The organism is Streptomyces sp. NPDC102451 (assembly GCF_044765485.1).
Lineage (GTDB): Bacteria > Actinomycetota > Actinomycetes > Streptomycetales > Streptomycetaceae > Streptomyces.
This window is the reverse complement of the sequence record NZ_JBIWKD010000002.1, coordinates 513,350-628,692: the sequence shown is the minus strand read 5'-3', so window position 1 is coordinate 628,692 and position 115,343 is coordinate 513,350. Positions and strand designations below refer to the sequence as shown.

General features: G+C 71.6%; 92 protein-coding genes and 1 riboswitch (2 of these 93 running past the window's edge). Of the genes, 37 read left to right on the top strand and 55 right to left on the bottom strand.

The genetic code is table 11. The annotated features are described in order from the left end of the window. Both ACIRD8_RS06275 and ACIRD8_RS06270 read right to left on the bottom strand, forming a co-directional pair. A protein-coding gene (locus ACIRD8_RS06275) for a tyrosine-protein phosphatase (RefSeq protein WP_403986876.1) crosses the window boundary here: on the bottom strand, positions 1 to 63 show its beginning. Its footprint begins 735 nt before the window's first position; only the first 63 of its 798 coding nucleotides appear in the window; it begins with the start codon at positions 61 to 63; its stop codon lies off the left edge, out of view. A 108-nt stretch (positions 64 to 171) separates the two neighbouring features. Then, a complete protein-coding gene (locus ACIRD8_RS06270) occupies positions 172 to 666 on the bottom strand; it encodes a DUF6325 family protein (RefSeq protein ID WP_403986873.1) in 495 nt (164 codons plus the stop codon). Positions 667 to 892: 226 nt separating this feature from the next. Here ACIRD8_RS06270 and ACIRD8_RS06265 point away from each other — a divergent pair, with 226 nt between their 5' ends. From ACIRD8_RS06265 to rho, 6 genes are all read left to right on the top strand, one after another. After that, the gene (locus tag ACIRD8_RS06265; protein ID WP_403986870.1) at positions 893 to 3,283 is read left to right on the top strand and encodes an ATP-binding cassette domain-containing protein; all 2,391 of its coding nucleotides are present in this window, start codon (positions 893 to 895) and stop codon (positions 3,281 to 3,283) included. Between the two features lie 163 nt (positions 3,284 to 3,446). Beyond that, on the top strand, positions 3,447 to 5,303 hold the full coding sequence (gene mutA, locus ACIRD8_RS06260; RefSeq protein ID WP_403986867.1) for a methylmalonyl-CoA mutase small subunit: 1,857 nt from the start codon (positions 3,447 to 3,449) through the stop codon (positions 5,301 to 5,303). Then, positions 5,303 to 7,537, top strand: coding sequence for a methylmalonyl-CoA mutase (gene scpA, locus ACIRD8_RS06255; RefSeq protein WP_403986864.1), 2,235 nt, complete (start codon positions 5,303 to 5,305; stop codon positions 7,535 to 7,537). Before mutA ends, scpA begins: the two co-directional genes overlap by 1 nt. Before the next feature lie 11 nt (positions 7,538 to 7,548). Continuing rightward, positions 7,549 to 8,544 carry a methylmalonyl Co-A mutase-associated GTPase MeaB gene (gene meaB, locus ACIRD8_RS06250; RefSeq protein WP_403986861.1) on the top strand — a complete coding sequence of 332 codons (996 nt, stop codon included), beginning with the start codon at positions 7,549 to 7,551 and terminating at the stop codon, positions 8,542 to 8,544. 30 nt (positions 8,545 to 8,574) lie between these two features. After that, positions 8,575 to 8,706 carry a hypothetical protein gene (locus tag ACIRD8_RS06245; RefSeq protein ID WP_403986858.1) on the top strand — a complete coding sequence of 44 codons (132 nt, stop codon included), beginning with the start codon at positions 8,575 to 8,577 and terminating at the stop codon, positions 8,704 to 8,706. Positions 8,707 to 8,953: 247 nt separating this feature from the next. Next, on the top strand, positions 8,954 to 10,096 hold the full coding sequence (gene rho / locus ACIRD8_RS06240; protein WP_403986855.1) for a transcription termination factor Rho: 1,143 nt from the start codon (positions 8,954 to 8,956) through the stop codon (positions 10,094 to 10,096). 60 nt (positions 10,097 to 10,156) lie between these two features. On the opposite strand, the gene pgm is transcribed toward rho, so the two are convergent. Next, complete coding sequence (gene pgm, locus ACIRD8_RS06235) at positions 10,157 to 11,803, bottom strand: phosphoglucomutase (alpha-D-glucose-1,6-bisphosphate-dependent) (protein ID WP_403986852.1); 1,647 nt, start codon at positions 11,801 to 11,803, stop codon at positions 10,157 to 10,159. Between the two features lie 612 nt (positions 11,804 to 12,415). Here pgm and ACIRD8_RS06230 point away from each other — a divergent pair. From ACIRD8_RS06230 to ACIRD8_RS06190, 9 genes are all read left to right on the top strand, one after another. Further along, positions 12,416 to 13,591, top strand: coding sequence for a glycosyltransferase family 4 protein (locus tag ACIRD8_RS06230; protein WP_403986849.1), 1,176 nt, complete (start codon positions 12,416 to 12,418; stop codon positions 13,589 to 13,591). Continuing rightward, positions 13,588 to 15,078 (top strand): sugar transferase, encoded by a 1,491-nt coding sequence (locus ACIRD8_RS06225; RefSeq protein WP_403986846.1) that lies wholly within the window; start codon positions 13,588 to 13,590, stop codon positions 15,076 to 15,078. The genes ACIRD8_RS06230 and ACIRD8_RS06225 overlap by 4 nt, the downstream gene beginning before the upstream one ends. Positions 15,079 to 15,081: 3 nt before the next feature. Beyond that, positions 15,082 to 16,443, top strand: coding sequence for an O-antigen ligase family protein (locus tag ACIRD8_RS06220; RefSeq protein ID WP_403986843.1), 1,362 nt, complete (start codon positions 15,082 to 15,084; stop codon positions 16,441 to 16,443). Continuing rightward, positions 16,440 to 18,050, top strand: a complete 1,611-nt coding sequence (locus ACIRD8_RS06215; protein ID WP_403986840.1) for a lipid II flippase MurJ — start codon at positions 16,440 to 16,442, stop codon at positions 18,048 to 18,050. The genes ACIRD8_RS06220 and ACIRD8_RS06215 overlap by 4 nt, the downstream gene beginning before the upstream one ends. Beyond that, positions 18,040 to 18,810: a polysaccharide deacetylase family protein gene (locus ACIRD8_RS06210; protein ID WP_403986837.1), complete on the top strand. Its 771-nt coding sequence runs from the start codon at positions 18,040 to 18,042 to the stop codon at positions 18,808 to 18,810. The genes ACIRD8_RS06215 and ACIRD8_RS06210 overlap by 11 nt, the downstream gene beginning before the upstream one ends. Then, complete coding sequence (locus ACIRD8_RS06205; protein ID WP_403986834.1) at positions 18,807 to 19,961, top strand: glycosyltransferase; 1,155 nt, start codon at positions 18,807 to 18,809, stop codon at positions 19,959 to 19,961. Before ACIRD8_RS06210 ends, ACIRD8_RS06205 begins: the two co-directional genes overlap by 4 nt. After that, the gene (locus ACIRD8_RS06200) at positions 19,958 to 20,626 is read left to right on the top strand and encodes a YveK family protein (RefSeq protein ID WP_403986831.1); all 669 of its coding nucleotides are present in this window, start codon (positions 19,958 to 19,960) and stop codon (positions 20,624 to 20,626) included. The genes ACIRD8_RS06205 and ACIRD8_RS06200 overlap by 4 nt, the downstream gene beginning before the upstream one ends. Next, positions 20,623 to 21,789 (top strand): GNAT family N-acetyltransferase, encoded by a 1,167-nt coding sequence (locus ACIRD8_RS06195; RefSeq protein WP_403986828.1) that lies wholly within the window; start codon positions 20,623 to 20,625, stop codon positions 21,787 to 21,789. The genes ACIRD8_RS06200 and ACIRD8_RS06195 overlap by 4 nt, the downstream gene beginning before the upstream one ends. Positions 21,790 to 21,899: 110 nt before the next feature. Next, positions 21,900 to 22,175, top strand: a complete 276-nt coding sequence (locus tag ACIRD8_RS06190) for a chaplin (protein WP_403986825.1) — start codon at positions 21,900 to 21,902, stop codon at positions 22,173 to 22,175. An 83-nt stretch (positions 22,176 to 22,258) separates the two neighbouring features. Here ACIRD8_RS06190 and ACIRD8_RS06185 read toward each other — a convergent pair whose 3' ends face one another. Continuing rightward, positions 22,259 to 23,119, bottom strand: a complete 861-nt coding sequence (locus tag ACIRD8_RS06185) for a tyrosinase family protein (protein WP_403986822.1) — start codon at positions 23,117 to 23,119, stop codon at positions 22,259 to 22,261. A 19-nt stretch (positions 23,120 to 23,138) separates the two neighbouring features. Then, positions 23,139 to 23,615, bottom strand: coding sequence for a tyrosinase family oxidase copper chaperone (locus ACIRD8_RS06180; protein ID WP_403986819.1), 477 nt, complete (start codon positions 23,613 to 23,615; stop codon positions 23,139 to 23,141). 192 nt (positions 23,616 to 23,807) lie between these two features. Between ACIRD8_RS06180 and ACIRD8_RS06175 the strand changes: the two genes are divergently transcribed. From ACIRD8_RS06175 to ACIRD8_RS06155, 5 genes are all read left to right on the top strand, one after another. Continuing rightward, on the top strand, positions 23,808 to 25,097 hold the full coding sequence (locus tag ACIRD8_RS06175) for a cytochrome P450 (protein WP_403986816.1): 1,290 nt from the start codon (positions 23,808 to 23,810) through the stop codon (positions 25,095 to 25,097). A gap of 110 nt (positions 25,098 to 25,207) precedes the next feature. Beyond that, positions 25,208 to 26,404 carry a glycoside hydrolase family 26 protein gene (locus tag ACIRD8_RS06170; RefSeq protein ID WP_403986813.1) on the top strand — a complete coding sequence of 399 codons (1,197 nt, stop codon included), beginning with the start codon at positions 25,208 to 25,210 and terminating at the stop codon, positions 26,402 to 26,404. A 322-nt stretch (positions 26,405 to 26,726) separates the two neighbouring features. Then, a complete protein-coding gene (dhaK, locus tag ACIRD8_RS06165; protein WP_403986810.1) occupies positions 26,727 to 27,719 on the top strand; it encodes a dihydroxyacetone kinase subunit DhaK in 993 nt (330 codons plus the stop codon). 58 nt (positions 27,720 to 27,777) lie between these two features. After that, positions 27,778 to 28,395: a dihydroxyacetone kinase subunit DhaL gene (dhaL, locus tag ACIRD8_RS06160; protein ID WP_403986807.1), complete on the top strand. Its 618-nt coding sequence runs from the start codon at positions 27,778 to 27,780 to the stop codon at positions 28,393 to 28,395. Then, on the top strand, positions 28,392 to 28,802 hold the full coding sequence (locus ACIRD8_RS06155; RefSeq protein WP_403986803.1) for a PTS-dependent dihydroxyacetone kinase phosphotransferase subunit DhaM: 411 nt from the start codon (positions 28,392 to 28,394) through the stop codon (positions 28,800 to 28,802). The genes dhaL and ACIRD8_RS06155 overlap by 4 nt, the downstream gene beginning before the upstream one ends. A 121-nt stretch (positions 28,803 to 28,923) precedes the next feature. On the opposite strand, the gene ACIRD8_RS06150 is transcribed toward ACIRD8_RS06155, so the two are convergent. The 3 genes from ACIRD8_RS06150 to ACIRD8_RS06140 all read right to left on the bottom strand — a co-directional run bounded on the left by ACIRD8_RS06150 (position 28,924) and on the right by ACIRD8_RS06140 (position 34,713). Then, positions 28,924 to 29,988, bottom strand: a complete 1,065-nt coding sequence (locus ACIRD8_RS06150) for a Gfo/Idh/MocA family protein (RefSeq protein WP_403986800.1) — start codon at positions 29,986 to 29,988, stop codon at positions 28,924 to 28,926. A gap of 1 nt (position 29,989) precedes the next feature. Next, positions 29,990 to 30,967 carry a Gfo/Idh/MocA family protein gene (locus ACIRD8_RS06145; protein WP_403986797.1) on the bottom strand — a complete coding sequence of 326 codons (978 nt, stop codon included), beginning with the start codon at positions 30,965 to 30,967 and terminating at the stop codon, positions 29,990 to 29,992. 254 nt (positions 30,968 to 31,221) lie between these two features. Beyond that, positions 31,222 to 34,713: a phosphodiester glycosidase family protein gene (locus tag ACIRD8_RS06140; RefSeq protein WP_403986794.1), complete on the bottom strand. Its 3,492-nt coding sequence runs from the start codon at positions 34,711 to 34,713 to the stop codon at positions 31,222 to 31,224. Positions 34,714 to 34,987: 274 nt separating this feature from the next. On the opposite strand from ACIRD8_RS06140, the gene ACIRD8_RS06135 reads away from it, so the two are divergent. Beyond that, the gene (locus tag ACIRD8_RS06135) at positions 34,988 to 36,331 is read left to right on the top strand and encodes an exo-alpha-sialidase (protein ID WP_403986791.1); all 1,344 of its coding nucleotides are present in this window, start codon (positions 34,988 to 34,990) and stop codon (positions 36,329 to 36,331) included. Between the two features lie 51 nt (positions 36,332 to 36,382). On the opposite strand, the gene ACIRD8_RS06130 is transcribed toward ACIRD8_RS06135, so the two are convergent. After that, entirely contained in the window at positions 36,383 to 37,414 is a 1,032-nt protein-coding gene (locus tag ACIRD8_RS06130) for an alcohol dehydrogenase catalytic domain-containing protein (protein WP_403986788.1), read from the bottom strand. Positions 37,415 to 37,844: 430 nt separating this feature from the next. Here ACIRD8_RS06130 and ACIRD8_RS06125 point away from each other — a divergent pair, with 430 nt between their 5' ends. Continuing rightward, a complete protein-coding gene (locus ACIRD8_RS06125) occupies positions 37,845 to 38,429 on the top strand; it encodes a hypothetical protein (RefSeq protein ID WP_403986785.1) in 585 nt (194 codons plus the stop codon). 72 nt (positions 38,430 to 38,501) lie between these two features. Then, positions 38,502 to 39,152, top strand: coding sequence for a CBS domain-containing protein (locus tag ACIRD8_RS06120; protein WP_403986782.1), 651 nt, complete (start codon positions 38,502 to 38,504; stop codon positions 39,150 to 39,152). Between the two features lie 53 nt (positions 39,153 to 39,205). On the opposite strand, the gene ACIRD8_RS06115 is transcribed toward ACIRD8_RS06120, so the two are convergent. Together ACIRD8_RS06115 and ACIRD8_RS06110 are read right to left on the bottom strand one after the other, a co-directional pair. Next, positions 39,206 to 40,063, bottom strand: coding sequence for a universal stress protein (locus tag ACIRD8_RS06115; RefSeq protein WP_403986779.1), 858 nt, complete (start codon positions 40,061 to 40,063; stop codon positions 39,206 to 39,208). Beyond that, entirely contained in the window at positions 40,060 to 40,938 is an 879-nt protein-coding gene (locus tag ACIRD8_RS06110; RefSeq protein WP_403986776.1) for a universal stress protein, read from the bottom strand. The genes ACIRD8_RS06115 and ACIRD8_RS06110 overlap by 4 nt, the downstream gene beginning before the upstream one ends. Before the next feature lie 240 nt (positions 40,939 to 41,178). Here ACIRD8_RS06110 and ACIRD8_RS06105 point away from each other — a divergent pair, with 240 nt between their 5' ends. Together ACIRD8_RS06105 and ACIRD8_RS06100 are read left to right on the top strand one after the other, a co-directional pair. After that, on the top strand, positions 41,179 to 42,549 hold the full coding sequence (locus tag ACIRD8_RS06105) for a nicotinate phosphoribosyltransferase (RefSeq protein ID WP_403986774.1): 1,371 nt from the start codon (positions 41,179 to 41,181) through the stop codon (positions 42,547 to 42,549). A 24-nt stretch (positions 42,550 to 42,573) separates the two neighbouring features. After that, the gene (locus ACIRD8_RS06100; RefSeq protein ID WP_403986771.1) at positions 42,574 to 43,569 is read left to right on the top strand and encodes an Acg family FMN-binding oxidoreductase; all 996 of its coding nucleotides are present in this window, start codon (positions 42,574 to 42,576) and stop codon (positions 43,567 to 43,569) included. Positions 43,570 to 43,662: 93 nt separating this feature from the next. On the opposite strand, the gene ACIRD8_RS06095 is transcribed toward ACIRD8_RS06100, so the two are convergent. Further along, the gene (locus ACIRD8_RS06095; protein WP_403986768.1) at positions 43,663 to 44,352 is read right to left on the bottom strand and encodes a helix-turn-helix domain-containing protein; all 690 of its coding nucleotides are present in this window, start codon (positions 44,350 to 44,352) and stop codon (positions 43,663 to 43,665) included. 194 nt (positions 44,353 to 44,546) lie between these two features. On the opposite strand from ACIRD8_RS06095, the gene ACIRD8_RS06090 reads away from it, so the two are divergent. Continuing rightward, the gene (locus ACIRD8_RS06090) at positions 44,547 to 45,002 is read left to right on the top strand and encodes a universal stress protein (protein WP_403986765.1); all 456 of its coding nucleotides are present in this window, start codon (positions 44,547 to 44,549) and stop codon (positions 45,000 to 45,002) included. Between the two features lie 35 nt (positions 45,003 to 45,037). Here the strand turns inward: ACIRD8_RS06090 and ACIRD8_RS06085 are convergent, their stop codons facing one another. The 3 genes from ACIRD8_RS06085 to ACIRD8_RS06075 form a co-directional block, all read right to left on the bottom strand. Continuing rightward, positions 45,038 to 45,694, bottom strand: coding sequence for a CBS domain-containing protein (locus tag ACIRD8_RS06085; RefSeq protein WP_403986762.1), 657 nt, complete (start codon positions 45,692 to 45,694; stop codon positions 45,038 to 45,040). Further along, positions 45,691 to 46,596 (bottom strand): universal stress protein, encoded by a 906-nt coding sequence (locus ACIRD8_RS06080; RefSeq protein ID WP_403986759.1) that lies wholly within the window; start codon positions 46,594 to 46,596, stop codon positions 45,691 to 45,693. The genes ACIRD8_RS06085 and ACIRD8_RS06080 overlap by 4 nt, the downstream gene beginning before the upstream one ends. 112 nt (positions 46,597 to 46,708) lie before the next feature. After that, on the bottom strand, positions 46,709 to 48,439 hold the full coding sequence (locus ACIRD8_RS06075; RefSeq protein ID WP_403986756.1) for a GAF domain-containing protein: 1,731 nt from the start codon (positions 48,437 to 48,439) through the stop codon (positions 46,709 to 46,711). Positions 48,440 to 48,655: 216 nt separating this feature from the next. On the opposite strand from ACIRD8_RS06075, the gene ACIRD8_RS06070 reads away from it, so the two are divergent. Beyond that, positions 48,656 to 49,351 (top strand): response regulator, encoded by a 696-nt coding sequence (locus ACIRD8_RS06070; RefSeq protein WP_403986753.1) that lies wholly within the window; start codon positions 48,656 to 48,658, stop codon positions 49,349 to 49,351. Positions 49,352 to 49,376: 25 nt separating this feature from the next. On the opposite strand, the gene ACIRD8_RS06065 is transcribed toward ACIRD8_RS06070, so the two are convergent. The 4 genes from ACIRD8_RS06065 to ACIRD8_RS06050 form a co-directional block, all read right to left on the bottom strand. After that, the gene (locus ACIRD8_RS06065) at positions 49,377 to 50,468 is read right to left on the bottom strand and encodes a zinc-dependent alcohol dehydrogenase family protein (RefSeq protein WP_403986750.1); all 1,092 of its coding nucleotides are present in this window, start codon (positions 50,466 to 50,468) and stop codon (positions 49,377 to 49,379) included. 213 nt (positions 50,469 to 50,681) lie between these two features. Beyond that, a complete protein-coding gene (gene abc-f, locus ACIRD8_RS06060) occupies positions 50,682 to 52,376 on the bottom strand; it encodes a ribosomal protection-like ABC-F family protein (RefSeq protein WP_403986747.1) in 1,695 nt (564 codons plus the stop codon). A 326-nt stretch (positions 52,377 to 52,702) separates the two neighbouring features. Further along, positions 52,703 to 52,969, bottom strand: coding sequence for a hypothetical protein (locus ACIRD8_RS06055; protein ID WP_403986745.1), 267 nt, complete (start codon positions 52,967 to 52,969; stop codon positions 52,703 to 52,705). Between the two features lie 115 nt (positions 52,970 to 53,084). Then, positions 53,085 to 54,662 (bottom strand): purple acid phosphatase family protein, encoded by a 1,578-nt coding sequence (locus ACIRD8_RS06050; RefSeq protein ID WP_403986742.1) that lies wholly within the window; start codon positions 54,660 to 54,662, stop codon positions 53,085 to 53,087. Between the two features lie 335 nt (positions 54,663 to 54,997). Between ACIRD8_RS06050 and ACIRD8_RS06045 the strand changes: the two genes are divergently transcribed. Further along, the gene (locus ACIRD8_RS06045; protein WP_403986739.1) at positions 54,998 to 55,423 is read left to right on the top strand and encodes a DUF6355 family natural product biosynthesis protein; all 426 of its coding nucleotides are present in this window, start codon (positions 54,998 to 55,000) and stop codon (positions 55,421 to 55,423) included. Between the two features lie 79 nt (positions 55,424 to 55,502). Here the strand turns inward: ACIRD8_RS06045 and ACIRD8_RS06040 are convergent, their stop codons facing one another. The 3 genes from ACIRD8_RS06040 to ACIRD8_RS06030 form a co-directional block, all read right to left on the bottom strand. Beyond that, positions 55,503 to 56,720, bottom strand: coding sequence for a cytochrome P450 (locus tag ACIRD8_RS06040; RefSeq protein ID WP_403986736.1), 1,218 nt, complete (start codon positions 56,718 to 56,720; stop codon positions 55,503 to 55,505). A gap of 260 nt (positions 56,721 to 56,980) precedes the next feature. Next, positions 56,981 to 58,180 carry a PP2C family protein-serine/threonine phosphatase gene (locus ACIRD8_RS06035; RefSeq protein ID WP_403986733.1) on the bottom strand — a complete coding sequence of 400 codons (1,200 nt, stop codon included), beginning with the start codon at positions 58,178 to 58,180 and terminating at the stop codon, positions 56,981 to 56,983. Between the two features lie 23 nt (positions 58,181 to 58,203). Next, complete coding sequence (locus ACIRD8_RS06030; RefSeq protein ID WP_403986730.1) at positions 58,204 to 59,046, bottom strand: GNAT family N-acetyltransferase; 843 nt, start codon at positions 59,044 to 59,046, stop codon at positions 58,204 to 58,206. Between the two features lie 480 nt (positions 59,047 to 59,526). Between ACIRD8_RS06030 and ACIRD8_RS06025 the strand changes: the two genes are divergently transcribed. The 4 genes from ACIRD8_RS06025 to ACIRD8_RS06010 all read left to right on the top strand — a co-directional run bounded on the left by ACIRD8_RS06025 (position 59,527) and on the right by ACIRD8_RS06010 (position 64,506). Then, the gene (locus tag ACIRD8_RS06025) at positions 59,527 to 60,399 is read left to right on the top strand and encodes an RNA polymerase sigma factor SigF (RefSeq protein WP_403986727.1); all 873 of its coding nucleotides are present in this window, start codon (positions 59,527 to 59,529) and stop codon (positions 60,397 to 60,399) included. Between the two features lie 214 nt (positions 60,400 to 60,613). Then, the gene (locus ACIRD8_RS06020) at positions 60,614 to 61,975 is read left to right on the top strand and encodes a bifunctional o-acetylhomoserine/o-acetylserine sulfhydrylase (protein ID WP_403986724.1); all 1,362 of its coding nucleotides are present in this window, start codon (positions 60,614 to 60,616) and stop codon (positions 61,973 to 61,975) included. Beyond that, on the top strand, positions 61,972 to 63,165 hold the full coding sequence (locus ACIRD8_RS06015) for a homoserine O-acetyltransferase (RefSeq protein WP_403987286.1): 1,194 nt from the start codon (positions 61,972 to 61,974) through the stop codon (positions 63,163 to 63,165). Before ACIRD8_RS06020 ends, ACIRD8_RS06015 begins: the two co-directional genes overlap by 4 nt. Before the next feature lie 84 nt (positions 63,166 to 63,249). Then, a complete protein-coding gene (locus ACIRD8_RS06010; protein ID WP_403986721.1) occupies positions 63,250 to 64,506 on the top strand; it encodes a sulfite oxidase in 1,257 nt (418 codons plus the stop codon). A gap of 8 nt (positions 64,507 to 64,514) precedes the next feature. On the opposite strand, the gene ACIRD8_RS06005 is transcribed toward ACIRD8_RS06010, so the two are convergent. Together ACIRD8_RS06005 and ACIRD8_RS06000 are read right to left on the bottom strand one after the other, a co-directional pair. Continuing rightward, positions 64,515 to 65,408: an NAD(P)-dependent oxidoreductase gene (locus ACIRD8_RS06005; protein WP_403986718.1), complete on the bottom strand. Its 894-nt coding sequence runs from the start codon at positions 65,406 to 65,408 to the stop codon at positions 64,515 to 64,517. 46 nt (positions 65,409 to 65,454) lie between these two features. Further along, positions 65,455 to 66,039 carry an adenosylcobinamide amidohydrolase gene (locus tag ACIRD8_RS06000; RefSeq protein ID WP_403987284.1) on the bottom strand — a complete coding sequence of 195 codons (585 nt, stop codon included), beginning with the start codon at positions 66,037 to 66,039 and terminating at the stop codon, positions 65,455 to 65,457. Positions 66,040 to 66,419: 380 nt separating this feature from the next. Here ACIRD8_RS06000 and ACIRD8_RS05995 point away from each other — a divergent pair, with 380 nt between their 5' ends. Beyond that, positions 66,420 to 67,409 carry a PRC and DUF2382 domain-containing protein gene (locus tag ACIRD8_RS05995; RefSeq protein ID WP_403986715.1) on the top strand — a complete coding sequence of 330 codons (990 nt, stop codon included), beginning with the start codon at positions 66,420 to 66,422 and terminating at the stop codon, positions 67,407 to 67,409. 58 nt (positions 67,410 to 67,467) lie between these two features. On the opposite strand, the gene ACIRD8_RS05990 is transcribed toward ACIRD8_RS05995, so the two are convergent. From ACIRD8_RS05990 to ACIRD8_RS05900, 19 genes are all read right to left on the bottom strand, one after another. Continuing rightward, a complete protein-coding gene (locus tag ACIRD8_RS05990; protein WP_403986712.1) occupies positions 67,468 to 68,301 on the bottom strand; it encodes an ABC transporter ATP-binding protein in 834 nt (277 codons plus the stop codon). Further along, a complete protein-coding gene (locus tag ACIRD8_RS05985) occupies positions 68,298 to 69,371 on the bottom strand; it encodes a FecCD family ABC transporter permease (RefSeq protein WP_403986709.1) in 1,074 nt (357 codons plus the stop codon). The genes ACIRD8_RS05990 and ACIRD8_RS05985 overlap by 4 nt, the downstream gene beginning before the upstream one ends. 74 nt (positions 69,372 to 69,445) lie before the next feature. Further along, positions 69,446 to 70,495: an ABC transporter substrate-binding protein gene (locus tag ACIRD8_RS05980; RefSeq protein WP_403986706.1), complete on the bottom strand. Its 1,050-nt coding sequence runs from the start codon at positions 70,493 to 70,495 to the stop codon at positions 69,446 to 69,448. 58 nt (positions 70,496 to 70,553) lie between these two features. Next, positions 70,554 to 70,741, bottom strand: a riboswitch (cobalamin riboswitch). 79 nt (positions 70,742 to 70,820) lie between these two features. After that, a complete protein-coding gene (locus ACIRD8_RS05975; RefSeq protein WP_403986703.1) occupies positions 70,821 to 70,964 on the bottom strand; it encodes a hypothetical protein in 144 nt (47 codons plus the stop codon). A gap of 23 nt (positions 70,965 to 70,987) precedes the next feature. Then, entirely contained in the window at positions 70,988 to 72,838 is a 1,851-nt protein-coding gene (locus tag ACIRD8_RS05970) for an acyl-CoA dehydrogenase (RefSeq protein WP_403986700.1), read from the bottom strand. 47 nt (positions 72,839 to 72,885) lie between these two features. Further along, a complete protein-coding gene (locus ACIRD8_RS05965) occupies positions 72,886 to 73,836 on the bottom strand; it encodes a carbohydrate kinase (RefSeq protein ID WP_403986697.1) in 951 nt (316 codons plus the stop codon). Between the two features lie 114 nt (positions 73,837 to 73,950). Then, positions 73,951 to 74,214 carry a type B 50S ribosomal protein L31 gene (locus ACIRD8_RS05960; RefSeq protein ID WP_403986694.1) on the bottom strand — a complete coding sequence of 88 codons (264 nt, stop codon included), beginning with the start codon at positions 74,212 to 74,214 and terminating at the stop codon, positions 73,951 to 73,953. Between the two features lie 102 nt (positions 74,215 to 74,316). Then, the gene (locus ACIRD8_RS05955) at positions 74,317 to 75,624 is read right to left on the bottom strand and encodes an MFS transporter (protein ID WP_403986691.1); all 1,308 of its coding nucleotides are present in this window, start codon (positions 75,622 to 75,624) and stop codon (positions 74,317 to 74,319) included. Positions 75,625 to 75,659: 35 nt separating this feature from the next. Then, positions 75,660 to 76,295, bottom strand: coding sequence for a helix-turn-helix domain-containing protein (locus ACIRD8_RS05950; protein WP_403986688.1), 636 nt, complete (start codon positions 76,293 to 76,295; stop codon positions 75,660 to 75,662). Between the two features lie 66 nt (positions 76,296 to 76,361). After that, positions 76,362 to 77,240: an ABC transporter substrate-binding protein gene (locus tag ACIRD8_RS05945; protein ID WP_403986685.1), complete on the bottom strand. Its 879-nt coding sequence runs from the start codon at positions 77,238 to 77,240 to the stop codon at positions 76,362 to 76,364. 5 nt (positions 77,241 to 77,245) lie between these two features. After that, positions 77,246 to 77,938 (bottom strand): GNAT family N-acetyltransferase, encoded by a 693-nt coding sequence (locus ACIRD8_RS05940; RefSeq protein WP_403986682.1) that lies wholly within the window; start codon positions 77,936 to 77,938, stop codon positions 77,246 to 77,248. Between the two features lie 49 nt (positions 77,939 to 77,987). Then, complete coding sequence (locus tag ACIRD8_RS05935) at positions 77,988 to 78,893, bottom strand: YihY/virulence factor BrkB family protein (RefSeq protein ID WP_403986679.1); 906 nt, start codon at positions 78,891 to 78,893, stop codon at positions 77,988 to 77,990. A 108-nt stretch (positions 78,894 to 79,001) separates the two neighbouring features. Further along, complete coding sequence (locus ACIRD8_RS05930; protein WP_403986676.1) at positions 79,002 to 79,319, bottom strand: cupin; 318 nt, start codon at positions 79,317 to 79,319, stop codon at positions 79,002 to 79,004. A gap of 32 nt (positions 79,320 to 79,351) precedes the next feature. Next, positions 79,352 to 80,986, bottom strand: a complete 1,635-nt coding sequence (locus ACIRD8_RS05925; RefSeq protein WP_403986673.1) for a glycoside hydrolase family 13 protein — start codon at positions 80,984 to 80,986, stop codon at positions 79,352 to 79,354. A 108-nt stretch (positions 80,987 to 81,094) separates the two neighbouring features. Continuing rightward, the gene (locus ACIRD8_RS05920; protein ID WP_403986670.1) at positions 81,095 to 82,051 is read right to left on the bottom strand and encodes a carbohydrate ABC transporter permease; all 957 of its coding nucleotides are present in this window, start codon (positions 82,049 to 82,051) and stop codon (positions 81,095 to 81,097) included. 15 nt (positions 82,052 to 82,066) lie between these two features. After that, entirely contained in the window at positions 82,067 to 83,029 is a 963-nt protein-coding gene (locus ACIRD8_RS05915) for a carbohydrate ABC transporter permease (RefSeq protein WP_383189976.1), read from the bottom strand. Between the two features lie 84 nt (positions 83,030 to 83,113). Beyond that, on the bottom strand, positions 83,114 to 84,526 hold the full coding sequence (locus ACIRD8_RS05910) for an extracellular solute-binding protein (protein WP_403986666.1): 1,413 nt from the start codon (positions 84,524 to 84,526) through the stop codon (positions 83,114 to 83,116). Between the two features lie 339 nt (positions 84,527 to 84,865). Further along, the gene (locus ACIRD8_RS05905; RefSeq protein WP_403986663.1) at positions 84,866 to 89,155 is read right to left on the bottom strand and encodes a discoidin domain-containing protein; all 4,290 of its coding nucleotides are present in this window, start codon (positions 89,153 to 89,155) and stop codon (positions 84,866 to 84,868) included. A 377-nt stretch (positions 89,156 to 89,532) separates the two neighbouring features. After that, positions 89,533 to 90,720 (bottom strand): S8 family serine peptidase, encoded by a 1,188-nt coding sequence (locus ACIRD8_RS05900; protein ID WP_403986661.1) that lies wholly within the window; start codon positions 90,718 to 90,720, stop codon positions 89,533 to 89,535. A gap of 358 nt (positions 90,721 to 91,078) precedes the next feature. Here ACIRD8_RS05900 and ACIRD8_RS05895 point away from each other — a divergent pair, with 358 nt between their 5' ends. Next, positions 91,079 to 94,276, top strand: coding sequence for an alpha-L-rhamnosidase (locus ACIRD8_RS05895; RefSeq protein WP_403986658.1), 3,198 nt, complete (start codon positions 91,079 to 91,081; stop codon positions 94,274 to 94,276). A 47-nt stretch (positions 94,277 to 94,323) separates the two neighbouring features. Here ACIRD8_RS05895 and ACIRD8_RS05890 read toward each other — a convergent pair whose 3' ends face one another. The 4 genes from ACIRD8_RS05890 to ACIRD8_RS05875 all read right to left on the bottom strand — a co-directional run bounded on the left by ACIRD8_RS05890 (position 94,324) and on the right by ACIRD8_RS05875 (position 99,879). After that, positions 94,324 to 96,399 (bottom strand): beta-galactosidase, encoded by a 2,076-nt coding sequence (locus ACIRD8_RS05890; RefSeq protein ID WP_403986655.1) that lies wholly within the window; start codon positions 96,397 to 96,399, stop codon positions 94,324 to 94,326. Positions 96,400 to 96,488: 89 nt separating this feature from the next. Continuing rightward, on the bottom strand, positions 96,489 to 97,835 hold the full coding sequence (locus tag ACIRD8_RS05885) for an ABC transporter substrate-binding protein (protein WP_403986652.1): 1,347 nt from the start codon (positions 97,833 to 97,835) through the stop codon (positions 96,489 to 96,491). Between the two features lie 160 nt (positions 97,836 to 97,995). After that, positions 97,996 to 98,937 carry a carbohydrate ABC transporter permease gene (locus tag ACIRD8_RS05880; protein WP_403986649.1) on the bottom strand — a complete coding sequence of 314 codons (942 nt, stop codon included), beginning with the start codon at positions 98,935 to 98,937 and terminating at the stop codon, positions 97,996 to 97,998. Between the two features lie 3 nt (positions 98,938 to 98,940). Beyond that, the gene (locus ACIRD8_RS05875; RefSeq protein WP_403986647.1) at positions 98,941 to 99,879 is read right to left on the bottom strand and encodes a carbohydrate ABC transporter permease; all 939 of its coding nucleotides are present in this window, start codon (positions 99,877 to 99,879) and stop codon (positions 98,941 to 98,943) included. Between the two features lie 482 nt (positions 99,880 to 100,361). Here ACIRD8_RS05875 and ACIRD8_RS05870 point away from each other — a divergent pair, with 482 nt between their 5' ends. Further along, entirely contained in the window at positions 100,362 to 101,378 is a 1,017-nt protein-coding gene (locus ACIRD8_RS05870) for a LacI family DNA-binding transcriptional regulator (protein WP_403986644.1), read from the top strand. A 37-nt stretch (positions 101,379 to 101,415) separates the two neighbouring features. On the opposite strand, the gene ACIRD8_RS05865 is transcribed toward ACIRD8_RS05870, so the two are convergent. After that, a complete protein-coding gene (locus tag ACIRD8_RS05865; RefSeq protein ID WP_403986641.1) occupies positions 101,416 to 101,841 on the bottom strand; it encodes an acyl-CoA thioesterase in 426 nt (141 codons plus the stop codon). Between the two features lie 267 nt (positions 101,842 to 102,108). On the opposite strand from ACIRD8_RS05865, the gene ACIRD8_RS05860 reads away from it, so the two are divergent. Then, on the top strand, positions 102,109 to 105,120 hold the full coding sequence (locus tag ACIRD8_RS05860) for a carbohydrate binding domain-containing protein (protein WP_403986638.1): 3,012 nt from the start codon (positions 102,109 to 102,111) through the stop codon (positions 105,118 to 105,120). Between the two features lie 53 nt (positions 105,121 to 105,173). Here ACIRD8_RS05860 and ACIRD8_RS05855 read toward each other — a convergent pair whose 3' ends face one another. From ACIRD8_RS05855 to ACIRD8_RS05825, 7 genes are all read right to left on the bottom strand, one after another. After that, complete coding sequence (locus tag ACIRD8_RS05855) at positions 105,174 to 107,186, bottom strand: GTP-binding protein (protein ID WP_403986635.1); 2,013 nt, start codon at positions 107,184 to 107,186, stop codon at positions 105,174 to 105,176. 131 nt (positions 107,187 to 107,317) lie between these two features. Next, positions 107,318 to 108,382 (bottom strand): aldose epimerase family protein, encoded by a 1,065-nt coding sequence (locus ACIRD8_RS05850; protein WP_403986632.1) that lies wholly within the window; start codon positions 108,380 to 108,382, stop codon positions 107,318 to 107,320. Beyond that, positions 108,382 to 109,419, bottom strand: coding sequence for a LacI family DNA-binding transcriptional regulator (locus ACIRD8_RS05845; RefSeq protein ID WP_403986629.1), 1,038 nt, complete (start codon positions 109,417 to 109,419; stop codon positions 108,382 to 108,384). The genes ACIRD8_RS05850 and ACIRD8_RS05845 overlap by 1 nt, the downstream gene beginning before the upstream one ends. A gap of 65 nt (positions 109,420 to 109,484) precedes the next feature. Further along, a complete protein-coding gene (locus ACIRD8_RS05840; RefSeq protein WP_403986626.1) occupies positions 109,485 to 110,528 on the bottom strand; it encodes an ABC transporter permease in 1,044 nt (347 codons plus the stop codon). Continuing rightward, positions 110,525 to 111,523, bottom strand: coding sequence for an ABC transporter permease (locus ACIRD8_RS05835; RefSeq protein ID WP_403986623.1), 999 nt, complete (start codon positions 111,521 to 111,523; stop codon positions 110,525 to 110,527). Before ACIRD8_RS05835 ends, ACIRD8_RS05840 begins: the two co-directional genes overlap by 4 nt. After that, entirely contained in the window at positions 111,520 to 113,127 is a 1,608-nt protein-coding gene (locus ACIRD8_RS05830; RefSeq protein WP_403986620.1) for a sugar ABC transporter ATP-binding protein, read from the bottom strand. Before ACIRD8_RS05830 ends, ACIRD8_RS05835 begins: the two co-directional genes overlap by 4 nt. A 102-nt stretch (positions 113,128 to 113,229) precedes the next feature. Then, positions 113,230 to 114,315 carry an ABC transporter substrate-binding protein gene (locus ACIRD8_RS05825; protein ID WP_403986618.1) on the bottom strand — a complete coding sequence of 362 codons (1,086 nt, stop codon included), beginning with the start codon at positions 114,313 to 114,315 and terminating at the stop codon, positions 113,230 to 113,232. Positions 114,316 to 114,825: 510 nt separating this feature from the next. Between ACIRD8_RS05825 and ACIRD8_RS05820 the strand changes: the two genes are divergently transcribed. Then, positions 114,826 to 115,343 carry the beginning of an RICIN domain-containing protein gene (locus ACIRD8_RS05820; RefSeq protein ID WP_403986615.1) on the top strand. Its footprint extends 1,915 nt past the window's final position, so the window shows 518 of its 2,433 coding nt (coding positions 1-518); it begins with the start codon at positions 114,826 to 114,828; its stop codon lies beyond the right edge, outside the window.

Sequence of the window (115,343 nt, the reverse complement as noted above, 5' to 3'; positions counted from 1 at the left end):
GATACCGCCCAGATCGCGCAGGTTGACGACGGTCGATGCGGGGACGGCCCGGGCGGTCTGCACGATGAACTGCCTCTTTCCCGACAGACTGCAGGTCGGAATCAACGTCGCACGGCGTGCGAATATCGACAAAGGGAACGTGAGGTACCGGGCAGCGGCCGGCCAAGGGGATCAGTCGGCGAGAATCCTTGCCTTCTGCGCGGCGAATTCCGCGTCGGTGAGAACACCCCGCTGCTTCAGTTCGGCGAGCCGCTCGAGCAGGGTGATGACATCGTCCCCGCCGTCCGCCGGGACCCGCTCGTGCGCCAGGAGCCTGCCACCCGCCTCCTGGACCGCCCGGGTGAGAGGCACCGACCAGAGGTCCTCCCACACGATCAGCGCGGCAGAGCTCTCCTCCGGCAGCTGTTCGAGCACATCGAGGCCGGCGATCTGTGGCAGCCCGGAGGGCAGGTCGTCAGGTGGATCGAACGACACCAGCCCCTGGGGGTCCATCGCCCGCAGCTCGACGTATTCGACGGCGCCTCCCGCGGCTCTGCGGGCGAAGGCCAGATCGAGGATGCGTACCGCCTCGGATGCGACGGCGTCGGCCAGCACGGGCGCGATGGCGTCGGCGAAACGGCCGCCGGGAAAGGTGACGACGAGGTACTCCACGGGTCCCACGGCCACGGCGCGCCCCTTCCCTTGCGGTTCTGGATCAACAGCAGCTTAACTTCGGACAATCCGTTACGCACTGTGAAAAGAGATGGCAGAAGGGATACGGGCGGAGCGCGCCCCCCGCGCACCATCGGTCAGGAATGGAGAAGCAGAAGCCGTCCGCCGCCCGTAGCGTGACTCGCATGGAGCACGGAGAGGCCGCGCTCCAGCCGGCACCGCGGATGGAGAAACCACCAGCATGACCACGAGGACGGACAGGCGGTCGCCCACGCCGCATGCGTCGGACAGCCATGACCTGATCCGCGTGCACGGCGCGCGCGTGAACAACCTCAAGGACGTCAGCGTCGAGATCCCGAAGCGCCGGCTGACGGTGTTCACCGGGGTCTCCGGCTCGGGCAAGAGCTCGCTGGTGTTCAGCACGATCGCCGCGGAGTCGCAGCGGATGATCAACGAGACCTACAGCACCTTCGTCCAGGGCTTCATGCCGACCCTGGCGCGGCCCGACGTCGACGTCCTCGAAGGGCTGACGACCGCGATCACCGTCGACCAGCAGAGGATGGGTTCGGACCCCCGTTCCACGGTCGGCACCGCCACGGACGCCAACGCGATGCTGCGCATCCTCTTCAGCCGGCTCGGCGAGCCGCACATCGGGCCGCCCAGCGCGTACTCCTTCAACACCGCCTCGGTGCGGGCGAGCGGCGGGATCACCGTCGAGCGCGGCGCGGCGAAGACCAGGACGGTCAAGGCGACCTTCAACCGCACCGGTGGCATGTGTACGCGCTGCGAGGGCCGGGGCTCGGTCTCGGACATCGACCTCACCCAGCTCTACGACGACTCCAAGTCGCTCGCCGAGGGCGCGTTCACCATCCCCGGCTGGAAGTCGGACAGCCAGTGGACCGTGCAGGTCTACGCGCAGTCGGGCTTCGTCGACCCGGACAAGCCGATCCGCGAGTACACCAAGAAGGAACTGCAGGCCTTTCTTTACGGTGAGCCGGTCAAGGTCAAGGTCAACGGCGTCAACCTCACCTACGAGGGGCTGATCCCCAAGATCCAGAAGTCGTTCCTGTCCAAGGACAAGGAGGCGATGCAGCCGCACATCCGGGCGTTCGTGGAGCGCGCGGTCACCTTCACCACCTGTCCCGAGTGCGACGGCACCCGGCTCAGCGAGGGCGCCCGGTCCTCGAAGATCCAGCGGATCAGCATCGCCGACGCCTGCGCGATGGAGATCCGCAACCTTGCCGAGTGGGTGCGCGGCCTCGACGAACCGTCGGTGGCGCCGCTGCTCACCGCGCTGCAGCAGACCCTCGACTCGTTCGAGGAGATCGGCCTCGGCTATCTCTCGCTCGACCGGCCTGCGGGGACGCTTTCGGGCGGCGAGGCACAGCGCGTCAAGATGATCCGTCACCTCGGTTCCTCGCTCACCGACATCACCTATGTCTTCGACGAGCCCACCATCGGTCTCCACCCGCACGACATCCAGCGGATGAACGACCTGCTGCTGCGGCTCCGGGACAAGGGCAACACCGTGCTCGTCGTGGAGCACAAGCCGGAGACGATCGCGATCGCGGACCACATCGTCGATCTCGGCCCCGGGGCGGGCACCGAGGGCGGCACCGTCTGCTTCGAGGGCACCGTCGAGGGGCTGCGGGCGGGAGACACCGTCACCGGCCGCCACTTCGACGACCGGGCCGCCGTCAAGGAGTCGGTGCGCAAGCCCACCGGCGCGCTGGAGATCCGCGGCGCGTCGGCCCACAACCTGCGGGACGTCGACGTCGACATCCCGCTCGGGGTCCTGACCGTCGTCACCGGCGTCGCCGGTTCCGGCAAGAGTTCGCTGGTGCACGGGTCGGTCCCGGCCGGCGAGAACGTGGTGTCGGTCGACCAGAGCCCGATCAAGGGCTCGCGGCGCAGCAACCCGGCCACGTACACCGGACTGCTCGATCCGATCCGCAAGGCGTTCGCCAAGGTCAACGGCGTGAAGCCGGCGCTGTTCAGCGCCAATTCGGAGGGCGCCTGCCCCACGTGCAACGGTGCGGGCGTCATCTTCACCGACCTGGGGATGATGGCCGGGACCTCGACGACCTGCGAGGACTGCGAGGGGAAGCGGTTCGACTCGTCGGTCCTCGAATACCACCTGGGCGGCCGTGACATCAGCGAGGTGCTCGCGATGTCGGTGGCCGAGGCCGAGGAGTTCTTCGGCGAAGGCGATGCCCGTACGCCGGCCGCGCACCGCGTCCTGGTCCGGCTCGCCGACGTGGGGCTCGGATACCTCCGCCTCGGCCAGCCGCTCACGACCCTGTCCGGCGGCGAGCGGCAGCGGCTCAAGCTCGCCACCCATATGGGCGAGAAGGGCGGTGTCTACGTCCTCGACGAGCCGACCGCCGGACTCCACCTCGCCGATGTCCGTCAGTTGCTGGGCCTGCTCGACCGGCTCGTCGACTCCGGCAAGTCGGTCATCGTCGTCGAGCACCACCAGGCCGTCATGGCGCACGCGGACTGGATCATCGACCTGGGGCCCGGTGCGGGCCACGACGGGGGCCGGATCGTCTTCGAGGGCACCCCGGCCGAACTCGTGGCCGACCGCTCCACGCTCACCGGCGAGCACCTCGCGGCCTACGTCGGCGCCTGACCGGAGGGGCCCGAAGCCGACGAGTGTCCGGCGTCGGGCCCCTCCTCCGGTCATGATCCACGGACAAGGCCGCTCTACCCTGCGCATCCGGCGCATTTCGGAGAGTGCAAGGTCACAGCCTGTGGCCCTGCTGCTCTTCAGAGCGCTGACCTAGCATCTGAGCATGACGGTCCAGCCTGCTGACGGGTTTTCCCTGGCCGCCGAGTTCCCCGACCCTTCCCACGACCAGTGGCAGAGCCTTGTCGAAGGCGTACTGCGCAGGTCAGGCAAGGAAGTCACGGGCCCGGCCGCCGAGGAAGCGCTGTCCACCGCACTCGGGGACGGACTCACAGTCCGCCCCCTGTACACCTCCGCCGACACGTCCGCGGACCCCGGTCTGCCCGGCTTCGCGCCCTTCACCCGGGGCAGCAGGGCCACGGGGAACACCACGGGCGGCTGGGACGTACGCCAGCGCCATGCGCTGGTGGATCCCGTGCGCCTCAACGAGGCCCTGCTCGGCGATCTGGAGAACGGCGTCACCTCGCTCTGGCTGGCCGTCGGCGGGCCCGGCGGGGTTCCGGTCTCCGGCCTCGCCCGGGCGCTTGAGGGCGTCTACCTCGACCTGGCGCCCGTGGCGCTCGACGCGGGCGCCGACCCCGCGCCCGCCGTCCGTGAACTGCTCGGGCTCTACGAGGCCCGGGGCATCGCGAAGGAGGCCGCACGCGGCACCCTCGGGATCGATCCACTCGGGCAGTCCGCGCGCACGGGCACGGAGCCGGAGCTGGACACCGCCGTCCACTGGGCGCGGCTGTGCTCCCGCGAGTACCCCGGCCTGCGCGCCCTGGCCGTGGACGCGCTGCCGTACCACGAGGCGGGCGGCTCCGCCGCGGAGGAGCTGGGGCTCTCGCTGGCCACCGGCGTCGCCTACCTCCGCGCGCTGACGTCGGCGGGGCTCTCCGTCGAAGAGGCGTGCGCGCAGCTGGAGTTCCGCTACGCCGCGACGGCCGACCAGTTCCTGACGATCGCGAAGCTGCGGGCCGCCCGGCGGCTGTGGGCCCGGGTCGCCGAGGTCTGCGGGGCCCCGGACGCCGGGGCGCAGCGGCAGCACGCCGTGACCTCGTCGGTGATGATGACGCGCCGCGATCCCTGGGTGAACATGCTGCGGACGACGCTGGCGTGTCTGGGTGCGGGTGTCGGCGGAGCCGAGTCCGTCACCGTACTGCCGTTCGATCACGCACTGGGTCTGCCGGACGCGTTCGCGCGGCGGATCGCCCGTAACACCTCGACGATCCTGATGGAGGAGTCGCATCTGGCCCGGGTCACGGACCCGGCGGGCGGCTCCTGGTACGTCGAGCGGCTGACCGATGAACTCGCCGCTGCCGCCTGGGCGTTCTTCCAGGAGGTCGAGCGGGCGGGCGGTCAGGCCGCCGCTCTCCGTTCGGGCATGGTCGAGGAGCGGCTCGCGGCCACCTGGTCGGCCCGGAGCAGGGATCTGGCGCGGCGCAAGGAGCCGGTGACCGGGGTCAGCGAGTTCCCGGCCCTGGACGAGCGGTCCGTGGAGCGCGAACCGGTACCGGCCGCGCCGTCGGACGGCGGGCTGCCCAGGGTCAGGCGCGACGAGGCGTTCGAGGCGCTGCGGGCCAGGTCGGACGCGCACCTCGCGGCCACGGGCGGCCGGCCGAAGGTGTTCGTCGCCGCGCTCGGGCCGGCCGCGGTGCACACCGCCCGGGCCTCCTTCGCGGCGAACCTCTTCCTGTCGGGCGGCATCGAGCCCGTCCACGACCCGGTGTCCGTGGACGCGTCGACCGCCGCCGCGGCCTTCACGGCGAGCGGGGCGCGGATCGCCTGTCTCTGCTCGACGGACACGCTCTACGCCGAGCAGGCGGACGCCGTCGCGACTGCGCTCAGGGCGGCGGGCGCCGAGCAGATCTTCCTCGCGGGACGGCCGGGCGAGTACACCGGGGCCGACGTCCATGTGTTCGCCGGCTGCGACGTGGTCGCCGTCCTCTCCTCCGAACTCGACCGCATGGGAGTGTCGTGATGCAGACCCCCGAGACGACGGTGTCCACCGAGACCCGAGTGCCGGACTTCTCCGACGTCGCGCTGACCGGTGAGCCCCCCGCCGAGGTCTCCGAGGACCGGTGGCGCGCCGCGGTGAAGGAGTCGGCCGGCCGGTCCGAGGACGAGCTGCTCTGGGAGACCCCGGAGGGCATCGAGGTCAAGCCGCTGTACACCGGGCGTGACCTGGAGGGGCTCGACTTCCTCGGGACCTACCCCGGCATCGCGCCGTACGCGCGCGGCCCGTACCCGACGATGTACGTCAATCAGCCCTGGACGATCCGTCAGTACGCCGGGTTCTCCACGGCCGAGGAGTCCAACGCCTTCTACCGGCGCAACCTCGCGGCCGGGCAGAAGGGCCTGTCCATCGCGTTCGACCTGCCCACCCACCGCGGCTACGACAGCGACCACCCCCGGGTGACGGGTGACGTCGGCATGGCGGGCGTGGCGATCGACTCGATCTACGACATGCGCCAGCTCTTCGACGGCATCCCGCTGGACCGCATGTCGGTGTCGATGACGATGAACGGCGCGGTGCTGCCCGTACTCGCCCTGTACATCGTGGCCGCGGAGGAGCAGGGGGTCGCCCCCGAGAAGCTGGCCGGGACCATCCAGAACGACATCCTCAAGGAGTTCATGGTCCGCAACACCTACATCTATCCGCCCGCCCCCTCGATGCGGATCATCTCCGACATCTTCGCGTTCACCTCGCAGAAGATGCCCCGCTACAACTCGATCTCGATCTCCGGATACCACATCCAGGAGGCGGGAGCCACGGCCGACCTGGAGCTCGCGTACACCCTGGCCGACGGAGTGGAGTACCTGCGGGCCGGGCAGGCGGCGGGCCTGGACGTGGACGCGTTCGCCCCGCGGCTGTCGTTCTTCTGGGCGATCGGCATGAACTTCTTCATGGAGATCGCGAAGCTGCGGGCGGCGCGGCTGCTGTGGGCGAAGCTGGTCAAGGAGTTCGGGCCGAAGAACTCCAAGTCGCTCTCGCTGCGCACCCATTCGCAGACGTCCGGCTGGTCCCTGACCGCGCAGGACGTGTTCAACAACGTGACGCGCACCTGCGTCGAGGCGATGGCGGCGACCCAGGGGCACACCCAGTCGCTGCACACCAACGCCCTCGACGAGGCCCTCGCGCTGCCGACGGACTTCTCGGCGCGGATCGCCCGTAACACCCAGCTGCTGCTCCAGCAGGAGTCGGGAACCTGCCGGGTCATCGACCCGTGGGGCGGCAGTGCGTACGTGGAGAAGCTGACGCACGACCTGGCGCGGCGGGCCTGGCAGCACATCGAGGAGGTCGAGGCGGCGGGCGGCATGGCCAAGGCCATCGACGCGGGCATCCCGAAGCTCCGCATCGAGGAGGCCGCGGCCCGTACGCAGGCGAGGATCGACGCCGGCCGCCAGCCCGTCATCGGCGTGAACAAGTACCGGGTGGAGACCGACGAGAAGATCGACGTCCTCAAGGTCGACAACTCGTCGGTGCGCACCCAGCAGATCGAGAAGCTGCGCCGGCTGCGCGAGGAGCGCGACGAGGCGGCCTGCCAGGACGCGCTGCGCGCCCTGACGTCCGCGGCGGAGCGCGACCCCGGGCCGGGGCTGGAGGGCAATCTGCTGGCGCTGGCCGTCGACGCCGCCCGGGCCATGGCCACGGTCGGCGAGATCTCGGACGCGCTGGAGAAGGTGTACGGCCGGCACTCGGGCCAGATCCGTACGATCTCCGGGGTGTACCGCAAAGAGGCAGGCGAGTCCCCGTCCGTGGACCGCACCCGCACGCTCGTCGACGACTTCGAGGAGGCGGAGGGACGGCGTCCGCGCATCCTCGTCGCCAAGATGGGCCAGGACGGACACGACCGCGGCCAGAAAGTGATCGCCACCGCCTTCGCCGACCTGGGCTTCGACGTCGACGTCGGCCCGCTGTTCCAGACGCCGGGCGAGGTCGCCCGGCAGGCGGTCGAGGCGGACGTGCACATCGTGGGTGTCTCGTCGCTCGCCGCCGGTCACCTCACGCTCGTACCGGCGCTGCGTGAGGAGCTGGCCGCCGAGGGCCGGGAGGACATCATGATCGTGGTGGGCGGGGTGATTCCGCCGCAGGACATCGAGGCGCTGCACGAGGCGGGTGCCGCGGCGGTGTTCCCGCCCGGCACCGTGATCCCGGACGCCGCCCACGACCTGGTCACGCGGCTCGGTGCCGCGCTCGGCCACGAGCTGTGAGCCGCTGACGGATGGTGCGACACATCGGGATCGACATCGACGCGTACGTCAAGGGCGTGCTCGACGGGAAGCGTGCGTTCGTGGCACGTGCGATCACTCTCGTGGAGTCGGCACGCCCCGACCACCGGGTGCTGGCGCAGCGGTTGCTGAGCGAGCTGCTGCCCCATTCCGGGCGGGCCAGGCGCATCGGGATCAGCGGGGTGCCGGGCGTCGGCAAGTCCACGTTCATCGACGCGCTCGGCACCCTGCTGACGGGGCTCGGGCACCGGGTCGCCGTGCTGGCCGTGGACCCGTCGTCCAGCCGTACGGGCGGTTCCATCCTGGGTGACAAGACCCGGATGGAGCGGCTGGCGGTGGACGCGCGGGCGTTCGTACGGCCCTCCCCCACCGCGGGGACCCTCGGCGGGGTCGCCAAGGCGACCCGCGAGTCCATCGTGGTGATGGAGGCCGCGGGCTACGACGTGGTGCTGGTGGAGACCGTCGGCGTCGGGCAGTCGGAGACGGCGGTCGCCAACATGGTCGACACCTTCCTGCTGCTCACCCTGGCCCGTACCGGCGATCAGCTGCAGGGCATCAAGAAGGGTGTCCTGGAGCTGGCCGACGCCATCGCGGTCAACAAGGCCGACGGCCCCCATGAACGGGACGCACGTTCCGCGGCCCGTGAGCTGGCGGGCGCGCTGCGGCTGATGCACCCCGTGGACGCGGCCTGGACTCCCCCGGTGCTGACCTGCAGCGCGAGGGAGTCGACCGGCCTGGACACCTTGTGGGAGCGGCTGGAGCAGCACCGTACGCTCCTGGAGTCCACCGGGAGGCTGGCGGCCAAGCGCCGTGAGCAGCAGGTGGACTGGACCTGGGCGATGGTCCGTGACGAGCTGCTGGACAGCCTGCGCAGCCACCCCGCGGTGCGTACGCTCACCCCGGAGCTCGAACAGCGCGTCCGTGAGGGCGAGCTGACGGCCACGCTGGCCGCCGGGGAGATCCTGCGGGCGTTCCGCGGGGACGGCTGAGGCTGCCCGGCCCCGGGGTCACACGGGGGCGTGCCGGGTCGCGTCGGGGGCGTCGGCGGTGATGCCGTGCTGCTCGTCGTCGGCGCGCCCCTGCCGGGGCAGCAGGAAGGTGAGGGCGAGGAACGCGGTCAGCAGGCGGCGCCGCGTCCCTCCGGCGACTAGAGGGACCGGGTCTTCCCCCGCCCCGGCCCCGCGTGGTATGTTGCGGTCAGCACACGTGGACGCCCGATCAGGGCGCCGGTGCTTCTCCCCCGCTGTTGCGCCCGTCCTTCGACGACCGGCGATCCAGCGTCTCGCACCACTTCTTCCGTCCGGTCCGGGCTTCTCATGCCCGTCGTACGAGGCGTGATTCCCACCGCCTCGCCTTCGCCGGACCTCTCATTCGCCATGTCCGCGAAAGGACCCATCCATGACCAGCACACTCGAACGCCCCGTGATCCCGCAGAGCCGGCCCGTCACCCGCACCCTGGGTGTCCTCGACACCACGAACAACGGGCACGGCGTCCTGCGCACCGCCGGTGGCCACCCCTCTCCCCGCGACGTCCAGGTGTCGCCCGCACTGATCCGGCAGTACGCCCTGCGCAAGGGCGATGTCGTCGAAGGAACGTGTGAGCGCCCCCGCGCCCTGTCCGGCGTCGATTCCGTCAACGGCCGCCCGGCGCATGAGCTTCGGGGCCGTCCGCACTTCCGTGACCTCACCCCGCTGCACCCCCGGGAGCGGCTGCGCCTGGAGAGGCCGGACGGGGGGCCCGCTCCTCGGATCATCGACCTCGTCTCGCCCGTCGGCAAGGGCCAGCGCGGCCTGATCGTCGCGCCGCCGAAGACCGGAAAGACCGTACTGCTGCAGCAGATCGCCGCGTCGGTCGCCGTCAACCACCCCGAGTGCCACCTGATGGTGGTGCTCCTGGACGAACGCCCGGAAGAAGTCACGGACATGCGCCGTTCCGTGCGCGGCGAGGTGTACGCCTCCACCTTCGACCGGCCAGCCAAGGAGCACATCGCGCTCGCGGATCTCGCCGTGGAACGCGCCAAGCGGCTGGTCGAGCAGGGCCAGGACGTCGTGATCCTCCTCGACTCCCTCACCCGGCTGTGCCGCGCGCACAACAACAACGCCGGGGCGGGCGGCCGCACCCTGAGCGGTGGGGTGGACGCGGCCGCGCTCATCGGACCGAAGAAGCTGTTCGGAGCGGCCCGGCTCGCCGAGGAGGGCGGTTCGCTCACCATCCTGGCGACCGTACTGGTGGACACCGGCTCCCGCGCCGACGACTACTTCTTCGAGGAGCTGAAGAGCACCGGCAACATGGAGCTCCGCCTCGACCGGGCGTCGGCGGACCGGCGGGTCTTCCCCGCCGTCGACATCACGCCTTCGGGCACCCGCCGTGAGGAACTCCTCCTGCCCGCGGGGGAACTGGCCGCCGTACGGGGGCTGAGGCGCGCCCTGCGGTCGAGGGACGCCCAGGCCATGCTCGAGGCGCTGCTGGACAAGATCCGCAGGACCCCCGACAACGCCGCGTTCCTCCGGCAGGTCCAGCAGACCGTCCCCGACGCGTGACGGCACCCTTGCCGGCACCGGCGGACGGGGCGGGCGCGCCCGGCACGCCCGCCCGGCCGGTCAGCCCGTGGCACCCAGTGCGTCGGAGACCAGGGCGCGGGCCTCGTCCTGGACCCTGGCCAGGTGTTCGGCGCCCTGGAAGCTCTCCGCGTACACCTTGTAGACGTCCTCCGTGCCTGACGGGCGGGCCGCGAACCACGCGCTGTCGGTGCAGACCTTGAGCCCGCCGATGGCCGCGCCGTTGCCGGGGGCCTCGGTGAGCACGGCGGTGATCGGCTCACCGGCCAGCGTGTCGGCCGTCACCTGCTCCGGGGAGAGCTTGGCCAGCACCGCCTTCTGCTCACGGGTCGCGGGGGCGTCGATCCGGGCGTAGGCCGGATCACCGAACCTGGCGGTGAGTTCGCCGTGGTGCTGGGAGGGGGTGGAGCCGGTGACGGCCGTGATCTCCGAGGCGAGCAGGGCGAGCAGGATGCCGTCCTTGTCGGTGGTCCACACCCGGCCGTCGCGGCGCAGGAAGGACGCTCCGGCGGACTCCTCACCGCCGAATCCCAGGGTGCCGCCGAACAGCCCGTCGACGAACCACTTGAAGCCCACGGGGACCTCGACCAGCTGCCGCCCCAGGTCCGCGGCGACCCGGTCGATCATGGAGGAGGAGACGAGGGTCTTGCCGATGCCGGTGCCGGCCGGCCAGTTCTCGCGGTGGGAGTAGAGGTAGCGGATAGCCACGGCCAGGTAGTGGTTCGGGTTCATCAGCCCGCCGTCCGGCGTGACGATGCCGTGCCGGTCCGCGTCCGCGTCGTTGCCGGTGGCGATGGTGTACGCGTCGCGCTGCGCGATCAGCGACGCCATGGCGTGCGGCGAGGAACAGTCCATCCGGATCTTCCCGTCCCAGTCCAGCGTCATGAAACGCCAGGTGGGATCGGCGAGGGGATTGACCACCGTGAGATCCAGCCGGTGGCGCTCGGCGATCCGGCCCCAGTACGCGACCGAGGCGCCGCCGAGGGGATCGGCGCCGATCCGGATCCCCGCGTCGCGGACGGCGTCCAGGTCGAGGACGGCCGGGAGGTCGTCGACGTAAGCGGTCAGGAAGTCATGGCGTCCGGTGGTGTCGGCGGCGAGTGCCCGGGCGTAGGGGATCCGGCGGACCTCCTTCAGCCCGCCCTCGATCAGGGCGTTGGCCCGGTCCTGGATCCAGGAGGTGGCGTCCGATCCGGCCGGCCCGCCGTGCGGGGGGTTGTACTTGAATCCCCCGTCGGCGGGCGGGTTGTGCGAGGGCGTGACGACGATGCCGTCCGCGAGGCCACCCGTACGGTCCCGGTTGTACGTCAGGATCGCGTGCGAGACCGCCGGGGTGGGGGTGTAGCCGTCGTCGCTGTCGATCAGGACGGTGGCACCGTTGGCGGCCAGCACCTCCACGGCCGTGATCCGGGCGGGTTCGGACAGCGCATGGGTGTCGGCCCCGAGGAACACCGGCCCGTCGGTGCCCTGCCGGTCCCGGTAGTCGCAGATGGCCTGGGTGGTGGCGGCGATGTGGTCCTCGTTGAACGCCGCCGCGAGCGCCGATCCGCGGTGCCCCGAGGTTCCGAAGGCCACACGCTGGCCGGGTTCGGCCGGGTCCGGATGGACGGTGTAATACGCCGTCACCAGCCGCGCCACGTCCACCAGGTCTCCGGGCTGCGCCGGCTGACCGGCCCGTTCGTGAACCATCGTCGTTTCTCCTCTGTCCTCATCGGCCGCTCGCGGACCGCCGTCGGGCGGGCGATCATCACGCGTCGTACCCGATACTGCCTCTTCGGGCGGCCTCCCGGGTACACGGCCGGACCGGCCGCGGATCGGGCGCACGACGGATCCCGGGTCCGGCTCGGCGTGGCCGGACGGTTCGCACGGAAAGCGCGCGGGGAGGCGGCGGGGCCCGCACCGTGCCTGCCCCGGACGGACGGAACACGGAAAGACGGAATTGCCGCGCTCAACTCGACGGAAATCACGGCACATTGGCACCGGGCGTATCCGGGGCCTCGGAGAACTCCTCGGGAAACCCCTCGGAATACATGCGGAGACCCGCATCGCAGCCATCATGCGGCAGGGCTCCGGGCCGAGGAATCCATGGTCCTCCGCCCGGCGCCGGAATGTGAGGAACTTGTGGTCGACGGCGTGGCGGAAGGCAATCCATGTGGACACGCGAGCGAGTCATACGTGTTTTCCCACGCGTGTTCTGCCACAGTGCAGTTCGGTTTATCCGCTTGATCTCCTCCGCCCGATTCCTTGCCGCCGGTGTTTACCCGAACCGGCTCTTCGGAGGCATGTGAAAGAGAGCCGTGCGTGCTGCAGAAGAGTTGCACCGACGAAAGCCGACTGACGGTCCTCCACCTGGTCCAGCCCGTGGAGGGCGGAGTCGCGCGGGTCGTGACCGACCTCGTCGCGGCGCAGGTCCGGGCAGGGCTGCGGCCCGTCGTGGCCTGCCCGCCGGACGGGCCGCTGGCGGCCGGGGCGTCCACCGCGGGAGCGCGGGTGTGGGCCTGGCCCGCGGAGCGCGCCCCCGGCCCCCGGACCGGCCGGGAGGTCCTCTCGGCGAGCCGCCTGATCCGTACGTGCGCTCCCGACGTGATCCACGCCCACAGCGCCAAGGCGGGGCTCGCCGGACGGCTGGCCGTGCGCGGCCGGGTTCCGACGGTGTTCCAGCCGCACGCCTGGTCGTTCGAGGCCCTGGAGGGCAGGGCCGCCGGACTGGCCACGGCGTGGGAGCGGTTCGGGGCCCGGTGGAGCCACCGCATCCTCTGCGTCAGCGAGTCCGAGCGGCTGGCCGGGCAGCGCGCGGGCATCACGGCACGCTGGTCGGTCATCCACAACGGCATCGACCTCGGCCGCTTCCGGCCTGCCGGCCGGGACTCCGCCGCCTCGGCCCGTGCCTCGCTCCCGCTGCTCGACGGGGTCCCGGCCGATGTGCCGCTCGTCGTGTGCATCGGACGCCTGAGCCGGCAGAAGGGCCAGGACGTCCTGCTGCGGGCCTGGCGGGCCGCGGCGCCGGGGCGTGCGCGGCTGGTCCTGGTCGGCGACGGACCGTACGCGGACGAGCTGCGCCGCAACGCGCCGCCCGGTGTGCTGTTCACGGGGGCGAGTGCGGATGTGCGGCCCTGGATCCACGCGGCGGACCTACTGGTTCTCCCTTCGCGCTGGGAGGGGATGGCGCTGGCCCCCCTCGAGGCGATGGCCTGCGGCACGCCCGTCCTGCTGACCGATGTCGACGGAGCCAGGGAGAGCCTGCCGCCCGGCCACCTGCCCCACTGCCTCGTGCCGCCCGAGGACCCCGCGGCCCTCGCTGCGGCGCTCACCACACTGCTGGACGATCCGGCGCTGCGTACGGAGCTGGGCCGCACGGCGCAGAGCCGTACCCGGGAGGTCTTCGACGTGACGAAGACCGCCGGTGCGGTCCTGCACCTCTACGAGGAACTTGTCGGCCAGTCCCGCCCCACGACGAGGAAGCGCACCGAGCGATGACGACGGAGAGTGCACCTGCCCCCCGAGCCGCCCAGGCAACCGCCGTACGGCGTGCGGCTCCCGCGATCCGCCCGCCGCGCAGCGGCAGGGAGGGCGCGCCGGCCCCGCGGACCGCCGGAGGCCTCGGGCGCCACCGGGCCCCGGTCGCGCTCATGGCCTCCGACACGCTCGCGCTCGGTCTGGCGGTGGCCCTGGTCGCCCCCGGCCCGTGGCCCCCGGCCGTGGCCCTGCTGCAGGCCGCCGTCCAACTGCTCCTGCACGCCTACCGGGGCCTCTACCGGGCCGGGTTCTCCCCCTCCGCGCTGGCGGAACTGCCCGCACTCGCCGGGCTGGCCGTGGTGCAGTGGTACGTCGTCGCCGAGGTGGTGTCCACGTACGACCCGCGCCACACCGCCGGGTGGGTGGCACTCGGCTGCGCGGCTGGCCTCCAGACCCTGGTGAGCTGCGGGGCGCGCACCGTCGTCCACCGGTCACGGCTGTGGTCGGCCGCGCGTCATCCGCGGTCCACGCTGGTGGTCGGCGACGGGCCGGTCGCCGACCGGGTCATCGCCGTTCTGCAGGAGCACACGCGGTACGGGATGCGGCCGGTCGGCCGGGTGGTGGGCTCCGGCCCGGACGCGGACGGGACGGCGGAGGCGCCCGCGGGCGAGGCGCCGCTTCCCGTCCTGGCGTCGGTGCAGGACGCCGCCCGGGCCGTCGTGCAGAACTCGGTGCGGCACGCCGTCTTCACGGTGCCGCCCGAGGCGGCGTCCGACGGGGCGGAACTCTTCGCGCTGTTCGCGCGGCACAACTGCCGGGTGTGGCTGATCACCGATCAGGGAACGGTCGCGCGGTACCGGACCGCGCCCCGGCCCGACCATGTGTGGGGCTTCGCCGCCCACGCGCTGCATGCCGGCACCCACCGCCCCGTGGCGCACCGGGTGAAGCGGGCCATGGACGCCGTCCTCGCCACGGTCGCCCTGGTCGCGGCCTCCCCTGTGATGGCCGTCTGCGCTCTCGCCGTGCGTGTGTGCGACGGCCCGGGCGTCATCTTCCACCAGGAGCGGATCGGCCGGCACGGACGTCCGTTCGTCCTGCTGAAGTTCCGGACCCTGCGCCCGGCCGACGCGCACGAGTCGGCCACCCGGTGGAACGTATCGGAGGACGACCGCATGAGCCGAGTCGGCAGGACGCTGCGCAGGACGTCGCTCGATGAGCTGCCGCAGCTCTGGAACGTCGTACGCGGCGACATGAGCCTGGTCGGGCCGCGCCCCGAACGCCCCTACTTCGTGCAGCAGTTCAGCCACGTGCATCCCGGATACCGGTCCCGGCACCGGATGCCCGTCGGCATCACCGGGCTGGCCCAGGTGCACGGTCTGCGCGGCGACACCTCCATCGAGGACCGGGCCCGCTTCGATAACCGGTACATCGAGACGTGGTCGCTGTGGCAGGACCTGTGCGTGCTGGCGCGCACGGCCGGCTCGGTGTTCCGGCTCGGGGGCAGCTGAACCGTGACGCTCACCGTGACCACGGCACCGGTCGTGCCGGCCACCGAGGAGAAGGCGCCCCCGCGCCGCTGGGGCAGCCGTTGGCCGTTGCTGCCGTTGATCGCGACGGTCCTGCTCGTGGCCGTCCCGGCCGAAGGCGGGGAGCCCTGGGTCCTGGCCGGCGTACCGGCGGCCGATCTCGTCTCGGGTGTGACCGTCCTCGTCTGCGCGGGCCTCCTGCTGTTCCTGCGGCGGCGCCCGCTCACCCCGGCCGCGGCGGTCGTGCTGGGGCTTCCGGCCGTGGGCCTCGCCCTGGCCACGGTCACCGCCGCCGACCCGGTGGCGGCCCTGCCGGGCTTCGTGCGGTACCTGCAGATCTTCGTCCTCGTGCCGGCCGCGGTCCTTCTCCTGGTGCGGGACGCCGCAGGGTTCCGGGCGGTCGCGGGCGCACTCGTGCTGCTGGCGGTCGTCCAGGGTACGACGGGGGTCCACCAGTACGTCACCGGCACCGGCGCCTCCTACATGGGCGAGAACATCCGCGCCGTAGGGACGTTCGGCCCCGGCGACGTGATGGGCATGGCCACGGTCGTCGGCTACGGCCTGGTGGCGGCCGCCGCGTACGCCCTCCGCATCCCGGCCGGCACGCCTCGCCGGCTGAAGCCGTGGGCCGCCGTGACCGCCGCGCTGCTGGTCGTCCCGCTCACGCTGTCCTTCAGCCGGGGAGCGTGGATCGCTACGGCGGCGGGGACCCTCGCCGTGATCGCGCTCACCGGGCTCCGGCAGGCCGTCCGGGCCCTGGCGGTGCTGGGCGCGGCCGGAGTGGTCCTGGTCGGTGGTCTCGGCGTCGGGTCCGAGATGATCTCGCAGCGGCTCACCAGCATCACCGAGGTGACCAGCGCACCCGACAGGTCGGTCAACGACCGCTACACCATGTGGGCCGCCGCGGCGGGGATGTGGCGCGAGCACCCCGCGGCCGGCGTCGGCCTCAAGGGCTTCCCCGCGCACCGTGACGGGCACGCCTCGATCGGGCTCTCCTCCGGCAGCGACACGGCGGGCGCCGGTCAGGAGTTCCGTAAGCAGCCGCTGCTCTCCCCCCACAACATGTATCTGCTGGTGCTCAGCGAGCAGGGGCTCATCGGCTTCACCGCGCTGGTGGGCTCCTGGGCGGCGCTGCTGGTCGGCGGGGTGCGCAGGCTGATGCTCGCGCGGGCCCGGGGAGAGGCCGCCGTCGACTGCGGTCTCGCCGCCGTCGGGCTGATGACCTGGCAGACGGTCGACTTCCTGTACGCGGACATCGGGGGGCCCTCCACCGTACTGACCGGGATCGTGCTCGGCCTCGCCGCGTGGTGGGCGCTGGCCGCGCCGGAGAGGACGACCGCCGCGTGAGCGGGACAGTCACGGACACCGCGGTCATCGGAACATCCACGCCTGATGTTCCGGTACGGCCCGGGCGCTTCCTGGCCCGGGCGGCGGGCGGCGCCGCGGGACTCACCGTGGTCGCCGCCCTGCTCGGACTCGTACGGGACCAGGCCGTCGCCCGGCTCTTCGGGGCCAGCCATGCCAGCGACGCCTTCCTGATCGCCTGGACGGTGCCGGAGATGGCGGCCACGCTGCTGATCGAGGACGGCATGGCACTGCTGCTCGTGCCCGCGTTCAGCCTGGCGCTGACCCGGCGGGCCGCCGGCGGCCATGCGCAGGACCCGGTCCGGGTCCTGGTGGCCGACACCCTTCCCCGGCTGTTCGCCGCGCTGGCCTGCGCGGGAGGGCTGCTGGTCTGGGGAGCCCCCTGGGCCGTCGGCATCCTGGCCCCCGGGCTGGACGATCCCCGGCTCGCGGTGGACTGCACGCGTCTGACGGCCGTCACGGTGCTCACCTTCGGCATCACGGGGTACTTCAGCGCGGCGCTGCGGGCGCACGGCCGGTTCCTGGCGCCGGCCGGGGTCTACATCGCGTACAACGTCGGCATCATCGGGATGACGCTCGCGCTGCACTCCGTCTGGGGGGTGCGTGCCGCCGCCGCGGGGGTCGCCGTCGGCAGCGTGCTGATGATCCTGACGCTGCTGCCCACGTTCGTCCGGCTGGTGCCGGGGCGGCGCGGGAAACCGGCGGCCCGGGAGCGGGGTTCCGGTTCCGCACTTCTCGGGGCGACGGTCCTGGCGCCGGTCGTCCTGTTCGTGGTGAGCCGTCAGTCGCAGGTCTTCGTCGAGCGGTTCCTCGCGTCGTCGCTGCCGGACGGGGCCATCTCCCATCTGAACTACGCGCAGAAGGTCGCGCAGCTGCCGATGGTGCTGTCCATGATGATCTGCACGGTGACCTTCCCCGTCGTCGCGCGGGCCATGGCCTCCGGGGACCGTGAGGGTGCCCGGAAGCGGGTCGAACGTGATCTCGCCCTGGCCGGGACCGTGGTCCTGCTGGGCACGGCGACGGTGCTCGGCTGTGCCCACCACATCGTCGAAGTCCTTTTCCAGCGCGGTGCGTTCGACTCCGCGGACACCGCCGCCACCGCCGGGGTCATGCGGGTCTACGCGCTCGGCCTGCTCGGCCACACGCTGGTCGGCGCCCTGTGCCGGCCGTTCTTCTCGGCCGGCCGGCCGACCTGGTACCCGCTCGGCGCGATGGGCGCCGGGCTCCTGGTCACCACCGCCGCCGGGGCGCTCCTGACCGGTCCCTTCGGCGTGAACGGCATCGCGGCCGCCAATGCCGTCGGCATCAGCACGGCCGCCCTGCTGATGCTCCTGGGGCTGGGCAGGCGGGCGGTCGCCGTACGGGCGGGGGCCGTCGCCCTCTCCCTCGCGCGGCCGGCCGCGGCGGCGGCCGTCGCCGCGGCGGCCGGCCGGCTGGCCACGGACCTGGTGCCCGGTCCGGTGCCCGGCCTGGCGGCCGGCTGCCTCGCCGTACCCGTGGCGTTCCTTCTCGCCGGGCTCGTGCTCCGGATGCCCGAAGCCGTCCAACTCCCGGCACTCATCCGACGGAGGTTCCCTCATGGCCGCTGACACCTCGGCACCCCGCGCCCGGACGCCCCGCCTCCGGACCCGGCCGTGGATCCTGACCTACCACTCGGTGACCGATCCCACGGAGGATCCGTACGGCATCACCGTCTCCGCCGACCGCCTGGACGAGCAGCTGACCTGGCTGCGGCGACGGGGGCTGACCGGTGTGGGGGTAGCGGCGCTGCTGCGGGCGCGGGCCGCCGGGAAGCGGGGGCTGGTCGGGCTCACGTTCGACGACGGGTACGCCGACTTCCTCGACGAGGCGCTCCCGGTGCTGCTCGCGCACGGCTGCACCGCGACGGTGTTCGTCCTTCCCGGCCGGCCCGGCGGCTCCAACACCTGGGATCCGCTCGGCCCGCGCAGACCGCTGCTGACCGAGGAGGGCATCCGTACGGTCGCGGCGGCGGGGATGGAGGTCGGCTCGCACGGGATGCTCCACCGGGATCTGACGGCACTGTCCGACGACGAGCTCCGGCAGGAGACGCACGGCAGCCGGGACGCGCTGCACCGCCTGGTCCGGCAGGCGCCGTCCGGCTTCTGCTACCCGTACGGCACGGCCGACCGGCGGGTGGTCGAGTCCGTGCGGGACGCGGGGTACGCCTATGGGTGCGCCCTCGCCCCCGGCTCCCTGTCGGGACCGCTCGCCCTTCCCCGCACGCATGTCAGCCATGCGGACCGGGGGGCCCGTCTGCGCGCCAAGGAGATCAGGCACCGGCTGCGGAACCGCTCCGCCGGCGCCACGGGGCCGGGTGACGCCGGGTGAGGGCGCTGCACGTCATCACCGGCCTCGGCGTCGGCGGGGCCGAGCAGCAGTTGCGTCTGCTGCTGCGTCATCTGCCGGTGCGCTGCGACGTCGTGACGCTCACCAACCCGGGGGCGGTCGCGGACGGGCTGCGCGCCGACGGTGTCCGTGTCCGGGATCTGGGGATGAGGAGCAACCGGGACCTCGGCGCCGTACCCCGGCTGGCCCGTCTCATCCGCCGCGGCTCCTACGACCTGGTGCACACCCACCTCTACCGGGCCTGTGTCTACGGCCGGATCGCGGCGCGCCTCGCCGGGACCACCGTGGTGTCGACGGAGCACTCGCTGGGGCGCGCGGAGATCGAGGGGAGGCCGCTCACCCGTGGCACCCGGGAGCTCTATCTGCGCACCGAGCGGCTCGGGGCGGCGACGGTCGCCGTCTCCGACACCGTCGCGGGCAGGCTGCGCGACTGGGGTGTGCCGGCCGCCCGGATCCACACCGTGCCCAACGGCATCGATGTGGCCGCCTTCCGCTTCGACGGCGCCCGACGGCAGGCCACCCGGGCCGCGCTGGGACTTCCCGGTACGGCCTTCGTCGTGGGGGGCGTGGGCAGGCTCGTTCCCGGCAAACGCTTCGACCTGCTGATCCGTGCCGTCGCCGCCCTCCCCGGCGCCTGGCTGGTCCTTGCCGGGGAGGGACCGGAGGCCGTTGCGCTGCGCGCTCTCGCCGTCCGGCTCGGTGTGGCCGGCCGCGTCAGGTTCCTCGGCGAGTGCGGCGCCCCGGGAGGTGCCGGTCCCGGCATCCCCGCGGTGCTCGGCGCCGTCGACACGTTCGTCTCGGCGTCCCGCGAGGAGTCCTTCGGTCTCGCCGTCGTCGAGGCCCTGGCCGCCGGACTGCCCGTGGTGCACGCGGCGTGCCCCGCCGTCGAGGACCTCCCGGCGGGCCAGGCGCCGGGCGCCGTCCGCATCGGCGCCGCATCAGGTGCCGCAGATCCCATGGAGGAGCTGACGGCCGCACTGCGGCACCTCATGGAGAGCGGCGTCCGGAGGCTGCCGCCGCCTCCCGCAGTGGACCACTACGACATCAGGCTCAGCAGCCGGCGCCTCATGGACGTCTACGCACAGGCCATCGACACCACCACCGTCACCACGACCGAGAGAGCACTCCCATGACCGAGTCGCCCGAGCAGCAGCCGGCCGTCCCCGGACGGCTGCGCAGGCTCCGCCCCACATCCGTACGGACCGGCTGGTGGCCCCTGCCCGCCTGCGTCCTGCTCGGAGCCGCCTGCGGATTCTCGTACGGCATGCTCGCCGAGCCCGAGTACGCGGCCACCAGCTACGCCATGGTCACCGCAGGCAAGGACATCGATCCGGCCGCGGCCCTGGGCTACGCGCAGTCGTACGGCCGCCTGGCCACCAGCGACGCCACCCTCTCTTACGCCAAGGGAGCCGCCGGGGAACCCGTGCGCGAACTGCGCACGCACGTACGGTCCGAGACCTCCCCCGACTCGCCCATGATCGCGGTCACCGGTACCTCGGCCGACCGGGGCCGTGCCGCGGACATCGCCAACGCGGTGACCGAGGCCGTGGTCGTGAGCAGCGGGCACGTCGCGAAGGACACCGGTGTGAAGCTGATCAAGTTCTCGCACGCCGTACCGCCCGTCGATCCCGTGTCCCCCTCCGTGCCGCTCGGCACGGCCGTGGGCGCCGCCGCGGGCGGACTGGTCGGTGGGCTGGTCCTGCTCGTCCGCCCCCGGCACGGGCGCCGGGGCGTGACGGCCCAGGTGCCGGGCCCCTCCCTGGGTGGCACCACCGGCGAACGGGAGCTCGTGCGATGAACATCGACCGTCGTGAGCGGCTCACCGTGACCCTCTGCAGGGACCTGCCGGACTTCGCGGACCTCGCCCCGGAGTGGGACGCGCTGCACCGCAGGTGTCCCACCGCCACTCCGTTCCAGAGCCACGCGTGGCTCCACTCGTGGTGGCTCTCCTACGGGGCTCCCGGCCGGCTCCGCGTCGTACTGGTGCGCCGGGGCGGACGGCTGATCGGCGCGGCGCCGCTGATGCTCGTGCACCGCCCGATGCCTCTGCTGGTGCCGATGGGCGGGGCGATCTCCGACTACTTCGACATCCTGGTGGACGGCGAGGACACCCCGGCGGCAGTCACCGCGCTGGAGCGCGGGCTCCACCGGGCGGCCGCGCACACCGTCGTGGACCTGCGGGAGGTCCGGCCGGACGCCTCGGCGCACCTGCTGTTCGAGGCGTGGTCCGGCGCTCGCAGCAGCCGGGCGGACTCGACGTGCATGGAGCTGCCCGCCGAGCCGATCGAGGCGCTCATCGGGCGGATGACCGGTTCGCGCGCCCAGCGGACGCGGGCCAAGCTACGCAGGATCGACACCCTGGGCATCGAGTGCCGTACCGCACCCGTGCACAGGGTGGCGGGTGCGATCGGCACCCTGCTGCGGCTGCACGAGCTCCAGTGGCTCGGCAGAGGGGTCAACCCCGAGCACCTGCGACCCCGGTTCTGCGCGCATCTGGTGCGCTCCGCCCGCCGGATGGTGCGCGACGGCGAGGCCTCGGTCAGGGAGTTCCTGCTCGACGGGGAGGTGGTGGCCGCCGACGTGTCGTTCCGGTCGGCGCGGCTGACCGGGGGGTACCTCTACGGGGCCGATCCCCGGCTCAGGGAGACGAAGGTGGACGTCTCCTCGATGCTGCTGCGCGAGATCGCGCGGGAGGCCGACGGCCTGGACCGCGGCGTGCTGAGTCTGCTGCGCGGCTCGGAGCAGTACAAGAACCACTGGGGCCCGGTACCGGTCGTCAATCAGCGGCTGATGCTGGCCCGTTCCGCGCTGGAACCACTGCTGCGGCTTCGCGAGACACAGGTGACGGTCCGGGACCGGGCGGCCGGGACGATGAAGTCCCGGCTTCCCGCCGCACGGGAGTGGCGTGCGCGGATCGGCGAGCTGCCCGCGGCAGGGGCCGCGCTCATCGGCCGGAGTTGAGCCGTGATGATGAGTTTTGAGTCGATCCGTTACCGTCTGTCGACTTTCGCGTTGTCAGGGCATACCGGTCGCGCGCTTGCGACCGGGTTCACCCCTCTCAAGGAGAACTGATGTCGCGTATCTCGAAGGTGGCCGCCGTCATGGCAGGTACCGGTGCCCTGATCGCCGGCGGTGCCGGCATGGCTACCGCCGACTCCGGGGCGGAGGCCGTCGCGGCCCACTCCCCCGGCGTCGTTTCGGGCAACGCCGTCCAGGTGCCCGTACACATCCCGGTCAACGTCTGCGGCAACACGGTGAACGTGATCGCCCTGCTGAACCCGGCGTTCGGCAACACCTGCGTGAACGTTTCGGACAGCCACGAGGGCGACCACGGCTACGGCCACTGATCTCCCCGAGGCACCGTCCGGGCCTCCTCCCTCCGCGTTCCGCGCGGCGGGAGGAGGCCCGTCCCCGTTCGGCGGGGCGCCGCTCAGACGTACCGGTAGTGCCTGCTGTGGTCCATCAACTCCGACGGCGCGACGTCCCACGGCGGCATGGGCTGGTCGAGCGCGAAGATCCGGTCCCGCTGCGGATCGTCGGCGGGGAGCTCTCGGGCGGGCAGGTAGCGGGAGCCCGGATGCGCCTGCTGCCAGCGGGCCCACAGCAGGTCGATGAAGGCGTGGTGCAGCCAGAAGACCGGGTCGTCGGGCGACGCGGCGCCCGCCATCGACCCGCCGATCCAGCGGTGCACCTGGTTGTGGTTGGCCACCCCGGGGCCCCCGCTGATGCCCCAGCCCTCGAGCCCGTTCCGGAAGCCGGTGGTGCTGAGGCTGTTCCAGGGCGCGGCGTCGTACACCGGGTCGCTCAGGGCACGGTCCACGTCCGCCGCCGTGGGCAGCGTGACGGGCGCGGAGGGCCGGCCGAAGTTGCGCCGCAGGAAGGGGTCGTCGGTCACTGCGGCGCTGATCCGCCAGTTCCCCTGACGGTAGGCGAACGGCCCGGTCATCACCTGCCGGTCCCCCGGCCTGCCGTTGCCGCCGAGGAGGTCCTCCGCCCAGAGCGACGAGCTCGTCGTGTTGTCCCTCGTCCAGTCCCAGTAGGGGATCGACACTCGGGGATCGACGGCCTGCAGCGCCTCCTCGAACTCCAGGAGATATCTGCGGTGCCAGGGGAGGAAGGACGGGGTCATGTGGGCGGGCCGTGGCCTGCTCTCGGCGTCGGTGACGTAGTACTGCCGGTGCAGGCTGACGAAGTCGTCGTAGCGGCCCGTTCGTTTCAGCTCCAGGATCGCGTCGACCAGACGCTTCTTCTCGGTGCGCGTGAGGTCACGCTGGTTCTTGCGGCTGTACACGCGTGCTCGTCCTTAAGGCTCAGATGGTGTGCGGGGAGGCGGCCGGCAGCTGTGCGGTGCCGAGTTCGTCGACCGCAGCGCGGGCCGTCGCGAGGAGGGTGGGGAACGACTCGTAGTGGTTGACGGTGCTGAGATAGCTCCCGTCGGCGCGCCTCATCACGTGCAGCGCCCTCCCGTCGACGCTGACCTCGGTGCCGGGTGCCGCGGCGGCTCCTGACCCGTCGGCGTGCGGGTGTGCGCCGGCCGGCACCATGACCGTGACCGTGCCCCGGATCTCGCGGCCCTTGTACAGCTCGGAGAATCGCTCGGGCCCCACTGCGTCGCGCTCCTGGGAGGCGCCTGCGGGCCCCTGGGCCCCGAGGAGGACCGGGGCGAGCGCGCCGCCGGTCCCGGCGATCACGGCTGCGGTGAAGGCGGTGCGCAGCACCGCGCGGCGGGCCGGCCGCGGGGCGCGGGACCGCTCCGGTTCCGTGCTCGTGCCGTCGGTCGGATTCATGGTGGGTGTACCTCCCTCTCGTCCGCTGCTGCGAGGTGTCTCGCTCGAGTGGGCAACGAGACGGTGCGCGAACGGTTCTCATCCGCAGGACATCACGCGACCGTGGGAATTCCGCGGCGCTCTCCGGACGTGTCGGCCGTACGGCGGCGTCCGCCGGGTGAGCATGGCCCTCCGAACTCCCGGAGGTTGTGCATGAACGTGCCGACACAGGTGCCCGCGGTCCGTGTGCGAGCGACGGCCGGAGCCGATCTGGCCGACCCGGCGTTCTGGCGGCTGCCACGGTCCCGGCGGCTGTCCGAGTTCGCCCGGCTGAGGGAGCTGGACGCACCGGTCCGCTTCACTCCTCGTACGGGGTCGCGCACACCGTTCTACGCGGTGGTGAGGCACGCGGACGTGAAGGCGGCCAGCCGGCAGCCGCAGGTCTTCGCCAGCGCACCGGGGGTCACGACTCCGGAACCGGCTCCCTGGGCCAAGGCGGTGTTCGGCAACTCCATGGTCAACATGGACGGTGCCGAGCACGCGGGGCTGCGCAGGACCATCTCCCGCGCCTTCACGCCGAGGCTGCTCGCCGCCGCCGAGGAGAACATCGGCGCCGTCGCCCGGCGGCTCGTGGACGAGATGGTCGCCGGGGGGCCGGGTGACTTCATGCGCTCGGCGCCCTCCCGCATGCCGTTCGAGGTCATCTGCGACCTCATGGGCATCCCCGGGCGCCATCGGGCCCGGATCGCGGCGCGCATCGACCACGCGTCGGAGTACGTCGGGGTACAGCGGCGTGGCCGCGCCAGGCTGCGGATCCCCGGGCGCGGACTGCGCTCCCTGGCCCGCATGCAGCTGGAGATGGCGGGCATCGCCCGGGAGCGCCGCCGCGTCCCGGCGGACGACGTGATCTCGGCACTCGTCCGCGCCGACGTCGGCGGACTGGCGCTGTCCTCGCGTCAGCTCGGCGCGTTCTTCTCCCTGCTGCTCGTGGCCGGGGTGGAGACCACGCGGAACGCGATCGCCCACGGGCTGGTCCTGCTGACGGAGCATCCGGAGCAGCGGGCCCTCCTGGAGTCCGACTTCGACCGTTACGCCGACGGCGCGGTCGAGGAGATCGTCCGGCACTCGACGCCGATCATCCAGTTCCGCCGGACGGTGGCGGCCGAATGCACGCTCGGCGGTCACGTCTTCCTGCCCGGGGAGAAGGTCGTGCTCCTCTACGCGTCCGCGAACCGCGACGCGTCCGTATTCGAGGACCCCGATTCCTTCGACATCACCCGTTCGCCCAATCCGCACCTGGGATACGGCGGCGGGGGCCCTCACCACTGTCTGGGGGCTCATCTCGCGAAGCTGGAGCTGAAGACCCTCTTCCGCGAAATGCTCACGCGGCAGGGAGGCGTCAGGGCTGCGGGGGAACCGGATCTGGTCGATTCGAATTTCGACAACCGCGTCCGTTCCCTTCCTTTCACCTTCGGAATGTGTCACCCGAATGGATCGCTCTGAACCGACGCGTGTCGCGAATGGTCTATTCACGGACGGCCCACAGCCCATTGTTGAATGTTTTTCCTTAGGGTCGGCAGGGTCGGAGTCAGGCCGTAATCCAAGGAGGAGCCGTGCCCGTACAGCGCCGTTTCATGAAGGTCGGCGTCGGGGCGACCGCGCTCTGCCTCCTCGTCGGCGGTGCGGTCATCGCCGATCGTGACGCAGCGGACACCCAGGCCGGCAAGGGCGTGGCTCAGCAGGCGCCGGATCCGGCCACGACGACCGCCATCGGGGCCTATCTGGACTACGGGCCGAAGGGCGTGCAGCGGATGGGAGAGCTGTCCCGCTGGCTCGGCGGTACGGAGATGCGCGTCGGGCACAGCTATCTTCCGGGCGACGTGTGGGAGAACATCGAGGGCAGCCCCGGCTTCCTCGCCTCGTGGGCGGCCTGGCGGAGAGCGGCCGAGGACCGGATGTTCGTACTCAACACGCCGATGCTGGAGCGGAACGAGGGGCATGTCCCCGACGGCGAGGTGCGCGGCCTGCTGCGGGCGGGCGCCGAGGGGCGGTTCGACGAGCACTTCCGCCGCCTGGCCGAGCGTCTGGTCATGCTGGGCATCCCGGACACGGTGATCGTCCTCGGCTGGGAGATGAACGGGACGACGTACACCCACCGGTGCGGTCCCGATCCCGCCGCGTGGAGGGCGTACTGGAAGCGCATCGTCACCACGATGAGGTCCGTGTCCGGCCAGGAGTTCCGCTTCGACTTCGCACCGAGCAGGGGGCGGGACGCCGTGCCCTGGACCGAGTGCTACCCGGGCGACGACGTCGTGGACATCATCGGCATGGACTCCTACGACCAGCCTCCGGCGCGGACCTTCGACGAGCAGGTGAACGAACCGTACGGCCTGCAGAAGCAGGTCGACTTCGCGGCCGAGCGCGGCAAGCCGATCTCGTTCCCGGAGTGGGGGCTGTTCCGCAACGGCGACAACCCCGAGTACATGCGCCGGATGCTGGAGTGGATCGAACGGCACAAGCCGGTGTACCAGACGATCACGGACTACTGTCCGCACGGGGTGTGGCAGTGCTCCGACAACCCCGAGTCGTCCCGGGTGTACCGCGAGATGCTGAGCGGCCTGCCGAATGCGACGGAGCCCTCGGCGCCCGCTCCGGAGCCGAGCGGGACACCGACGGCACCGAAGCCCGACAAGCCCGCGCCGACGGTTCCCGCACCGGACACGAACGAGTCCGGATGGTGCTTCACCATCCCGCTGGGCGACTGGTTCGGCCAGTGGCTCAGCGGCCGCGAGTTCTGCGTGGGCGGCTGAGGGCGGCTCTCCCGCGGTGCCCCGGACGAGCTCCCGCGGGTCCATGTGATGCCGCGCCACCTGCCGTGCATCGTCCGGCTGACCGGGGGCAGCCGGACCTTCGGCGTGTGGCTCGCCTGCGCCGCGGCTCGGGGAGACCGGCGGGGCAGTGGTCCCTGCGCGTGACCGGGCGGCGGGTTGCACGGTCGTCCGACGCGTCGCTTCCCGATCACCCCGGTCTCTCCGATACTGGGTTCCGAACGACCTGAGACCGGAGAACCGGATCCACGCCGACGGCCGGGCAGCATCAGCGGCCCGCCGTTGCTCTCCCCAGGAGGAAACGTTGCGCATGCTCATCAACGTGCCGGAGACCGTCGTCGCGGACGGACTCCGCGGAATGGCCGCCGCCCACCCGGAGCTCGTCGTGGACGCCGAGAACCGTCTCGTCGTCCGGCGCGACGCCCCGGTGGCCGGGAAGGTGGGACTCGTATCGGGCGGCGGCTCCGGGCACGAGCCGCTGCACGCGGGGTTCGTCGGGCCCGGGATGCTGTCCGCCGCGTGCCCCGGGGAGGTCTTCACCTCGCCGGTGCCCGATCAGATGGTCCGGGCGGCCGCCGCGGTCGACAGCGGCGCGGGCGTGCTGTTCGTCGTGAAGAACTACACGGGTGACGTGCTGAACTTCGACATGGCCGCCGAACTGGCCGAGGACGAGGGCGTCCAGGTCGCCCGGGTCCTGGTCGACGACGACGTGGCGGTGGCCGACAGCACCTTCACCGCCGGACGGCGCGGCACCGGGGCGACGCTGTTCGTCGAGAAGCTGGCCGGCGCCCTCGCCGAACAGGGGGCGCCGCTGGAGCGGGTGGAGGCCATGGCCCGGCGCGTGAACGAGTCCTCGCGGAGCTTCGGGGTGGCGCTCAGCTCCGTCACCACTCCGGCGAAGGGCACACCGACGTTCGATCTGCCCCCGGGTGAACTGGAATTGGGGATCGGCATCCACGGCGAGCCCGGCCGGGAGCGCCGGCCGATGATGACGTCCGGGGAGATCGCCGACGTCGTGGTCCACGCGGTGCTGGAGGATCTCCGGCCCAGCGGCCCCGTGCTCGTGCTGGTCAACGGGATGGGCGCGACGCCGTTGCTGGAGCTGTACGGGTTCAATGCCGAGGTGCAGCGGGTGCTGTCGGAGCGGGGTGTGGCGGTGGCTCGTACGCTGGTGGGCAGTTATGTGACGTCCCTCGACATGGCAGGCTGTTCGGTGACGCTCTGTCAGGTGGACGAGGAGATGGTGCGGCTGTGGGACGCACCGGTACAGACGCCCGCGCTCCGCTGGGGACGGTGACCGGGCCTTCCACCGTGTGTACGGACTTTCCACCCGTGTGTGAGGAACAGGAGATCTTGTGCTCGACACCGATTTCTTCCGTCGCTGGATGGCCGCCACCGCGGCTGCCGTCGACCGTGAGGCGGACCGGCTGACCGAGCTCGACGCCGCCATCGGGGACGCCGACCACGGGAGCAACATGCGGCGCGGTTTCGCGGCGGTGGACGAGGTCCTCGACAAGGCGGCGCCCGCGACACCGGGAGCGGTGCTGACGCTCGTCGGCCGCCATCTGATCTCGACCGTCGGCGGGGCGTCCGGGCCGCTGTACGGGACGCTGCTGCGCCGCACCGGAAAGGCTCTGGACGACGCGACGGAGGTGACGCGGGGTCAGCTGGCTGAGGCCCTCGGCTCGGGTGTCGCGGCGGTGGCACAGCTCGGCGGGGCGCAGGCCGGGGACAAGACGATGCTCGACGCGCTGCTGCCCGCCGTCGAGGTGCTGGGCTCCTCGTTCGAAGAGGCCCGTGACGCGGCGCTGGCCGGCGCTCTGGCGACCGTTCCGCTGCAGGCGCGCAAGGGCAGGGCCAGCTACATGGGCGAGCGCAGCATCGGGCACCAGGACCCGGGGGCCGCCTCGTCGGCGCTGCTGGTCGGGGCGCTCGCCGAGGCTGCGGAAGCGAGCGGCGGAGGCGACGCATGAGCGAGGAGAAGCAGGTCGGCATAGTGCTGGTCTCGCACAGCGGCCCGGTGGCGGAGGCCGTGGTCGAGCTGGCCAGAGGGCTGGCGGCCGGTGGCGCGACGGCACCGGTGGCGGCGGCGGGGGGCACCTCGGCCGGTGGCCTGGGGACGAGCGAGGAGCTGATCGCCGAGGCGGCGAGGACGGTGGACAGGGGGGTGGGGGTCGCGCTGCTCGTGGACCTCGGGAGCGCGGTGCTCACCGTGAAGTCCATGCTGGCCGAGGGCAATGAACTGCCCGAGGGTGCGCGGCTGGTGGATGCCCCCTTCGTGGAGGGTGCGGTGGCCGCGCTGGTGACGGCGTCGGCGGGGGGTGACCTGGACACCGTGGAGGCGGCGGCCACGGACGCGTACGGCTACCGGAAGGCATGAGGGAGCGCGCCGGCCGCCCCGTGGGGAGCCGGCGCGCGGGTGGTCGCCCGCGGACCGGACCGCACCGGACTGGGCCGTGCCGCCGGGGCCGGCCCGGGTCTCCACGGTCGGCGCGGCGGTGTCAGGCCGTCGGTGTGCCCGTGCGGACAGCGGGGCTGACCGGAGCTCCGTCCAGGTGGGCGGAGGACAGTCCGGCCTCGACCACCGCGACGGCCGCGTGGATGTCGGCCGCCGTCACCAGCGGTGTACGTCCGTGCTGGATGTCCTCGCAGAACCCGGTGAACAGCCGTCGTAGCGCGGTCAGGCCGGCGGGCCCGCCGGCCTGGCGGGAAACGAATCCGCCGCCCGCCTCGCGCACGGTGACCGAGGGGGCGTCCTCTTCGGCGAGCAGATGGCCGTGCGAGCCGAGCACGCGCAGGCTGGACGAGACGGGGGCCGGGCCCACGCCCGCGGGCGTGCGGGCGACGGTGACGGTCGCCACCACCCCGTTGCGCAGGCGGAGCGAGAGGACGGCCGCGTCCTCGACGCCGTAGGCACCGTGCGGGCCGTCGAAGAGCGGGCCGTGGGACCCGCCGCTGCTGAAGGCGACGACTTCCTCCACCTCCAGGCCGGTCAGATGACGGATCGCCAGGGCGGGGTACCACCCGAAGTTCATCAGTTCGCCACCGCCGGACAGGGCCGGGTCGCAGACGAGTTCGGGGCGCTCGACGGTGCTTCCGTCCAGTCCGCCCGCCGCGAGCCATTCCGCGTCGACAGCCAGGGGCAGACCGATCGCACCGGAGTCCACGATGCGCCGGGCGCGGGCGATCTGCGGGGAATGGAGCCGGTGCACGGCGGTGAGCAGTCCTCGGGAGCGGTCTGCCGCGTCCCACAGACGCTCCGCGTCGCGGGTGCCGGTGGCGGCGGGCTTGTCGACCACCACGTGGCGTCCCGCCTCCAGCGCCCGGACCGCGAGGTCCACGTGGCGGGTGGGTTCGCTGCACACCAGGGCGATGTCGCAGGAGGCGAGGCCCTGATCGAGGTCGAGCAGCGGGACGCCCGTCGTGCTCGCGAGCGCGGCGCTGTCCTCGGCGAAGGGGCTGTCGGCGGTGTCGGCGCAGCCGATGACCTCGATGCCGGGCAGGGAGCGCAGCAGCGGCACGTAGTCGCGGGCGTGCCGGACCCCGGACGCGATGAGGATCCTCATCTCAGCAGACCTCCTCGACGTCCACGGGGCGCCCTTCGTCGGCGCTGAGCTGGGCCGCCAGGGCGGCGGCGAGGGCGGCACGTACCTGGTGGGGTGCGGTCAGCGGGTCCGCGACACCGTCGAGCACATCGCGCAGGTGCCTGGTCTGCTCGGTCATCGCCCCCTCGATCGAGGCGGGGGCGAGGGGTGACGCGGTGTGGGCCCGGGGCTCGTCCTCGCTGCTGTGGTGCAGGGTTCCGGAGGTTCCGGAGAGCATGAGCCGGCGGACGAAGGTGCCGCGGGCGGCGAGTGCGTAGCACAGTTCGACGGTGGCGAGGGCGCCGCCGGCGAAGCGTACGAGGATCTGGAAGCTGTCGGGGGTCGGCAGGCCGGGCGCCCAGGTACGGCAGGGGCGGGCGAAGACCCGGGCCGGTTCGTCGTCCATGAGCCAGGTCAGCAGGTCGAGGGCGTGCACGCCGTTGTGGGCCACATGGCCTCCGGAGCGGGAGGCGTCCAGCTGCCAGCCCCGCCAGCCTCCGGGCCATACGTGCCCGGTGTACCAGGTGAGGTGTGCCAGGCGGGGTGTGCCTATCGCGCCCTCGGCGACCGCTTGGGCGATCTCCAGGTGGACGGGCTGGAAGCGGGCCGTCTGCGCGACGAGGAGGGGCCGCCCGGCGCTCCGCGCGGCCGCGAGGATGCGGTCGGCGTCGGCCACGCCCAGCGCGGCGGGCTTCTCCAGCAGGACCGCTCTGCCGGCGGCGAGCGCGGCCACGGAGAGGTCGGCGTGCGACTCGGGGGAAGTGCAGACGGCGGTGACGTCGATGTCGTCGGACCAGGCGGTCGCCGGGTCGGTGGACCAGGTGGCGCCTTCGGCGAGGGCGGCCAGCGCGGAGGCGCGTTCGGGGTGCCGGTCCACGACATGGGCCAGTCGCATGCCGGGGACGCCCGCGAGCGCGGTGACGTGGTCGCGGGCGATGGCACCGGCGCCGATGACGGCCACGCGGTGGTCGCCACCTCGCCGTCCGGGTCCGGGCGACCTCTTCTGTCCAGGCACAGGGCCGGAGTTCACACGCTGCTCCTCACACTCGACTTCCTTCTGAACCTAAGACATCAGACATCTGATGTCCACCTTTCGCGTCATCCCGTGGTCCGGGCCCGGAAGGGGCGGGGCCCCGCATGACCGGCGAAGGAAACACCGAGCGGCTCCCGGACCGGGTCCGGGAGCCGCTCGGTGTCGCGGTGGGCGACGGAGCGTCAGGCGGCGGGCGCCACCGCCCCGGCCGCGATCCGGATCCGTACCTGTCGGGTCACGCCGTTGACGGTGACCGCGAGCGTGACGGCACCCGACCGGAGCGCGGTGAGCGTGCCCGTGGCGGGGTCCAGAGCCGCGGTGTGACGGGGGCGCGTGCCGTCCGCCTTCCCGATGCGGACATTCGGTGAGCCGGTCCAGTCCACGCTGAGGGGGAAGGCCGCCGGCACGGTCCGGGCGCCCTGGACGACCTGCGCGCCCACCTTCGTCCGCTCGCCCGCGACGAGCGTGGAGGGGGCGTCCAGGGCCAGCTCGTCGACGTGCGCGCGGGTCTGCGCGGAGACCCAGTCGGGACCGCCCCGCCAGGGCTGCCGGCGCGCCGTGGCCTGTTCGCCGGGCGTGACGCGGTCGGCGCCGATCAGGGACCAGCCGGTGAAGCCCCCCTGGTCCGCGGGGCCGGCGGGCGCCTTGCCGGAGTTGCCGTTGACCAGGTAGGGGACCCCGTCCACGTGCGAGGCGTGGAAGACCCCGACGTGGCTGCCGACGAAAGCCGCGCCCTTGCCCGTCGTACGGCGGAAGTCGGCGAGCCACTGTTCGACGAGGGCGGCCTCCTTGCGGTCGCTCAGCTGACTTCCCTTCTGCACGGTCGGATCGCGCGGGGGCACGTGCTCGATCAGCATCACGGAGCCGACGGAGCGGTCCTTCGCCGCCGCGTCCAGCTGGGCCCGCAACTCCTCGATCTGGGCGAGGCCGCCGCCGCGCAGGCTGAGGCTCGACGTGTCGAGTGTGACAAACCGGGTGCCCTCGTGGTCGAACGTCCGCCGGGCCGGACCGAACTGTGTGATGAAGTTGTCGATCTTCCCGCCCATCACCTCGTGGTTGCCCGGCACGTAGTACCAGGGCAGGGAGTCGCCGAGTTCCTCGTCGAGGATCCGGCGGGCGAAGGCGAGGTCGGCGGGGGACCCCTCGTCGACGAGGTCGCCGTTGACCACCAGGAAGTCGGGCCGGGCCGCCTTGATCTCGCGCAGGGTGCGGCGGGCCTGCCGGACGATGGCGCTGTCCGGTTCGCGTGCCACGAACTGGGCGTCCGACATCACCGCGAACTGCCAGTCGCGGCCCTCGGTGACGGCGGCGGAGTCGATCAACGGGTCGGTGGGCTCTGCCTGTTCGGGAAGTTCCACGGTGGGCGGGACCTGGGCGGTCAGGTCGTCGATGACGATCTCGCCGGTGTACTGCCGGGCCGCGGCCGTCTCGGCGAGGTAGAAGCGGGACACCGTCAGCGGCATCGCCGCACCGGGCGGCACCGCGAAGGTGACCTGCCGCCAGCCGGTCCAGGTGATGTACGGCCCCCGCAGCAGCTGGTCGGAGCCGGCGGCGTCCTTGAGGTGCAGGGTGGGCCAGGCGCCGTTGCCGTCCCCCTTGATCCAGAGGGTGTACGCCTGTGGCTGGCCCGGTACGGCGACGGCTTGCGGCGGGGCCGCGTAGGCGGCGCGCGTGGCCGTCGAACGGGTGAAGTCGTAGGTGAGCCGGAGGCCGGTGCCGGTGTGCCCGTCCGGGGTCGCGGCGAGTGAGCCGTCGGCGCGGGCCTGGCTGAACTTCCAGGAGCCGGCGTCCTCGAAGTCCGCCACGGGCTGTTCCTCGAGGCCGACGCTCACCGCGAGGACGGTGCTCACGCCTGCCACGGTGGCCTTGATCTGTCCTGCTCCGGAGCCGGTGAGGGACCTGACGGTGAAGGACCCGCGGCCGTCGTCGCCGACGGCGAACAGCGCGTGGTCGTAGGCGAGGGTGATGTCACCCGGCTCGACGGGGGCGCTCGCGCCGTGGGCGTCGAGCCCTACGATGCCGAAGGTGCCGGTGGCCTCCCCGTCCGCCAGGCCGACGCGCGTGGTGGTGGACCTGATCCGGGCCAGCCGGTCGAGGACGGTGAGCCGGGTTCCGCCGTGGGCACCGGCCCGTTCCGCCCGGACGTCGGTCGTGCCGCTGCGGCGTGCGGTGAACGTGCCCCGCGAGTCGACGCTGCCGACCGACGTGTCGACGGCACGCCAGCGCGGTGTGCCGGCGGCGGGACCGTACGTCTCGTCGTATCCGGCCGCGGTGAGCTGCCGGGTCAGGCCGGGGAAGACCCGCTCGGGACGGCCCCCGGCCACCGGGTCGTCGCCGGGGGCGGCACCGGCCGGCGTACGGGTCCCGACCCAGAACCCTTCGAGCCGCCCGCTGCCGTCGGGGGCAGTCAGTGCGAGGCCGTTGGGGACCGTGCGCTCACTGCCGTCGGACGGGCTGTTCTCGACCTGGAGCGCGTCGCTGCCGGGCGCCCGGGCCACGAGAGTCGACGAACCTCCGCCGTCGAGGTTCAGCGCACTGTACGAGCCGGCTCCGCGCATCATCTCGCCCAGCTCGGTGAGGGTGACGCCGCCGCTGTCGGCCTGGCGTCCGTCGACGGTGATGACCTGCATCGTCCGGCCGTCCTCGGAGAACCCGACGGCGGTGCGGGGCGCCGCGGTGTTGTTGCCCTCGCCGTCGTGGTTCTGTGCCACTCCGTCGACGACGAGCAGCTCACGGCCGCCCACGGCGGTGCGGGGCACGGTTCCGCTGTCGGTGCGTGCCCGGTAGGTGATGCCGACCGGGTCCCCTGGCTCCAGAGCGGTCAGCAGGTCCGCCCCGGCCTCACGGCCGACGAGGACCAGGGCGTCCTCGGGAACGGGCCCCGATCCGGGGGTGCCTGACACGGAGACCACCTTGCCGTCGCGCACGACGACCTCGGCGACGGGCCTCGCGTCGTCCACGGTCAGGGCGCGGTCGGCGCTCCCCCAGGCGGAGGTGTAGGCGCCCACGCCCTGCGCCGGTACGTTCGCCGCGTTGTACGCGGCGAGCGCGTGCGTACCCGACGGGAGGGTCAGCGTGCCGTCGAAGTACAACTCCAGGACCCGGCCGGCGTTCCCCGGCCCGATGCCCACCGCGCGGTTGACGCCCGGGGCCGGGGAGTGGACCGTCCGGCCGTCCCGGACGCCGGGGCCCTGGGGCGCCCCGGTCTCGTTGATGTCGAAGAAGTCCGCGTTGATCGCGGCGACGGTACGGCGGCCCTTCCCCGGATCGTGCCCGGCCGCGAGCTCGGAGACCGTGCTCCGGTCCGCGACCTTGCCCGAGGAGAGGTAGTCGGCGCGTACTCCGCTGCCGTCCAGATCGACCGAGAGGGTGTCGACCCGCAGCCACTTGTCGGACTCGAGGCGGTCGTAGGAGCTCAGACGTACGCCAGGGGCTACGGGGCGGGAGGCGCGGGCGGTCTCGATGCCGTCGCCGTCCACGACGGATCCCGCCTGGCCGGACGGTCCGCTCGCGGCCGGCGGGGCGACGGGTCTGAGGATCTCGGCGGTGGTGTGCGGGCGGGGGTCCGGGGTCGAGTCGGCCGCTGCGGGGGCGACGGCCCCGACCGCCGTCGCCACCACGGTCGCCAGCAGCACGAGCGGCCGCAGGGTGGAGCGGAATGTGCCAGGGCCCACAAGTCCTCCTGGTGCGGAGCTGATTGTGCGCGGAACGCGCTGTCGGCGGCCAGCATGACCGGGCTTGGTGGGAGGCGCCAGAGCGCAACAGGGACATCAGGAGGAACAGCGCGCGGCGAGGGAGTGGACCGGGGCGGACAGGCGGGAGCGCTGCGCGCGTCCGGCCCCGTACCCGTTCCGCGCCGGTCCGACGGCTGACGTCACGTCTATTTACATCGATGTACATGCAGTTCTAGCCTGACGCGCAATCGACCGAACCGGAGGGAACACGACCGTGATCCTGCCTCTTTCGCATGCCTTCGGCCGGCGCCGCGGCACCGGCCCCGTCCAGAACCTCACCGCTCGCCGCAGGCCCGGGCGGCGATACGTCAGCCGCCGGCTACAGGTCTTCGTGCTCGCCCTGACCGGCGTGCTGAGCCTGCTGACCACCTCCGCCACGGCCACCGGCACGTCCGACGCGCCCTCCGCCATGGCCACCGGCACGTCCGACGCACCGTCCGCCATGGCCACCGGCACGTCCGGCGTCTCCTCCCCCATGGCAACCGGAACCCCGTTACGGGACGGTACGGGCCTGTACCCCCGGGCCATCCGCCTCGCGCACAACGGCGCGGCGAACGGGCGTGTCCTGACGAGCGTCGTCACCTTCGACGGCAACAACGGCATCGGCGCCATTCACGGGAGCACCGACTCGGGGAGGACCTTCCACGAGGTCGGCAGAGTCGCCGATCCGGAGTCCGCGGCCGGCCAGGGCCTCTGCTGCACCACCCTGTTCGAGCTGCCACGACAGGTGGGCGCGCTGCGGGCCGGCACACTGCTGTGGGCCTCCGCCGCCGGCCAGGACGAGGACGACCGCCGCATGGCGCTGCGGATCTGGCGGAGTGACGACGTCGGGGCCAGCTGGTCCTACCTGTCGTCGTGTGCCGTCGCGGGCGGGACGGGCGGCTTGTGGGAACCGGAGTTCTCGGTGGCCGCCGACGGCGCGCTGGTCTGCCACTACGCCGACGAGACCGACCCCGCGCACAGTCAGAAACTCGTCGCCGCACGCAGTTACGACGGTGTGCACTGGGAAGGGCACCACAGCACCGTGGCGAGCGGCTGGGAGCCCGACCGGCCGGGCATGCCAGTGGTCCGGCAGCTGCCGAACGGCACGTACTTCATGAGTTACGAGATCTGCAATCCCGGCGGGCAGTACCAGTGCGTGGTGCACTACCGGACCTCCGCCGACGGCTGGGACTGGGGAGACCCCGCCTGGCTCGGCATCCGGCCCGAGACCGCCGACGGCCGTTACTTCCGCGCCGCTCCCACCATCGCCTGGGCACCGACGCCGGGCGGCGGCTCCGACGGACGCATCCTGCTCGTCGGGCAGCGCCTGCTGAACCGGGACGGCACGCCCGCCGCCGGCAGCGGTCGTACCCTCCTGACCAACTCACGTAACGGCGAAGGGGCTTGGTCCGCCATCGCCGCACCAGTGACCGTGCCGGACCCGGAGGTGAACTACTGCCAGAACTACAGCTCACCGCTGCTGCCCTCGACGGACGGCAGGCAGGTGCTGCAGGTCGCCACCGACTTCGACGGGACGGTGTGCAGGGCGTACTTCGCGACCGGGGACCTGCCGTAGCGGGGACCGGCTCCGCACGGTGCGGGGGCGCCGCCGGGGACTGGGCGGCGCCTACATCGGCTGGAGGACCGTCCTCAACGCGCCCGTGTCGACGGCGGTGGTGAGGGCCTCGTAGGCGTCACTCGTCCGCGCGAAGCCCAGTGTCCCGGTGATGAGCCGCGAGAGGCGCTCCATGTGCGTGGGCGTGAGCGTCTCGAGGAGCCAGTGCGTGGACGCCGTGTCGACCTGGCCGGTACTGATGGTGACGTTCTTGCGCCACAGGTTCTCGAGATGCAGGGTGACCGAGGAATCGTGCATACCGATGTTGGCGATGTGACCACCGGAACGCACGGCTCTGGTGCACAGGGTGAAACTGTCGGGGCTCCCCGCCGCTTCGATGACCACATCCGCCCCGGGGCCCTCCGACAGCTCCGCTATGAGCCGGCCGGGAAGCTCCGCGGCATCGGCTCCCAGACCGGTGGCGATCTCCAGGCGGCGGGGTGACAGGTCGACCGCGACGACTCGGGCAGGGGTGAAGATGCCGGCAACGACCAGAGCGGCCAGGCCGACGGGCCCTGCCCCCACCACGACGACCACGGCGCCGGGACGGACTTTCCCGTTGCGCACGCCGAGCTCGAAGGCGGCGGGCAGTACTTCGGAGAACAGGACGGCGGTACTCCTGTCCAGGGTGTAGGGCAGCTTGTGGGTCGAATGGTCCGCGAAAGGGACACGGACGAATTCCGCCTGGGTGCCGTTCACTTCGTGCCCCAGAAGCCACCCGCCACCCTGCGTGCACTGGCCGTACGCGCCTTCCCTGCACTGCAGGCACTGACCGCAGGCGGAGATGGACGAGAGGATCACTTCGTCCCCCGGAACCACGGCGTGCACCTCGGGCCCGACTTCCATGATCTCGCCGACGGCTTCGTGCCCCAGGACCGTACCCGGCTTCACACCACCGATGTCTCCTCGCAACACGTGCAGGTCACCGACACAGACCGTGGCCGCCTCGATCCTCACCAGCGCGTCGGCAGGGTGCTCGATCTTCGGGTCCTCCACGGATTCCCAGTGTCCCTCGCCGGGGCCGTGATAAACGAATGCGTGCACCGTGCTCACTCCCTCTCCCACGCCGGCCGGCCGTACGCCGCTGGCGGCACCTCGGGGCACCGAGGGCCCTCCGTATACCGCCGTATCCCGCTGTATCCCGCCGCTGAAGATCTCCTTCTCGGTCTGCGCCCCCGCGACTTCAGTCTCCGTCCGCGAGGCAGCCCTTTCGAGAGACGGAAGGGGTAGTCCACCGGGACATTCGGTCCCCTGTCCGACAGCGACGACGCGATGCCGCCACCGGCCGGGGCATTCACGAGGGACCGGTCGGCCCTCCCATGTGCGTCGGACGGCCCTTCTACGTCCTCGTGGGCGTGCGGAGACTCGATACCGGGCGACCGCCGTTCGGATCCCAAGGGCCGATGACCGCTACAGCGGAACGGTCAGCGGGGTGGCCGCCGAGACCGTGCATGGCCCGAAAGGCTGTGACCTCATGTACGCAGCGATCGGAAGCCGGCGGTGGCGTACGCATCCTCTGCGCCGGGGGATCGACGTCCTCGAGGTCCGGCTCCTCCTTCTCCTTTCCACCCTGGTTCTGGTGTGTGCCTCGGCCATCGGCGTGGCACACGGCTGGGCCGCCTTCGAGCACGAACGGTCGGTCGCCGCCGAACAGCGCGCCGACCGGCATCTCGTACGCGCCCTGGTCCTGCGTGACGCCGCCACGTCGTCGCCCTGGGCGGACGAGTCGGGACGTTCCGAACGCGTCCCGGTACCGGTCCGCTGGACCGATGCCACCGGCCGTCACGCCACGGGGAAGGCCATGGTCGCCCCTGGGACCGAGCGCGGGGAGCGGACGAACCTCTGGCTGGATCACCGGGGCCGCGTCACCTCCGCGCCTCGCGGCGACCGCGAGGTGTGGGCCGAGGCACTGGTGCAGGGCGGGGGCATCGCGGCCGTCACCGTCGGCGCCGGTGCACTGGCCGGGCTGGCGATCCGAGTGGCGTGCAACCGGCGGCGCACGGCCGGCTGGGAGACGGAGTGGAGCAGGGTGGAACCGGAATGGAGTCGACGTGTCTGAGCCTCGACCGACGACGCGGGGCCGGCCCGCGCACGCCCTGCCGAGGAGCGTGCCCTACCAGGGGAGCCAGTGATGACGACCTCGCCTCACACCGTGAGCGACCTGATGACGCATACCGCGGTTGCCGTAGGCAGCCGGGCCTCGTACAAGGACATCGTCAGACTCCTGAACGAGTGGAAGGTGAGTGCCCTGCCCGTCCTCGCCGGCGAGGGGCGTGTCATCGGGGTGGTCTCGGAAGCGGACCTCCTGCCCAAGGAGGAGAACCGTCCCACCGGCGACTCCGCACCGGGCGACCGCCCGTTCGCGGACAGCGCCAAGGCCGACGCGCTGTACGCGGAGCAGCTCATGTCGACCCCGGCCGTCACCGTGCACGCGGACGCCACCGTTGCCGAAGCGGCACGGATCATGGCGCGACGACAGGTCAAGCGCCTGCCGGTGGTCGACAGCGGTGGACTGCTGCAAGGCATCATCAGCAGGGGTGACCTGCTCAAGGTCTTTCTGCGTTCCGACGAGGACATCGCCGCCGAGGCGCGCACCGTGCTGTCCGAGCTCCCTGCCGCCTCCGTTATCGGCGTACAGGTCGCCGACGGGGTGGTGACGCTGGGCGGAGCTCTCTCCGACCGGGCGCTGGTCCCGCTCGTGGCGCGCGCCGTGCGGGCGGTGGAGGGCGTCGTGGACATCCGCCTCGACCTCGGCGACCACGAGGCCCGTCGGGGCTCCTAGTCGGCTGCGGTCGGGGCTCCTAGTCGGCCCGTCGGAAGCGTGTTGCTGCGGGGTCACCGGGGAACGGTGATCACCGGGCATTCGGCCCGGTGCAGGAGGCCGTGGACCACCGAGCCGAGTCGCATGCCTGTGTAGCCACCGTGGCCGCGCCTACCGACGACGACGGCAAGCGCGGCCGAAGAGGCCCGAGCGAGCTCCTCCACGGGATGCCCCCGGCGCACTTCCTGTGTCGTGCCGACGTCCGGGTACCGTGCGGAACTCTCGGCGACCATGTCCGCGAGGAGACGCGTGCGCTCTTCCCGCCCTGTCTCTCCCGCCGCCTGGATGACGGGGCGCGGCCACACCCATACCGCGTGGACCGAGGCGTGCCGCAGGTCTGCCTCCTCGAACGCGAAGCGCACAGCCTTACGAGAGGACTCGCTCCCGTCCACCCCGACGATCAGCTGAGCGGGCCGCTGCGCCGTGTGCTCGGGTGATCGCACGACGACGACGGGGCAGTGCGCCTGTGCGCTGAGAGGTGCTGCCACCGAACGGGTGCTGAGGACCTCCGCCGCGTAGCCGAGTCTCCGTGAACCGACCACGATCAAGCGGGTGGGGTCGGTCGTGCGCCGGCAGAGCACCACTGCGGGCTGCCCGTCGACGAGTTCGGTCACCACGTGCGCCTCGGGCGTGAGGCGGAAGACCGTTTCGCTCGCGGCGGCCAGTGCTTCACGGCCCTGTGCCTGCAGGGAGATGTGGTGCGGCGACGAGTCCACGTGCTGGGTGTCGTGCACCGGCGGGACCGCGAGCACCAGCCGCAGCGGCAGGCTTCTGCGGTCCGCTTCGTCCGCAGCCCAGGCCAGCGTGGGCACCGAGGGGTCCAGCGGGTCTATGCCGACCACTATCTGCCGGCCGCCGTCGAAGGCCGTCACGTTACCTCCTCGGTGCCGCCCCGGGGCACGATCTCGACCGGGCAGTGGGAGTGGTGCAGCAAGGCGTGGGCGACACGGCCCGGCCCTGCGCTCACGTGGTCCTGCTCCCGGCGTCCTCCCACGACCATGAGATCGCAGCGACGGCTCGCCTCCACGAGTACGGCCGCCGCGGATCTGCCTGTCTCCACCTCGGCGGAGACGGCTGTCCCGGGGAACGCCTCACGGAGGCTCGCAGCGACGTCCTGCATCTGCTGTGCGCTCCGGCCGTCGGCGACTTCCCCCTCGTCGGGCAGGCGCGCCGTGCCGACCGCCCGCGCCAGGATGCTCCTGACTCCCAGGAGGTGCAGGCTCGCTCCCCGCAGCCGCGCCTCACGCGCTGCGGCCCCCAGCCAGTCCCTGTCCGTGGCGCCCCGAACCGCCGCCGTGACACGCTCGGTCCTCGACCAGGTGGACTCGCCGCGCACGACCACGACCGGAACGGTGGCTCCCGCCGCGACCCCGAGACCGACGGATCCGAGCATGAGCGCGCCGAAGCCGCCACGCCCCCGGCTCCCCACGACGATGCGGTCCTTCGGGCCGGCTGCCTCGTGCAGAGCCGAGACCGGCTCCCTGCGGCTGAGCCTTCCGGTGATGTCGAGGGAGGGAAAGTGCTCCCGCACCGCCGCAGCGGTCTCGTCGAGCAGTTCATGCCCCTTTCCGCGGACGCTCTCAACCGTTTCGAAGGAGGCGAATCTGGAGATCCGGTCGATATCGCCCGCGTACAGGACGCACAGCGGCTGCCGGCTCGCGTCGGCCTGGGCCGCGGCCCACAAAGCGGCCGACGTGGCGTGGGCCGAACCGTCGATACCCACGAGGACCTGTCCCTCGGTGCTCATATCCGCTCCTCATCCACATGTGCTCGTTTCTCACGGTGCCGTCGGCGGCGCGCGGACGGCAGGGCCACGGCGGTCACGTCCAGGGGCCGAAGGTCCCTGAACACCCCTGTGGCGCGGATTCCCGAACCTGCCCCACTCGGCCCTTCACGTCGGTGCCGCTCCGGGAAACGCTGGTCAGGTACGCGGAGGCCGCCGGTCCGGGCCGGCGGCCCCGTCACCCGGGAAGAAGCGGTGAGCGCCATGTCGTCGCATGCCACGGTCACGGATCTCTACGAGGCATCGATGGCCCTCTCCTACCTGCGGGAGGGCATGACGAAGGACGCCACGTTCAGCCTCTTCGTACGTGATCTGCCTCCCGGACGCGGCTTCCTGGTGAGCGCGGGGCTGGAGCCGGTGCTCGACTTCCTGACCGGCTTCCGCGTCACCTCGGACGACGCCGGGGACTTCGCGGCGGCTCTCGGGTGTCCGCCGGGCGATGCCCGCTCTCTCGTCGGCCTCGGCTTCGACGGTGAGGTCAGAGCCGTGCCGGAAGGACGGATCGTTCTGCCCGGAGAGCCCCTGCTCGAGGTCACCGCCCCTCTGCCCCAGGCGCAGCTCGTGGAGACCTGGCTGCTGAGCCAGGTCAGCCACCAGACGGCCGTGGCCTCCAAGGCGGCACGGTGTGTGCTCGCCGCCGCCGGCCGCCCCGTCGTCGATTTCTCCCTGCGCCGCGGGCACGGGCCGGAGGCAGGGATGCAGACGGCGCGGCTGGGCGCGATGGTGGGCTTCGCCGGCACCAGCAACGTGGCCGCCTCCGTCCGGTGGGGGTTGCCCGCTTCCGGCACCATGGCGCATTCGTACATCGAGGCGTTCGGCGACGAGGAGGCCGCGTTCCAGGCGTTCGCACGGAGCCGTGCCGGGCCGGTCACCTTCCTGGTCGACACCTACGACACGGCGGAGGGCGTGGTCACCGCGGCCCGTGTGCTGAACACCCTGCGGCGGGGGCCCGGTTCCGCGGTCCGGCTCGACAGCGGTGACCTGGCGGAGCTCGCCCGCCGGTCCCGCGCGATCCTGGACGGGGCGGGGCTGCCGGATGTCGCCGTCATCGCGAGTGGTGGTCTCGACGAGTACCGCGTCGACCACCTGGTGCGTTCCGGAGCCCCCATCGATGTGTACGCCGTCGGCACCAAGGTGGGCACCTCGGCCGACGCACCGTATCTGGACTCCGCCTACAAGCTGGTCGAGTACGACGGCCGTCCGGTCATGAAGCTCTCCGCCTCCAAGGTGACCGCGCCCGGACGCAAGCAGGTCCTGCGTGCGGACGGCGTGGACGATGTGATCACCCTGGCCGACGAGGAAGTGACCGGGGGCCGGGAGCCGTTGTTGCGCAGAGTCATGTCGGCGGGGCGCCGCACCGGCGCACCGGACACGCTCGCCGCGGCGCACGACCGGTTCGTCGAGGACCTGGCCGCCGTCCCGCAGCACGCGCGCCGGATCCAGGACCCGCAGCCACCTGTTCCCGCGGTCTCCGCCCGGCTCTCGGCACTGACGTCGCAGGTACGTCGCCGCTTGGAGGAGGGCGTCGAGGAACGACGTCGTGTGCGCACACTCCGGAACCGGCGTTCCGGGTGACCGGTCGAGGGAAGGGAGCCCCTGATGCCTGCTCGAAGCGCTGATGTCGCATCAGTCACCGCATGGGTCGACGCCGCCACCATGGCACCGTCGATGCACAACGCCCAGCCTTGGAGGTTCCGTTACGTTCCGGCGACGAGCCTTCTCCAGCTGCGCGTGGATACGGCGCGTTCCATGCCCCGCACGGATCCGTCCGACCGTGGCATGCACATCAGCTGTGGCGCCGCACTGTTCAATCTCCGGGTGGCGGGCGCGCACGCCGGATGGTCGACGCGCGTCCGGCTGCTGCCCGACCCGGCCGATCCCACGCTGGTCGCCACCGCGTCGTTCGCCGAGGACGAGGAGCGCGACCCGATCTCCGCTCTCCACCCGGCGATCGACCGCCGGCACAGCAGTCGGGAGCCCTTCACGGACGAGCCGGTTCCCGAGGCGCTGCTCGACGGCCTGATGGCTGCGGCACGGTCCGAGGGCGCGAACATGTCCGTTCTCGGCGAATGGGAGGTGGATTCGGTGATCGACGTGGCAAGGGAGGCCGAGCAGGACGAGTCGCTGTCGCCCGAGGTCCGCGACGAGATCGCCCGGTGGACGGGCACCGGAGCCGGTGGCTCCGACGGGATCCCGGCCTCGGCCTTCGGCCCGCGGTCGCACGGTGGCCGGGCACCGGTGCGGGACTTCGCCGCGGGGCGCCCGGTCCCCCACCGCCGGTCGGCGGTGTTCGAGCAGTCCCCCTGCCTCGCGGTGCTCGGAACGCCTCAGGACCGTGCCCAGGACTGGCTGCTCGCCGGCCAGGCCCTGGAGCGGGTGCTCCTGCAGGCGACGCTGGACGGGCTGTCCACCTCCCTGAACTCCCAGGCACTGGAACGACCCGACCTGCGCTGGCTCCTGCGGGACCCTCACGCGCCCACGGCGTCGGCGTTCCCTCAGATGCTCCTGCGACTGGGCTACGGCCCCGCGGTCCCGCCGACCCCTCGCCGCGCGGTGAGCGAGGTGCTCGAGATCGCCCCGACGGCTCTGCCGTAGGCCTGTCTCATCGGCGTGCCCGGGCCGCGGGGGCTGTCCCGGGGCCTGGGCCGGCCGGGCGCGGGCGGACGCTGCCGGCGCCGGCGAACGGCGTCAGTGGTCGCGGACCACGATGCGGCGCCCGGTCACCTTGCCGGGTGTCACCACGATCCACAGGTCCCGCTCCCCGCCGGCCCAGGGGGTGGGCACCGTGTGTGCCGCCTCGAACCGCTGGACGGTCTCCGGATCGGTGACGGCCCGGGCCTCACCGACGACCAGCACGCTCCATCCCCGGCTGAAGGCCTCGTCGATGTGATCCACCTCGAAGGCGGTCTCGTGGCCGGCCGCGTCCGCCGGGCCGGAGCCGGCCGAGGTCCTGTAGGCGATCGCCTCCCCGGTGGAGACGTAATTGACGGGAAAGACCGCCGGGCCCTGCCCGTCGGTGACGACCACCCGGCCCACTCCGTGGGTCCCGAGCAGCTTCCAGCACTCCTCCTGGCCGAGTTCCACCAGCTCCGGGTGGTAGGCCGCTCGGCCCACGCCCGGTGGCAGGTCGACCGTCCCTCCGGTGAGTTCGTCCACCGTCGTTTCGAGCGCGTTGGCCAGGCGCACCATGAAGCCCATTCCGTGGGAACCCGGCTTCGTCTCCACGTACTCGATGTACCCGGGGGCGGAAGCGGTGCGGAGCGCCAGGTCCCTGCGGGACAGGCCCAGATACTCGCGGCGCGCCGCGACACGTCTGCCGATGTCGCCCACCGCCGGGGCACCGGCCTCCTGTGGGTCCTTCTGCGGTCGGTCGGCCATGTCGGTTCACCTTCCTGCTGTCTGTACGGCGCGGTGGGCAGTCCCGGGCCTGCGAGGGCCGTGCGGGAGAACCGCCGTCAGTTCACGCTAGGTACGGATGAGCGGCACCGCACCACGGCCGTGTTCGGCTGGCGTGGCCCCGGGAGCCCGGGCACTGTGGACGGAGATGTACTCGTACGAGCGATGAGGCGGTCATGGGCAGCGATACGGAAGTCACCCCCCGCGTCGTGGTCGGGGTCGACGGCTCCGGCGCCTCCGAGGAGGCCCTTCGGTGGGCGGCGCAGCACGCACAGCTCACCGGCGCCGTCGTCGAGGCGGTGTGCGCCTGGGACACGCCCTCGGAGATCGGCTGGGCCGGCCCTGCCACGGAGGCCGGCTTCGACCTGGAGCGGGCCCGGCTCCGCTTCGCCGAGGGGATCCGTGCGGTGTTCGGCGAAGTCAAGCCCGCCGAGGTGCACGAATTCCTGGTCCGCGGTGATCCGTCCGAAGTCCTGGTGAGGGCCTCCGAAGGGGCGGAGCTGCTGGTCGTGGGCAACAGGGGGCGGGGCGGCTTCGCACGGGCCATGCTGGGCTCCGTGAGCCAGCGGTGCGCTCAGCATGCCAAATGCCCCGTGGTCGTCGTCCGCGCCGACGCCCGGGAAGCCGGCTGAGGGGCGGCCGCGCCGCAGGCCTCCCCGGGACCGCTTCAGGCTTCCCCGGGAGCGTCGAGGTGACACGTCGCGTCCACCACGCCCTCCACCGCCCTGGCCAGCCGCTCGGCCACGGGGATCAGTGCGGCGTCCCGGACGGTTCCGGTGATCGCCACGCGTCCTTCGGTCACATCGACGCCGATGCTCCGGCGTGAGACCGGGAAGAGACGGTCGACCACTTCCTGCCGCACTTCGTCGGCGATCTCCTCGTCCGTACGCAGAAACACCTTGAGCAGGTCCGCACGGCTCACGATGCCTTTGAGGACTCCCTGCCCGTCGACGACCGGGAGGCGCTTGATCCTGTGCCGGGCCATGAGCCGGGCGGCCTCGGGGAGCGTCGCGTCCGCGGGGACGGTGACGGCGGGAGAGGACATGAGATCCCGGGCGGTCAGGGCACCGGCCTTGGCGTAGTCCGTCAGGCGCTCGCTCTGGCCGATCATGGTCGCTTCCTCCCCGCGCAGTTCCTCCTTCGGCAGCAGGTCCGCCTCGGAGACCACCCCCACGACCCGCCCCTCCCCTTCGAGGACGGGTACGGCGGCCACCTGCCACTGATCGATGGCGGTCACGATCTCCTTGAAGCGTGCGTCAAGACCCACCGCGACGACCGTCCGTGTCATCACGTCGCCCACGCGGTGAGGTGATCGACGAGTCATGGCGTCGGTCCTTCCGAAACGCTCTCGCCACCGCGAGGAACCACAGCCACCGGGCACACCGCGTGATGCAGGACCGTGTGCGCGACCCTGCCGAGCTGCATACCGAAGTGGCTCTGCCGCCGCCGTGCTCCGACGATCAGCAGGTCGGCCGCGGAGGACACTCCGAGGAGGACCTTCCGCGCCGGACCCTCCGCGGTGACTCGCCGCACCGCGACGTCCGGGTGGTCGCGGACCGGGGCCGCCAGCACCTCGTCGAGCAGGGAGGACGCCTGGGCCTCGTGCTCGTGTGCGGGGCCGCCGGCGAGGAGCGGATGGTCAGCGGTCTCGTGGGAGGGACAGCGCCAGGCACGCACCACGTCCAGCTCGCACCCCCGCAGCCGTGCCTCGTCGAAAGCGAACCGCACGGCCGGCGAGCCGACATCGGTGTCGCCCACGCCGAGGACGATCCGCCCGTGCTCCCCGCCCACGCCGGCCTTGTCACCCCGTACGACGAAAACCGGGCAGGAAGCTCCGGCGGCGACGGCCAGACTCACCGATCCGAGAAGCAGCCCGACGATCTCGCCCCGCCCACGCGAGCCGGTGACCAGGGCGAACGCATCGTCGCCCTGTCTCAGCAACGCGCCGGCCGCCTCTTCCGGCAGCACCTGCGTCGTGACGTGCAGATCCGGCGTACGACGGCGGATGCGTTCGGCGGTGGAGCCGACGATGTTCTCGGCCATCACCTGCTCGTCCGGACGCGAGAGACCGGCCGCGGGGGCGGCACCCTCGTAGCGCTGCCACAAGGAGGCGTACACGATGCGCAGGGACGATCCGTGGAGCAGCGCTTCGTCGGCTGCCCAGTCCGCGGCGAGGAGACTGGACTCGCTCCCGTCCACACCGACGACCATGGGTGGAGACGACATCGATCTCACCTGCCCTTTCCTGCTTGCCACTGTCGCCACCGTCCCATCGGCGTCTCTCCGTGCGACAGGGCCGACCGGGCCCCACAGATGCCCGGGCGGCCCCGGCGCGCGGTCACTGCGGGGGCAGGTCCGTACCGCTCTCGGGCGTCAGGGGGGCCGACCACGTCACTCGGGTGCCGCCGCCCGCCGGTGTGCTGATCTCGAGGCTGCCCCCCGCTTCCCCGGCACGTTCTTCGAGGTTGTGCAGCCCGCTGAACCCGGCGTCCTCGGGGATGCCCACGCCGTTGTCGGTGACCGTCAGGGTGAGCCGCCCGGACGTGCTGTGCAGATGTACGTCGACCGAGTCGGCCCGTGCGTACCGCGCGGCGTTGCTCAGTGTCTCGACGAGCACCGCCACCACATGATCGGCGAGGGGCCCCGGGACCTGGGTCTCCACGAGCCCCTCGACACGCAGTGCGGGCGGAAAGCCGAGGGGCACGGTGGACGCTTCGACGGCCTGCGCGATGCGGCTGCGCAGACCCGACGGGCCCGTGCCCGCCGTCCCGTGGGTGCGGAGACCGAAGATGGTGGAGCGGATGATCTTGATGGTCGTGTCCAGGTCGTCCACCGCCCTGCGGAGGCGCTGCTCGGCCTGCGGGTGGGTCACGAACCGTTGTGCGCTCTGCAGGGTCATACCGGTGGCGAACAGCCGTTGGATCGCCAGGTCGTGCAGGTCACGCGCGATGCGGTCCCGGTCCTCCAGCAGAGCCGTACGTTCGGCGTCCTGGCGGCGTTCGGCCAGTTCCATGGCCAGCGACGCCTGGTGGGCGAAGGCCGTCAAGGACTCCGACTCCTCGGCCGAGAACGGCAGACTCTTCTTCCTCCGGGTCAGCAGGAGTACGCCGCGTACGACGGTTCCCGATCCGATGGGCACCGCCACCGCCGGCCCGAAGCCGGCCCATCGTGCGGTGTCCCCCTCGCTGCGCGGATCGCTTTCGATGTCGGAGCTCTCGGACGGCCCCGGATGCGCGAAGGCCGCTCCGAGGTATCCGTCCGGCGTCGGTACGAACGCCCCGTGATGCCGTTCCCCGTCGTCGCCCGTGGCCAGAACGATCCGCAGCTTGCCGGCCCCCTCCACGGGCACCGCGATCATGGCCAGGTCCGCGGGGACGTTCGCGCCGGCGTGCTCGAGGATCAGGGCCATCACCTCGGCCCGGGGGCAGCCGGACAACAGGCTGTTGGTGACCTCGGAGCCCGCGGCCAGCCAGCGTTCACGGCGGCGGGACTCCTCGTAGAGCCGCGAGTTCTCGATGGCGATGCCCGCGGCGACCGCCAGCGTCAGCAGCACCGATTCGTCCTCCGCGTCGAACTCGGCGGCACCGCGTTTCTGCGTGAGATAAATATTGCCGAACACCTGTCCCCGCACCCGGATCGGGACACCCAGGAAGGAATGCATCTGGGGATGGTGCGGTGGAAGGCCGTACGACGCCGGATGCTCGGACAGCTCTGCCAGCCGGAGGGGTTCGGGGTGGCGGATCAGCTCGCCCAGCAGCCCGTGCCCCACGGGCAGTGTGCCTATCGCGGCCCACTGCTCGTCACTCACACCCACCGGTATGAACTCCGAGAGCGTGTTCCCCTCGCCGACCACACCGAGGGCCCCGTATTCGGCGTCCACGAGAACGGTGGCTTCCTCGACGATGCGGCGCAGCACCTGCGAGAGCTCCAGCTCGCGGCCGACGGACAGGACCGCCTCCAGGAGACTGTGGATCCGGTCCCGGGAGCCACGGGCGGCGTCCACGCGGGACTGGAGCCGGCCCAGCACCTCGGCGGTGCTCAGCCCGGCGGCCGGATCGCCTTCGCTCACGACAAGCAACCTCCTGTGACGGCGTGCTGAACGCCTCCCGTACCACCGTATGGCCGACGGCGTGAAGCCGCGCCCTCCCACAGGTCGGGCCCAGCTTCCCCTGGCTGTGACCTGCGGAATCCTCTCTCCGAGGCCGGACCGGCTCCACGGAGGGATACTGGCTCTGCGACCGCGGACAGCGCCTCGGGAGGGGCGCTACGAGCACAGGGGCCAGCGATGACCGACACACCGGCCGGTACCCCCGGGGACGAACCCACCCGGGTGTTCGTGCTGGACGACCACGAAGTCGTGCGCTGCGGCCTGCGCGACCTGCTGGACTCCGAACCGGATCTCTCGGTGGTGGGCGAGGCGGCGACCGCGCAGCAGGCCATCGCTCGCGGGCCGGCTCTGCGGCCCGATGTCGCCGTACTGGACGTCCGGCTGCCGGACGGCGACGGGATCACCGTCTGCCGGGAGCTGCGTTCGCGCCTGCCTGATCTTGCCTGCCTCATGCTGACCTCGTTCGACGAGGAGGAGGCGCTCCTCGACTCCATCATGGCGGGCGCCGCGGGCTATGTGCTCAAGGAGATCAAGGGGGTCGATCTCGTGGCGGCGGTGCGGACGGTCGCCGCCGGGCAGTCGATGCTGGACCCTGCGACCACGGCGCAGCTCATGCGCTCGCTCCGTGCCCCCGCACAGACGCACCCGGAGGGGGACGAACGGCTGTCCGTCCTGTCCGAGCGCGAAAGGGCCGTCCTGGACCTCATCGGCGAGGGCCTCACCAACCGGCAGATCAGCAAGCGGCTCTACCTGTCCGAGAAGACGGTCAAGAACCACATCTCCCGGGTGCTGGCGAAGCTGGGGGTGGAGCGCAGGGTGCAGGCCGCGGTCATCGCGACACAGGCCCAGGACCAGGAGCGGACGGACGGCTGAACCGCCGTCGGCCCCTCGATCGCTTCTAGGCGGCCTCGGACGGGCCCTGCGCTGACAGCGACACCGCGTCGTGCGCGGGCGCACCGAGCACCACCTTCAGCGCGCCGGTGTCGGCCGCCCGGGAGAAGACGTCGTACGCCTCCTCCATCTGCGGGGGTGTGAAGCGGTGGGTGACCAGTGCGGGCACCGCAGGGAGCCGCCCGGCCGCCAGCATCTCCAGCAGCAGCGGGGTGGAGTAGGTGTCCACCAGCCCGGTCGTGATGGTCACGTCCTTCGACCAGAGGGTCTCCAGGTGGAGGGCCGCCGGTTTGCCGTGCACCCCCACGTTCGCGACCCGCCCGCCCGGTCGCACCATGCGTGTACACAGTTCGAAGGTCTCGGGGACACCGACGGCCTCCACGACGACGTCCGCTCCCAGGCCCCCGGTCAGATCGCTGACCAGCGCCTCGGGATCCTCGTCCGCGCCGACGGTGACGTCCGCGCCGACGGCGCGTGCGGCCTCCAGCCGGGACGGCGCGACGTCGACGGCGATCACCCGGCCGGGGGTGTACAGGCGGGCCGTCGCGATGGTGGCGAGGCCGACCGGCCCGGCTCCGACCACGGCCACGGTGTCCCCCGGTCCCACGCGCCCGCTCAGCACACCGACCTCGTACCCGGTCGGGAGGATGTCCGCCAGCAGAACGGCGTCCTCGCTGCTCACCGAGCCGGGCAGCGGGTGGACGGAGAGGTCCGCGAAGGGCACGCGGACGTACTCGGCCTGCGTGCCGTCGATGAGGTGACCCAAAATCCATCCGCCTCCGCCCAGGCACTGACCGAAGCGGTTCTCGCGGCAGAAACGGCAGCGGCCGCACGCGGTGATGCAGGAGACCAGCACCCGGTCGCCCGGCCGGACGCTCCGCACGTCGCCTCCCGTCTCCACCACTTCGCCCACCGCCTCGTGTCCGAGGACGGTGCCGGGCCTGACCTCGGGAACGTCTCCCTTCAGGATGTGCAGATCCGTCCCGCAGATGGTGACCGCGTCCACGCGGACCACCGCGTCCCCCGCGTCCTCGATGCCCGGGTCGGGGACGTCCTGCCAGGACTGCTGTCCGCTGCCGTGGAAAACGAGTGCCTTCATGACGTCGTCCCTCTTCGCTGTCGAACCGCTGTCGAACCCGCTGCCGGACCGCTGTCGGAGCGCCTGGTTCCAGCCTCGCAATCCCGCAGCCGCAGCGCCTGGGCCGGTCAGCACCCGGCCGGGGCCACCATGGCCCTCCGTGGTGGCCGACCGGGGTGCCGACGTGGGCAGCACCCGTCCGGCCCACGGCACCGCGGAAGAGCGGTCGTGCGCCTATGTACGGGAGGGCCGCGCCCCCTCGGCCGCTGCCCGGGAGCCCGTCACGGCGCGGCCTGCCCGCAGTTCGAGGTGCTCGCCGGTGAAGCGGCCGCGGAAGCTCCGGTCGTGCGAGACGACCACGACGGCTCCCCGGTACCCCGCGAGCGCCGCCTCCAGCTCCTCGACCAGGCCGAGCGCGAGGTGGTTCGTCGGCTCGTCCAGGATCAGCAGGTCCGCCGGCCGCGTGACCAGCCGTGCCAGGGCGAGCCTGCGCTGCTGCCCGACGGAGAGGGCCGCCACGGGCACGGGCAGGTCCTCAGGGCGGAACAGGCCCAGGGCCAGCAGTTCGTCCGCGTACTCGTCGGGGAATCCGGGCCGGCCCGCGGCGAAGGTGGCGAGCAGGGTGCGGCGGGTGGGCCTGACAGGTAGTTCCTGCGGGAGGTAGCCGGTCCTGCCCCGGCGCCGGACCGTGCCGGAGTCCGGCGCGAGGTCGCCGGCCAGGACGCGCAGGAGGGTGGTCTTCCCCGCACCGTTGGGGCCGGTGACCAGCAGCCGTCGGCCCGGCTCGACACGCAGGGAGCGCAGGTCGAGCCGTTCGCCGACGACGACGGAGTCCAGCTCGGCCAGGGGGCCGGAGCCGCTGTCCCCGTCCGCCGGGGAACCGTGCGCACCGGAGAGGGTGAGGCCGGCGGTGAAGCGCAGCGGCCTGGGAGGCGCCGGGACGGGTGAGCGGCGCAGTTCCTCCAGCCGGGTCCTGGCGGCCCTGACTCGGCCCGACAGCTTGGCCTCGTGCGACCTGCGGTGCTTGCCGAAGCCCTGGCCGGGGTCCTTGCCGGTGCTCGCGAGTCGTTGGCCGGCCGCACTCACCAGCTCTTCGGTGCGGGCCAGTTCGGCCAGCCACTCTTCGTGGTCCTGGGCCCATCGGCGGCGCGCGGCGGCCTTCGCCGTACGGTAGCCGTCCCATCCGTCGCCGTACCGGGAGACGCTCCGCAGGTCGCGGTCGACCTCCAGGATCACGGTGGTGATCCGCTCCAGGAACGCCCGGTCGTGGGTGACGGCGACCACGGTGCCCCGGTGGGCGCGGAGGTGGTCCTCCAGCCAGTCCACGGCGGCGGCGTCGAGGTGGTTGGTGGGCTCGTCGAGGAGCAGGAGCTCCGGCGCGGCGGCCAGTACGCAGGCCAGGGCCAGCCGGGACTGCTCACCGCCGGACAGCGTCCCGAGTGCGCGCTCCCGGGTGAGGTGGCCGAGCCCGAGGCCGTGCAGCGCGGCGTCGGTCCTGGCGTCCGCCCGGTATCCGCCGCGCTCCTCGTACGCCGTCAGCAGATCTCCGTACGAGGCGAGTTGGGCGTCGGTGGGATTCCGGGCGGACATCTCCTGCTCCGCCGCTCGGATCTGCCGTTCCAGGGAGCGGAGTGCGGCGAGGGCCGCGTCGACGGCGTCCTGGACGGTGCTGCGGGGGTCGAGGGTGAGCATCTGCGCGAGGTAGCCGGTGCCGCCCGGGAAGCTGACGGTGATGTCACCGCTGTCCGGGGCCTCGGCGCCGGCCATCAGCCGGAGCAGGGTGGACTTGCCCGAACCGTTCTCGCCGATGACGCCGGCCTTCTCGCCGGGACGGACGGTGAGGGACACCTGGTCGAGGACGGACCGGTCGCCGTACGCCTTGGAGACGTCGGACATGGCGAGTTGGGTGCGGGGGTGCTGAGGAGGCATGGGTGCTTTCCCTGAAGTGACAGGCCCTCGGCGGCGCACACATCGACGTCAGGGACGGAGGCGCGCTGCGGGGCCGGGGTGTCGGACGGCGGAGAGGACTGCGGCCGACGGTGTGCCCCTGCGGGTCACACGGCGGCGCTCGGCGTCGCGCGGCGGCGTCCTGGCCGGGAATCAGAGAAAGAAGTAGTACGAACCCATGGCACCCATTGTAACCATGCCCCGGGCGGCCCCCGATGGGCGCTGGGTGCGGTCCACCGGGGTCGTCCGCTCCGGGCGGGACGGGGCCGCAGGGGTTTTGAAGGCAGCGCCGTCCGCGCCGGCCCGGGTCACCCCGTCGACTCGTCCGGGGTGGGGTGTTCCGGGTGGACGCCGGCATTGCGGGCGCCGCTGCGGCCCGAGCCTGCCTCGTCGGGGTCGGGCCTGTCGGCGTCGGGCCCGGCGTCCGTCCCGGGACGTTCGGTACCCGGCGGAAGGATCACGTCGAGGGCGTCCTCGCCGTCCTGGGCCTGCTGGTCGGGCATGTCGGCGGGGACCGGCGGCGGGCTGCCCTTCGCCCCGGTGTAGGCGGTTCCCTGGGGCCTGCGGTCGGTCATTCACTGCTCCCGTCGTGCGTGTCCCGCTCCGGTGCGGGGCGGGTGTCGCACCTCGCGTACCCCCTGCGCCCCGGGCGACGCATGCCCGTCCCGCCGCGCCCGGGGCACTGGCCGCTCAGCCCCGGCTGATCTCGAAGTGGTCGACGCGCTCCCCCGACTCGGCGAGCGCCGTGACCTTCATCCGGGCGTTCCGGCCGGTCTCCACCTCCACCGCGAGGAACGAGAAGCCTGTGTAGCGCACCCGGGACCACTCCACGGTCTCGGCCGCCTTACCCCCGCCCTTGACCACGTGGTACGTGTTCACGCTCTCCAGGTCGGAGACATGGCCCTCGTAACTGTCCGGTGCCGGGAAGTCGTACAGCGCCTTGCCCGCGCCGCCGGCCGTGACGTACACGATGCCGTCCCGCGTCGGGTCGGTGCGCTCACCGATCGGAACCGGGCGCCGGACCGCGTTCTTCAGGATCGCGTCGGTGCGCTCGTAGACGTGGTTGTGTCCGTTGATGACCAGGTCCACCTGGTGCTTCTCGAAGAGCGGCACCCAGGAGTCGCGCACCCCGCCGTCCGAGGCGTGCGCGTTGGTCGTGGAGAACGCGCAGTGGTGGAAGAACACCACGATGAAGTCGATGTCGTCGCGGGCCCGCAGCTCGCCCAGGCGCCGGTCGAGCCAGCGCGTCTGCCTGCCGCCGCTGATGCCGAAGTTGGCCGGGATCTCGTACGAGACGTCGTTGGCGTCGAGCGCGATCACACCCACGTTGCCGTGGCTGAAGGAGTAGGCGCCGGGCTGGCCGACCGGGTCCGGACCGTTGGCCGGCAGCGTCCAGCGGGCGTTCTGGCCGCCGTAACCGTCGGGCGAGTACCAGGCCTCCATGTCGTGGTTGCCTGTGGTCACCATCCACGGAACGGTCTTGGACACCGTCTCGGTCTGGGCCAGGAACTGGTCCCAGGTGCGGGCGTCGTAGGAGTCGGTGGTCTGCCCGGAACCGGACGGGTCGGCGTAGCAGATGTCACCCGCGTGCAGGTGGAAGGCCGGGTTCTGGCCCAGGATCAGCTGGTCGTTGCCGAGCGCGTGGTAACTGACGCCCTGGTCGCCGAAGGCCGTGAAGGTGAAGGACTCCGCGCGGGCGGGCGCGGTGGTGAGGGTGCCGAGCGTGCCGAGGTTGCGGGTGTCGGCGGGGTCGAACCCGTCGTGGCCCACGCCGTAGTAGTACGTCGTGCCCGGCTTCAGCCGCTCCAGGGCCGCGTGCACGTAGAACTGCTCGGCGGCCGCGATCTTGCCGTCGTTGAGCAGAGGCGTCGTCAGGTGCCGCACCTCCGCGTCGATCCTGCGGCTGAGCTCCCACGGCTTGAGACCGATCCGGATGTACGGCCGCTTCACCGCGAAGGGGACCTGCCAGGAGACCGTCATCTGCGTCTTCGCGTCCGCCCCGTACGCGAGGTGCCGGCCGAAGGGGGCGACCAGCGCCCCGTCCACATGTGCCGAGCCGGCGCGCGACGTCACCGTCTCCGGGGCGGCGGCGTACGCCGGCGGGGAGGCGAGGCCCGAGGCCAGGCCGGTGCCGGCAACGGCCGCGGTCGCCACGCTCGTACGGAGCACACGGCGCCGGGTCAGCCGGGCGCGCAGGTATGCGTGCTGCTCGGCCATGCTCATGCGGTCGGCGAGCTTCTCGGGGATTCCGAAACGGGGGATGTCCATGGCAGAGAACATCCATGGGGTTCCTGACGGCATTCCGTCGGATGAGTGAACGCTACACGTACAAGACCCCATGAGTCCTTATGGTGAACATGACGTGACGTCAGGTGGGACGCCGCGGCGCGGGCCGTCCGGACGGGGCGCGCAGAACGAGCCGTCCGGACGGGCCAGTTGTCGGTGGCGCGTCACCTCACCCTCTTTCGGGTGACATTTCGTCATGTCTCATATACGCAGCGTTACGGTATTGGTGCCGGTGAGTGACGGTCGGTCGGTGCGTGGCACCGGGCGCAGTCGGTCAGCCGGTCGTCCATCGTCGTGGCTCGCCGTAAGGAATGCCCGTGAAGCTCTCCCTGACCCGTTCCCCCCGAGCCGTCTCCGCGCGGGCCGCCTGCGCGCGAGCCGCCTTCGCTCTGACGGCGAGCGCGCTCCTCGCGACCGCGGCGGTGGCGTCCGCGGGCCCTGCCTTCCCCGAATCCGCACATCGTCCGGAAGCGCGGCAGGCCGGAGCGATCCCCGCCGCACAGTGCGGCTTCTTCCGGTACAGCGTCCGGGAGTCCCAGTTCGCCGCGTACAACCATTGCGGTCAGACGACGATCCTGGTCCATGTCGACGTCAGAGGAGGCGGCAGCGGCAACGACTACCACCTCTGCGTCGGCCCCGGCCCCACGCAGCTGCCGGGTGCCGGTCCGAACTACCTCAACGCGTACTACATCGGCGGTGCCGGATGCAGGCTCGGGGAGCGGACCGGACACACCTCCCACTGAGGCGGACCGGAGAAGGACCGGAGGCGGACGCGGCCCTGCGCCGCGGACCGCCGGGCCCGCTCAGGTCCTCCCGGGCCGGTCAGCCCAGACGCACGGGCAACGCCCCGAATCCGTACGCGATGAACGACTCCACCTGTGCGGCGGGGGCGGACCGGTCCGCGAGGCGCAGGGCGGGGAAGCGGGCGAAGAGCGCCGGCAGGGCGATCGACGCCTCCAGGCGGGCGAGGGGGGCGCCGATGCAGTAGTGCACGCCGTGGCCGAAGGAGAGATGGTCCTTGTCGATCCTGGTGGGGTCGAAGTGGTGCGCGTCCCCTCCGTGCCGGCCGGGGTCGCGGCCCGCGGCGGCGTAGGTCGCGAGGATCGCGTCACCGCGGGCGATGGTGATCCCGTCGTGGAGCTCGATGTCCTCGACGGCGTACCGCAGAGGGAGGTTGGCGATCGACGGGGCCCAGCGCAGGGTCTCCTCGACGACCTCGCTCCAGGGGATGTCACCGGCGAGCACCCTGCCGAGGTGGTCCGGGTGGGTGAGCAGGGCGTGGACGGCGTTGCCGATGAGGTTGACGGTGGTCTCGTGTCCCGCGCCGATGACGAGGAGGAGGGTGTCGATGAGTTCGTCCTCGGTGAGGCCGGAGCCCTCGTCGTCCCGGGTGGCGATCAGGACACTCGCCAGGTCGTCGCCGGGACGCTCCCGCTTGGCGGCGACCAGCCCCGCCAGCAGGGCGTGGACCTCCTGCCAGGTGGCGAGGGCCTGTTCGGGTGTCGCGGTGGTGTCCATGACCTCGCCGACGAGCCGCGCCGTGTCCGCCTGGCTCTCCGCGGGGACGCCGAAGAGCTCGCAGATGACCTCCATGGGGAGGGGGTGCGCGTAGGAGGCCCGGAGGTCCACGGGGGCACCGTCGGCCGACTCCGCCATCTCGTCGAGGAGACGGGCCGATATCGCCTCGATGCGGGGGGCGAGCGCGTCGGTGCGGCGCTTGGTGAAGGCGGGGGAGATGAGTTTGCGTAGACGCCGGTGGTTGGCGCCGTAGGCAGTGAACATATTGGTCACACCCACCCAGGAGTTGACCCAGGTCTCCCGGAATTCACCCTCGATCCAGGCGGGCCAGTGCTGGTTGGGGTCCTTGGAGACGCGGTCGTCGGCGAGCAGCTGCTTGAGGACCTGGTGCCCGGTCGGCGCCCAGGCCGTGATTCCGCCGGGCAGTTCGACCCGTGCGGCCGAGCCCTGTGCACGGAGTGCGTCCGCCTCGCCGTGGATGTCGCGGCCGGCGGGGTCGATCGCGACGGAATGCTGTCCCATGGGTAACTCCTGCGTGTGGGGGTGGGGATGGGGATGGGGATGGGGATGCGACGAGCGTAGGGGCGCGGGAGACCATGATCCAGACCTTCCGACGGCGTGGTCCGGCCTCGTCGCCAGGAACGGTCAGAGCAGCGGGGGCTCGGCCGGCCTGACGCGAGCTCCAGCGCGTGTCGGGGGAACCAAGCACCTGCGGCGGGCATGCGGGCGGGAGCGCTCCCACTAGCGTCTGGAGAGTCATGTATGCGTCAGCGGCACACGCGCTACTTCGTGGAACCGTCCGCCGAGGGGGCCTCCAGGGACACTGCCGCCCTCTCGCCGTCCGGCGGGCTGCTCAGGACCAGCACGGCGACGTCGTCGCGGCGCACTCCCCCGGAGAAGGCCTCCAGATCGTCCTGGAGGGCCTTCAGGACCTGATCCGGCTCAAGCCCCGCCCACTGGCGGAGCCGCTCGTCGAACGGGTAGAAAGCCCCCGTCACGTCGCGCGCCTCGGTCACCCCGTCGGTGAAGACCAGCAGGGCGGCGCCGGGCGGGAACCCGACCCACTCGGCGGCGCGCGCCTCTCCGCCGAGATCCGCCATCCCCAGCGGCACCGACGTCCGCTCCAGGGTGACCGCCGACACCGCCCCGTCGTGCAGCAGCAAGGGCGGCAGATGACCGCAGTTGACGACCTGCACCCGGTCGCCACCGTCGAACCCCAGCAGCAGGGCGGTGACGAAGCGCTCGGTCTCACCGGTCTCCGCGGAGAAGGTGTTGTGCCGGACGACCGCGTCCTCGACGGCACCGGCCACCGCCGCGAGCTCGGGTTCCCTCACGGCCGCTTCCCTGAACGCGCCGAGCGCGGCGAAACCGGTCCCGATGGCGGGGAGCCCCTTGCCCTGCACATCGCCGATGATCACGCGGGTCCCGTGGGGCGACTGCACGACCTCGTAGATGTCGCCCCCGACGAAGCGGTCCTCCTCGATCGGCTCGTAGAGCCCGTGGACGCAGACCTGCCGCGTGGTGACGGGGAGCGGGCGCAGGATCTGGCGCTGGAGCGCCACGGCGGCCGTGCGCAGCCTCGCCATCTCGGTGGCGTGCCGGATGCGCGCCGCGCAGGCGACGACGCCCAGCGCGCTGGCGAGGGCGGCGAAGCCGATGAGGAAGACCACGTCCCAGAAGGCGCCGGTGGAGGCGATCCGGGATCCGACCACGACCAGCGTCACCCAGACGGCCACCCCGGTCGTCTGGCGCACAGTACAGAAGACCGAGGCCAGCGCCGGCAGCACGACAAGGAGCGGGATGATCGGGAGGTCGCTGCCGGTGAGGGCGTCGAGCACGACGACCACGGCGGTCAGGAGGAGGAGCCACAGCGCGAGCGCCCAGCTCCCGATCCGGGAGGCGCCCGCGGACGCCTCCCCGGGATCCGTACCGGGCAGCGGTGCCCTGCGCGCCGCCGACGGGCGCCGGAGTCCCATGGCCACGGCACGCCTCCCGCCTGTTCGTCCTAACGCCCCACGTGTTCCAAGCTACCCGTCCCCCTGCGCCGGGTCCTGGCGTCGCCGCGCGGCTCGACGTCCGCCGGGACGAGCGCCGAGAGGAAGGAGGTCCTGCGGCGCAGGGTGAAGCCGAGGGATTCGTAGAGCCGGATGGCGGAGGTGTTCGACGCGGCGGCGTGCAGGAAGGGCGTCTCGCCCCGCTCCCGGATGCCGTGGGCCACCGCCCTGACGAGGCGCGTCGCGAGCCCCTGGCCCCGTACGGAGCTGTCGGTGCAGACGCCACTGATCTCGGTCCAGCCGGGCGGGTGGAGCCGCTCCCCCGCCATCGCGACCAGGACTCCGTCGCGGCGGACACCGAGATAGGTGCCGAGCTCCACGGTGCGCGGCAGGAAGGGGCCGGGGCGGGTGCGCCCGACCAGGTCCAGCATCTCCGGCACGTCGTCCGGGCCGAGGAGCACCGCTTCGGGGTCGGGTGCGGCGTCCACGGTGTCGTCCACCAGCTGGACGCCCTCGGCCTGGAAGACGATCTCCCAGTCGGCCGGCGGGGGCTCGCGGAAGGCGGTCAGCGTGACGGAGGAGCCGGGACCCGCGAGTGTGGCGACATCGGCCCAGTCCTGGGCTTCCGGCGCGTCCGGCAGGGCGAGCCACGGCGTGACGTCGGGGCGGTAGCGCAGGATGCGGCCGCGCCGCTCGGCGAAGTGGGCGTGCGGTCCCGTCAGCGCGGCGCGGGCGGGGTTGTCCAGCGGATGGGGCGTGCCGGTCTCCGTACCGGGGGCGGGTACCCCGGACGTGGACGGGTCCGTGGTCCGCGGCGTGGACGGATCGGTGGGCAGGGGTGTGGCCTCGGGCATGGACTCTCTCACTCCGGTTGGTTCGGCGTCCGGCGACACGGGTGGAAGGCCGTCGGCCCCGCGCCTATTCCCGGGCGGCCGGTCCGTTCACGAACGTGCAATCAGCGCGCCCGCCGACGCGCCTTCCGGCTCGTACGGCCGTCCCGCCAGGAGGCCGGGGACACCGCGGACCGTGCGGCACACCGAACAGCCGCACGGCCGGTCCGGCGAATCGTGTCCGACTGCGCGGGATACGGTCCCAACCGGCCTCGGCCTGTGGCACTCTGGACATGACCGCCCCACCGGGCTCCCCCGTACCGGTGGGGCGGTTCTGTGTGCCCCCGCAGGCGAGGCTCTCCGCCACGGCCCGGGAGACGATCACGTCTATTACCGGCCAATACCGGCATCAGTGTGGCTCAAATCCGCCCCTTCCGGCATGAGTTGCTGCCCATCGGGCAGGCGCCTACACCTCACGGCCCACAATCCGAGGAGGGTGACGGGATGACCGCGCACACTGCACAGACCGCCTGCGCGGAACGAGCAGGTGCCCCGGACGGACTTCCCTGGATCGAGGACGCCGGGCAGATCGCCCCCCAGGACGCACGGAAGCTGTCGAAGCTCTTCTTCGACGCGCTGACGGTGATCGACGAGGGCACCGCCGAGTACCAGTACGCCCGGAACACCCTCATAGAGATGAACCTGTCCCTCGTCCGGTTCGCCGCCGGACGCTTCCGCAACCGGGGCAGCGGCGACATGGAGGACATCGTCCAGGTCGGCACGATCGGCCTGATCAAGGCCATCGACCGCTTCGACCTCTCCCGTGAGGTCGAGTTCACCTCCTTCGCCGTGCCCTACATCGTCGGTGAGATCAAGCGCTTCTTCCGGGACACCACCTGGTCCGTGCACGTCCCGCGGCGGCTGCAGGAGTTGCGGGTGGACCTCGCGAAGGCGAAGGAGACGCTCGCGGCGGACCTCGACCGGGACCCCACGGTGGGAGAGCTCGCCGAGTACCTCGGTCTCGAGGAGGAGGAGATCACCGAGGGCATCGTCGCCGCCAACGGCTACACCGCGGGATCGCTCGACCTCCCGGCCGACGCGACGGAGCCGGTGGGCCGCGTGTCGGGCGGGCGCACCATGGTGGATGTGCTCGGCGAGCCCGACCCCGCGATGGAGACGGTGGAGAATCTCCATACGCTCGCCCCTCTGCTGGGCGATCTCGACGCACGGGAACGCCGCATCATCGACATGCGGTTCGGCCAGGAGATGACACAGGCTCAGATCGGTGAGGAGCTCGGCATCTCGCAGATGCATGTCTCCCGGCTCCTCAGCCGCATGCTCGGCAAGCTGCGCAGCGGGATGTTCGCACAGGACTGACGCACGACCGACGCCGGGCCGGCTCCGTGAACCACGGGGCCGGTCCGGCGCGTCTGTTGCGTCCGCATTGCAGCTTCGTGGCCACGTGCGCGAGCTGCTTCCGTCCCGGCGCGGACGGCCTCTACGGTCCGTAATCAGTACGCCGAATCTGTACGCCGCCGCGTCGCCACCGTGCTCGCGCGGACATCCCCCGAACGACCGTGCGAGGTATGACATGAGCCAGCCCGTCGACTCCGTCACCGCGGGACACACCCCTGAGGACCACGACCGGCAGGACGCCGGGGCCGCCTGGTCCTTCGAGACGAAGCAGATCCACTCCGGCGCGGCCCCCGATCCGACGACCGGTGCCCGGGCGGTGCCGATCTACCAGTCGACGTCCTTCGTCTTCAAGGACACCAAGCACGCGGCCGACCTCTTCTCGCTGGCCGAGCCCGGCAACATCTACACCCGGATCCACAACCCCACGCAGGACGTCCTGGAACAGCGGATCGCCGCGCTCGAGGGCGGCGTCGCCGCCGTCGCGCTCGCCTCCGGCCAGGCGGCCGAGACGCTCGCGCTCCTGACGCTGGCGGGCGCCGGGGACCACATCGTCTCCTCCGCCTCCCTCTACGGCGGTACGTACAACCTGTTCCGGCACACACTCCCCCGGTTCGGCATCGAGGTGTCGTTCGTCGAGGACCCCGATGACGTCGAGGCGTGGCGGGCGGCCGTCAGGCCCAACACCAAGGCCCTGTTCGCGGAGACGCTCGGCAATCCGCGTGGTGACGTCCTCGACATCCGGAGCGTGGCGGACGTCGCGCACGACGCGGGCCTTCCGCTGATCGTCGACAACACGGTGCCCACGCCCTACCTCCTGCGGCCGCTGGAGCACGGAGCGGACATCGTGATCCACTCCGCGACCAAGTTCCTCGGCGGTCACGGCACCACGATCGGCGGTGTCGTCGTGGACGGCGGCACCTTCGACTTCGGTGCGCACGCCGAGCGCTTCGCGGACTTCCACACCCCCGACCCCAGCTACCACGGCCTGCGGTACTGGCCGGACCTCGGGCACGGCGCCTTCGCCGTGAAGCTGCGGGTCCAGCTGCTGCGCGACCTCGGGCCCGCGCTGTCGCCGCACTCGGCCTTCCTGCTCCTCCAGGGCGTGGAGACGCTGAGCCTGCGCCTGGAGCGGCACACGTCCAACGCTCTGGCACTCGCCCGCTGGCTGGAGGGCCGCGACGAGGTGTCGGCGGTGCACTACGCGGGACTCGAGTCGAGCCCCTGGTACGAGGCCGGGCAGCGCTACCTGCCGCGCGGCGCCGGCGCCGTGCTCGCCTTCGAGCTCCGGGACGGGGTGGAGGCGGGCAAGCGGTTCGTGGACGCGGTCGAGCTGTTCAGCCACCTCGCCAACATCGGTGACGTACGGAGCCTGATCATCCACCCGGCGTCCACGACGCACAGCCAGCTGACCGAGGAGCAGCTCGCCGCCACGGGAGCGACCGCGGGGCTGGTACGGCTCTCGGTGGGCCTGGAGAACGTGGACGACCTGAAGGCGGATCTGGAGGCAGGTTTCCGCGCCGCGAAGGCCGCGTCCTGAACCGGGTCGCCGCACCCCCTGTTCTCCCTCTTCCGCCGGCTTCCGGAGGCCGGCGGGAGGGGGATCCGCCCGGCCGCCGTTCGTGGGTCGAGCTGGACGGACCGCTGGGGCTCGAGTCCGGTGCCACGCTGCCGGGTGTGCGGCTGGCGTACGAGACCTGGGGCCGGCCGGCGCCGGACGGCTCCAACGCGGTGCTGGTCCTGCACGCGCTGACCGGTGACAGCCACGCGGCGGGCCCCGCCGGGCCCGGGCATCCGTCGGCCGGCTGGTGGGACGCGCTGATCGGTCCTGGCCGGGCACTGGACACCGACCGCTGGTTCGTCGTCGCACCCAACGTCCTGGGCGGCTGCCAGGGCAGCACGGGTCCGTCCTCCCTGCGTCCGGACGGCTCCCACTGGGGCGGGGACTTCCCCTACCTGACGGTCCGTGACCAGGTCTCGGCCGAGGCGCTGCTGGCCGATGCCCTGGGGATCGGCCGGTGGGCGGCGGTGATCGGCGGCTCGATGGGCGGGATGCGGGCGCTCGAATGGGCGGTGAGCCGGCCCGACCGCACCGGGTCGCTGCTGGTGCTGGCCGCTCCCGCCGCGTCATCGGCCGAACAGATCGCCTGGGGCAGCACGCAGATCGCCGCGATCCGGAGCGACCCGGGGTGGCGGGGCGGCGGCTACCACGACGCCCCGCCCGGCTCGGGTCCGCACCAGGGGCTCGGGCTGGCGCGGCGGATCGCCCATGTCACGTATCGAAGCGAGCCGGAGCTGGCGGCGCGGTTCGGCCGGCGCGCGCAGCCCGGCGAACTGCCCTCGCTGGGCGGGCGCTACCAGGTGGAGTCGTACCTCGACCATCACGCGGCCAAGCTGGTACGGCGTTTCGACGCGGGCAGCTATGTGGTGCTCACCGAGGCGATGAACGCGCACGACGTGGGCCGGGGACGCGGCGGAGCCGCGCGGGCGCTGGCCCGGGCGGACATGCCGGCCCTGATCGCGGGCATCGATTCGGACCGGCTGTACCCGCCGGCGCAGCAGGCGGAGACGGCGGCGCTGCTGCCCGGCGCCGACCGGCCCCGGATCGTCGAATCCCCTTACGGGCACGACGGGTTCCTCATCGAGACCGACCAGGTGGGCTCTCTCGTACGGGAGTTGCTGCCTCCGGCGCCCCCCGCGCCTCCGGCACCCCCGGGCCCGCCGAACTGACGCGATCCCGTTCCTTGTCGCAGAACGGCAGAACCGCAGAACCGCCGAACAGCAGAACCGCAGACCTCTTCCTCTGGAGCGCCCATGAGTTCCGTACAGTCCGAAGCCTCGTACGACCGCACGCGGCTCCGCCAATGGGTCCGTGGCGGGGCGAGATCGGCGGGCATCGACCGCCGTGATCTGCTGAAGCTGGTCGCCGCGGCCTCGGTCGCGGCTCCGCTGATCCCGGCCGTCGCGGCCCCCGCCCACGCCGGGCCGTCGCTGGACGGGGTGGTGAAGCCCCTGCCGCCGGAGCTGTTCACGGTGCGCGGCACGAACGCCGAGACGAACTTCGCGGCGCTGAGGGACACCGGGCTGCTGACTCCCGTCGACCGCTTCTTCGTCCGCAACCACACCGCGACACCGGTGATCGACGCGGCGGACTGGAAGCTGACGGTCTGGGGCAGCGGACTCAGCGGCGGTCCGGTGGACTTCTCGTACGAGGCTCTGCGCGCCCTGCCGTCCGTCTCCCGCACCGCGTTCGTCGAGTGCGCGGGCAACGGCCGCAGCTTCTTCACCTCGCAGCAGGGCCAGACGGTTACCGGCACCGCGTGGACCCTGGGAGCGATCGGGACGGCACGCTGGCGCGGGGTGCGGCTCGCCGAGGTGCTGCGCCGGGCCGGGATCAGCAGGAAGGCGGTCGACGTGCTGCCGCGCGGCCTGGACGCGGAGGTCATCAGCGACGGCACGAACCTGGGCCGGGTCCGCAGGCCCCTGCCGGTGGCGAAGGCCCTGGACGACGTGCTACTCGCGTACGAGATGAACGGCGAGCCACTGCCACCGGACCACGGGGCTCCGGTGCGTCTGATCGTGCCGTCCTGGGTGGGCATAGCAAACATCAAGTGGGTGGGCGACATCGAGGTGAGCGCGGAGCCGCTGCTGAGCCCGTGGAACACGGGCCTGTACCGGCTCTTCGGCCCCGGCTACCCGCCCGAGGGCAGCGCCCCGCTGACCCGCCAGACGCTCAAGAGCGCGTTCGAGCTCGCGCAGGGCGCGTCGTTCGCAGCCCACCGCAGGCATCTGCTCACCGGCCGGTCCTGGTCGGGCGGCGCGCCGGTGCGCTCCGTCGAGGTCAGCACGGACGGCGGCACCCGGTGGCGTCCGGCACGGCTGCGCGACGAGCCCAGGGCCGGAAGCTGGGTCCGCTGGACCGCCGACTGGGTTCCGACGGCGCCCGGCCCTGGTGTGCTGCTCGCGCGTGCGACGGACCGGACGGGCCGCACGCAGCCGGCGACGACGGCGCACAACACGCAGGGCTACCTCTTCGACGCGGTGGTGAGGCACCCGGTGACCGTGGTCTGAAGAGGCGGCTACTCGGGGCGGCCCGCGTAGTACGTGGCGATCATGTCCTGGTCCCCGTGTCCGGCCGCCTCCGCCCGGGCGAACCGCTCGGCGGAGGCGGCGACCAGGTCGAGTGTCACCCCGGACGCCTCGGCCGCGTCGAGGATCAGCCGGGAGTCCTTGAGCGCGGTGGACAGCGCGAAGCTCGGGGTGAGGTCGCCGGAGAGCACCGCCGCGGACTTGCCCTGGAGGTACGGGGTGTCCAGCGGGCCGCCCTTCATCGCGTCCAGGAAGAGCTGCGGGTCGAGCCCGAGCCCCTCGGCGAGATTGAGGCATTCCGCCACGCTGTTGACCATGTTGATCACCCAGGTGTTGGCGACGAGCTTGAGCCGGGTGGCGGCTCCGGGCTCCTCCCCGACCCATACGGTGCGCTGCCCGATCGACTCCAGGACGGGCAGGACCGTCGCCCGGGCGCCGGACGGGCCGGAGACGAACACGGTGAGTGTGCCCTGCTCCGCGGGCTGCTTGGTGCCTGAGACCGGGGCGTCGAGGTAGACCAGCCCCAGTCCGGCGGCCCGGTGGACGAGGTCGGCAGTGGCGTCGAGGCCGACGGTGGCGCTCTGCAGCCACACCTGCCCCGGCCGCAGACCGGGCGTCGCGGCGGTGAGGGTCTGCGCCACGGACCGGGCGTCCGTCAGGGCGGTGAGGACGACGTCGGCTCCGCGTACGGCGTCGTCGGGCGTGTCCGTCACGGTGGCGCCCTGGGCGGCCAGCGGTTCGGCCTTGGCCCGTGTGCGGTTCCAGACCCGGACGGGGAGCCGGTCCCTGAGCAGGCTGCGGGCCATCCCGGATCCCATGATCCCGGTGCCGAGGACCGCGACGGTCGGCGTGCCGGGGGCGTCGACGGGGGATGCGGTGGTCATGGGGAGGTTCCCTTCGTCGGCGGGCGGGCCTTGGGGCCCGTACGTCTCAAGACTGCCGCAGCGCACTCTCCAGAACAGCGCGGTGCACCGCCCTGGCGAGTCGCGCGCCCCAGAGCGAACGTGGTCCGGCGAACGGTTCACCGGGCTGCTCCCCCGGGTCGGGCGCGGCGACGCACACCGCGTCCGTCGGTGTCCCGGAGCAGTCGAGTCCGGCGTCCACGAGCGCCTGGACCTTCGCCTCGGTGGCGGTGGCCACCGCGTTGACCAGGGCGGCGTCGGAGAGGGCCACGGGGAGGGTGACGACGATGTTGACGGTTCCCGGCGACAGGGGGCCGTCGGTGCCCTCCGCCGGGGCCGCGGCCCATCCCCGTACGCCGAGGCCGCTGGTGACGGTGGCGGTCACGTCGCCGTCGTCGGCGACGGTATGCGCGGTGACGTCGGCGGCTGTCATCAGTCCGGCGCCGGGGCCGTCGAGCGCCTCGGCCGCCGCGATCTCCGCGAGGTGCCGGTCGGGGTCGAGGCGGGGGTAGCCGCCGGGCACCTGGGCGTTCAGGATCCAGGCGCGCGGGCCGATGCCGCCGCCGAGCACGGCGCTGCTGCACACCCGCCAGCCGGGCCCCAGCCGCCACACCAGGTGGTGCAGCCCGAGGCCGTCCTCCTGGCGGGTCAGCAGCTCGCCGCGCTGCCGGGGCAGGCGGATGCCTACGGATGTGATGGCGTACCCCCCGGGACGAGCCTGCCGACGGTCGGCGGCCGCGCGTCGATCATACGGGCGGTGCGGGGCCGCGCCTCCGGCGCACCGGGGGCGCACACTCACCCGTATGGCGTAACGCGCACTGCGGGCCGACACCCGCGTGGAACGGGGCCACCGCCCCTCCCCGGTGTCCTGGGCCGCTCGCCGCCCGGGCCGGGCAGTTGCACCGTCCAACCGGGTGAGGCGCGATGGAATCCGGACGCGCCTTCCCTGCTGGAACCACCCGCAGGACGCGCCCGGGCGAGGAGGAATCGGCCATGGGAGCCGCTGACGGTTTCACGGATTCCGGCGAACTCGACGGTCTGACCGTCTACGACAGCGACGGAGAGAAGGTCGGCACAGTGGGGCGGGTGTACGTCGACGACGACACCGGCAAGCCCGACTGGATCACGGTCAAGACCGGCATGTTCGGCATGAAGGAGAGCTTCGTACCGCTCGCCGGAGCCCGCCGGGTGGGCTCCGACCTGCACGTCTCGCATCCGAAGGACCGCGTCAAGGACGCCCCCCGGGTGGACGCGGACGCCCACCTCTCCGTCTCCGAGGAGGAGGAGCTCTACCGGCACTACGGCATGACCAGGAAGGGCACCGGCCACGCCGGAGCGGGCGGTGACGCGCGCACGACGTCCGGGACCGGAACGGGAGCCATGGGTGCCGCGGGTGCGGCCGGGGCGGCCGGCGCCGCCGGCACCGCTCGCACGACCGGCGGCCAGGCGAAGGCCACCGGTACCACCGCCGGAACGGGCAGGCACCGCGACATGGACACGTCGTCCACGTCCCGCCCGCTCGCCGGAGCCGGAGCCGAGCGGTCCGCCGCAGGTGCCGGCGGCCGTGAGGAGATGGTCCGCTCCGAGGAGCAGCTCCAGGTCGGCACGGAGGAGTACGAGAGCGGAAAGGCACGCCTGCACAAGTACGTCGTGACCGAGAACGTCACGCGGACCGTGCCGGTGTCCCACGAGGAGGTGCGCGTGGTGCGCGAGCCTCTGCAGCCGGGCGAGAAGGTCACCGGCATGAAGGGGACCGACCTCGGCGATCAGGACGTCGAAGTCACCCTCCACGCCGAACGAGCCACCGTCCGCAAGGAGGCGGTCCCGGTGGAGCGGGTCCGTCTCGAAACCAGCAAGGTCACCGAGCAGAAGGAAGTCTCCGCCGAACTCCGCAAGGAGAAGATCGACTACGCGGACGGCAAGGACGACATGGGCAGCGGCAAGGACACGGGCGGCGAGTTCGGCCAGGGACGTCGTCGCTGACCCCCTCACACAGCGGCGAAAGGCCGCGCGACAGTAGCGAGGGGCGGACCCGGGTGGTTCACGGGCCCGCCCTCTCGTCGCACTTGTGCGGTCCGCGGACGGCCTCGCCCGGCAGGAACCGCACCGCGGGGCGCCCGTCGGGCCCTTCCGGTGTCACGACCGCGCGTACCCGGTAGACGTCGGCGATGAGTTCCTCGGTGATGACCTCCGAGGGCGTTCCGCCGGCGACCACCCGGCCCTCCTTCATGACGGTGACCCGGTCGCAGAACATGGCGGCCAGATTGAGGTCGTGCAGGGCGATCACCGCGGTGACGGGCAGCGCGGCGACCAGGGACAGCAGCTCCAGCTGGTGCTGGATGTCCAGGTGGTTGGTGGGTTCGTCGAGCAGGAGTTCACGCGGCTGCTGGGCCAGGGCGCGGGCGATCTGCACGCGCTGGCGCTCGCCGCCGGACAGGGTGTGCCAGGACTGCCCGGCGCGGTCGGCGAGCCCGGTGCGCGTGAGTGCCTCGCGTACGGCGTCGTCGTCCTCGGGGCCCGGCCCTGACCAGGCGCGCCGGTGCGGGATGCGGCCGAGTCGTACGACGTCCAGCACGCTCAGGTCGACCTGGGTGGAGGCGTGCTGGTCGACGACGGCCACCCGGCGTGCCACGGCTCGCCGGCCCGTCTCGGCGAGGGTGCGGCCGTCGAGCGTGACGACGCCCGCACCGGGGGCGAGTACGCCCGCCATCACCCGGAGCAGCGTGGTCTTGCCGGAGCCGTTCGGCCCGAGGAGCCCGACGGTGGTGCCGGGCGGCGGCGCGATGCTCACCCCGTCGAGGACGATCCTCCCGCCGGCCTCCCTGCTGACCCGCGCGGCCCGCAGGCCGTCGCCGGGGGTCTCCGTCCGGTTCACGGGCTCCTCCGCGTGCGGTGCAGGATCAGGACGAAGACGGGCACCCCGATGAGGGAGGTGACCACGCCGACCGGGACCTCCTGGGGGTCGAGGACGGTCCTGGCCAGCGTGTCGACCCAGACCAGGAACACGGCTCCGGCGAGTGCCGTCACCGGCAGCAGCCTCCGGTGCCCCGACCCGGTCAGCGCCCGGGCCGCGTGCGGCAGGACGAGGCCGACGAACCCGATGGCGCCCGCCGAGCTGACGAGGGCCGCGGTCAGCAGCGCGGTGGTGCAGAGCAGCACGATCCGGGTGCGGGCCACGTGCACCCCCAGCGCGGCGGCGGCGTCCTGGCCGAAGGCGAAGGCGTCGAGCGTACGGGCGTGACCCAGGCAGATCAGCAGGGCCACGGCGAGCACGGCGGAGCACATCCACACGTCGCTCCAGCCGACCCCGCTCAGTGAGCCGAGCAGCCAGAAGAGCACGCCCTTGGTCTGCTCGGCGTCGGCGGCGGTCATCACGACGAAGGAGGTGAGCGCGGAGAAGAGCTGCATGGCCGCGACCCCGGAGAGGACGACCCGGTCGGTGGATCCGCCGAGTGTGTGGCTGAGCAGCAGAACGAGGGCGAAGGAGAGCAGGGCCCCGGCGAAGGCGCCGCCCGAGACGGAGACCGCTCCCCCGCCGACGCCCAGGACGACGACCACGACCGCGCCGGTGGACGCCCCCGAGGAGACGCCGAGGACGAACGGGTCGGCGAGCGGGTTGCGCAGCAGCGACTGCATCACGGTGCCGCACACCGCGAGCCCGGCGCCGCACACCGCGGCGAGCAGGGTGCGGGGCATGCGCAGGTTCCAGATGATGCCGTCCCGGATCGGGCTCAGCCGCCCGTGACCGATGCCGAGGTGCGAGGCCACCGCCGACCAGACGTCCGGGACCGAGATGCGGGCGGGACCGATGGTGACGGCGACCGCGACGGACAGGAGCAGCAGGGCGATCCCTGCGCTCCACAGCAGGCCGTCACGCAGGATCCGGGCCCCTGCGGCAGCCGGGACCGCGGGCGGCTGCTCGACGCGCACTCCCGTGATGTGCACGTCCGTCGGTAGGTCCGGCAGGTGCGCGGTCCCGTGAAGGGATTTCGGTACGTCCGGTACGTGTCCGGTGTCCGTCACCCCGCGAGTCCGAACGAGCGCAGCCCGGCCGCCACCTGCTCCACGCCCTCCACGGTCCTGATGGTCGGATTCATGGCCTGGCCGCTGAGCAGGACGTACCGCTTGTGCTTGACGGCGTCCAGGTTCTTCGTGGCGGGGTTGGACTCCAGGAACTCGATCTTCTTCTGGGCGCTCTCGGCGGTCTGCGACTTACGGGTCAGGTCGCCGATGACCAGCACGTCGGGGTTGCGGTCGGCGACGGTCTCCCAGTTGATCTGGGGCCATTCCTCGTGGGTGTCGTCGAAGACGTTCTTCGCGCCGAGCTCCCCGGTGATGATGCCGGGGGCTCCGCAGCACCCCGCCAGGTAGGGGGCCTCCGCGTTGGCGAACCAGTAGAGCATCGTGGTGTCGGACGCGTCGATGCCCGCGGTCGCCTTGTCGATGCGGGTCCGGAGGCTCGTCACCAGCTTCTCGCCCCGCTCCGGGACGCCGAACACCTTCGCCAGGTCGCGCACTTCGCCGTAGACCCGGTCCATGGTCAGAGGCTCGGTGCGGGAGCCGTCGCTGCTGCCGGTGTTGTCCTTGCCCGCGCAGTCGGCGGGTGAGAGGTATGTGGGTACGCCCAGTTCCTCGAACTGGTCGCGTGACGCCACGCCGCCCTTGCCGAGGGTCGACTCGAACGAGGCGGTGACGAAGTCGGGTTCCTCGGCGAGGACCTTCTCGGAGGAGGGCTGGTTCTCGGCGAGACGGGGCACCGTGGACTCGTCCTTCTCCAGGCCCTTCATCACCGGGTCCGTCCAGGTCGCGGTGGCGGCGAGCCGGTCGGCGAGGCCCAGGGAGAGGAGGATCTCCGTCGATCCCTGGTTGAGGGAGACGGCGTGCCGCGGTGCGGCGTCGACGGTCACCGTACGGCCGCAGTTCTTCAGGGTCACCGGGAAGCCTGCGGCGGCGTCGTCCTGCGCGGTGTCGGCGGCGGGCTCGTTCCCGCCCCCGCCGCAGGCGGTCAGGAGGACGAGTCCCGCGACGAGCAGGGCAGTTCGGCGTACGGTGCTGGCTATGGGCGGCACGGAGTCCCTCGGCGTTCTCTGGGCTCATGCGCGAAGCCCGGTACGGAGTTCCGCTCCCGGTGCGGAAGCGGGTGCCAGCAGGTCTTCGGACTCGGGTTCGTCCGGACGGGGCGCCTTCCCGGTGCACCCGAGGGTGTCCCAGTGGCCGTGGCCCCGCCCGTCCCCCTCACCGCTGCGCGTCAGCTCCGGATTCGCACCGGATTCCCTGACTCCACGTGGAGTGTGACTGGCGTCTGCAAGCTATCACGCGACGTGGGGGCGGCCTCGGGGCCGTCGCCGGTACGGCGGGCGTCTCCCCGCCGTACCGGCGCGGACGTCGGGCGGGTCAGCTCTTGGGGTGAACCGATTCGCCTCCGTCGGTGTGCGGCTTCCCGCTCCGGCGGGCGAGCACGGATGTGGTGCCCCAGTAGGCCAGCAGGACGGCGCGCAGTCCAAGGATCTCCAGGCGCTCGCCCAGTCGGCCGCACATCGCCCGCCCCCTGCAGCCGGCGCTCATCGGGCGTCCGCCGGGCCGGTGTTCCACGGGCCACCGGGATCGTCGTAGGCGTCCGCGTAGCCGGGGCCGGCGATCGGCCAGTCGGCGAGCAGTTCCTCGGGCAGGGCGAAGGACTCGGCCAGTTCGGCGGCGTGCGTGGCGACGGCCGCCACATGCTCCTCCACGGCCTCGGGGAGGGCGTCCACCTGATCGCCGCTCAGGAGACCGGCGGCCAGCAGATCGCCGCTGTTGCGGGAGAGCCACTCGAAGACGAACAGCCGCTCGAGCTCCCCCAGCCGGTCCCTGGCCGCCCCCGGGGGAAGCGTCGCGCGGGCCTCGGCGTAGGCCTCGGCGGCCTGCCGGTACGCATAGGCCTCGACCCCGCGCAGGGCGGGGCCCGAGGCCGAGTTCCACCTCTCCAGGGCGTCGGCGTCGGGCGCCCGCAGCGCGCGGGTCCTGGCCCTGGCGAACCAGATGTCCTGGACCGAGGCGAGGAGGCTGCCCAGGAAGCGCGGGTCGGCCAGGTCGCCGGGGTGCGGGGCCGGGCCCGGGACGTCGTCGCGGCCGGGCTCGGCGGCGAAGAGCATGTCCGCGGCCGCCTTGGCGTACAGGGCGATGTTGTCGCCCTCGGCGGTGATGGCCCCCTCCACGCCCGTGACGAGTTCGGTCATGCCGTTGTTCTCCAGGAGCGCCTGCGCGCCGCAGCGTTCACGGCTCTCGACGATGACGTCTCGGGCCCGCCAGGTGATCCACGCCTTGGCGACGTCGACGAGTCTGCCCGCCTCCGCCCGCCCGTCCTCGTCCGTGCAGGCCTCCCACCGCTCCTGCGCCCTGCGGTACAGCAGGCTCATGGCGAAGACCGTGGCCATGGCCGAGGCGAGCGGTCCGTGATGGGTCCGGTGGGCGTTGACGGGGACCGGCGGCGCGCCCCGGCTGCCGGAGATCATCCGGTGGCCGCCGTAGCGCACGGCGACCGCCAGGGTCGCGCGGGCCGATCCCGCCGCACAGGCACTCATGGAGATCCGGCCGGGGGTGACCCGCCCGATCGAGGTGAGGAAGCGCCGCCGCCTGTCCCCCGGCCCGGTCCTGAACTCCCCCGGTGCGTCGCCCTCTTCGGCGGATCCCAGCAGGGCGTCCCGCTCCACGAAGAGCCGGTCGAACGAGGTCAGGCAGTGGTCCACCGGGCTGCCCATCCGGGCGGGCAGCCGGCGCACCCGGATGCCCGGCAGCGCCTCCGCGTCGTCGGTGAGCGGCACCAGGAAGAGGCGTACCCCGTGGTCCGAACCGTCGGCGACCAGGCGGGCGGCGACCAGGCCAGACTTCGCCCCGCCCGCCGGGCTCGTGTTGGGCATGAACTTCTGCGCGCCCGGGTTGGGGGTGTGCAGGACGAATCCGTCCCGCTCACGGTCGTACGTGGCGGTGGTCTCCATGGCCGCCGCGTTGTTGCCGTGCGCCACCTCCGTACAGAGGAAGGTGCCGATGCGCCGCATCGTCAGGTAGTCCGACAGGTCGCGGCGGCCGGCGCATTCGTGGTCAAGGAGGCTGCCGAGGAAGAGGTTGTAGTGGATGCCCGCCACGGTCGTCAGCGCGGGGTCCACCGGGCCGAGCCAGGCGTGCAGGGCGGCCAGCGCGCGTGGGTCGGAGGCGAGGCGCGCTCCGCTGTCCAGGGAGAGGTTGAGGATCCGCAACCGGTCGTAGGCGAGTTCCAGGCGCTCTTCGGGCGTTCCGCCGGCGGGGCGGCGGAACGGTTCTGTGCTGATCAGCCGCTGCCAGAATCCGTGCTCGCGGCGGTGTCCCGGGCCGAGGAGGACGCCGGTCAGCAGTTCGGTGGTGGACGGTGGGACGGTGTCGGTAAGGGTCACGGTCATGAAAGAATCAACGACCGTGGTGCGGGCGAGGACACCCCCTCGACCCCCTACCGCTCCGGGGCCGGTCCGCTGGTCAGAGCCGCTGACAGCTCCTCCTCGTCGGGAGGCAGGGCGCCTGCCCGTGCGACGGTCACGACGGCCGACGCCACGGCGTGGCGCAGTACGTCGCCCAGGACCTCGGCGTCCAGGGTGCGCAGCCGTGCACGGCTCCCCGCCCCGAGCAGGCCGTGCGAGGCCAAGGCGTGCAGCGTGCCGGACATGAAGGCGTCACCGGCGCCCACGGTGTCCACGACCTGGACGGGCGGCGCCCCGGCGCTCACGTCCGTGCCCGGCACGAACGCTGTCGCGCCTGCGGCTCCGCGGGTGACCAGGACCAGCGCCGGCCCGGACCGGAGCCAGCGCTCGGCGGCCTTCTCCGGGGCTTCGTCCGGGTACAGCCACCGCAGGTCCTCGTCGCTGGCCTTGACGATGTCGCTCAGCGCGACGATGCGCTCGGCCCGGTGCACGGCAAGGGCGTGGTCCCCCATCAGCGCGGGCCGCACGTTGGGGTCGTAACTGACGGTCGCCGTCCTCCGGAGCGACCGGACGAGCTCCAGGACGGTGTCCGCACCGGGCTCGAGGGCGGTGGCGACGGAGCCCGTATGAACGTGCAGGGGCGGCTCCCCCGAGGGCGCGACCGGGCCCAGCGTCCAGGTGATCTCGAAGCTGTACGTCGCCCGGCCTGCGTCGTCCAGCTCGACCGTGGCGGCCGGGGTGGGCGCGTCGGCGCCGTCCGTCAGGACCCGCACCCCGGCGGAGGCGAGGTGGTCCTCGATCAGCCGCCCGTCGGAGTCCTGGCCGAGCTGGGTGATCAGAGTGGTGTCCCGGCCGAGTCTGGCCAGACCGTACGCGACGTTCGCGGGACTGCCGCCGGGGTGGATCCGGTCCGGGGCGCCCGGCAGCCGGACGATGTCGGCGACGCATTCGCCGATGACCAGCAGGGCGGGGCTGTCGGGCATGGGGGCGGGTCTCCTGGGGAACGCGGGCGGTCGTGCCCCGGTGAGGCGCGGCGGTCACGGGGCACACTGCCGACGATTCTGCCCCGTGTGCGGAAAGCCGTGGAGACCCGGGGCTCAGGAGGCGTCCCCACCCCCCTCGTCACCGTAGCGGCGCTCGAACTTGGCGACCTGGCCCTCAGTGTCGACCACCCGCGCCTTGCCGGTGAAGAAGGGGTGGCTCTCGGCGGAGATCTCCACGTCGATGACCGGGTAGCTGTTGCCGTCGTCCCAGTCGATCGTCTGCTCGCTCGACGCGGTGGACCGGGTCAGAAAGGCGTACCCGGCGGAACGGTCGCGGAAGACGACGGGACGGTACGACGGGTGCTTGTCCTGCTGCATCTCGGCTCCTGGAAGTACGGGGATCTCGCGTCCCGGCTCCGGGCCAGCCTGGCCAAGGGCGCGGCCCCGCGCGATCCGGGGCGTCCGTACGGAGCAGAGAGGTCAGCCCCCGTCCCACCCGGGGGCGGGGGCGGCCTGCGGAGCGGAGGCGGTGCGCCGGGTCCACAGGAGTGCTCCGGCCAGAAGCACCACGGCACCGAGCAGCCAGGGCAGCGGCCCCGCGGGCAGTGCGCCGACGACCAGGCCGGCGGCCGCCCCCACGAGTTGCTGGGCCAGCGACTGCACGGAGAGGGCCGTCGCCCGGCCGGAGGTGTCGACGCGGCGGTGCAGGAGGTCGTTCTCGGTGGGCCCCGCCGCGCCCAGCCCCAGGTAGACCAGTCCGTATCCCACGACGGCCGCGGTCAGCGCGGGTGCTCCGGTGGCGGACACGGTGGCGCCGAGCGCCAGCAGACCGGCCACGCTCGCGCAGAGGCTCGCTAGGACCGCGCGTTCCGCGTCCCCCGCGAGCCGGGCGACGAGGGGCGCCAGCCGGCTCCCGAGCGCCGAGCACGCGAACCCGGCGGCGGCCAGGCCCGCGAAGAGGACCGCCCCGGACTCCGCGGTCCCGGTCAGCGCGGCGGCGCGGCCCGGGGTGAGCAGTTCGAGAGCGGCGAGGGCCGTACCCGCAGCGCCCGTGGTCATCAGGATGCGCCGGATCAGGGTGTCCCCGGCGCCGAGCCGGATCCCCGAGGCGATGGCTCCGGGGACGCCCCGCAGCACGCCGCGCAGGGTGGCCGCGGGGCGGGGCGGCTCCGTCAGGGCGGTCAGGACGTAGCTGACGAAGACGATGTCGATGACCACGCCGAGGAGTACAGGCACAGAGAGCGGCAGGACCAGGTCCGAGGTGAGCGCCCGCAGCCGGGCCCCCGGGTCCGGGCCGAGGCCGAGCAGCCAGGGCAGCGCCCCTCCGAGGAGGACGCCGAGCGCGACGGCGCCGGACGAGGCGGCGCTGCCGTGCGCCAGCCCCGTACGGAGATCGGCGTCGGGGCCGGAAGCGGCGTGCACGGTGTCGACGTACCAGGCTTCGGCGGGCCCGCTGGACAGGGCGCGGCCCGCACCCATGAGGGCCGTGCCGAGGATGATCACCCAGGTGGTGGTGCCGAGGGCCATGAGCGTGAGGGCGCAGACGTTGAGCAGACCCGCGCCGGCCAGGACGGCGCGACGGCCGATCACGTCGGAGAGCCCGCCGGTGGGGAGCTCCAGGGCGGCGGCGGTCAGGGAGTGCGCGGCGAACGCTCCGGCGACGGCGGTGAGGGCGAGGCCGCGCTCGGTGAAGAGCAGCACCATCGGCGCCATGCCGAGGCCCGCAGGGAGCCAGAAGAGGAACGAGACGACGACGAACCTGCGGCGCGCCGTGCGTGCGTCGGGCATGGCGGCAGGGGCCTTCCCGCCCCCGGGCACCAGGTTCACCGGGCTCTTCCGGCGTTCGGAGCCGCGTCGGCGGCGGGCGCGTCCGCCCCGTTCCCGGCCAGCGGGAGTCCGGCGGTGAGCAGCACGACCTGCCGGGCCCGTGGGTCGTCCTCGTCGCGCGCGGTCAGCTCACCGAGCTTCGCCGTGATCGCGTCGCGGAGTTCGCGGAGGGACTCGGGCGTCAGACGCGGCATCAGATCGTCGATCCCCGAGGCGTCGTGCCACTCCTCGCCGAGCCGGCCCGCGTCGATGTCCGCCTCGTGCTGCTCCATCGACTGCTGCAGGTGCTCGACCTGGCGGCGCCTGCCCAGCACCAGCATGGCCCGGCCCGCGGGCGTGGCGAGCATCGCCGCGTTGCTCGCCGAGGTGACGGCGTGCACGGCCTTCCAGCGGCGTTCGCGCCCGTCACGGTGCTCGGCCTCCGCGACGAAGGCGTATTTGGCCAGCACCCTGAGGTGGTAGCTGGTCGACGCCGACGACTCCCCGGTCCTGACCGCCAGTTCGCTCGCGGTGGCCGGACCGTGCAGCCGCAGCAGGCCGAGCAGCCTCAGGCGCAGGGGGTGCGTGAGCGCCTTCAGGGCCGCCGGGTCCCGCTCGGGGTCGAGTACACGATGTGTGGCGTCGCTGTCCATGGCGGCAGCCTAGAGCGCATCACCGCTTTGCCAAATACTTTTTGCAGAATATTTTTGGGAAACTTGTCAGCTGGCCGCCGCCTCCTCCACCGCCTCCGCGACGAGCTCCAGGAAGCGTGCGTGGGCCTGTGGGCTGCACAGCGGTTCCGGGTTCCACGGCACGGTGCGCACGCCCCGGCCGGCCGCTTCCCAGGCGGGGTCGGCGATCCCGTCGAGCGGGACCGCGTTGGACCTGATGTCCGTCAGCACGATGCCGGGCTCCAGCGCCGCGGCCTCCGCCCAGTCGACGGTGGCCCAGTTGACCCCGGCCCCGTCGGGCGGGGACACCAGGCCGACCCCGAGCTCGGCCAGCACCCGCAGTTCGGGCCACATCTGGGGCCGCGCGACGTACGCCTGCTCGGGCCCCGCGGGCGAAAGAGCAACCACCCTGGGGCCGCCGGGGGTGCGGGTGGCCGCGCTCAACCGCTCCCGGGCCGCGTGCAGTTCACCGGATGCGTCCGGGACGGGCGCGCCGCCGAGCGAGCGGGCGAGCTCGGCGAACCGCTCGGCGACCCGGTCGAGGGTGCGCGCCTGGCCCACGTCGATCACGACGACCGGGACGTGCTCCTCCAGGTGCTTGGCGGTGTCCGGGTCCAGTCCGTAGAGCTGACCGTGGCCGTAGCTGACGGCGACGACCAGGTCGGGCCTGCCGCGCAGCAGCGTGTCCACGTCCAGGTCGTCACCCGCGCCCCGGTAGTCCACGGTGTCCAGCGGGAGGGTGCCGGTCTTCGCCAGGTCGGGCACCGCCCCGTCGTGTCCGGAGCCGAAGATCCCCTCCGGGCGTATCCCGTAGTCCCACAGTGTCGCTCCCGCCTGGATGTACGCGAGCACCCGGGACGGCCGGCGGTCCGCCGCCACCAGCCTGCCCCGGTCGTCCGCGAAACTCCACGCGCGCTGCTCCGTCATGCCACTCACCCCTCCGAACCGGCGGTCCGGGCCCTCTCCCGGGCTCGCCCTCCACTACCTGCCCAGCCCACCGGCTCCACACCCGCGGTGGAACGCCCCAGATATGTGAGGGGCCCGGGGTCGGGTACGTCGATCACCTGGAACCCGAGCCGGTCGTAGAAGGCCCGGGCCGGGGTGTTCGCCGTCAGCATGGACAGATGGACCGCCCGGACCCCCTTCCGGTGCAGGGCGCCCAGGAAGGCGCCCATCAGCTCCCTGCCGTACCCCTTGCGCTGCCACGGGGGCAGCAGGTCGATGTGGAGGTGCGCGGGGTGTGCGTCGAGCTCCGGGAGGACCATGCGCTCGGGGCGGTACAGCAGAGCCGTCATCGCCTCGGTGAGCGTTCCGGGTTCGCCCTCCGGCTCGGGGAAGCGGTCCGTGACGAGGGGGAGCCAGCTCTCACGGAAGGCCTCGGCGAACCGCCGTGTGTCCGCGGTTCCGAGGACGTAGCCGACCGCCCTGCCGGAACCGTCGTCCAGGACGAAGGTCAGGTCCGGTTCCAGGTGGGCGTAGGGCGCGGCGAACAGGGCGGGCATCAGCGCGGGGTCGGGGTACAGATGCGTGCTGTCCCCGCCGTTGTCGGCCGTGCGGACGCAGATGTCCGCGAGGGCCTCCTGGTCGGCGGGCCGGTAGGGGCGTACGTACGCGGTCCGGGTCATCGCCCCATCCTTCCCCTCTGGGAGCGCTCCCACAAGGCCCGGAGGCGCTTCAGGACACCTCACGCTCCTGATCGTCGGTGCGGGCCAGTTCGACGTTGAACTGGGCGCCGGTCAGGAGTGCCAGGTTGGTGAACCAGATCCAGATCAGGAAGACCACCACGCCGGCCAGCGAACCGTACAGCCGGCTGTAGCTGGCGATGTGGGTCGCGTACAGCGCGAATCCGGCCGAGGCGACCAGCCACAGGAACGCCGCGAGCACCCCGCCGGGCAGCGCCCCGCGCAGGCTCCGCGCGGAGCGTGGGCCGGTGCTGAAGAGGACCAGGATGAGGCAGGCGACCAGACAGAGCAGCACGGGCCACTTGAGGCCCTCCCACACCGTCTCCCCGGCCTGCGCCAGGCCCGCGCGGCGTCCGAGCCAGCGCGCCAGGGGTCCGGTGAGCACGAGGGCGAAGGCACTGGCCATCAGCAGGACGAGCAGTCCGACGGCCGAGACCACGATGATGTGCGCCTGGCGCAAGGGCGGCCTGGTGTCCTTGACGCGGTGCATGGCGTGCATCGCCCTGCGGAAGACCGCCAGATAGCTGGAGGCCGACCACACTGCGCTCACGCTGCCGGTGACGACGAGCAGCCAGACAGCGGTGCGCTCCTGCGTGGCCGCCTCCAGGGGCCGGCGCAGCGCCGCTCCGGACTCGGCGGGCGCGAAGGCCGTGATGTCGGCGATCAGCGCGTCGGTGGCCCCGGGGTTGGCCAGGCCGATGACGGAGACCGTGACGAGGAGGGCCGGGAGCAGCGCCAGGATGGCGTAGTAGGTGAGGGCGGCCGCCCAGTCGGAGAGGTCGTCGTTCCACAGGGACACGGGGGTCCGGCGCAGAGCGGTGCGCCAGCGCCTCCGCTTGGTGCGCCCTGCCGGGGGCGCGGTTCGTTCCGCGACGGGGTCGTCGGTCCTGCTGGGCACGCGGTTACTCCGGGGGACGAGGGAAGAGGGACGGCCGGGACGCCTCTCGGCGGCCCGGCTGCTCCCTTTCTCTCATGCCTCGGTCCCGCGGTCGTAACCCAGGGCGGCTCAGTCGTTGACGGCGGTGAGCAGCACCACCGCGTCCTCCAGGGCCAGCAGTCCGTGCCGCTCCTGGGGAATGGGGTGCAGTCCGCCCGTCGCGAGGTCCACGTCCCCGGAGCCCGCGGTGAGCCGGACCGCGCCGCGCAGTACCTGGAGCGACGCGGCGGGCGGCGCGTTGTGCTCGTCGAGGGCGGACCCCGCGGTGAGCGCGATCACCGTCTGCCGCAGTGGCTCCTGGCGCAGCAGCAGGTGCGCGCTGCGCCCGTGCGCGTTGGCGCGGGCCGCGGCCAGGTGCTCGTCGGCGAGAGCGTTGAGATCATCCATACGACCACTGTGCCGCAGCCCCCGCTCCCCCGCTATCGCTTCTCGCGCAGCCAGGCGGCCGTGTCGTCCGGCAGCAGACCGGAGGGGTCCGTTGGGGCGCTGGTCAGCAGGATCTCGTGGTGGTCCGGGAGCGGGACCGGGCTACCCGACAGGTTGACGACGCAGATCAGGCCGTGGGTCCGCCGGAAGGCGAGGACGCCCGGTGACGACGGCAGCCAGTCCAGCCGGCCGCCGGCGGTCTCGCCGGGGGCGGCGGCGAAGCCCGGTTCACCGCGGCGCAGCCGCAGCGCCTCGCGGTAGAGGGTGAGCATGGAGCCGGGGTCGGCGCCCTGCCGGTCGGCGGCGTACGACGACCAGGCCTCCGGCTGCGGCAGCCACGGTTCGGCCGTGGATCCGAAGCCCGCGTACGGCTCGTCGGCGGACCAGGGCAGGGGCACCCTGCAGCCGTCCCGGCCGGGGTCGATGCCACCGGAGCGCAGGTGCATGGGGTCCTGGATCCGGTCGCGGGGGATGTCGGCCTCCGGCAGACCGAGCTCCTCGCCCTGGTAGAGGTAGACGGCGCCCGGCAGCGCCAGCGAGAGCAGGGCGGCCGCCCGTGCCCTGCGGGTGCCGAGTTCCAGGTCGGTGGGTGTGCCGAAGACCTTGGCCGCGAAGTCGAAGCCGCTCGCCTCACGTCCGTAACGGGTGACCGTGCGGGTCACGTCGTGGTTGCACAGCACCCAGGTGGCGGGCGCCCCCACCGGGGCGTGCTCGGCGAGCGTGTCGTCGATCGCGGAGCGCAGCAGCCCGGCGTCCCAGGGGCAGGCCAGGAAGTTGAAGTTGAACGCGGTGTGCAGTTCGTCGGGGCGCAGATAGCGGGCGAAGCGCTCGGAGTCGGGGAGCCAGACCTCGCCGACGAAGATGCCGTCGTACGCGTCGGCGATGGCGCGCCAGGAGCGGTAGATGTCGTGGAGTTCGTCGCGGTCGGTGTACGGGTGGGGGTCGGTGCCCTTGACGAAGTCCGGCAGGGCGGGGTCCTTGGCGAGCAGGGCCGCCGAGTCGATCCGTACGCCGGCGACGCCCCGTTCGAACCAGAAGCGCAGGACGTCCTCGTGCTCCTGGCGGACCGCGGGGTGCGCCCAGTTGAGGTCGGGCTGCCCGGGGGCGAACAGGTGGAGGTACCACTGGCCGTCGTCGATCCTGGTCCAGGGGGTGCCGCCGAATTCGGAGACCCAGTCGTTGGGCGGGATCTCCCCGTGGCTGCCGCGCCCCTCCCGGAAGTGGAAGAGCTCGCGCTCGGGGCTGCCGGGGGCCGCGGCCAGCGCCGCCTGGAACCAGCTGTGCCGGTCGGAGACATGGTTGGGCACGATGTCGATGATGGTGCGGATGCCCAGCTCGCGGGCTTCGTCGATGAGCTTCTCCGCCTCCGCGAGGTGGCCGAAGGCCGGGTCGATGGCCCGGTAGTCCGCCACGTCGTAGCCGCCGTCGGCCAGGGGGGAGAGATACCAGGGGGTGAACCACAGGGCGTCGACGCCCAGTTCGACCAGGTAGGGCAGCCTGGCCCGTACCCCCGCGAGGTCGCCGGTGCCGTCTCCGTCGCCGTCGGCGAAGCTGCGTACGTAGATCTGGTAGATGGCGGCGTCGCGCCACCACGGTGCGGTGGCCTCGGTCGGACGGTTGGCTGCCACGTGGCGTTCCTTTCGGGCAGGAGGTACTCCGCCCCCGGCCCGGACGCGGGGCGTGTGGTCGGAGGGCCGGCGGCGGAGTGCTGGTGGGAGGCGGTTGTTCGGGGGCGCTCAGCCCTTCAGGCCGCCCGCGGTGAGACCGCTCATGATGTTGCGCTGGAAGAGCAGGAAGATGAGCAGCGTCGGGACGGACGCGATGGTGAGCGCGGCGATGAGGACGTTCTGCGGCACCCCGTTGGACAGCGAGTAGATGCCGACGTTGAGGGTCTGCTTGCCGGGGTCGGGCAGGGTGAGCATGGGCCAGAGGAAGTCCTTCCAGACTCCGACGACCGCGAAGATGGAGACGACGCCCAGGATCGGCCGGGAGATCGGCAGGATGATGGAGCGCAGGGTGCGCAGGGGTGATGCGCCGTCGATGGCCGCGGCGTCGAGGAGTTCACCCGGGATGGAGTCGAAGAACCGCTTCAGCAGGAAGATGTTGAAGGCGTTGGTGACCGACGGCAGCCAGATCGCCCAGGGCGAGTTGAGCAGGTTGCGCTCGAAGATCGGTACGTCGAGGACCGTGAGGTACTGCGGTACGACGAGGACGGTCGCCGGGATCATGAGCGTGGCCAGCATCATGCCGAGGATGACCTTGCCGAACATCGGCCGCAGCTTGGACAGCGAGTAGGCGGCGGCCACGTCCAGGACCAGCTGGAAGGCGAGCGCGCCGAACGCGTAGTAGAGGGTGTTGAAGAGCAGCTGGGCCAGGTCCATCACGTTCCACGCCTGGGAGTAGTTCTCCGTGTGGACCGAGGAGGGGAAGGCGGTGGGCGGGCTCTGTACGACTTCCTGGGTGGTCTTGAGGCCGCCGGTGACCATCCAGTACAGGGGGCCGAGGAACGCCAGGGTGAAGGCCACCACCACCAGGGCGAAGACGATCCAGTAGACGGCTTTTCCCCGGGGCCGGCCGAGCTGGGCGGGTGAGATGAGGGTCCGCTGGCGGCCCAGGTCGGCGTCCCGGCGGCGGGCCTTGCGGCTGCCGGGCCTGCCGGATCCGCGCCGGGAGACAAGCGTGCTCGATGCCATCGTCGTGCTCCCGTCCTAGTCTTCGCTGCTGCGGCTGAGGCGTACGTACACCGCGGAGAAGCCCGCGAGGACGACGAGCAGGAGGAGGCCGAGGGCCGCCGCTCCGCCGTAGTTGTTGAAGTTGAAGGCGTACTGGTAGATGAGGTAGACGACCGTCGTGGTGGAGCCTTCGGGGCCCGCGCCGTTGGTCAGCAGGAACGGTTCGGTGAAGACCTGCATCGTCGCGATGATCTGCATGAGCAGCAGGAGCGACAGGATGAGCCGGGTCTGCGGGACGGTGACGTGCCAGATCTTGCGGAGCAGTCCGGCGCCGTCGAGCTCGGCAGCCTCGTACAGCTCGCCCGGGATGCCCTGGAGGGCGGCGAGGTAGATGAGTGTCGCCCCGCCCATGTTCATCCAGGTCGACGCGATGACGACGGACAGCATCGAGGTGTCGGGGTCCTGGAGCCATTGCTGGGCGGGCAGATGGAGGAATTCCAGGATGCGGTTGAAGAGTCCGTAGCCGGGGTCGTAGAAGTACTTGAAGAGCAGCACCGAGGCGACCGGCGGCAGCATGACGGGCAGGTAGACCAGCAGCCGCAGATACCCCTGGGCGTGCCGGAACTCGTTGAGCACGACGGCGACGACGAACGGCACCGCGAAGCCCAGCACGAGCGCCAGGACCGTGAAGAGCAGGGTGTTGCGCCAGGCCTGCCAGAACGCGGGGTCGTTGAAGACGTAGCTGAGGTTGGACCAGCCGGCCCAGGTCGTCGTGCCGTCCTCGGTCTTCTGGAAGGCCAGGAGGAATTCCCTGACCATCGGATACCAGGAGAAGAAGGAGAAGCAGAGGACGGCTCCGATCAGGAAGCCGTGCGCCGAGATGTTGCGGCGCAGGGCGCGCACGAACTCCTCACGGGCGGAGTCCGGCCCGGCGGGGCGTGGGTGGTGCCCGGGTGGCGGTGCGCTCGCCTTCCCGGTGGACAGGGTGGGGGCCGACATGGTCTCTCCTCGGTGCCGGTGCGGTCGCTCACGGACGGTCCGGATGCGGGGCCGGGCCCGCCCGGCCCGGCCTCCGTACGTCCGTTACTGGTTCGCCAGGACCTGGTTGACCTGCTGCTCGGCGGTGTCGAGCAGCTTGTCGATGTCGGCGTCCTCGTTGGTCAGGACCGCGGACATCGCGTTGTCGAGGATCTTGTAGATCTCCTGGGCCTTCGGCGGCTCGGCCTTGCCCTGGACGGGGTTGTCCATGAAGGCCTTGAAGTTCTCGACGGGCATGGTCGCGTTCGCGGCGCGTGCGGCGTCGTCCTTCGTCTTGCTTTCACCGGTGAAGAAGTTCGGCTGCGGAAGCCCGACGGGCAGCTGGTCGGCCTTGGTGCGGGACCATTCGAACTGCCCCTTGCCGGGGCTCAGGTTCTTGAAGTTCAGCCAGGCGACGGCGGCCTTGATCTTGTCGGGCGAGCTGCCCTTCTTGATCATGTAGTTGTTGCCGCCGAAGAGCGTGCCCTGACCACCGGGGATCGGGCCGAGCCCGAAGTTCTCGTACTTCGCGCCCAGTTGCTGCACCATGTAGGCGATGTCGTCGGGTGCGGCCAGGAACATGCCGAGCTTGTCGGTGGATATCTGCTTCTGCAGATCGCCCCACTTCAGCAGCTGGGTCCTGCCCATGCTGTCGTCCTCCCAGCGCATGTCGTGCAGTTGCTGGAGGACCTGCTTGCCCTTGTCGTCGTTGAACGCGGCCTTCTTGCCGCTCGCGTCCACGACGTCGCCGCCGAGGCCGTACTGCGTGGCGGTGAAGTGCCAGCCGCCGTTGTTGCCGGCGCTGTACTCGCCGAAGCCGGCGGTCCCCTTGCCGAGGGCCGCGATCTTCTTGCTCGCGGCGCGGACCTCCTCCCAGGTCGCCGGCGGGGTGTCGGGGTTCAGCCCGGCCTCCGTGAACAGCTTCCGGTTGATCATGAGGCCCATGGTGTAGTTGCTGGTCGGCAGCGCGTAGAGCTTGCCGTCCTTGCGGGCCACGTCGAGCACCTGGGGCTGGATGTCCTTCAGCGCCGGGACGGACGTGTCGTTGACGTACGCGGAGATGTCCTCGGCGCCGTCGTTGTCCAGCACCTGCTGGAGGTCGGTGAAGTAGGCGTAGAACACGTCGGGTTGTGACTTGCCCTTGAGCATGGCCGTGAAGCGCGGCGGCTCCAGACACTGGCCGGGCGTGGACTTCCCGTTGATCTTGACGTTCGGGTACTTCTTGTTGAACGTCTTGATGTCCTCGTTCCACTCGCGCAGCTCGGCGGCCTTCGCGGCGGGCGGCATGCAGTCGATCGACAGCGTCACCTTCGCCTTCGGGTCGAGCGGCGCGGACGGATCGGAGGAGCCGCTGCCGGAGTCGTCGTTCCCGTCGCCGCTGCTGCTCGTGCCGCAGGAGGCAAGGGCGGTCAGGGCGAGCGCGGTGACGACGGCGGCCGCGGAGGCACGGCGGGTACGGCGGAACCCAGCACTTCTCATCGGTGGTCCCCTTCGGGCATGTGCACGGAAGGCCTCGGCCGGCTGTCTGCCGGGGCGCGGCATACTCAACCACCGGCGACATGCGAGCGCAATATCTCGCGCAGTTTTCGTAAATGTTTGACAGCGCTCCGCATGTGATGAGGGACAGGCAGGAGCAGGCCGGTGCCCCATCGGAGCTCCCCCTCGCACCCCACCGGCACCCCCAGGTACGCCGCACACCGGACAGCCGGGGGCCGCAAGAGGCAGACTTCTGACTGCAAGCCGTTACGCGCACAGGGGCGCTTCCCGGGCCCTTTTCGGAACCCGGGAAGCACCCCTGTCGCACCGTCCGCCGCTCCCCTACGGATTGATGTTGATCTTGAAGGTGGAGGTGGTGTTCTTCACGTCCTGGGCGTTGCCGCTGAACTTCAGCCCGTTGAAGGTGACCTCGCCGACGGCAGGCCCCTGGCCCGCCTCCGGCATCTCGTTGGCCCACAGCCCGAAGCCGGACTTCGCGTCGAACGCGTCACCGCTCTTGCGCGCCCCGGAGACCGTGATGTCGGTGAGCACCGTGTCCTTGATGGGGAACTGCGGCTGACCTCCCACATAGTTCGTCTGGAACATGATCCCGCTGTACGTGGGGTCGACGATGTCCACGTGCGAGATCCGGATGCCCTGGAAGACCTTGGAGGCGGAGAACAGCCAGATCCCGGGGAAGGTCTGCGTCCCCCAGAAGTGGCCGCCGGCGCGTACGACCGACACGTTCTCGATCGCCGTGGGCCCGGTCCCGAACCCGTTCATCGGGTATCCGAAGTCCAGCGAGCTGACCGTGATCCCGGAGTACACCAGGGTGTCGGCGATATGGATGTTGCGGAAGGTGTTGTCGTAGCCGCCGTACACGGCGACTCCCGCGGCCCGCCAGGTGAGGAGGGACGTGAGGTTCTCGTACACGTTGTTCTTCATGTCGGCGCCGCCGGCGTCGATCGCCGAGAACAGCGCGAAACTGTCGTCGCCGGTGGCCCGCGCCTCGTTGTTCGTCACGTGATTGTCCGTGGACCCGTTGGTCATGTTGATGCCGTCGGCGAACATGTTGCGGATCCGCGAGTTCTTGATGGTGACGCTGTCGGTGTTGGCGCCCCAGTAGAGGCACACCATGTGTTCGTTCCAGATGTTGTCGATCACGATGTCGGAGACATTGGAGAAGTCGAACACCTTGCCCGGCCCGTCGATGCGGGAGGTGTAGTTGCCGAAGTACGCGAAGTCCGAGAACGAGGAGCCCTTCGCGCTCGCCTCCGCGCGGAATCCGATGTCGGTGTTGTCCTGCGTGGAAGGGGCGTGGAACCGGGTGAACCAGGGCCCGGCCCCGGCGACCTTCACGGCCTTGCCGTAGACCTGGAACTTGCTGGCGGTGGAGTATTCACCGGCCGGGAGATAGACGCCCACGAGGGTCCCCGTGGTGTCCATCCGGACCTTGTCCAGGGCGTTCTGGACGTCCTGGTGGGTGAAGCCGGCGGGCACGGTGTACCGGGCCGGATCGGGATTGGGCTTCTGGGTGACCTGCTCCAGGCTGACGAAGTCGATCGCGTAGGTGCTGGTGTTGGCCGCGTCCTTCTGCAGCCGGATTTTGCTGCCCGCCGGGACGTTCTTCCCCAGCATGAGGTTCGCCTCGTCGTAGATGTGCCGGGGCGCGCCCGAGCCGGGGTCGTTGCCGGGGCCGGTCTCGTTGCCGTACAGCCAGGCGTACTTCGAGGTGAGGTCGACGGCCTTGAGGAAGGTGCCGTCCACGTAGACGTTCAGCTTCGAGTCGATTCCGCCGCCGCCCACGGAGTCCGGGATGGAGAAGCGGGTGACCAGGGTGTTGGTGGGTGCCTTGGTCGTGAACTCGACGTAGTTTCCGGTGCTGTCGAGGGTGACGGCCTTGCGGCCGGACGCCTCGCCCGCGATGTCGCCGACGGTCCGGTTGGGGCCGACGACCTTGGCGCCGCCACCGGTGACGCCGTCCTCCGCCTCGTACATGTCGTACGGCATGTCGGCGCCGCGTCCGACGAAGAGCGCTTCGCTGCTGGTGTTGTTCTCGCGCTTCACCGGCAGTTCGTTGGCGTCGTCGGCGAGCACCACCTTCACCGTGTACGAGCCGTCGACGGCCGTCCAGGTGCCGAGCGAGACCGGTGACGTCGTGGAGCCCGCGGCGATGGCGCCGTTGTGCGCGCCGGTGAGGGTCTTCACCGTGGCGCCCTTGGAGTCGATCAGGCTGAGGGTGATGCCGTGGCTGCCTGCGGCTGAGGCGACCGAGCCCTGGTTCTTCACGGCGACGGAGAAGGTGACCGTGTCGCCCTGCGAAGGGGACGACGGGGAGGTGGTGACCGCGCTCGCGACGAGGTCGGAGCTGGAGACCGGCTTGACGACCAGCGGGGTGCCGCTGGTGTGGCGGTTGTCGGTCTCGTTCTCCTCGATGATCTCGTTCGCCGGGTCGACGACCGCGCCCAGCGTGTAGCTGCCCGCGGCACGGGACCCGATACCGGCGGTGACCTGGGCGGAGGCACCGGCGGCGAGTGCGCCCACCGAGGCGGTGGCGACCTTGGATCCGCCGAGCTCGAAGTCGAGCTTGTCGGCGGGAGAGGCCAGCGCGCCGGTGTTGCGTACGGTCGCCGACAGCGTGATGTCGTCCGACTCCACCGGCGCCGCGGGCGATGCGGTGACCGCCGTGACCTGGAGGTTCGGGTTGGGGGCGGGAGTGCCCAGCACCTGGAACTCGGCAACCTGGCCGGCGCCGGACCCGGTGTTGGAGGTGAACTTCAGCTGGACGTCGGCCACCCGGGCGGTGACCGGGATCGTCACCGTGTTCCCCGTGGCGGGGTCGAAGGCGTAGTTCTTGGCGGCGGCCAGGCTCGTGAACGAGGTGGCATTCTGGTCCCGCCCGAGCACCTGGATGTTCTGGGTGCGCGCGCCCCAGCTGCTGTCGGGGTTGAGCTTGACGACGACGCTCTCGGTGTCGGCGTTGGCGCCCAGCGCGACGGTCAGGGTGTTCGGATAGCTTCCACCGGCGCCTTCCCAGTACGTGGTGAGGGAGTTGTCGTTGGCGTTGGCCGCGACGAACGTGTGCACCACCGACGAGGCGGTGATCGGCTTGGAGACCGCGAGGTTGGAGGCGGCGGCCGTGGTTCCGTTGCGCGTCACGGTGTTGCTGGCGCCGGATATGTTGCCCGCCGCGTCCCTGGCCCGGACCACATAGCTGACGGTGGCGCCCGCGGGCTGCGTGTCGGTCCAGGTGGTGACGTCCCCGGCCACGCTCTTGCGGAGCACGTTGTCGGCGTAGACGTCGTAGCCGGTGACGCCCTTGTTGTCGGAGGACGCCTGCCAGGTCAGCTTGACCTGTCCGGTGGACGGCTCGGTGAACGCCAGACCGGAGGGGGCGGTGGGCGCCTGGGTGTCGCCCGAGTCGCCCTTACGGGTGACGGTGTTGCTGTTGCCGGACACGTTGCCGGCCGCGTCCCTGGCACGCACGAAGTAGGAGACGCTCTCGCCCGCGGGACGGGTGTCGGTGAACGTGGTGATGTCTCCCGCCACGCTGGTCAGCAGGGTGTTGTCGGCGTAGACGTCGTAGCCGGTGACACCGGTGTCGTCGGAGGACGCCTTCCAGGTCAGCTTGACCTGCCCGGTCGACGGCTCGGTGAACGCCAGACCGGAGGGGGCGGTGGGCGCCTGGGTGTCGCCGGTCGCGGGGCCGTAGATCTCCAGCTCCGCGAGCTGGGCGGCCGGCTGGACGGAGTTGGCGGTGACGAGCACCCGTACATGGCGGGTGGTGGTCGCGTCGAAGGAGATCGTCGCCGACTGCCCGCCCGCGGGGCCGAACGTGTAAGCCTTGGAGGCCGTCAGGTCACTGAACTCCGTGCCGTCGGTGCTCCCCTGGATCTTCAGCGTCTGGGTCCGCTGCTCCCAGCCGTCGGGCAGCCGCAGCACGACACGGTCCACCCGGACCGAGGAGCCGAGGTCCGCCTGGATCCACTGCGGGAGCTCGTTGTTCTTGCTCTCCCAGTAACTGGCCCGGTTGCCGTCGTTGCCCTGGGCGGCCACGTAGGTCTCGGTGTGGCTGCTCGCCTTGAGCGTCCTGCCGGCGGCGAGGTTCACCGACGACTCCCCCGCGGTCCGGACCTCCAGCTCGGAGAGCTGCGCGTTCCGCCACCCCGTGTTCGCCGTGATGTTCACCCGCACGAAGCGGGTCTGCGTGGCCGGGAAGGAGATCCTCACCTCGTTGGAGGCACCGGGGCTGAAGGTGTACGCCGCCGAGGACTTCAGGGTCGAGAAGCTGGTGCCGTCGGCGCTCCCCTGGAGCGAGAGGGTCTGCTGTCTGCTCTCCCAGCCCGCGGGGAGCTTCAGCGTCACCTCGTCGACGCGTGCGGCGGAGCCGAGGTCGGTCTGGACCCACTGCGGCAGGGTGCCGCCGGAGCCCTCCCAGTACGTCGCCTGACTGCCGTCGGTCACGTTCCTGGCGCCGTACTCGTCGCCTGCGCTGCTCGCCGCCGCGGTCCGGCCCGCGGCGATGTTGGGGCCGTCGGCCGCCGCGGCGGTGAGCGACGGCCATCCGATCATCAGAAGACTGGTGGCGACCATGGCGGAAAGGGCCCGCCATCTCCAGCGTTGGGCTCTCATAAGTCCCCGATCTTCGGCCTCGGCGCGGGACACGCCGAGGGCGCGGCTCTCTTGGCACAGCCCTGTGGCATTCATTTCTGCGCACACCGAGCTGAGTTTTGCGCTTAGCGGTCAGAGAGTTGCAGAGAAATGCGAGAGCGTCCACGGTTTCGGCAGAAACCGGAACAGGACGGAGCAGTGTGGGAGTCACGCAAAGGCCTTCATACGAGGCGTACTTGATAAGGAGGACATCGGAAGTGAGCCCTCATCGGGCACGACCGCACGGTACGCAAATTTTTGCGCGCTGTTGAAAGGCGGCCGAAAGTGCCTGCTCCACGGCACGGCGAAGAGCGGGGCCCGCACAGCGCGGACCCCGCTCCCATGGCGCCTGTCGGAGGTCAGAGACCGCCGGTGTACAGGAGCCGGTCGGGCGAGCCGGCGCCCAGACCCGTCAGTACGTTCGGGGTCGCCTGCCCGGCGAGCCAGTCGGCGACCGCCTGAGGCGTCGCGTCCGGGTTCTGCGCCTTGTAGAGAGCCGCGGCGCCGGCGACGTGCGGACTCGCCATGGACGTGCCGCTCAGCGTCGTCGAACCGCCGCCGAGCTTGGCGGACACGATGTCCACGCCCGGGCCGTACAGCCGCACACAGGTACCCCAGTTGCTGAAGGTCGCCTGCCGGTCCTGGTCGTCGCTGGCCCCCACGGCGAGCACGCCGTCGGCGCGGGCCGGGGACACGTCACAGGCGTCCTGGTTCTCGTTGCCCGCCGCGACCACGGGCAGGGTGCCGTCCGCCGCGAGCGCGTCGAACGCGTCGTCGACGGCCGACGACGCGGGTCCGCCGAGGGAGGCGTTGACGACGGCCGGCTGCTGGGCGTTCTGGGCGATCCAGTCGAGCCCGGCGATGATCCCGGCCCAGCTGCCCGAGCCCTCGCAGTTGAGCACCCGTACGGGCACGAGCGAGGCGGCGCGGGCCACTCCGTACGTCGCACCGGCGACGGTCCCGGCCACGTGCGTGCCGTGGCCGTTGCAGTCCTCACCGTTGCGGCCGTCGCCGATCGCGTCGTAACCGGCGCCCACCCGGCCGCCGAACTCGCTGTGGGCGGCCTCGATGCCGGTGTCCAGGATGTACGCGGTCACACCCTGGCCCGTACCGCCCACGTCGTACGTGCCGTCCAGCGGCAGGTTCCGCTGGTCGATGCGGTCCTGCCCCCAGCTCCCGGCCACGGCCCGCCCGCTCGCCGCCGTGGTCGCCGAGGCCGGCGGCGAGACGGAGGCCTCGCTGTTCTCCTCGACCGCCTGGACGCCTGCCGCGCCGCGCACCTCCTGGAGCTGTGCGGCCGTCAGCGAGGCCGCGAAACCGTGCAGGACCTTGCTGTACGTGAAGAGGGTGCTGACCCCGAGCTGCTCGGCCATGGCGGACGGCTTCTGCTCGGGCGAGAGGGTGACGATGTACTGACCGGGCACGGCCCGGGCCGACTTCTCGACCGGCACGAGGACCTCGCCGGTGTCGGCCGTGGCCGTGGTGGTGCCGATCAGAGGGGCGATCAGCAGTAGAGCGGCTGGTGCCCAGCGGGCGCGCAGGCGCATGCGTTCTCCCTTGGGTGGAGGAGCGGGTCGCGGACCGGTCGGGCCCGCGAAGTACGAACACCTGATCTTTCGTCCATATCTCCGGCGAGCCTGAGCCGCGTCAGCCGGACAGCGCAACGATCACCGCCGGGGCACGCCCATTCGGCCCACGGCGCGAAAGGTGCATGAAAGGTTTCAACTCCACCCTGCGAGCGAAGATAGACCCGCCCCACAAGGTCGTCAATGCCCACACACGAAAGACCTGCAATCACCCAGCCAAACCGGCATCATCACGTAAGGACTCTTGACAGGGTCCGGTCAGAACCCTAGCTTCACGGACCTGAAACGATTCATCACCGCCTCGTTACGGAGCCGCGTTGTGATCAGCAGAAGACGACTGCTCAGCACCACCGCCGCCACCGCCGCGCTCGCCGCGGTGTCCGTGCCCGCCGCCGGTGCGGCCGGGCCCGCGCGGGCGGCCGCCGGCCGGGCCCGCGTCACCGAGCCGACCGTCGAGTACGTACGCCGTCCGCTGGGCCTGGACACCCCACGTCCGCGACTGAGCTGGCCCGTCGCGTCAGACACCCCGGGCCTGGTCCAGACCGCCTACCAGGTACGGGTGGCCACCGCCGCCGAGCGCCTCGGCGCACCCGACGTCTGGGACAGCGGCCGGGTCGAGTCCGCGCAGTCCGTACTGGTTCCGTACGCGGGCCCCGAGCAGGCGTCCCGCACACGCTACTTCTGGTCCGTACGGATCTGGGACGCGGACGGCCGGGCCTCCGCGTGGAGCGAGCCGTCCTGGTGGGAGACCGGACTCCTGGACGCCTCCGACTGGTCGGCCGGGTGGATCGCCGCGCCCGCCGCGCTGACCGGCGCACCCGCCCTGGACGACGCCTGGTGGATCTGGTTCCCCGAGGGGGACCCGGCCGTCGAGGCGCCTGCCGCCACTCGGTGGTTCCGCGGCCGGGTGGAGGTGCCGGAGAACATCACCCGTGCCCGGCTGGTCATGAGCGCCGACGACGGATTCACCGCCCGGGTGAACGGCGTGCAGGTGGCGCACACGGAGGCCGACGGCCCGGCCGAGAACTGGAAGCGCCCCGTCCTGGTGGATGTGTCGGACCGGCTCACCCCCGGCCCCCAGGTGATCGCCGTATCGGCGACGAACGCCGTCAGCGGACCCGCCGGGCTGCTCGGAGCACTGGAGCTGACGACCGCGGACGGGACGACCACGGTGGTCACCGACGCGGGCTGGCGGGCCACCGACGAGGAACCGCCGGAGGACTGGCACTCCGTCACCTATGACGACTCGGCCTGGCCCGCCGCGAAGGCCCTCGCCCGCTGGGGCTCCGGCCCCTGGGGCAAGGTGTCGGTGGCGCACTCCCCCGCCACCCAGCTGCGCCGGGAGTTCCGGCTGGGCCGCAGGCGCGTCGCGCGGGCCAGGCTGTACTCGACGGCCCTCGGCCTGTACGAGGTGTCGCTCAACGGCGAGCGCGTCGGTGAGGACCGTCTCGCCCCCGGCTGGACGGACTACGACCAGCGGGTCCAGTACCAGACGTACGACGTGACCGGTCTGGTGGCGAAGGGCGCCAACGCGCTCGGGATCACGCTGGCGGCCGGGTGGTACGCGGGGAACATCGCCTGGTTCGGCCCTCATCAGTACGGCGAACGGCCCGCTGCACTGCTCCAGTTGGAGATCACCTACACCGACGGGTCGACCGAACGCGTGGTGTCGGGCAGCGACTGGCTCACCACGGCGGGACCGGTCACCGGGGCGGACCTCATGGCGGGCGAGGAGTACGACGCCCGGCTGGAGACCGAGGGGTGGACGCGCGCCGGTTTCGACGCGGCCGGCTGGCTTCCCGCGGACCGCGTGGACGGGGTCGCTGCGGCTCTCGTCGCCGAGGTGGACGGCGCCTGCCGCGTGGAGCGTGAGCTGACGGCCCGTGAGGTGACCGAGCCGGAGCCCGGTGTCTTCGTGTTCGACCTCGGCCAGAACATGGTGGGCACCCCACGCCTCACCGTGTCAGGACCGGCCGGTACGACGGTACGGCTGCGGCACGCCGAGGTGCTGAACCCGGACGGCACGATCTACACCACCAACCTGCGCACCGCCCGCGCCACGGACACGTACACGCTCAAGGGCGGCGGCCGGGAGACCTACGAGCCCCGGTTCACGTTCCACGGCTTCCGCTACGTCGAGGTGACGGGTTACCCCGGCACACCGGGCCGTGACGCGGTCGTGGGCCGGGTGATCCACACCTCGGCGCCGTTCACCATGGACTTCACCACCGACGTCCCCATGCTCGACCAGCTCCACAGCAACATCACCTGGGGTCAGCGGGGGAACTTCCTGTCCATCCCGACGGACACCCCGGCGCGCGACGAACGGCTCGGCTGGACCGGGGACATCAACGTGTTCGCGCCCACCGCCGCGTACACCATGGAGTCGGCGCGCTTCCTCACCAAGTGGCTCCACGACCTGCGTGACGCCCAGACGTCCGACGGTGCCTTCACCCATGTCGCCCCGGACCTCCCGGGCGTCGGCAACGGGGCCGCCGGCTGGGGAGACGCCGGGGTGACCGTGCCGTGGGCGCTCTACCAGGCGTACGGCGATGTACGGGTGCTGGAACAGTCCTGGTCCTCGATGACCGACTGGCTGGGGTATCTGGAGGCGCACAGCTCCGGGCTGCTGCGCCCGGCCGACGGGTTCGGCGACTGGCTCAACATCGAGGACGAGACGCCCAAGGACGTCATCGCCACGGCCTACTTCGCCCACAGTGCCGATCTCGTGGCGCGGACGGCGGAGGCGCTGGGCAAGGACCCCGCTCCGTACCGGACGCTCTTCGGCCGGGTGCGCGACGCCTTCCGCGCGGCGTACGTCTCGGACGGCGCGCGGGTGAAGGGCGACACTCAGACGGCCTATGTGCTGGCCCTGTCCATGGATCTGCTGGCGGAGGCCGACCGCGCTCCGGCGGCGGACCGGCTGGTCGCGCTCATCGAGGCGAAGGACTGGCACCTGTCGACGGGATTCCTCGGGACCCCGCGGCTCCTGCCCGTCCTCACGGACACCGGCCACACGGACGTCGCCTACCGGCTGCTGCTCCAGCGGACGTTCCCGAGCTGGGGCTACCAGATCGACCGGGGCGCCACCACGATGTGGGAGCGCTGGGACTCGATCCGGCCGGACGGCAGCTTCCAGGACGCCGGGATGAACTCCTTCAACCATTACGCGTACGGCTCGGTCGGCGAGTGGATGTACGCGAACATCGCGGGCATCGCCCCCGGCGCGCCCGGCTTCCGGAAGGTCGTCGTGCGGCCGCGGCCGGGCGGTGGGGTGACGCGGGCCGGGGGCCGGTTCGACTCACGGTACGGCCCGGTCACCACGAGCTGGCGGAAGGACGCGGACGGCTTCGCCCTGAGCGTCGCCCTGCCGCCGAACACGACCGCCGAGGTGTGGGTGCCGGGCGGCGACGAACGGAGTGCCGGCCGGGGTGCCGCGGACTTCCTCCGGCTGGACGAGGGGTGCGCGGTGTTCTCGGCGGGGTCGGGCACGCACCGGTTCACGGCCTCCGGCTGACCGCCCGTGTGCCCCGTGGGACAGGCCCGTCCCACGGGGCACACACCCTATGCGGCGCCCTGGCCGAAGGGCGTGCTCCCGGACGCGACGCGGAGCACCGCGACTCCCCGCGGGGGAAGGACGAGGCCGCCGGCCCCAGGCGTGGGCCCGGTGAGGACCTCCCCGTCCACCGTGCCGAACTCCACGGGCTCGTCCGTACGGTTGACGAGGAACCAGTACGCGTGGGAGCCGTCGGTCCGTACGGTCAGCTCGGCCCTCCCCCGCGCCCCGGCGGGGAGTTCGGCGGTCACGCCGGCGCCGGACAGCAGGGACCGCAGCGCCTCGGGCAGTCCGTGGCGGCCCAGCCGGGTGGAGACGTACGCGGCCGATCCGCCCCCGGCCGGGGCGCGCCGGGTGAGGGCGGGGCGTCCTGTCTGGTCCCCGCTCGCGTAGCGGGCGAGCACCGTGACCTCGGGGTCGGTCAGGTCGATCCGGTCGGTCCACAGCGTGCCGGTCAGCCCGTTGTCGAGGCGTACGTCCTCGTCCTCCAGCAGGGGGCCGAACTCCTCGATGCGGATGCCCAGCAGACCGCGCAGCGCTCCCGGGTATCCGCCGAGGTGGACGTGGTCGTTCTCGTCGACGATCCCCGAGTAGTAGGTGGTGGCGAGATGACCGCCGCCGCTGACATAGGCCTCCAGCCGGGCGGCGAGTGGCTGCGGGACGACGTGGAGGAGGGGGGCCGCGACGAAGTCGTACCCGGTGAGGTCGGTCGCGGTCGTGACGACGTCCACCCGGACACCCAGGGCGAGGAAGGCGGAGTACCAGTCGAGAGCCTCCTGCCGGTAGCGCACCAGGGAGGACGGCTGGGAGTCGCGTTCGACGGCCCACCAGGACTCCCAGTCGTACACCAGCGCCGCGCGGGCCGGCTCCCGCACGGAGCCGGTGACCGGGGTGAGGGCCTCCAGGGTCCGGCCGAGGGCGGTCACCGCGCGGAACAGCTCGCTGTCCGGGCCGGCGTGGGGCACCATCGCGGAGTGGTGCTTCTCGGCGCCGGCGGCGGACTGGCGCCACTGGAAGAAGCAGACCGCGTCGGCTCCGTGGGCGACGTGCACCAGGGAGTCGCGGGCGAGTTCGCCCGGGCGCTTGGCGACGTTGACGGGCTGCCAGTTGACCGCGCTCGTCGAGTGCTCCATCAGGAACCAGGGCGCACCCCGGGCGATGGAGTGGGTGAGGGAGGCCGAGAAGGACAGCTCGTCCAGGCGCTGCGGCCCGGGGTGCGCGTAGTGGTCGTTGGAGACGAAGTCGATCTCCGCGGCCCAGTCGGGGTAGTTCATGCCCTTCGTCCCGCTCATCACCATGAAGTTGGTGGTGGCCGGGATCTCGGGAGTGATGCGGCGCAGGATCTCGCGTTCGGCGCGGAGGTAGTCCTTCAGCGCGTCGGAGGAGAAGCGCTTGAAGTCGAGCTGCTGGGTCGGGTTGGCGTGGCTCGCGGCCAGCCGCGGCGGCTGGATCTGCGCCCAGTCCCCGTAGTGCTGCGACCAGAAGGAGGTGGCCCAGGCCCGGTTGAGCTCCTCCAGGGTGCTGTAGCGGGCCCGCAGCCAGTCCCGGAAGGCCTGGGCGGCGTCGTCGGAGTAGTCGTAGACGTTGTGGCAGCCGAGCTCGTTGGAGATGTGCCAGGCGACCACGGCGGGGTGGTCCGCGTAACGGGTGGCCATGGCCTCCACCAGTCGCAGGGCGTATCTGCGGAAGACGGGCGAGGTGGGCCGCCAGTGCTGTCGCGCGCCCTGGGAGAGGGTCTCACCGCTGTGGGTGACCGGCAGGATCTCCGGGTGCAGGGTGGTGAGCCAGGGAGGCGGCGAGGCCGTGGCGGTGGCGAGGTCCACCGCGATGCCGCCGGCGTGGAGCAGGTCGAGCACCTCGTCCAGCCACTCGAAGTCCCACCGGTCCTCGGCCGGCTGGAGGCGGGCCCAGGAGAAGATGGCGACGGAGACGACGGTGACCCCGGCCGCGCGCATCAGCCGGACGTCTTCCTTCCACACCTCGCGCGGCCACTGCTCCGGGTTGTAGTCGGCCCCGTAGGCGAAGCGCGCGGGGCGGTCGTCGGAGGGCGGGCGCAGCCAGTGGCGCTCGGAGGCGGGGGTCATGATGATCCTTTCGGATACGGGGTGCGGTGCGGCAGGGGGCGGCCGCCCGTCGGCGGGCGGCCGCCCCGTGCCGGTTCAGCTGCTGCAGGTCACTTGTTGACGGTGAAGCCCTGGTCGTTGCCGTAGGCGACGGAGGCCTTCTGCCATTCCTTCAGTCCGTCGGCCAGCGTGGTGTCGGAGACGTACGCCTTGCCCACGGAGTCGTTGAAGATGGAGTTCGCGTACACCTGGAACGGCAGGTAGGACCAGTCCTCCGGGACCTGGCTGGCGGACCGGGCGAAGATCTCGTTCGCCTTCTGGCCGCCGAAGTACGGGAAGGAGGTGTCGAGGAACGACGGGGAGGACAGGTCGGCCGTGGTCGCGGGGAAGGCGCCGCCCTTCAGACGGGCCTGGACCCCCTCGGAGTGGTTGGCGTACTCGTTGAACGCGTACGCCAGGTCCTTGCTCTTGCCGTCCTTCATCACGGCGAGGGCGCTGCCGCCGTTCTCCGAGCTGACCTCGCCGCCCTTCTCCCACTGCGGGAGCGCCGCGGCGCGCCAGTCACCCGAGGCCGACTCGACTCCGGAGACGAAGTTGGCGGGCATCCACGCGCCGGTGGCGAGGGTGGCGATGGTGCCGTCCGCGAGGCCCTTGTACCACTCGTCACTCCAGTTGGTGACGGGTGCGAGGAGCTTCTCGTCGATCAGCTTCTGCCAGACCTTGGTGTAGGCGATGACACCCTTGTCGGCGGTGAGGTCGACCGTCACGTCGGTGTCGCGGTTCTTGAACGGGGTGCCGCCCGCCTGCCAGATCATGCTGGTGGTGAACCCGGCGTCGCCGGTGTCGTTGGCTATGTAGGCCTTGGGGTCCGCCGCGTGCAGGGCGCGGGCCGCCTCGAGGTACTCGTCCCAGGTGGTGGGGACGGCGATCTGGTGCTTGTCCAGCACCTTCTTGTTGTAGAAGAGCGCCATCGGACCGGAGTCCATGGGCAGCGCGTACACGGCGTCGTCGACGGCGACCGCGTTCCACGGGCCCGGCGAGTAGTCGGCCTTGAACTCTCCCGCGCCGTACCGGCTGAGGTCCTCGAGGGACTTGCCGAGGGCGAACTGTCCGACGGCGTAGTACTCGACCTGCGCTACGTCCGGCACTCCGGACCCGGCCTGTACGGCGTTCTGCAGGGCGGTGTACTGGTCGTTGCCGGTACCGGCGTTGACCAGCTTCACCTTGACCTTCGGGTACTCCTTCTCGAAGTCGCTGACCACCTGCTTCAGCGTCGGTTCCCACGCCCACACCGTGATGGAACCGCCCTCCTTGAGGGCCGCCCGGAGGTCACCTCCGGACACCGTCCTGTCCGATGACCCGGCGTCGCCGTCGGAGGATCCGCAGGCGGTGAGGCTCAGCGCGGCCGCGCACAGCAGGCCGACGCCACGCATCGCGCGTCTGGTCATGGTTCTCATAATTGCTTCACTCCGTTGTGGTGAGGGTGGTGCGGGAACCGTCGGGCGGCCGCACGGGGGTGCGTGGCCGGCGAGGGGTGGGACGCCGCGCCGGACGGGGGCCGTGGCCGACCGGTCCCGGGGCGCGGAGTTGGGGTGGCCGACGTGGCCGGGGAGGGGGTCATCCCTTGACGCTGCCCGCCGCCAGGCCGGACTGCCAGTAGCGCTGGAGCAGCAGGAAGGCGATGATCAGCGGCACGATGGTCAGCAGCGAACCCGTGATGACGAGGTTGAAGACCGGCTGGCCGCCCGCGGTGGAGGCCTGCTCGTTCCAGGCGTTCAGCCCCAGGGTCAGCGGGTACCAGTCCGGGTTCTTGATCATGATCAGCGGCAGGAAGTAGTTGTTCCAGGTCTGCACCATGGTGAAGAGCAGGACCGTGACGATGCCGGGACCCAGCAGCGGGAGCGCGACACGGAAGAACGTCCGCAGCTCGCCGGAGCCGTCCATCCTGGCCGCTTCGAGGAGCTCGGTGGGGACGGCCTCGGCGGCGAACACCCACATGAGGTAGAGCCCGAACGGTGAGATCAGCGAGGGGATGATGACGGCCCACGGCGTGTTGGTGAGCCCCATCTTGCTGAACATGAGGAAGGTGGGGACCGCAAGCGCGGTGGCGGGCACGGCCACGGCGCCGATGACGGTGGCGAAGACGGCGCGCTTACCGGTGAAGTCGAACTTGGCCAGCCCGTAGCCGCCGAGCACCGCGAGGAAAGTGGCTCCGCCGGCGCCGACGACCACGTACAGCAGGGTGTTGAAGAACCAGCGGACGAAGATGCCGTCGTCGTAGGTGAGCGTCTGGGAGATGTTGTCCCAGAGGGCGAAGTCACCGCTGAACCAGAGTCCGAAGGAGCCGAAGAGCCCCTTCTGCGTCTTGGTGGCGTTGATGACGAGCCAGGCCAGCGGCATGAGCGCGTAGAGCGCGGTCAGGCCCATGAGCACCGTGAGCAGCACGCTGCGGCGGGGCCTGTCCGGCGAGCGGCGTGCGCGCGAGCCGCGACGGGGTGCGGGGGCGCGGTGGGTGGTGCGCCGGGGCGTCTGTTCGGCGGTGAAGGAGGGGACGCTCATCGTTCACGCCTCCTTTCGCATGCCGCGCAGCTGGACCGCGTAGGCGATGATCATCGTGACGACTCCCATGACGAGGGAGACCGTCGCCGCGTAGTTCTGCTGGCGTCCGGAGAAGGACAGCGTGTAGGTGTAGAAGTTCGGCGTGAAGTAGGTCGTGATCGCGTTGGGCGCCAGCTTCTGCAGGATGCTGGGCTCGTTGAACAGCTGGAAGCTGCCGATCACCGAGAAGATCGTCGCGATCACCAGCGCACCGCGGATCGCGGGGATCTTGACGGCGGTGATGATCCGCCACTGTCCCGCTCCGTCGATCTCGGCGGCCTCGTAGAGGGACTTGGGGACGACCCGCAGCGCCGAGTAGAAGATCAGCATGTTGTAGCCGATGAACTCCCAGGTGACGATGTTGCCGATGCTCGCCAGTACCAGGGACGGGGAGAGCGGGTCGGGCAGCGTCACGCCGAAGGCGTCGTTGACGTTGCCCACCAGCCCGAAGCGGGTGCCGTAGATGAAGCCCCACATCAGGGTGGCGACGACTGCGGGCACGGCGTACGGCAGGAAGACGGCGATCCGGAAGAAGCTCTTCCCGTAGATCCTGCCGCTGTCGAGGGCCAGCGCGACCAGCAGGGCGAGGCCGAGCATGACGGGGACCTGCACCACGAGGAAGAGCGCCACCCGGCCCACGGCCGCCCAGAACTGCTCGTCCTCGAAGGCCCGCTGGAAGTTGTCCAGGCCGACGAACGACGTCCCACCCACCAACTGGTCCCGGAAGAAGCTCAGATACAGCGAGTAGATGATCGGAGCGAGGAACACCAGGGCGAACACGGCCATGAAGGGCCCCACGAAGACCCAGCCGACCTGCCCGCGCCGGCCTCTCCGGACACGTCGGCCGCGGGACCCTCCGGCTGGTGGGCGGCGTCCGGTCGTGATCGGCGTAACGGCCGTCATGGGTACTCCTGTTGGTCCGGCGTTGTGCAGGGCCCCGGCCGGATGGAGACACCGGACATCGTGGAGGCGCTGTGCTTGCGAGGGCCGAAGTCCACGCGAACACCCGTGCAGATGTTTACGTAAACATTTATCGGTGAAGTGATGTCTACACGTCTCTCACGTCATGGTCAAGGCTCGGTTTCCCTGCTGTGCCGACCAGTTGGGACGCGACAGGCCCGCCGGATCCCCCGAGCGGCCGCGCCCAGGCGTGCCCGTGTGTCCACGCCGGGCGTCCGGAGTGGTAGAAATGCCCTTGGTCCGCCCTCCGTCCGCACGCGAATACGAGCCACACGCGCAGCAGAGACAGGGCGGGTCCCGATCGGAACACCCCCACATCACGCGCGGCCGGCACCGGCCCCGCGGCCGGACCGGTGCGCCCCAGACGGCGAAAGGCTCACACGACCACGACGGAGGCAGACGCAGTGCAGGGAAAGGAACAGGCCATGGACCGGCCACCCCGCAAGCAGGCTTCGATGGCCGACGTCGCGCGCCTGGCCGGTGTCTCCTCGCAGACCGTCTCCCGGGTCTCCAACGGGAGCACCGTGGTGTCCGGGGAGACCCGCGACCGCGTCCTGAGCGCCATGAAGGAGCTGAACTACCGCCCCAACAGCGCCGCTCGCGCCCTGAAGAGCGGGAAGTTCCGCACGCTGGGCGTCGTCCTGTTCACCCTGGCCACGACGGGCAACGTCCGCACGCTGGAGGCCATTTCCGCCTCCGCAGCGGACGAGGGCTACGCGATCACCCTGCTGCCCGTCGCGACGCCCACCAGCACGGGGGTCAGGGGCGCCGTGACCATGCTCGGCGAGCAGGTCGTGGACGGGATCATCGTGATCATGGAAGTCCGCCTTCTGGACGCCGCCATATCGCTGCCGCCGCACACCCATGTCGTGGTGGCCGACTCCGACGCGGGCGACCGTTACAGCGTCGTGGACACCGATCAGTCCGGGGGCGCCAGGGCCGCCGTGCGCCATCTCCTCGACCTCGGGCACCGCACGGTGGCGCACGTCGCCGGTCCACCGGAGTCGTACGCCGCCCAGCGTCGCGCGCATGCCTGGCGGCAGACCCTGGAGGAGGCGGGACGCCCCGTTCCGCCGCCCGTGGACGGCGACTGGTCGGCCGCCTCGGGGTACGAGGCGGGCCTCGTCCTGGCGGCGGACCCGGCCTGCACCGCGGTCTTCGCGGCCAACGACCAGATGGCGCTGGGCGTCCTGCGCGCCCTTCAGGAACGCGGCAGACGCGTCCCGGAGGACGTCAGCGTCGTGGGCTTCGACGACATCGCCGACTCCGCATCGTTCCTTCCGCCGCTGACCACCGTCCACCAGGACTTCGCCGAGATCGGTCGGCGGTGCGTGGACGGTGTCCTGCGGCAGATCCGCGACGAGACGACGGAGCGCGGCACCACCCTGGTCCCGACCCACCTGGTCGTCCGTGCGAGCACCGGGCCGGCGCCGCACGGATGACCGCACGCCCGCGGCACACCGGCCGCGCCGCCGCCTCTCAGTCGGTACGGATCCCGAGGAGTTCCGGCTTCGTGGCCAGCGCGGCGAACCGGCCCGCCGGATCCGCGACCAGCCGGCGGGCCGTCAGATCGAGGATGCCGCCCACCCCGGTGATCTCCGCGGCCACGGTGCCGTCCTCCTTGAGGATCCGCTGCCGGATCTCGAAGGTCTTCCGCGCGCCGTGGAAGAGCTCGCAGCTGACGCGCACCCTGTCCCCGCCCCGCAGCTCCCGCAGGTATTTCACCGTCACCTCCAGCTGCACCGGCCCGATCCCCCCGGCGAGCAGTTTCTCCTGGGCCAGTCCGGCCTCCCGCAGGAGCTCCCACCGGGCGTGCTCGGCGTACTGGAGGTAGACCGCCTGGTTGAGGTGGCCCTGGGTGTCGAGCTCGTATCCGCGCACCGTGACATCGACGAAGAAGGTCATGAACAGCGGAACACACGCCCCCCCTCCCTCATTCCTCTCCGTCACGGCGTGCACACCCCTTTACGGACCTGTCATGCACCGGTAACTTCCTGGATGCAAGAGATTGCAGAAAGGTTCTGACGGAACTTTCCGTCGGAGCGCACTGCTCGCCCGAACCCCGAGGCGCGTCCGGGTTCTCCGGCGGGATCCTGGCAGCCGCTCGCGGAGCGGCTGTGCTGTCGGCAGTCGCGGTCCACCCGCCCGCGGCCCTCCCCTGGAGACAGACGAATGAGACGTACTCGTGTCCGGCTGCTCGGACGCCCCGCGGCCGCGGCCGTCGCGGCGGCGGTGATGCTGGGGCTCCTGACCCCGGCACCCGCGCCCTCCGGCCCGGAGCCGGCCGTGCCCGCGGCCGCCTCGGAGTCCACCGCCACCGTCTTCTACTACACGAAGACCAAGAACTGGTCGGCGTACAAGCTGCATTACGCGCCCGACGGCGGCTCCTGGACCACCGTCCCCGGTGTGGCCATGGAAGCCGCGTGCACGGACTGGGTGAAGCAGACCGTCACCCTGGGCGGCGCGTCGGGCCTCGCCGCCACCTTCAACAACGGCTCCGGCGTCTGGGACAACAACGCCGGGAAGAACTACGCCCTGGGCACCGGAGCCGTCACCGTCAAGGACGGCGTGGTGGCCCACAGCGACCCGTGTGCGGGGACCGGGACGGAGCCCGAGGAGGAGGGCCGTACGGCCTCGGTCTACTACTCGACCGCCACGGTCGGCTGGACGACCACCAATCTGCACTACCAGCCGGCGGGCGGAGCCTGGACCACCGTGCCCGGCGTGGGCATGGAGCCGGCGTGCACCGGCTGGGTGAGGAAGACGGTGGACCTCGGCACCGCCGCCTCCATGCTGGCCACCTTCAACAACGGCAACGGCGTCTGGGACAACAACAACGGGGTCAACTACACGGTCCCCGCCGGCCTCACCACGGTGAAGGACAAGAAGGTCACCGCCGGCGCGGCGGACCCCTGCGCCGCCGAGACGCCCGACACCCAGGCACCCACCGCCCCCGCGAAGGTCTCGGCGAGCGCGGACGGAGTGTCCGTGGTGCTGACCTGGGACCCGTCCACCGACGACCGCGGCGTGACGAAGTACCAGGTGACGCGGACGGGTGGCACCAAGGGCACCGCGGTGACCGATGTCGGGTCGACGGTGTACTCCGACACCGGTCTCGAGGCGAAGACGGCCTACAGCTACACCGTCAGGGCCGTCGACGCCGCGGGGAACGTCTCGGCGGCGTCCGCCGCTGCGACCGCGACCACCGGCGAGAAGCCCACGGCGCCGGCCTCCGGGAAACCGCTCGGCACCGACCCCCGCAAGGACCCCGTCTACTTCGTCCTCACCGCCCGCTTCAACGACGGTGACACAGCGAACAACCGGGGCGGCAGCCAGCACGTGAAGTCGGGCAACGCGGCCAACGACGACCCCATGTTCCGGGGCGACTTCAAGGGCCTGGTCGACAAGCTCGACTACATCAAGGGGCTCGGCATGTCGGCCGTCTGGATCACCCCCGTGGTCCTGAACCGGTCCGACTACGACTACCACGGCTACCACGGCTACGACTTCTACGAGGTCGACTCCCGGCTCGAGTCGGCCGGCGCCTCCTACCAGGACCTCATCGACGCCGCCCACGCCAAGGGCATGAAGATCTACCAGGACGTCGTCTACAACCACTCCTCGCGCTGGGGCGCCAAGGGCCTGTTCACGCCGACGGCGTACGGGGTCCGCGACACCCAGTGGAGCTGGTACTACGACGAGAAGAACGACGGCTTCGAGTACGACGGCCTCACCGTCGAGCCGAAGTCCGGCAAGTCGTACTACAACGGCGACCTGTGGTCCACGGCCGAGCCCTCGGGCAACACCTGCGTCAACTGGGGCACGCCCACCGGAGCCACCTCGCCCGAGGGCTACAAGATCTACAACTGCCAGTGGCCGAACCCCACTTCGGGCATGTTCCCGAAGGCGTACTACCACAACTGCTGGATCGGCAACTGGGAGGGTGAGGACTCCCGGAGCTGCTGGCTGCACGACGACCTCGCCGACTTCAACACCGAGAGCGCGCCCGTGCAGAACTATCTGATCGGCGCCTACAACAAGTACATCGACATGGGTGTCGACGGCTTCCGCGTCGACACCGCGGTGCACATCCCCCGCACCACCTGGAACCGGCGCTTCCTGCCGGCCATCCAGGAGCGGGTCACCCAGCAGTTCGGCACCGAGGCCGCGAAGAACTTCTTCGTCTTCGGTGAGGTCGCCGCCTTCGTCAACGACAAGTGGAACCGCGGCTCGGTCAACCACTCGGCCCAGTTCTACACCTGGAAGGAGCGCAAGGAGTACAGCGCGGACGACGAGAAGGCCGCTCTGGAGATGTACGACTACGAGCAGCAGCAGGGCACCGGCTCCCAGCCGACGTCCACCAACGCCTTCCTGAACGGCAACAGCTACCACACGCCGGACCACAGCCGGTTCTCCGGCATGAACGTCATCGACATGCGCATGCACATGAACTTCGGTGACGCGAACAACGCCTACAGCAACGGCAAGGACTCCGACGACAGTTACAACGACGCCACCTACAACGTCGTGTACGTCGACAGCCACGACTACGGCCCCAACAAGAGCAGCGAGCGGTACGCCGGCGGCACGGACGCCTGGGCGGAGAACATGTCGCTGATGTGGACCTTCCGGGGCATCCCCACGCTGTACTACGGCTCCGAGATCGAGTTCCAGGCCGGCAAGAAGATCGACTGCGGGCCCACCTGCCCGCTGGCGACGACCGGCCGGGCGTACTACGGTGCCCACCTCGCGGGCGACGTCAAGGCGTCGGACTTCGGCACGGTCGAATCGGCGACCGGCGCGGTCGCCGACACCCTGGCGAAGCCGCTGGTCAAGCACGTGCAGCGGCTCAACCAGATCCGCCGTGCGGTGCCCGCCCTGCAGATGGGGCAGTACTCCACGGAGGGCATCACCGGCTCGATGGCGTACAAGCGCCGCTACACCGACGCGGCGAGCGGCACGGACAGCTTCGCGCTGGTGACCGTCTCCGGCGGCGCCACGTACACCGGCATCCCCAACGGCACCTACAAGGACGCCGTCACGGGAGACACCCAGGTGGTGACGGGCGGGACGCTCGCCGTCCCGGCGCCGGGCAAGGGCAACCTGCGGGTGTACGTCCTCGACCTCGGCGGCAAGAACGCGGCGCCGGGGAAGATCGGTGCGGCGGGTCCCTATCTGAAGTGAGCCACCGTGTGACGGCCGCGTGCACGCACGCGGCCGTCACACCGGCCCGGCCGTCACCGCCCGCCGTCCACCCGGCGCAGGGTCCGCAGGAGGTACTCCTTGCGGTTCAGCGGGTCACGGTCGGTCCTGGACCGGTGCGGGACGGGGCCGTCGACCGGCCGGTAGTCCTCGAACGCGGACTCCAGCACCCCTTCACCGCGCGTCATCCCCGGCAGCAGCTGCTGCAGCTCATGGACCCGGGCCGCCGGGATCACACCCTCCACGGTGCAGACACCGCCCTGGGTCTCCGGGGGACCCGGGACGGCGCGCAGCCGCGCGAGGACCGGCACGAGCGGGCCGAGCGCGTCGGCAGGGAGCTCGGCACGGAAGCGGTGCATCGGCTCGTACACGGTGGTTCCGGCCTGCCTCAGCGCGTCCATCAGCACCAGTGGTGTCAGATGACGGAAGTCGCCCGCCGTACTCGACATGGACTTGTCGAACACCGCATGCGAATGGCTCTGCCGGGGCCAGTAGCCGGAATGGGTCATGGTGACGGTGCAATCGGTGACCTGCCATCCGTGAATTCCCTGGCCGAGCGTTTCCAGCACGGTGTCCTCCACCGCCCGCATCAGGGCGTACGGCATGGAACCGAGCTCCACCTCCCGGCGGAATTCCACCCCGCTGCCGAATGCGGCGGGCTCCACCCGGAGTCCGACGGTGGCGAGAAAAGGATTCGGCTCCGTGTCGATGAATTCGACGGCCGCGCCCGTTCCCGCCGGCCGTTCCAGGCAGATGGTCGTCGTCTCCCGGAAGCCGACCTCGACGCCGTACTCGTCCGCCAGCGTCGCCTGGATGACCTCCTTCTGCACCTCGCCGTAGAGCGACAGATGCACCTCCTGGCGGAGGTCGTCACGGCGTACGCCGATCAGCGGGTCCTGCTCCGCCAGGTGTCCCAGCGCGATGTGCAGGGCTCCCCTGTCCTGACGGCGGCAGGGGGTGACGACGGTCTCCAGGGTCGGCGGAGCGAAGTGGGCGCGCACCGGCTCCGTGGCCGGTTCGCCGATCCTGTCCCCGATCCGTACGGCGTGGAGCCCTCGCAGCCTGCCGATCCGGCCGGCGGGGAGCGAGGGGCCACGGACATCCGTGCCGTTGTCGAAGACGGTGATGGCCGAGATCTTGCCCTCGCGGCCCTCCTCCTCGCCGTCGCCCCGCAGCCGGACGCGTTCCCTGGTGCGTACCGTCCCGGAGAACATGCGGGCGTACGCGATCTTCTCGCCCGCCGGGCCGCGCTCGACCTTGAAGACCGTTCCCGAGGCCGGGCCCTCGGTGTCCTGGACCGTCACGGGCAGGAACTCCGCGATTCCGGCGGTCAGTTCGGCCACGCCGGCGCCGGTGGCCGCGGACCCGAAGTACACGGGGTGCACCAGCGCCTGCCGGGTCTGGGCGGCCAGCCGGTCACGGAGCCGGTCGTACGGGACGTCCGCCCCGCCCTCGACGTACGCCGCGAGGAGGTCGTCGTCGTGGGTGGTGAGCAGATCGGTCAGCGCGGTGACGAAGCCGGGGTCCGCGGCGGTGAACGACCGTGTGCGTGCTTCCCGGGTGCCCAGGTGGCCGGCCGGTCCCATCGCGACGACCGCGGGTGACAGCCGTCGCGCGATGTCGGCCAGGACCCCCTCGTACCGGGCGCCGGCGCGGTCGGTCTTGTTGACGAACACCAGGGTGGGGATCCGCAGCCGGCGCAGGGCGCGCATCAGCACCCGCGTCTGCGCCTGGACGCCCTCGACGGCGGACACGACGAGTACGGCGCCGTCGAGCACGCCGAGGACGCGCTCCACCTCGGCGATGAAGTCGGGGTGTCCGGGGGTGTCGATCAGGTTGACCGTGACGCCGTCGACGGCGAAGGACACCACGGCGGACTTGATGGTGATGCCCCGCTGCCGCTCCAGGGCGAGGGTGTCGGTCCGTGTGCTGCCGTCGTCGACGCTGCCGACCGCGTCGATGACTCCGGCGGTGTGGAGCAGCCGCTCGGTCAGGCTCGTCTTACCGGCGTCGACATGCGCCAGAATTCCCAGGTTCACTGTGTGCACTGAGCTTCGGGTCCTCGAGATAGGGGTGAATTCCTGTCTGGGTGGACACAGAAGCTCGGCGCATGGACATCTCCCTGGTTCGTCAGCTGGTGCCGGAATTACAGCAGGGCGCCCGGCCGGGCGGCAATCGATTAATTCCGCAGGTGCGGGAAGCGCAGTTCGGTACGGCTGCGCGCGGTGTCGCCGGGGCGCAGCACGGTGCTGGGCAGGTCCGGCCGGTTGGGTGAGTCGGGCAGGTGCTGGGTCTCCAGGCAGATCGAGCCGTGCCGTTCGTGGCGGCGGCCGGCGCCGTCGGTGAAGGAGCCGTCGAGCTGGTTGGCGGTGTAGACCTGGATGCCGGGCTCCGTGGTCCACACCTCCAGGACCCGGGCCGCGTCCGGGGCGGTGAGGCGTGCGGCGCGGCGCAGGCCGGCGCCGGTGTCCCGCAGCACCCAGGAGTGGTCGAAGCCGCCCGCGGCGCGCAGCTGTCCGTCCTCCGCGTCGAGGCGCTCCGCGAGGACCTGGGGCGTGGTGAGGTCGAACGGGGTTCCGCGGACCTCGGCGGGAGGCCCCAGGGGGATGCCGTCGTCGTCCACCGGGAGGTAGGTGTCGGCGTCGACCTCCAGGCGGTGGCCGAGTACGTCGTCGTGGCCGGTCAGCTCGAAGTAGGCGTGGTTGGTGAGGTTGACGACCGTGGGGCGGTCGGTGACCGACGCGTAGTCGACGGCCAGGGTGCCCGCCTTGTCGAGGGTGTACGTGACAGTGGTGTCCAGGGCCCCGGGGAAGCCCATGTCGCCGTCGGGGCTGTGCAGGGTGAACCGTACGGACACGGTGTCGTCGGTGCGGTCGGGGACCGCTTCCCACACCTTGGTGTGGAAGCCGTCCGGTCCGCCGTGCAGGGCGTGGCCCCGGTCGTTGGCGGGGACGTGGTGCTCGGTGCCGTCCAGGACGAAGCGGCCGTGGGCGATGCGGTTGGCGTAACGGCCCACCACGGCGCCGAAGTAGGGGTGTTTGGCCGTGTAGTCGTCGAGGGTCGCGAGCGACCGTACGACGGAGGCGGTGGCGCCCGTGGTGTCGGGCACGGTGAGGCGGTGCAGGGTCGCGCCGTAGGTCAGTACCTCTGCGCGGACCCCCGTACCGCTGTCGAGGGTCCACAGGTCGGTGCGGGCCCCCAGGGCGGAGCCGAAGGGGGCGCGGTGCACGGTGGGGCGCGGCATCAGAGATCCTCGGTGTGGCCGGAGTCGGGACCGGCCTTGGTGGATTCGCGGACGACGAGGCGGTAGCCGGGGCGTGGCCTGCGCGGTTCGGCGACGGGCGCGCCCGCGAGCTGCTCGACGAGGCTGTCGACGGCGAGGCGGGCGATGGCTTCCTTGTCGGGGGCGATGGTGGTGAGCGTGGTGGTGGTGTAGCGGCTCTCCTCGATGTCGTCGAAGCCGACGACTGCGATGTCGTCCGGGATCCGCAGGCCGCGTTCGGTGATGGTCCGCATCGCGCCGATGGCGATGAGGTCGTTGTACGCGAACACGGCGTCGGGCCGGGGGCCTTGGTCGAGGAGCTGCGCCATGCCGGTGGCGCCGTCCTCGCGGCCGTAGCCGTCGGTGACCACGACGAGCGATTCGTCGGGTGTGATGCCGGCGGCCTCGAGCTCCTCGCGCCAGCCCCGCAGCCGCAGGTGCGCGGGCTGCCGTTCCCGGCCGGTGCGCGATCCGAGGAAGGCGATCCGCCGGTTGCCCTGGCCGACGAGGTGGCGTACGGCGGCGCGGGCCGCCGCGACGTTGTCGATGGCGATGTGGTCGTACGGCGCTTCGTACTCGCGCTCACCCAGCAGGACCAGCGGCGCGGTCTCGGTGCGCGCCATGAGGTCCTCGGTCTCCAGATGGATGGGGCTGAGGATGAGGCCGTCGATCACATGGGACCGGAAGCCCTGGCTGACCAGGAGCTCCTTCTCCCTGAGTCCGGCGGTGTGGTCGACCAGGACGGTGTAGTCGTGCCGGGCGGCGGCGTCGATGACGGCTCCGGCGAGTTCCGCGAAGTACGGGTTGCCGAATTCGGGGACGGCGAGGGCGATGATGCCGGTGCGGCCCTTGCGCAGATGGCGGGCGGTGAGGTTCGGCCGGTAGCCGAGCTCGTCGATCGCCTGTTGCACCTTGGCGCGCATCGCGGGTGTGACGTGCTGATAGTTGTTCACCACGTTCGACACGGTCTTGATGGACACGCCCGCCCGTTGTGCAACGTCCTTGAGGCTGACGCCCACGGCACTCCTTGGTTCGGCTCGGCTCGGCTTGGCTCTGTGGCCGGCCCTGTGGGGCCGGCCCGTCGTCAGGTGCTTCTGCGACTGCGCGCGAGATAGCGCTGCGCCACCACGACAACGATAAGGAAGCCGCCGCTGACCACCGACTGGTAGGAGGAGTTGAGCGAGCCGATCTGGTTGATCAGGTTCTGGATGACGGCCAGCAGCAGGACGCCCCAGAGGGTTCCGCTGATCGAGCCGGCGCCGCCGATGAGCAGGGTGCCGCCGATGACGACGGCGGAGATCGCGTCGAGTTCCATGCCCACGCCGACGATGGTGACGCCGGAGGAGAGCCTGGCGGCGTTGAGGGCGCCGGCGAGTCCGGCGAGCAGACCGCTGAGCGTGTAGACGAGGATCTTCGTACGGGCGACGGGCAGGCCCATCAGGGTGGCGGCGTCGCTGCTGCCGCCGACGGCGAACAGGGTCTGCCCGAAGGAGGTGCGCTGCAGGACGAGTCCGCCGGCCCCGAAGAGCACGAGGGCGATGATGATCGGGTAGCCGAAGCCCCACACGCTGCCCTGGCCGAGCTCGCCGAAGGCGGAGTCCTTGGGCACCAGGTAGGTGGTGGCGCCCTCGTCGGTGAGGGCGAGCAGCAGGCCGCGTGCGCCCAGGAGTGTGGCGAGGGTGACGATGAAGGGCGCCATGTTCCCCCGGGCGATGAGGAACCCGTTGAGCAGGCCGATGCCGCCGCACACCACGAGGGGGAGCAGCAGCGCGGCGAGGAATCCGTACTGCGAGGCCCAGGCGGCGAGGACTCCCCCGAGGGCGAAGACCGAGCCGACGGAGAGGTCGATGCCGCCGGTGATGATGACCATCGTCATGCCGAGGGCGACCACGGCGAGGAACGAGGCCTGGATGGTGACACCGCGGGCGTTGTCCAGGGAGGCGAACGTCGGGTAGATGAAGGAGGCGGCGATCACGACGGTCAGCAGGACCGCGAGGACGCCCTGGCGTTGCAGGAGTTCGGCGGCGCGCTGCCGGCCGGTCTGCTCGGGGCCTGCCGCGGGGCGGGCCGCGGGCGCCTTCGGCGCGGCCGGGGCCGGGGCGGCGGTGGCGGGCTTGGTTTCGTTCATCGGGACCGACGCTCCCGGGCGACGTAGACGGCGGCGATGATGATGGCCGCCTGGGCGATCTGTGCGGTGGAGTCGGGCAGGTCGTGCTTGACGAGGGTGGCGCGGAGCAGCTGCATGAGCAGGGCGCCAGCGACGGTGCCGAGCACCCGGACGGAGCCCCCGTTGAGGGGGGTGCCGCCGACCACGACCGCCGTGATGGCGGAGAGTTCCATGAGGGTGCCGAGCGAGGAGGGGTCGCTCGCGGTGAGCCTGGCGGTCGCGAGGACGCCGGCGAGGGCTGCGAGCACTCCGCAGAGCACGTACACGCCGATGAGGACCCGCTTGACGGGCAGTCCGGCGAGCGCGGCGGCGGAGCGGTTGCCGCCGATGGCGACGACCTGGCGGCCGAAGGTGGTGCGCTGCACCAGGAAGGCGACGGCGACGGCGAGGACTGCGGCGATCCACACGACCAGCGGGATGCCGAGGAAGGAGCCGGTGCCCAGCGACAGCAGGTCGGGGTTGACGATCTGCTTGAGCTGGCCGTCGGCCATGACCAGGGCGAGGCCGCGGCCTCCGACGAACAGGGCGAGCGTGGCCACGATGGGTTGCAGCCCGACGAGGGAGACGAGGGCGCCGTTGACGGCTCCGACGACCGCGCCCGCCAGGAGGGAGACGACCAGCGCGGGGACGAGCCCGTATCCGAGGTAGAGCGGGAGGAAGGCGGCGGCGAGTGCCATGGTCGAGCCGACGGAGAGGTCGACGCCCTCGGTGCCGATGACCAGGGCCATGCCCAGGGCGACGATGACGATGGGCGCGACCTGGACGAGCTGGGTGCGGAAGTTGTCCGCGGTCATGAAGTGGTCGGTGAACAGGGCGTTGAAGAGGAGCACCACGGCCACGGCGACGTACACGCCGTAGCGCTGGTACCAGGCGGGGTCACGCAGCCGGGCCAGGGGGCTCGCGGACTCGTGGGGCTTGTCGCTCTTCGCGGGCGGGGCGACGGCGGTCTGGGTCATCGGGGGTCCTCCTGGGCGGCCGGGGCCCGGTCGGCCGGCTGCGGTGCGTGGTCGGCGAGCACTTCGAGCAGCCGGTCCTCGGCCACGTCGTCGCCCGACAGTTCTCCGGCGACCGCTCCGCCGCGCAGGACGACGATCCGGTCGGCGCCCTCGATGAGCTCCTCGATGTCGGAGGAGATGAGCAGGACGGCGAGGCCCTCGCGGGCGAGGTCGTCGATGAGGCTCTGGACCTCGGCCTTGGCTCCGACGTCGATGCCGCGGGTGGGCTCGTCGAGCAGCAGGACCTTGGGTTCGAGGCAGAGCCAGCGGGCCAGCAGGACCTTCTGCTGGTTGCCTCCGGAGAGTTCGCCGACCTTCTGCTCGGGGCTGGACGCCTTGATCCGCAGGCGCTTCATGAAGATGTCGACGATCCGGTCCTGCTTGGCGCGCGAGACGACACCGGCCCGGGAGAGGCGGGGCATGGCCGCCAGGACGATGTTCTCGCGTACGGAGAGGCCGGGCACGATGCCCTCGGCCTTGCGGTCCTCGGGCAGCAGGCTGATGCCGGCGCGGATGGCGGCGGCCGGGGTGAGGCGCTTCAGCGTGGTGCCGTCGACGGTGAGTTCGCCCTTGTCCAGGGGCAGTGCGCCGGACAGCGCCTTGGCCGTCTCGCTGCGGCCGGAGCCGAGGAGGCCGCCGAGGCCGAGCACCTCGCCCGCGTACAGCGACACGGATATGTCGTGGAGCTGGAGGCGGCTGGAGAGTCCGGTCGCGGTGAGCACGGGCGTACGGGCGGCCTCGTGCCCCTCGGCGGCGAAGCTGGTGACGCCGGAGCGGCGCACCTCGGAGAGGTCGCGGCCGAGCATCATCGACACGAGCTGCATCCGGTCGAGGTCGGCGAGGTCGCCGGTGTGGATGTGGCGCCCGTCGCGCAGGACGGTGACGCGGTCGCAGATCCGGTAGAGCTCGTCCATGCGGTGGCTGACGTACAGGACGGCGATGCCCTGGCTCCGCAGGCGCTCGATGACGCGGAAGAGGGTCTCCACCTCGCGTGGTTCGAGCGAGGAGGTGGGCTCGTCCATGATGACGACCTGGGCGTTGACGGACACGGCCCGGGCGAGGGCGACCATCTGCTGGGTGCCGACACCGAGGGTGTGCAGGGGGCGCCGGGGGTCGGCGCGTACGCCGAACCCGTCGAGCAGTTCGGCCGCCTCGCGGTGCATGCGGGCGAAGTCGATGAGGCCGAAGCGGTTCCTCGGTTCGCGGCCCAGGAAGATGTTCCGCGCCACGCTCATCAGCGGGACGAGGTTGACCTCCTGGTAGATCGTGGAGATACCGGCCTGCTGGGCCTCGAACGGCCGGGAGAACCTGACCGGTTCACCCGCCATCCGCAGTTCGCCGCCGTCCGGGCGGTAGACGCCGGTCAGCACCTTGATGAGGGTGGACTTGCCCGCGCCGTTCTCCCCGACCAGCGCGTGGGTCTCCCCCGCGCGCAGGGAGAAGGTGACGTCGTCGAGGGCGACGACGCCGGGGAACCGTTTGCTCACCGAGCGGGCTTCGAGCACCGTGGCGGCCGTGTCGCCGGCTGCCTCCGGTGCCTGAGGTACTGCTTCGGGTGGTGCCATGGGTCTTCTTGGCCTTCCGCTGTCCAAGGGGTGAGGGCCCGGGGGCCGCCGTGACCCGGTACGGGCGCCACGGCGGCCGGGGCCGCTGGATTCAGGAGCGGATCAGAACGCCCCGCCGAGCGATTCCTTGGCGTTGGTCTCGTCGTAGGCGCGGTCGGTGATGATGACGTTCTCCGGGATCTCCTCGCCGCCGTAGAACTTCTGGGCGGTCGCGAAGGCCAGCGGGCCGAAGCGCGGGTTGGACTCGATGACGGCGTTGTACTCGCCGTTGACGAGGGCCTGCACGGCGTTGCGGGTGCCGTCGACCGAGACGATCTTGACGTCCTTGCCGGGCTTCTTGCCGGCGGCCTTCAGGGCCGTGACGGCGCCGAGGCCCATCTCGTCGTTCTCCGCGTAGACGGCGGTGATGTCGGGCTTGGACTGGATGAGCTGCTCCATGACCTGCTGGCCCTTGTCACGGGCGAACTCGCCGGTCTGCTGGGCGACGATCTCGATGCCGGGGGCCTCGGCCTTGATCTGGTCGACGAAGCCCTTGGTCCGGTCGGTGGTCACGTTGTTGCCGGAGGCGCCGAGGAGGATCGCCACCTTGCCCTTGCCGTCCGTCGCCTTGATCATCGCGTCGGCGGCGCGCTTGCCCTGCTCGACGAAGTCGGAGCCGAGGAAGGCCACGTAGTCCTTGCACGCCGTGGAGTTGACCTTGCGGTCGATGGTGAGGACGGGCACCTTCTTCGCCGCGGCGGCCTTGAGCGCCGGCTCGAGGCCGTCGGAGTTCAGCGGCGCGATGATGAGGAACTGGGCGCCCTGCGAGAGCATGTCCTGGATGTCGCTGATCTGCTTGGACAGCTGCGACTGGGCGTTGGTGGTGAGCAGCTTCTTGACGCCGACCTTCTTGGCCTCGTCCTTGATCGACTGGGTCTCGGCGATACGGAACGGGTTGGCCTCCTTCTCCGACTGGGAGAAGCCGACGATCGCGTTCTTGAGGTCGATCTTGGGCGCGCCGTAGCTCTGCAGCGAACAGCCGGGGCCGGAGGCGGCCTCGGGGGTCTTGGCCGCCTGGGCTCCCTGGCTGCTGTCACCGCCCGCGCTGTCCGAGGTCTCCGACTTGGAGCAGCCGGAAACGGCCAGCGTGGCGGTGGCGGCGATCAGGCAGGCCGCGGCGAGGGTACGGGATCGACGCTGGATCATCATGCGCGGGACGCTCCTTGGCGGGGTGACGGCACACCGTTCGGCGTGCGGTCGGGCATGGCGGGACGGTGCGTCAGCCGCTCGGCGGCAGTTGACGCTGCATCCCTCACGACCCCGCTGCGAGCTGCGGAAACGATGGTCGTGAGGGCTTGTGCGGCCTCTCGGCGGCTCGGTTTACAACGTTATATAGGCGCGGTGGCGCAGGCGGCAAGAGAGTTGTCGATGCGTTTCCAAAATGTGTCACCCGAGAGCACGGCCCCCCGCGGAGCCGCGGCCGGGGCGGGACGGCACCAGGTGCTGCGCCACCCCTGGACACCGGCTTGACCGCGTGCTGTCATACCGCCGACATCAATTTTCCAACGTTGCAAGCGAGTTGTCGTGCCGTCGCCTCCTGGGCGCGACAGCCATCTTCGCCATGCGCCGCGCCCGTCCGGGCCGGTCACCCCACCCCTGCCCGGTCCGGCCCGGTCACCGCGCCCCTGTCCGGCAGAGCAGAAGCGGAGTCCCCACACGATGCCCCTGAACCGCAGACAACTCATGGCGAGCGCCCTGGTCACCGCCGCCGCGGCCACCTCGGCCGGCCGCTGGGCCACGACCGCGACTGCTGCCGAAGGCGTGGCGGCCGCCGCGCGCGGCGGCCACTACTCCCCCAACGCCGCGCCGCTGCACCCGACGGCGTTCCTGAAGCTGCCGCCCGGCCGGGTCACCGCCAAGGGCTGGCTCGCCGGACAGCTCAAGCTGCAGCTGGAAGGACTGTGCGGCCGCTACGAGGAGTTCTCGCACTTCCTCGACTTCGAGGCCACCGGCTGGGTCCGCCCCGACCGGGGAGGCTGGGAGGAGGTCCCCTACTGGCTGCGCGGATACACGGACCTCGCGATCGTCACCGTCGACGCGAAGGCACTGGCCGCCGCACGCCGGTGGATCGACGCGATTCTCACGACCCAGCAGTCCGACGGCTTCTTCGGCCCGAAGGCGCTGCGTACGTCGCTGAACGGCGGCCCCGACTTCTGGCCGTTCCTGCCGCTGATCCA

Excerpts from the sequence above, each read along its gene's own strand:
- ACIRD8_RS06265 (WP_403986870.1), top strand. The coding sequence starts at position 893 with ATGACCACGAGGACGGACAGGCGGTCGCCCACGCCGCATGCGTCGGAC.
- mutA (WP_403986867.1), top strand. The coding sequence starts at position 3,447 with ATGACGGTCCAGCCTGCTGACGGGTTTTCCCTGGCCGCCGAGTTCCCC.
- scpA (WP_403986864.1), top strand. The coding sequence starts at position 5,303 with ATGCAGACCCCCGAGACGACGGTGTCCACCGAGACCCGAGTGCCGGAC.
- meaB (WP_403986861.1), top strand. The coding sequence starts at position 7,549 with ATGGTGCGACACATCGGGATCGACATCGACGCGTACGTCAAGGGCGTG.
- rho (WP_403986855.1), top strand. The coding sequence starts at position 8,954 with ATGACCAGCACACTCGAACGCCCCGTGATCCCGCAGAGCCGGCCCGTC.
- pgm (WP_403986852.1), bottom strand. The coding sequence starts at position 11,803 with ATGGTTCACGAACGGGCCGGTCAGCCGGCGCAGCCCGGAGACCTGGTG.
- ACIRD8_RS06225 (WP_403986846.1), top strand. The coding sequence starts at position 13,588 with ATGACGACGGAGAGTGCACCTGCCCCCCGAGCCGCCCAGGCAACCGCC.
- ACIRD8_RS06210 (WP_403986837.1), top strand. The coding sequence starts at position 18,040 with ATGGCCGCTGACACCTCGGCACCCCGCGCCCGGACGCCCCGCCTCCGG.
- ACIRD8_RS06200 (WP_403986831.1), top strand. The coding sequence starts at position 19,958 with ATGACCGAGTCGCCCGAGCAGCAGCCGGCCGTCCCCGGACGGCTGCGC.
- ACIRD8_RS06195 (WP_403986828.1), top strand. The coding sequence starts at position 20,623 with ATGAACATCGACCGTCGTGAGCGGCTCACCGTGACCCTCTGCAGGGAC.
- ACIRD8_RS06190 (WP_403986825.1), top strand. The coding sequence starts at position 21,900 with ATGTCGCGTATCTCGAAGGTGGCCGCCGTCATGGCAGGTACCGGTGCC.
- ACIRD8_RS06180 (WP_403986819.1), bottom strand. The coding sequence starts at position 23,615 with ATGAATCCGACCGACGGCACGAGCACGGAACCGGAGCGGTCCCGCGCC.
- ACIRD8_RS06175 (WP_403986816.1), top strand. The coding sequence starts at position 23,808 with ATGAACGTGCCGACACAGGTGCCCGCGGTCCGTGTGCGAGCGACGGCC.
- ACIRD8_RS06155 (WP_403986803.1), top strand. The coding sequence starts at position 28,392 with ATGAGCGAGGAGAAGCAGGTCGGCATAGTGCTGGTCTCGCACAGCGGC.
- ACIRD8_RS06150 (WP_403986800.1), bottom strand. The coding sequence starts at position 29,988 with ATGAGGATCCTCATCGCGTCCGGGGTCCGGCACGCCCGCGACTACGTG.
- ACIRD8_RS06125 (WP_403986785.1), top strand. The coding sequence starts at position 37,845 with ATGTACGCAGCGATCGGAAGCCGGCGGTGGCGTACGCATCCTCTGCGC.
- ACIRD8_RS06120 (WP_403986782.1), top strand. The coding sequence starts at position 38,502 with ATGACGACCTCGCCTCACACCGTGAGCGACCTGATGACGCATACCGCG.
- ACIRD8_RS06110 (WP_403986776.1), bottom strand. The coding sequence starts at position 40,938 with ATGAGCACCGAGGGACAGGTCCTCGTGGGTATCGACGGTTCGGCCCAC.
- ACIRD8_RS06105 (WP_403986774.1), top strand. The coding sequence starts at position 41,179 with ATGTCGTCGCATGCCACGGTCACGGATCTCTACGAGGCATCGATGGCC.
- ACIRD8_RS06100 (WP_403986771.1), top strand. The coding sequence starts at position 42,574 with ATGCCTGCTCGAAGCGCTGATGTCGCATCAGTCACCGCATGGGTCGAC.
- ACIRD8_RS06095 (WP_403986768.1), bottom strand. The coding sequence starts at position 44,352 with ATGGCCGACCGACCGCAGAAGGACCCACAGGAGGCCGGTGCCCCGGCG.
- ACIRD8_RS06090 (WP_403986765.1), top strand. The coding sequence starts at position 44,547 with ATGGGCAGCGATACGGAAGTCACCCCCCGCGTCGTGGTCGGGGTCGAC.
- ACIRD8_RS06085 (WP_403986762.1), bottom strand. The coding sequence starts at position 45,694 with ATGACTCGTCGATCACCTCACCGCGTGGGCGACGTGATGACACGGACG.
- ACIRD8_RS06080 (WP_403986759.1), bottom strand. The coding sequence starts at position 46,596 with ATGTCGTCTCCACCCATGGTCGTCGGTGTGGACGGGAGCGAGTCCAGT.
- ACIRD8_RS06070 (WP_403986753.1), top strand. The coding sequence starts at position 48,656 with ATGACCGACACACCGGCCGGTACCCCCGGGGACGAACCCACCCGGGTG.
- ACIRD8_RS06065 (WP_403986750.1), bottom strand. The coding sequence starts at position 50,468 with ATGAAGGCACTCGTTTTCCACGGCAGCGGACAGCAGTCCTGGCAGGAC.
- abc-f (WP_403986747.1), bottom strand. The coding sequence starts at position 52,376 with ATGCCTCCTCAGCACCCCCGCACCCAACTCGCCATGTCCGACGTCTCC.
- ACIRD8_RS06055 (WP_403986745.1), bottom strand. The coding sequence starts at position 52,969 with ATGACCGACCGCAGGCCCCAGGGAACCGCCTACACCGGGGCGAAGGGC.
- ACIRD8_RS06050 (WP_403986742.1), bottom strand. The coding sequence starts at position 54,662 with ATGGACATCCCCCGTTTCGGAATCCCCGAGAAGCTCGCCGACCGCATG.
- ACIRD8_RS06040 (WP_403986736.1), bottom strand. The coding sequence starts at position 56,720 with ATGGGACAGCATTCCGTCGCGATCGACCCCGCCGGCCGCGACATCCAC.
- ACIRD8_RS06030 (WP_403986730.1), bottom strand. The coding sequence starts at position 59,046 with ATGCCCGAGGCCACACCCCTGCCCACCGATCCGTCCACGCCGCGGACC.
- ACIRD8_RS06025 (WP_403986727.1), top strand. The coding sequence starts at position 59,527 with ATGACCGCGCACACTGCACAGACCGCCTGCGCGGAACGAGCAGGTGCC.
- ACIRD8_RS06020 (WP_403986724.1), top strand. The coding sequence starts at position 60,614 with ATGAGCCAGCCCGTCGACTCCGTCACCGCGGGACACACCCCTGAGGAC.
- ACIRD8_RS06010 (WP_403986721.1), top strand. The coding sequence starts at position 63,250 with ATGAGTTCCGTACAGTCCGAAGCCTCGTACGACCGCACGCGGCTCCGC.
- ACIRD8_RS06005 (WP_403986718.1), bottom strand. The coding sequence starts at position 65,408 with ATGACCACCGCATCCCCCGTCGACGCCCCCGGCACGCCGACCGTCGCG.
- ACIRD8_RS05995 (WP_403986715.1), top strand. The coding sequence starts at position 66,420 with ATGGGAGCCGCTGACGGTTTCACGGATTCCGGCGAACTCGACGGTCTG.
- ACIRD8_RS05975 (WP_403986703.1), bottom strand. The coding sequence starts at position 70,964 with ATGTGCGGCCGACTGGGCGAGCGCCTGGAGATCCTTGGACTGCGCGCC.
- ACIRD8_RS05970 (WP_403986700.1), bottom strand. The coding sequence starts at position 72,838 with ATGACCGTGACCCTTACCGACACCGTCCCACCGTCCACCACCGAACTG.
- ACIRD8_RS05965 (WP_403986697.1), bottom strand. The coding sequence starts at position 73,836 with ATGCCCGACAGCCCCGCCCTGCTGGTCATCGGCGAATGCGTCGCCGAC.
- ACIRD8_RS05960 (WP_403986694.1), bottom strand. The coding sequence starts at position 74,214 with ATGCAGCAGGACAAGCACCCGTCGTACCGTCCCGTCGTCTTCCGCGAC.
- ACIRD8_RS05955 (WP_403986691.1), bottom strand. The coding sequence starts at position 75,624 with ATGCCCGACGCACGCACGGCGCGCCGCAGGTTCGTCGTCGTCTCGTTC.
- ACIRD8_RS05950 (WP_403986688.1), bottom strand. The coding sequence starts at position 76,295 with ATGGACAGCGACGCCACACATCGTGTACTCGACCCCGAGCGGGACCCG.
- ACIRD8_RS05945 (WP_403986685.1), bottom strand. The coding sequence starts at position 77,240 with ATGACGGAGCAGCGCGCGTGGAGTTTCGCGGACGACCGGGGCAGGCTG.
- ACIRD8_RS05940 (WP_403986682.1), bottom strand. The coding sequence starts at position 77,938 with ATGACCCGGACCGCGTACGTACGCCCCTACCGGCCCGCCGACCAGGAG.
- ACIRD8_RS05930 (WP_403986676.1), bottom strand. The coding sequence starts at position 79,319 with ATGGATGATCTCAACGCTCTCGCCGACGAGCACCTGGCCGCGGCCCGC.
- ACIRD8_RS05920 (WP_403986670.1), bottom strand. The coding sequence starts at position 82,051 with ATGGCATCGAGCACGCTTGTCTCCCGGCGCGGATCCGGCAGGCCCGGC.
- ACIRD8_RS05915 (WP_383189976.1), bottom strand. The coding sequence starts at position 83,029 with ATGTCGGCCCCCACCCTGTCCACCGGGAAGGCGAGCGCACCGCCACCC.
- ACIRD8_RS05910 (WP_403986666.1), bottom strand. The coding sequence starts at position 84,526 with ATGAGAAGTGCTGGGTTCCGCCGTACCCGCCGTGCCTCCGCGGCCGCC.
- ACIRD8_RS05905 (WP_403986663.1), bottom strand. The coding sequence starts at position 89,155 with ATGAGAGCCCAACGCTGGAGATGGCGGGCCCTTTCCGCCATGGTCGCC.
- ACIRD8_RS05900 (WP_403986661.1), bottom strand. The coding sequence starts at position 90,720 with ATGCGCCTGCGCGCCCGCTGGGCACCAGCCGCTCTACTGCTGATCGCC.
- ACIRD8_RS05890 (WP_403986655.1), bottom strand. The coding sequence starts at position 96,399 with ATGACCCCCGCCTCCGAGCGCCACTGGCTGCGCCCGCCCTCCGACGAC.
- ACIRD8_RS05885 (WP_403986652.1), bottom strand. The coding sequence starts at position 97,835 with ATGAGAACCATGACCAGACGCGCGATGCGTGGCGTCGGCCTGCTGTGC.
- ACIRD8_RS05880 (WP_403986649.1), bottom strand. The coding sequence starts at position 98,937 with ATGAGCGTCCCCTCCTTCACCGCCGAACAGACGCCCCGGCGCACCACC.
- ACIRD8_RS05875 (WP_403986647.1), bottom strand. The coding sequence starts at position 99,879 with ATGACGGCCGTTACGCCGATCACGACCGGACGCCGCCCACCAGCCGGA.
- ACIRD8_RS05870 (WP_403986644.1), top strand. The coding sequence starts at position 100,362 with ATGGACCGGCCACCCCGCAAGCAGGCTTCGATGGCCGACGTCGCGCGC.
- ACIRD8_RS05865 (WP_403986641.1), bottom strand. The coding sequence starts at position 101,841 with ATGACCTTCTTCGTCGATGTCACGGTGCGCGGATACGAGCTCGACACC.
- ACIRD8_RS05860 (WP_403986638.1), top strand. The coding sequence starts at position 102,109 with ATGAGACGTACTCGTGTCCGGCTGCTCGGACGCCCCGCGGCCGCGGCC.
- ACIRD8_RS05850 (WP_403986632.1), bottom strand. The coding sequence starts at position 108,382 with ATGCCGCGCCCCACCGTGCACCGCGCCCCCTTCGGCTCCGCCCTGGGG.
- ACIRD8_RS05840 (WP_403986626.1), bottom strand. The coding sequence starts at position 110,528 with ATGAACGAAACCAAGCCCGCCACCGCCGCCCCGGCCCCGGCCGCGCCG.
- ACIRD8_RS05835 (WP_403986623.1), bottom strand. The coding sequence starts at position 111,523 with ATGACCCAGACCGCCGTCGCCCCGCCCGCGAAGAGCGACAAGCCCCAC.
- ACIRD8_RS05830 (WP_403986620.1), bottom strand. The coding sequence starts at position 113,127 with ATGGCACCACCCGAAGCAGTACCTCAGGCACCGGAGGCAGCCGGCGAC.
- ACIRD8_RS05825 (WP_403986618.1), bottom strand. The coding sequence starts at position 114,315 with ATGATGATCCAGCGTCGATCCCGTACCCTCGCCGCGGCCTGCCTGATC.